The 109,767-nt window shown below is 67.0% G+C and carries 90 protein-coding genes and 1 riboswitch (1 of these 91 cut by a window edge); of the genes, 63 read left to right on the top strand and 27 right to left on the bottom strand.

Features of this window, described 5'->3' with window-relative positions; genetic code table 11:
• Positions 1–1,070, top strand: partial view of an ATP-dependent Clp protease ATP-binding subunit ClpA gene (gene clpA / locus ACFFGH_RS08715; RefSeq protein ID WP_386667060.1) — the 3' portion only. 1,207 nt of this gene lie to the left of the window's left edge; only the last 1,070 of its 2,277 coding nucleotides appear in the window; the start codon falls outside the window, past its left edge; its stop codon occupies positions 1,068–1,070.
• A 116-nt stretch (positions 1,071–1,186) separates the two neighbouring features.
• Here clpA and infA read toward each other — a convergent pair whose 3' ends face one another.
• The 4 genes from infA to trxB form a co-directional block, all read right to left on the bottom strand.
• Entirely contained in the window at positions 1,187–1,405 is a 219-nt protein-coding gene (gene infA / locus ACFFGH_RS08720; RefSeq protein ID WP_031372296.1) for a translation initiation factor IF-1, read from the bottom strand.
• A 107-nt stretch (positions 1,406–1,512) separates the two neighbouring features.
• Entirely contained in the window at positions 1,513–2,298 is a 786-nt protein-coding gene (aat, locus tag ACFFGH_RS08725) for a leucyl/phenylalanyl-tRNA--protein transferase (RefSeq protein ID WP_386667064.1), read from the bottom strand.
• A complete protein-coding gene (locus tag ACFFGH_RS08730; RefSeq protein ID WP_386667067.1) occupies positions 2,225–3,379 on the bottom strand; it encodes a GNAT family N-acetyltransferase in 1,155 nt (384 codons plus the stop codon). Before ACFFGH_RS08730 ends, aat begins: the two co-directional genes overlap by 74 nt.
• A gap of 65 nt (positions 3,380–3,444) precedes the next feature.
• Positions 3,445–4,398: a thioredoxin-disulfide reductase gene (gene trxB, locus ACFFGH_RS08735; protein WP_386667070.1), complete on the bottom strand. Its 954-nt coding sequence runs from the start codon at positions 4,396–4,398 to the stop codon at positions 3,445–3,447.
• Positions 4,399–4,631: 233 nt separating this feature from the next.
• Here trxB and ACFFGH_RS08740 point away from each other — a divergent pair, with 233 nt between their 5' ends.
• The 5 genes from ACFFGH_RS08740 to ACFFGH_RS08760 all read left to right on the top strand — a co-directional run bounded on the left by ACFFGH_RS08740 (position 4,632) and on the right by ACFFGH_RS08760 (position 11,232).
• Positions 4,632–5,699 carry an alanine dehydrogenase gene (locus ACFFGH_RS08740; protein ID WP_386667073.1) on the top strand — a complete coding sequence of 356 codons (1,068 nt, stop codon included), beginning with the start codon at positions 4,632–4,634 and terminating at the stop codon, positions 5,697–5,699.
• A 163-nt stretch (positions 5,700–5,862) separates the two neighbouring features.
• Positions 5,863–8,226 (top strand): DNA translocase FtsK, encoded by a 2,364-nt coding sequence (locus ACFFGH_RS08745; RefSeq protein ID WP_386667459.1) that lies wholly within the window; start codon positions 5,863–5,865, stop codon positions 8,224–8,226.
• 106 nt (positions 8,227–8,332) lie between these two features.
• The gene (gene lolA, locus ACFFGH_RS08750; RefSeq protein ID WP_386667076.1) at positions 8,333–8,950 is read left to right on the top strand and encodes an outer membrane lipoprotein periplasmic chaperone LolA; all 618 of its coding nucleotides are present in this window, start codon (positions 8,333–8,335) and stop codon (positions 8,948–8,950) included.
• Positions 8,951–8,969: 19 nt separating this feature from the next.
• Positions 8,970–9,806 (top strand): hypothetical protein, encoded by an 837-nt coding sequence (locus ACFFGH_RS08755; RefSeq protein ID WP_386667078.1) that lies wholly within the window; start codon positions 8,970–8,972, stop codon positions 9,804–9,806.
• A gap of 148 nt (positions 9,807–9,954) precedes the next feature.
• Positions 9,955–11,232 (top strand): replication-associated recombination protein A, encoded by a 1,278-nt coding sequence (locus tag ACFFGH_RS08760; protein ID WP_386667461.1) that lies wholly within the window; start codon positions 9,955–9,957, stop codon positions 11,230–11,232.
• 164 nt (positions 11,233–11,396) lie between these two features.
• Here ACFFGH_RS08760 and ACFFGH_RS08765 read toward each other — a convergent pair whose 3' ends face one another.
• On the bottom strand, positions 11,397–14,318 hold the full coding sequence (locus tag ACFFGH_RS08765; protein ID WP_386667080.1) for a bifunctional diguanylate cyclase/phosphodiesterase: 2,922 nt from the start codon (positions 14,316–14,318) through the stop codon (positions 11,397–11,399).
• A gap of 372 nt (positions 14,319–14,690) precedes the next feature.
• Between ACFFGH_RS08765 and fabA the strand changes: the two genes are divergently transcribed.
• The 10 genes from fabA (at position 14,691) to ACFFGH_RS08815 (ending at position 25,249) form a co-directional block, all read left to right on the top strand.
• Positions 14,691–15,206, top strand: coding sequence for a 3-hydroxyacyl-[acyl-carrier-protein] dehydratase FabA (fabA, locus tag ACFFGH_RS08770; protein WP_386667083.1), 516 nt, complete (start codon positions 14,691–14,693; stop codon positions 15,204–15,206).
• 1 nt (position 15,207) lies between these two features.
• Positions 15,208–16,422, top strand: a complete 1,215-nt coding sequence (fabB, locus tag ACFFGH_RS08775; protein ID WP_386667085.1) for a beta-ketoacyl-ACP synthase I — start codon at positions 15,208–15,210, stop codon at positions 16,420–16,422.
• A 421-nt stretch (positions 16,423–16,843) separates the two neighbouring features.
• Positions 16,844–17,542 carry a glutathione S-transferase C-terminal domain-containing protein gene (locus tag ACFFGH_RS08780; protein WP_386667088.1) on the top strand — a complete coding sequence of 233 codons (699 nt, stop codon included), beginning with the start codon at positions 16,844–16,846 and terminating at the stop codon, positions 17,540–17,542.
• A 54-nt stretch (positions 17,543–17,596) separates the two neighbouring features.
• A complete protein-coding gene (locus ACFFGH_RS08785; protein WP_386667090.1) occupies positions 17,597–20,482 on the top strand; it encodes a molybdopterin oxidoreductase family protein in 2,886 nt (961 codons plus the stop codon).
• Between the two features lie 248 nt (positions 20,483–20,730).
• Positions 20,731–20,864: riboswitch (molybdenum cofactor riboswitch) on the top strand.
• Positions 20,856–21,839: a GTP 3',8-cyclase MoaA gene (gene moaA / locus ACFFGH_RS08790; RefSeq protein ID WP_386667092.1), complete on the top strand. Its 984-nt coding sequence runs from the start codon at positions 20,856–20,858 to the stop codon at positions 21,837–21,839. Its footprint overlaps the riboswitch before it by 9 nt.
• Positions 21,840–22,853, top strand: a complete 1,014-nt coding sequence (gene moaCB / locus ACFFGH_RS08795; protein WP_386667094.1) for a bifunctional molybdenum cofactor biosynthesis protein MoaC/MoaB — start codon at positions 21,840–21,842, stop codon at positions 22,851–22,853.
• Complete coding sequence (locus ACFFGH_RS08800; RefSeq protein ID WP_386667097.1) at positions 22,850–24,124, top strand: molybdopterin molybdotransferase MoeA; 1,275 nt, start codon at positions 22,850–22,852, stop codon at positions 24,122–24,124. Before moaCB ends, ACFFGH_RS08800 begins: the two co-directional genes overlap by 4 nt.
• On the top strand, positions 24,121–24,381 hold the full coding sequence (locus ACFFGH_RS08805) for a MoaD/ThiS family protein (protein WP_386667099.1): 261 nt from the start codon (positions 24,121–24,123) through the stop codon (positions 24,379–24,381). Before ACFFGH_RS08800 ends, ACFFGH_RS08805 begins: the two co-directional genes overlap by 4 nt.
• Before the next feature lie 2 nt (positions 24,382–24,383).
• Entirely contained in the window at positions 24,384–24,866 is a 483-nt protein-coding gene (locus ACFFGH_RS08810; protein WP_386667102.1) for a molybdenum cofactor biosynthesis protein MoaE, read from the top strand.
• Complete coding sequence (locus ACFFGH_RS08815; protein ID WP_386667105.1) at positions 24,863–25,249, top strand: hypothetical protein; 387 nt, start codon at positions 24,863–24,865, stop codon at positions 25,247–25,249. Before ACFFGH_RS08810 ends, ACFFGH_RS08815 begins: the two co-directional genes overlap by 4 nt.
• 59 nt (positions 25,250–25,308) lie before the next feature.
• Here the strand turns inward: ACFFGH_RS08815 and ACFFGH_RS08820 are convergent, their stop codons facing one another.
• The gene (locus tag ACFFGH_RS08820; RefSeq protein WP_386667108.1) at positions 25,309–25,950 is read right to left on the bottom strand and encodes an ATPase; all 642 of its coding nucleotides are present in this window, start codon (positions 25,948–25,950) and stop codon (positions 25,309–25,311) included.
• On the bottom strand, positions 25,950–26,318 hold the full coding sequence (locus tag ACFFGH_RS08825) for a type II toxin-antitoxin system prevent-host-death family antitoxin (protein WP_386667110.1): 369 nt from the start codon (positions 26,316–26,318) through the stop codon (positions 25,950–25,952). Before ACFFGH_RS08825 ends, ACFFGH_RS08820 begins: the two co-directional genes overlap by 1 nt.
• Positions 26,319–26,653: 335 nt before the next feature.
• On the opposite strand from ACFFGH_RS08825, the gene ACFFGH_RS08830 reads away from it, so the two are divergent.
• On the top strand, positions 26,654–28,006 hold the full coding sequence (locus ACFFGH_RS08830) for a phosphohexomutase domain-containing protein (RefSeq protein ID WP_386667113.1): 1,353 nt from the start codon (positions 26,654–26,656) through the stop codon (positions 28,004–28,006).
• 114 nt (positions 28,007–28,120) lie between these two features.
• Here ACFFGH_RS08830 and ACFFGH_RS08835 read toward each other — a convergent pair whose 3' ends face one another.
• Complete coding sequence (locus ACFFGH_RS08835) at positions 28,121–30,292, bottom strand: Ig-like domain-containing protein (protein WP_386667115.1); 2,172 nt, start codon at positions 30,290–30,292, stop codon at positions 28,121–28,123.
• 395 nt (positions 30,293–30,687) lie between these two features.
• Here ACFFGH_RS08835 and ACFFGH_RS08840 point away from each other — a divergent pair, with 395 nt between their 5' ends.
• Entirely contained in the window at positions 30,688–31,584 is an 897-nt protein-coding gene (locus tag ACFFGH_RS08840; protein ID WP_386667118.1) for a hypothetical protein, read from the top strand.
• A gap of 271 nt (positions 31,585–31,855) precedes the next feature.
• Here the strand turns inward: ACFFGH_RS08840 and ACFFGH_RS08845 are convergent, their stop codons facing one another.
• Entirely contained in the window at positions 31,856–32,095 is a 240-nt protein-coding gene (locus ACFFGH_RS08845; protein WP_386667121.1) for a hypothetical protein, read from the bottom strand.
• Between the two features lie 586 nt (positions 32,096–32,681).
• On the opposite strand from ACFFGH_RS08845, the gene ACFFGH_RS08850 reads away from it, so the two are divergent.
• Positions 32,682–32,924: a hypothetical protein gene (locus ACFFGH_RS08850; RefSeq protein WP_386667124.1), complete on the top strand. Its 243-nt coding sequence runs from the start codon at positions 32,682–32,684 to the stop codon at positions 32,922–32,924.
• Positions 32,925–32,966: 42 nt separating this feature from the next.
• On the opposite strand, the gene ACFFGH_RS08855 is transcribed toward ACFFGH_RS08850, so the two are convergent.
• The 11 genes from ACFFGH_RS08855 to ACFFGH_RS08905 all read right to left on the bottom strand — a co-directional run bounded on the left by ACFFGH_RS08855 (position 32,967) and on the right by ACFFGH_RS08905 (position 54,757).
• Positions 32,967–33,854, bottom strand: coding sequence for an NAD-dependent protein deacetylase (locus ACFFGH_RS08855; RefSeq protein WP_386667127.1), 888 nt, complete (start codon positions 33,852–33,854; stop codon positions 32,967–32,969).
• An 82-nt stretch (positions 33,855–33,936) separates the two neighbouring features.
• The gene (locus ACFFGH_RS08860; RefSeq protein ID WP_386667129.1) at positions 33,937–38,019 is read right to left on the bottom strand and encodes a hypothetical protein; all 4,083 of its coding nucleotides are present in this window, start codon (positions 38,017–38,019) and stop codon (positions 33,937–33,939) included.
• Positions 38,016–42,485, bottom strand: coding sequence for a hypothetical protein (locus ACFFGH_RS08865; protein ID WP_386667131.1), 4,470 nt, complete (start codon positions 42,483–42,485; stop codon positions 38,016–38,018). The genes ACFFGH_RS08860 and ACFFGH_RS08865 overlap by 4 nt, the downstream gene beginning before the upstream one ends.
• Positions 42,476–43,309 carry a hypothetical protein gene (locus tag ACFFGH_RS08870; RefSeq protein ID WP_386667133.1) on the bottom strand — a complete coding sequence of 278 codons (834 nt, stop codon included), beginning with the start codon at positions 43,307–43,309 and terminating at the stop codon, positions 42,476–42,478. Before ACFFGH_RS08870 ends, ACFFGH_RS08865 begins: the two co-directional genes overlap by 10 nt.
• A gap of 1 nt (position 43,310) precedes the next feature.
• A complete protein-coding gene (locus ACFFGH_RS08875; RefSeq protein ID WP_386667135.1) occupies positions 43,311–44,924 on the bottom strand; it encodes a hypothetical protein in 1,614 nt (537 codons plus the stop codon).
• Positions 44,921–48,046: a poly-gamma-glutamate biosynthesis protein PgsC/CapC gene (locus ACFFGH_RS08880; protein ID WP_386667137.1), complete on the bottom strand. Its 3,126-nt coding sequence runs from the start codon at positions 48,044–48,046 to the stop codon at positions 44,921–44,923. The genes ACFFGH_RS08875 and ACFFGH_RS08880 overlap by 4 nt, the downstream gene beginning before the upstream one ends.
• Positions 48,047–48,050: 4 nt before the next feature.
• Positions 48,051–50,591 carry a PAS domain-containing protein gene (locus ACFFGH_RS08885; RefSeq protein ID WP_386667138.1) on the bottom strand — a complete coding sequence of 847 codons (2,541 nt, stop codon included), beginning with the start codon at positions 50,589–50,591 and terminating at the stop codon, positions 48,051–48,053.
• Positions 50,592–51,029: 438 nt separating this feature from the next.
• On the bottom strand, positions 51,030–51,290 hold the full coding sequence (locus ACFFGH_RS08890) for a hypothetical protein (protein WP_386667140.1): 261 nt from the start codon (positions 51,288–51,290) through the stop codon (positions 51,030–51,032).
• A gap of 446 nt (positions 51,291–51,736) precedes the next feature.
• Positions 51,737–52,885 carry an SDR family oxidoreductase gene (locus ACFFGH_RS08895; RefSeq protein ID WP_386667142.1) on the bottom strand — a complete coding sequence of 383 codons (1,149 nt, stop codon included), beginning with the start codon at positions 52,883–52,885 and terminating at the stop codon, positions 51,737–51,739.
• A 147-nt stretch (positions 52,886–53,032) separates the two neighbouring features.
• A complete protein-coding gene (locus ACFFGH_RS08900; RefSeq protein ID WP_386667144.1) occupies positions 53,033–53,599 on the bottom strand; it encodes a vitamin K epoxide reductase family protein in 567 nt (188 codons plus the stop codon).
• A 297-nt stretch (positions 53,600–53,896) separates the two neighbouring features.
• On the bottom strand, positions 53,897–54,757 hold the full coding sequence (locus ACFFGH_RS08905) for a halocarboxylic acid dehydrogenase DehI family protein (RefSeq protein ID WP_386667146.1): 861 nt from the start codon (positions 54,755–54,757) through the stop codon (positions 53,897–53,899).
• 523 nt (positions 54,758–55,280) lie between these two features.
• Here ACFFGH_RS08905 and ACFFGH_RS08910 point away from each other — a divergent pair.
• A complete protein-coding gene (locus ACFFGH_RS08910; RefSeq protein WP_386667148.1) occupies positions 55,281–55,688 on the top strand; it encodes an HU family DNA-binding protein in 408 nt (135 codons plus the stop codon).
• A 527-nt stretch (positions 55,689–56,215) separates the two neighbouring features.
• Entirely contained in the window at positions 56,216–56,539 is a 324-nt protein-coding gene (locus ACFFGH_RS08915; protein WP_386667463.1) for a YnfA family protein, read from the top strand.
• A 213-nt stretch (positions 56,540–56,752) separates the two neighbouring features.
• Here the strand turns inward: ACFFGH_RS08915 and ACFFGH_RS08920 are convergent, their stop codons facing one another.
• The 3 genes from ACFFGH_RS08920 to ACFFGH_RS08930 all read right to left on the bottom strand — a co-directional run bounded on the left by ACFFGH_RS08920 (position 56,753) and on the right by ACFFGH_RS08930 (position 59,685).
• Positions 56,753–58,486 (bottom strand): glycoside hydrolase family 15 protein, encoded by a 1,734-nt coding sequence (locus ACFFGH_RS08920; RefSeq protein ID WP_386667150.1) that lies wholly within the window; start codon positions 58,484–58,486, stop codon positions 56,753–56,755.
• A 104-nt stretch (positions 58,487–58,590) separates the two neighbouring features.
• Positions 58,591–59,373 (bottom strand): glucose 1-dehydrogenase, encoded by a 783-nt coding sequence (locus ACFFGH_RS08925; RefSeq protein ID WP_386667152.1) that lies wholly within the window; start codon positions 59,371–59,373, stop codon positions 58,591–58,593.
• Between the two features lie 33 nt (positions 59,374–59,406).
• Positions 59,407–59,685 carry a DUF427 domain-containing protein gene (locus tag ACFFGH_RS08930; RefSeq protein ID WP_386667154.1) on the bottom strand — a complete coding sequence of 93 codons (279 nt, stop codon included), beginning with the start codon at positions 59,683–59,685 and terminating at the stop codon, positions 59,407–59,409.
• A 407-nt stretch (positions 59,686–60,092) separates the two neighbouring features.
• Here ACFFGH_RS08930 and ACFFGH_RS08935 point away from each other — a divergent pair, with 407 nt between their 5' ends.
• From ACFFGH_RS08935 to ACFFGH_RS08955, 5 genes are all read left to right on the top strand, one after another.
• A complete protein-coding gene (locus tag ACFFGH_RS08935) occupies positions 60,093–60,665 on the top strand; it encodes a tetratricopeptide repeat protein (RefSeq protein WP_386667156.1) in 573 nt (190 codons plus the stop codon).
• Positions 60,666–60,687: 22 nt separating this feature from the next.
• Entirely contained in the window at positions 60,688–61,023 is a 336-nt protein-coding gene (locus ACFFGH_RS08940; protein ID WP_386667158.1) for a hypothetical protein, read from the top strand.
• A 147-nt stretch (positions 61,024–61,170) separates the two neighbouring features.
• A complete protein-coding gene (locus ACFFGH_RS08945) occupies positions 61,171–76,572 on the top strand; it encodes a putative Ig domain-containing protein (RefSeq protein WP_386667160.1) in 15,402 nt (5,133 codons plus the stop codon).
• 14 nt (positions 76,573–76,586) lie between these two features.
• On the top strand, positions 76,587–77,084 hold the full coding sequence (locus tag ACFFGH_RS08950) for an SMI1/KNR4 family protein (protein ID WP_386667162.1): 498 nt from the start codon (positions 76,587–76,589) through the stop codon (positions 77,082–77,084).
• A gap of 478 nt (positions 77,085–77,562) precedes the next feature.
• Positions 77,563–78,201 (top strand): GAD-like domain-containing protein, encoded by a 639-nt coding sequence (locus tag ACFFGH_RS08955; protein WP_386667164.1) that lies wholly within the window; start codon positions 77,563–77,565, stop codon positions 78,199–78,201.
• A 136-nt stretch (positions 78,202–78,337) separates the two neighbouring features.
• Here ACFFGH_RS08955 and ACFFGH_RS08960 read toward each other — a convergent pair whose 3' ends face one another.
• Positions 78,338–79,075 (bottom strand): transposase, encoded by a 738-nt coding sequence (locus ACFFGH_RS08960; protein ID WP_386667166.1) that lies wholly within the window; start codon positions 79,073–79,075, stop codon positions 78,338–78,340.
• 500 nt (positions 79,076–79,575) lie between these two features.
• Between ACFFGH_RS08960 and ACFFGH_RS08965 the strand changes: the two genes are divergently transcribed.
• The 26 genes from ACFFGH_RS08965 (at position 79,576) to ACFFGH_RS09090 (ending at position 99,167) form a co-directional block, all read left to right on the top strand.
• Positions 79,576–80,718 carry a tetratricopeptide repeat protein gene (locus ACFFGH_RS08965; RefSeq protein WP_386667168.1) on the top strand — a complete coding sequence of 381 codons (1,143 nt, stop codon included), beginning with the start codon at positions 79,576–79,578 and terminating at the stop codon, positions 80,716–80,718.
• 8 nt (positions 80,719–80,726) lie between these two features.
• Entirely contained in the window at positions 80,727–80,990 is a 264-nt protein-coding gene (locus ACFFGH_RS08970) for a flagellar biosynthetic protein FliQ (protein WP_386667170.1), read from the top strand.
• Between the two features lie 2 nt (positions 80,991–80,992).
• Positions 80,993–81,760, top strand: a complete 768-nt coding sequence (locus tag ACFFGH_RS08975) for a flagellar biosynthetic protein FliR (RefSeq protein ID WP_386667171.1) — start codon at positions 80,993–80,995, stop codon at positions 81,758–81,760.
• Between the two features lie 2 nt (positions 81,761–81,762).
• Positions 81,763–82,830 (top strand): EscU/YscU/HrcU family type III secretion system export apparatus switch protein, encoded by a 1,068-nt coding sequence (locus ACFFGH_RS08980; RefSeq protein ID WP_386667173.1) that lies wholly within the window; start codon positions 81,763–81,765, stop codon positions 82,828–82,830.
• The gene (locus tag ACFFGH_RS08985) at positions 82,827–84,881 is read left to right on the top strand and encodes a flagellar biosynthesis protein FlhA (protein ID WP_386667175.1); all 2,055 of its coding nucleotides are present in this window, start codon (positions 82,827–82,829) and stop codon (positions 84,879–84,881) included. The genes ACFFGH_RS08980 and ACFFGH_RS08985 overlap by 4 nt, the downstream gene beginning before the upstream one ends.
• Position 84,882: 1 nt before the next feature.
• Positions 84,883–85,554: a flagellar hook-basal body protein gene (locus tag ACFFGH_RS08990; protein WP_386667177.1), complete on the top strand. Its 672-nt coding sequence runs from the start codon at positions 84,883–84,885 to the stop codon at positions 85,552–85,554.
• A gap of 14 nt (positions 85,555–85,568) precedes the next feature.
• The gene (locus ACFFGH_RS08995; RefSeq protein WP_386667179.1) at positions 85,569–86,315 is read left to right on the top strand and encodes a flagellar hook-basal body protein; all 747 of its coding nucleotides are present in this window, start codon (positions 85,569–85,571) and stop codon (positions 86,313–86,315) included.
• A gap of 28 nt (positions 86,316–86,343) precedes the next feature.
• Positions 86,344–86,994 carry a flagellar basal body P-ring formation chaperone FlgA gene (gene flgA / locus ACFFGH_RS09000; RefSeq protein ID WP_386667181.1) on the top strand — a complete coding sequence of 217 codons (651 nt, stop codon included), beginning with the start codon at positions 86,344–86,346 and terminating at the stop codon, positions 86,992–86,994.
• On the top strand, positions 86,987–87,571 hold the full coding sequence (locus ACFFGH_RS09005) for a flagellar basal body L-ring protein FlgH (protein WP_386667183.1): 585 nt from the start codon (positions 86,987–86,989) through the stop codon (positions 87,569–87,571). The genes flgA and ACFFGH_RS09005 overlap by 8 nt, the downstream gene beginning before the upstream one ends.
• Before the next feature lie 11 nt (positions 87,572–87,582).
• Positions 87,583–88,686 carry a flagellar basal body P-ring protein FlgI gene (locus ACFFGH_RS09010; protein ID WP_386667465.1) on the top strand — a complete coding sequence of 368 codons (1,104 nt, stop codon included), beginning with the start codon at positions 87,583–87,585 and terminating at the stop codon, positions 88,684–88,686.
• Between the two features lie 9 nt (positions 88,687–88,695).
• Entirely contained in the window at positions 88,696–89,058 is a 363-nt protein-coding gene (locus ACFFGH_RS09015; RefSeq protein WP_386667184.1) for a hypothetical protein, read from the top strand.
• 2 nt (positions 89,059–89,060) lie between these two features.
• Positions 89,061–89,441: a flagellar basal body rod protein FlgC gene (locus tag ACFFGH_RS09020; RefSeq protein ID WP_386667186.1), complete on the top strand. Its 381-nt coding sequence runs from the start codon at positions 89,061–89,063 to the stop codon at positions 89,439–89,441.
• Positions 89,441–89,734, top strand: coding sequence for a flagellar hook-basal body complex protein FliE (gene fliE, locus ACFFGH_RS09025; RefSeq protein ID WP_386667188.1), 294 nt, complete (start codon positions 89,441–89,443; stop codon positions 89,732–89,734). The genes ACFFGH_RS09020 and fliE overlap by 1 nt, the downstream gene beginning before the upstream one ends.
• 9 nt (positions 89,735–89,743) lie before the next feature.
• On the top strand, positions 89,744–91,093 hold the full coding sequence (gene fliF, locus ACFFGH_RS09030) for a flagellar basal-body MS-ring/collar protein FliF (protein WP_386667190.1): 1,350 nt from the start codon (positions 89,744–89,746) through the stop codon (positions 91,091–91,093).
• Positions 91,090–91,542: a hypothetical protein gene (locus tag ACFFGH_RS09035; RefSeq protein WP_386667192.1), complete on the top strand. Its 453-nt coding sequence runs from the start codon at positions 91,090–91,092 to the stop codon at positions 91,540–91,542. Before fliF ends, ACFFGH_RS09035 begins: the two co-directional genes overlap by 4 nt.
• The gene (locus tag ACFFGH_RS09040; protein ID WP_386667194.1) at positions 91,539–92,210 is read left to right on the top strand and encodes a FliH/SctL family protein; all 672 of its coding nucleotides are present in this window, start codon (positions 91,539–91,541) and stop codon (positions 92,208–92,210) included. The genes ACFFGH_RS09035 and ACFFGH_RS09040 overlap by 4 nt, the downstream gene beginning before the upstream one ends.
• A complete protein-coding gene (locus ACFFGH_RS09045) occupies positions 92,207–93,523 on the top strand; it encodes a FliI/YscN family ATPase (RefSeq protein ID WP_386667196.1) in 1,317 nt (438 codons plus the stop codon). Before ACFFGH_RS09040 ends, ACFFGH_RS09045 begins: the two co-directional genes overlap by 4 nt.
• Positions 93,520–93,960, top strand: coding sequence for a hypothetical protein (locus ACFFGH_RS09050; protein ID WP_386667198.1), 441 nt, complete (start codon positions 93,520–93,522; stop codon positions 93,958–93,960). Before ACFFGH_RS09045 ends, ACFFGH_RS09050 begins: the two co-directional genes overlap by 4 nt.
• The gene (locus tag ACFFGH_RS09055; protein WP_386667200.1) at positions 93,960–94,772 is read left to right on the top strand and encodes a hypothetical protein; all 813 of its coding nucleotides are present in this window, start codon (positions 93,960–93,962) and stop codon (positions 94,770–94,772) included. Before ACFFGH_RS09050 ends, ACFFGH_RS09055 begins: the two co-directional genes overlap by 1 nt.
• Positions 94,762–95,181, top strand: coding sequence for a flagellar hook assembly protein FlgD (locus ACFFGH_RS09060; RefSeq protein WP_386667202.1), 420 nt, complete (start codon positions 94,762–94,764; stop codon positions 95,179–95,181). Before ACFFGH_RS09055 ends, ACFFGH_RS09060 begins: the two co-directional genes overlap by 11 nt.
• Positions 95,182–95,191: 10 nt before the next feature.
• Positions 95,192–96,349: a flagellar basal-body rod protein FlgF gene (gene flgF, locus ACFFGH_RS09065; protein ID WP_386667204.1), complete on the top strand. Its 1,158-nt coding sequence runs from the start codon at positions 95,192–95,194 to the stop codon at positions 96,347–96,349.
• Entirely contained in the window at positions 96,349–97,077 is a 729-nt protein-coding gene (locus ACFFGH_RS09070; protein WP_386667206.1) for a hypothetical protein, read from the top strand. The genes flgF and ACFFGH_RS09070 overlap by 1 nt, the downstream gene beginning before the upstream one ends.
• Positions 97,078–97,096: 19 nt before the next feature.
• Positions 97,097–97,396: a FliM/FliN family flagellar motor switch protein gene (locus tag ACFFGH_RS09075; protein ID WP_386667208.1), complete on the top strand. Its 300-nt coding sequence runs from the start codon at positions 97,097–97,099 to the stop codon at positions 97,394–97,396.
• Positions 97,393–97,728 carry a hypothetical protein gene (locus tag ACFFGH_RS09080; protein WP_386667210.1) on the top strand — a complete coding sequence of 112 codons (336 nt, stop codon included), beginning with the start codon at positions 97,393–97,395 and terminating at the stop codon, positions 97,726–97,728. The genes ACFFGH_RS09075 and ACFFGH_RS09080 overlap by 4 nt, the downstream gene beginning before the upstream one ends.
• Positions 97,729–97,818: 90 nt before the next feature.
• Entirely contained in the window at positions 97,819–98,490 is a 672-nt protein-coding gene (gene fliP, locus ACFFGH_RS09085) for a flagellar type III secretion system pore protein FliP (protein ID WP_386667212.1), read from the top strand.
• Between the two features lie 2 nt (positions 98,491–98,492).
• A complete protein-coding gene (locus ACFFGH_RS09090; RefSeq protein ID WP_386667214.1) occupies positions 98,493–99,167 on the top strand; it encodes a sigma-70 family RNA polymerase sigma factor in 675 nt (224 codons plus the stop codon).
• Positions 99,168–99,262: 95 nt separating this feature from the next.
• On the opposite strand, the gene ACFFGH_RS09095 is transcribed toward ACFFGH_RS09090, so the two are convergent.
• Positions 99,263–99,769 carry a hypothetical protein gene (locus ACFFGH_RS09095; RefSeq protein WP_386667216.1) on the bottom strand — a complete coding sequence of 169 codons (507 nt, stop codon included), beginning with the start codon at positions 99,767–99,769 and terminating at the stop codon, positions 99,263–99,265.
• 286 nt (positions 99,770–100,055) lie between these two features.
• Complete coding sequence (locus ACFFGH_RS09100) at positions 100,056–100,304, bottom strand: hypothetical protein (protein WP_386667218.1); 249 nt, start codon at positions 100,302–100,304, stop codon at positions 100,056–100,058.
• A gap of 258 nt (positions 100,305–100,562) precedes the next feature.
• On the opposite strand from ACFFGH_RS09100, the gene ACFFGH_RS09105 reads away from it, so the two are divergent.
• From ACFFGH_RS09105 to ACFFGH_RS09140, 8 genes are all read left to right on the top strand, one after another.
• Positions 100,563–101,699, top strand: a complete 1,137-nt coding sequence (locus tag ACFFGH_RS09105) for a sterol desaturase family protein (RefSeq protein ID WP_386667220.1) — start codon at positions 100,563–100,565, stop codon at positions 101,697–101,699.
• A gap of 116 nt (positions 101,700–101,815) precedes the next feature.
• Positions 101,816–102,268: a hypothetical protein gene (locus ACFFGH_RS09110; protein WP_386667222.1), complete on the top strand. Its 453-nt coding sequence runs from the start codon at positions 101,816–101,818 to the stop codon at positions 102,266–102,268.
• A gap of 160 nt (positions 102,269–102,428) precedes the next feature.
• A complete protein-coding gene (locus tag ACFFGH_RS09115; RefSeq protein ID WP_386667224.1) occupies positions 102,429–103,220 on the top strand; it encodes a restriction endonuclease in 792 nt (263 codons plus the stop codon).
• Positions 103,221–103,390: 170 nt separating this feature from the next.
• Positions 103,391–103,705 carry a hypothetical protein gene (locus ACFFGH_RS09120; protein WP_386667226.1) on the top strand — a complete coding sequence of 105 codons (315 nt, stop codon included), beginning with the start codon at positions 103,391–103,393 and terminating at the stop codon, positions 103,703–103,705.
• An 82-nt stretch (positions 103,706–103,787) separates the two neighbouring features.
• Positions 103,788–104,171 (top strand): zf-TFIIB domain-containing protein, encoded by a 384-nt coding sequence (locus tag ACFFGH_RS09125; protein WP_386667228.1) that lies wholly within the window; start codon positions 103,788–103,790, stop codon positions 104,169–104,171.
• Positions 104,172–104,266: 95 nt separating this feature from the next.
• Complete coding sequence (locus ACFFGH_RS09130) at positions 104,267–105,148, top strand: alpha/beta hydrolase (RefSeq protein ID WP_386667230.1); 882 nt, start codon at positions 104,267–104,269, stop codon at positions 105,146–105,148.
• 103 nt (positions 105,149–105,251) lie between these two features.
• Positions 105,252–105,674, top strand: coding sequence for a VOC family protein (locus ACFFGH_RS09135; RefSeq protein ID WP_386667232.1), 423 nt, complete (start codon positions 105,252–105,254; stop codon positions 105,672–105,674).
• Positions 105,675–105,921: 247 nt separating this feature from the next.
• A complete protein-coding gene (locus tag ACFFGH_RS09140) occupies positions 105,922–106,155 on the top strand; it encodes an MAPEG family protein (RefSeq protein WP_386667234.1) in 234 nt (77 codons plus the stop codon).
• 824 nt (positions 106,156–106,979) lie between these two features.
• Here ACFFGH_RS09140 and ACFFGH_RS09145 read toward each other — a convergent pair.
• The gene (locus ACFFGH_RS09145) at positions 106,980–107,987 is read right to left on the bottom strand and encodes an OmpA family protein (RefSeq protein ID WP_386667236.1); all 1,008 of its coding nucleotides are present in this window, start codon (positions 107,985–107,987) and stop codon (positions 106,980–106,982) included.
• A gap of 286 nt (positions 107,988–108,273) precedes the next feature.
• Here ACFFGH_RS09145 and ACFFGH_RS09150 point away from each other — a divergent pair, with 286 nt between their 5' ends.
• From ACFFGH_RS09150 to ACFFGH_RS09160, 3 genes are all read left to right on the top strand, one after another.
• A complete protein-coding gene (locus ACFFGH_RS09150; protein ID WP_386667238.1) occupies positions 108,274–108,864 on the top strand; it encodes a hypothetical protein in 591 nt (196 codons plus the stop codon).
• A 298-nt stretch (positions 108,865–109,162) separates the two neighbouring features.
• A complete protein-coding gene (locus tag ACFFGH_RS09155; RefSeq protein WP_386667240.1) occupies positions 109,163–109,414 on the top strand; it encodes a type II toxin-antitoxin system Phd/YefM family antitoxin in 252 nt (83 codons plus the stop codon).
• Entirely contained in the window at positions 109,411–109,665 is a 255-nt protein-coding gene (locus ACFFGH_RS09160) for a Txe/YoeB family addiction module toxin (protein WP_386667242.1), read from the top strand. The genes ACFFGH_RS09155 and ACFFGH_RS09160 overlap by 4 nt, the downstream gene beginning before the upstream one ends.
• Positions 109,666–109,767: the final 102 nt, after the last annotated feature.

A 109,767-nucleotide genomic window follows, 5' to 3' on the forward strand; every position in this document is an offset into this window, starting at 1 on the left:
TCATCGACGAAGCGGGTGCCCGCCAGCGCCTGCTGCCGATGGAGGAGCGCAAGTCGACGATCGACATCGAGGAGATCGAAACGATCGTCGCGAAGATGGCGCGTATCCCGGCCAAGCAGGTCTCGGCTACCGACAAGGACGTGCTCCGCAACCTCGAGCGCAACCTGAAGATGGTGATCTTCGGCCAGGACCCTGCGATTGACTCGCTGACCTCGGCCATCAAGCTCGCCCGCTCCGGGCTCGGCAATGCCGACAAGCCGATCGGCAACTTCCTGTTCGCCGGCCCGACCGGCGTCGGCAAGACCGAAGTGACCAAGCAGCTCGCGCTGCAGTTGGGCATCGAGTTGGTGCGCTTCGATATGTCGGAGTACATGGAGCCGCACTCGGTGAGCCGCCTGATCGGCGCCCCTCCGGGCTATGTCGGCTTCGACCAGGGTGGTCTGCTGACCGAGAAGATCGTCAAGACGCCGCACTGCGTGCTGCTGCTCGATGAGGTGGAGAAGGCGCATCCGGACATCTTCAACATCCTGCTCCAGGTCATGGACCGCGGCATGCTGACCGACACGAACGGTCGCGAGGCGAACTTCCGCAACGTGATCCTGGTGATGACCACGAACGCCGGTGCCGCCCAGGCCTCGCGTCGTTCGATCGGCTTCACCAAGCAGGATCATGCGTCCGATGCGATGGAGGTGATCCGGAAGAGCTTCACGCCGGAGTTCCGCAACCGTCTGGACGCGGTCGTGCAGTTCCAGCCGCTGGGCTTCGACCACATCCTCCGCGTGGTGGACAAGTTCATGATCGAACTCGAAAGCCAGCTGCACGAGAAGAACGTGACGCTGTCGGCGACCCCGACCGCACGCGATTGGCTCGCACAGCACGGCTTCGATCCGCTCATGGGTGCGCGCCCGATGGCGCGCGTGATCCAGGAGAAGATCAAGCGTCCGCTGGCCGACGAGCTGCTGTTCGGCAAGCTGGTCAACGGTGGTCGGGTGATGGTCGACGTGAAGGACAACGAGCTTGCGATCGAAGTCTTCCCGGAGCCCGAGAAGCTGCTTCCCGCCACGGTGTAACCGGCGCGATCGCCACTGAAGCACGCCTCCGGCTTTCCGGCGTGTTTCAGCCGAACCGAAGGAAATCGGACAACAAAAAGGCGGCCTCAGGGCCGCCTTCTTTGTATAACCGCAGGCTACTTCATGCGGTAGGTGATACGACCCTTCGTCAGGTCGTAAGGGGTCATTTCGACCTTCACCTTGTCGCCGGTCAGGATGCGGATGTAGTTCTTGCGCATGCGACCGGAGATGTGGGCGATGATCTCGTGGCCGTTCTCGAGGCGCACTCGGAACATGGTGTTCGGAAGGGTTTCCGCCACCGTGCCCTCGAATTCGATCACGTCGTCTTTTGCCATGTGTTTCCTAAGTCGCGTAAAAACGGGCGCCCCGCGCCCGATAAGCCGCGTATTCTGCCACGGCGGCGTCATGCACGCAAAAACGGGGTTCTGACGCGTTTACGTGATCACGTGCCGGGACCGGCCAGATCCGCGGGCTCGACCACGCCGAATGCGCTGGTCCAGGAGCCTGGAAGGCCTGCGTCAGCAGTGAGCGTTGCGACCTTAGTGAGGAAGTCGGACCGGGGCAACCGCTGCGCGCCCAGGCTCATCAGGTGCCGGTTCTCCACCTGGGCGTCGATCAGCGGCCATCCCCATTGCCGAAGACGCGCGGCGAGGCCGCCGAGTGCCACCTTCGATCCACCGGATTGCGCACTGAACATGCTTTCACCGAAGAACATCCGGCCCACGGCAACGCCGTAGAGGCCGCCGACCAGCCGCGTGCCCGACCACACCTCGATCGAATGGGCGTGGCCGAGGTCGTGCAGGGCGCAGTACGCATCGCGCATGTCGTCGACGATCCAGGTTCCGTCCTGTCCCGCCCTCGGAACGCTCGCGCATGCGTCGATGACTTGGCAAAAGGCCGTGTCGGCACGGACCACCCAGTCCGACTTGCGAAGCGTGCGCAGCAGGCGCGAGGGCAGGCGGAAACGATCCGTGTGGAACACGACGCGCGGGTCGGGCGACCACCACAGGATGGGCTGGCCCTCGCCATACCACGGGAAAATGCCGCCGCGGTACGCGGCAAGCAGCCGGGTGGGGGAAAGGTCGCCGCCGATCGCCAACAGGCCGTCCGGCTCGCGCAGCGCACAGCCGGCGGGCGGAAAAGGCGCCGAAGGATCAGCCTGCAGCAGGACCGGGCGCAGGTACATCGGTCTGCCTGAAGGGCAAATGGCTGGCCAGCGACGCGGCATAGCGGCGCACCGCGCCTGCCTCCTGGCCGCACCAGTCGCGCAGCGCCTCGCGGAACTGCGGATGAGCGATCCAGTGACTGCTGTGCACGAACCGCGGCAGGAAGCCGCGCGCAAGCTTGTGTTCGCCCTGGGCGCCGGGCTCGAAGCGGGTCAGTCCACTGCGAAGGCAGTATTCGATGCCCTGGTAATAGCAGGTCTCGAAATGCAGCCCGGGGACGCGCTCGCTGGCGCCCCAGTACCGACCATAGAGCGTGTCGCCGCCGCGAAGGCACAGCGCGCCGGCGACAGGCGACCGGTTGCGCTCGGCAATGATGAGCAGCAGCGAGTCGGGCATCGAGGACGCGAGGTGTTGCAGAAAGCCGAGCGTCAGCGCCGGGTGGTTGCCGTACTCTTCGAACGTACAGACGTAGAACGCGTGCATCGCTGCGAGATCGGCCTCGCTCGCGTCGCGCCCTGACACGATGCGGAACTCGACACCTTCGCGCTGCACCCGGTTGCGCTCCTGCCGGATGTTCTTGCGGTGCTTGTGGTCGAACGCGTCCAGGAAGTCCTTGAAGTCCCGCCAGCCCGGGTCGTTCGACCAGTGGTATTGCACGTCGAGTCGGGCCATCCACTCGGGGCCGAACGCCGCGGCGTCGTGGTCGTCGTGGAAGTTGACGTGGACCGACGAATTCCCACTTTCGACGGCGCTCCCGACCATAGCCTGCAGCAGCGGGCCACGCAGCGCAGGGTCCGAAGTCAACAGGCGTGGGCCGGTCACCGGCGAGTACGGCACCGCCGCCAGTAATTTGGGGAAGTAGTCCAGGCCCTGCCGGGCGTAGGCGTGGGCCCAGGCATGGTCGAACACGAACTCGCCGTGCGAGTTGCGCTTGACGTATGCGGGGGCGGCAGCGACCAGCCGTTCGCCCTCCCAGAGCGTGCAGTGCCGGGGCTGCCAGCCCCAGCCTTCACGGATGCAGTCGTGCTGCTCCAGCCCGTGCAGAAACGCGTGGCGGACGAACGGGTTGCGACCGTCGTGCAGCGCATCCCACTGTGCTTCGGGGATGTCGCCGAGTGATTCGAACGCGCGCGCGCGGATCACGTGGTCACTCCGGCCGGTCGCCGGTGCCGCACGCGGCGCTCGTGCGGGCAAGCGACACGTTGCGCTCAGCCGTCCTTGTCGAGGAATTTCTCGGCATCGAGCGCCGCCATGCAGCCGAAGCCCGCCGATGTGATCGCCTGACGATAGACCTGGTCGGCCACGTCGCCGGCCGCAAAGACGCCCGGGATCGAGGTCTGCGTCGCGTTGCCCGTCAGGCCCGTCTGGATCGTGATGTAGCCGTTGCGCATCTCGAGCTGACCCTCGAACAGCGTCGTGTTCGGCGTGTGGCCGATCGCAACGAACAGGCCGTGGATCGGGATCTCGCGCGCCGCGTCGTCCTGCACCGAGCGCAGGCGCATGCCGGTGACGCCAGCGTCGTTGCCGAGCACCTCTTCGACCACGTGGTGCCAGACCGGTTCGATCTTGCCGGCCTGGATCTTCGCCTGCAGCTTGTCCTGCATGATCTTTTCGGCGCGCAGCGTGTCGCGGCGATGCACCAGGTAGACCTTGCGCGCGATGTTCGACAGGTACAGCGCTTCTTCGACGGCCGTGTTGCCGCCGCCGATCACGGCCACGTCCTGGTCCTTGTAGAAAAAGCCGTCGCAGGTGGCGCAGGCGGATACGCCGCGGCCCTTGAACAGCTCTTCCGACGGCAGCCCCAGATACTTCGCCGTCGCGCCGGTGGCGATGATCAGCGCGTCGCAGGTGTATTCGCCGCTGTCGCCGATCAGGCGGAACGGGCGGCGCGACAGGTCGACAGTGTGGATGTGGTCGAAAACGACCTCGGTATCGAAACGCTCGGCATGCGCCTGCATGCGCGCCATGAGGTCCGGCCCCATCAGGCCATGCGGGTCGCCCGGCCAGTTGTCCACCTCGGTGGTGGTCATCAGCTGGCCTCCCATCTGAAGTCCCGTGATCACGACCGGCTTGAGGTTGGCGCGGGCCGCGTACACCGCCGCCGTCCAGCCGGCGGGGCCGGAGCCGAGGATGACGAGACGGGAATGCTTCGATGGGGTCATGGATATAATCGGACGTTATGGAATGCGCCACAAAACGGCGCGGACGGGGCACGCGGGAGCAGGCATCATTGCCGCCCGCCGACCTCCGGAGAGCGTCATAGAGTGGCGGCGGCATTCCGGCAACACAAGGCACATGGCAGGGCGACAGCGTTCCACCCTGCGATCCATCTCGCACAAACTGGCCGGCGCGCCGCGACTGCGGCGTTTTTTCTGGCCGGAAAACGGAGAAAGCAATGCGTATCGGTGTACCCAAGGAAACCAAGACCCTTGAAGGGCGCGTCGCGCTCGTACCGGAAGCCGCCGGCGACCTGGTCAATCGCGGCCACGAGGTCTGGCTCGAGAAGGATGCCGGCATCAAGAGCGGCTTCAAGGACGAGCAGTACACCCGGCTCGGCGTGAAGATCGCCCCTGACGCGGCTGCGCTCTACGAGAAGGGCGAGCTGATCGTGAAGGTCAAGGAGCCGATCGAAGGCGACCTGACGCACCTGCGCAAGGACCACCTGCTGTTCTGCTACCTGCATCTGGCTGCCGAGCCGGTGCTGACCCGCCGGCTGCTCGACATCGGCCTGACCGGCGTCGCGTTCGAGACCGTCGAGCTGCCCAACGGTGACCTGCCGCTGCTCGCGCCGATGTCGGTCATCGCCGGCAAGATCGCGGTCCAGGTCGGCACGACGCTTCTGCATATGCCGCAGGGCGGCAAGGGCAAGCTGCTCGGCGGGCTGCCGTCGACCCAGCGCGGCAAGGTGGTGGTGTTCGGCGCGGGCAAGGCCGGCGGCGCCTCGGCAGCGCTCGCCGCAGCCGGTGGCGCGAACGTCACCGTGTTCGAAATGCGCCAGGACCGCATGGACGAGATGATGCAGCTGGGCCCGAACGTCACGACGCTGTACCCGTACCACGACGTCGTCGCCCGCGAAGTGGCGTCGGCCGACCTCGTGATCGGTGCGGTGCTGGTGACCGGCGCGAAGGCGCCGCACGTGCTGACGCGCGAAATGCTGCAGGGAATGGAGGACGGCAGCGTGGTCGTCGACATCTCGATCGACCAGGGCGGCTGCTTCGAGACCTCGCGTCCGACGACCTGGAAGGAGCCGACGTACGTCGAGGAGGGCGTGACCCATTTCTGCGTGACGAACATGCCCGGCTCGGTGCCGCAGACCAGCTCGCAGGCAATCTGTGCCGCGATCCTGCCGTGGGTCAACAAACTGGCCTCGGGCGAATGGCGTGACAACCAGCCGCTGGTGCGCGGCATCAATGTCGAGGGAGGCCGGATCGTCCATCCGGCGTTGCAGGGCATGAAGCTTTAATACGCACTGCCGATAACGGGTGCAGGCAAGCGTCGGTCCGACGGACCGGCGCTTGTTTCGTTTTCGCTGGGCGCTATTGTGTCCGCGGCGGCGCTGCTCGAGCCGGAATTGTTTTCGAGTATATTCAACGACTAACGGCATCCATCTCAGGCAGCACATCACGGTGGCGCAGGCGTCCACAGCAACCCGCAAGAAATCCCCGGCCGCTCCGGCACGCTCGGCTTCGCCCAAGCGGCAGCGGCTGGTGCGCGACCTTGCGCTGATCGCGATCGCGCCGCTGCTGCTGTACCTGATGGCGAGCCTGTTCACGTATTCGACGACGGATCCGGGCTGGTCGCATTCGGGCAGCATCACCGCGCCGTTGAACAACGTCGGCGGGGAAGTGGGTGCGTGGCTGGCCGACGTGCTGCTCTACCTGTGCGGCTATGTCGCGTTCCTGCTGCCTCTGATGCTCGGCGCGATCGCGTGGATCGCCCTGTTCGGGATGGAAGGCGAGGATGGCCCCGGCGGCGAGGCTGATTTCGGGCCCGCGCTTCGGCTGGTGGGTATCGTCGGCTTCCTCGTCTCGGCGACCGGCCTGCTGGAGCTGCGCCTCGGCGTGGCGGAAAACTTCTCGGCCGGCAGCGGAGGCATCCTTGGGCGGCTCGTGGGCCAATCGCTCTACAGCGGCTTCGGTCCGGTGGGCGGCAATCTGTTTCTGCTCGCGTTGCTGCTTGCGTCGGTAACGCTCGCAACCGGGCTGTCCTGGTTTGCGGTCATGGACAAGCTCGGGCACTGGACGCTCTCCCTCGGGCCGCGCCTGACCGGCATGTTCCAGCGCAGCAGCCGCCAGGCCAGCGACTGGCAGCGTGTGCGCGCCCTCCGCGAGGAACGCGAGGAAGTTCGCAAGGTCGAGACCGAGGCCCGCGCCAAGCGGGCGCCGGTGAAGATCGAGCCGCCGCCGGCGCCGGTCGTCGAAAAGAGCGAGCGAGCGAAGCGTGAGCAGCAGATCCCGCTGTTCCACGTCGGTGACGGCAGCGGCATTCCGCCTCTGGCGCTGCTCGACGACCCGAAGCCGCAGGCGAAGGGCTACAGCGAGGAGACGCTCGAGACGCTGTCGCGCCAGATCGAATTCAAGCTCAAGGACTTCCGCATCGACGCCCAGGTCGTCGGCGCGTATCCGGGCCCGGTCATCACACGCTTCGAGATCGAGCCCGCGCCGGGCGTGAAGGTCAGTCAGATTTCCAGTCTCGACAAGGACATCGCGCGCGGACTTTCGGTGAAGTCTGTGCGCGTTGTGGACGTGATCCCGGGCAAGTCGGTTATCGGCCTCGAGATCCCGAACGTGTCGCGCGAGATGATCTTCCTCTCGGAGCTGCTGCGCTCGAAGGAATACGACCGCTCGGCCAGCCACCTCACGCTCGCGCTCGGCAAGGACATCGCCGGCCGCCCGACGGTGGCCGACCTTGCCCGCATGCCGCACCTGCTCGTCGCCGGCACCACGGGGTCGGGCAAGTCCGTCGCCGTCAATGCGATGGTGCTGTCGCTGCTCTACAAGGCCTCGGCCAAAGACCTGCGGATGCTGATGATCGACCCGAAGATGCTCGAGTTGAGCGTCTATCAGGGCATCCCGCACCTGCTCGCGCCGGTTGTCACCGACATGAAGGAGGCCGCGAACGGCCTGCGCTGGTGCGTTGCGGAGATGGAGCGCCGCTACAAGCTCATGAGCGCGGTCGGCGTGCGCAACCTGGCCGGCTTCAACAAAAAGGTGAAGGACGCGCAGGACGCCGGGCAGCCGCTGATGGACCCGCTTTTCAAGCCGAACGCCGAAGCGGGCGAGGTGCCGCGTCCACTCGAGACGCTGCCGTTCATCGTCATCTTCATCGACGAATTCGCCGACATGATGATGATCGTCGGCAAGAAGGTCGAAGAACTCATTGCCCGGCTTGCACAGAAGGCGCGCGCCGCAGGTATCCACCTGATCCTCGCGACCCAGCGCCCGTCGGTGGACGTGATCACCGGCCTGATCAAGGCGAACATACCTACGCGCATCGCGTTCCAGGTGTCGAGCAAGATCGACTCGCGCACCATCCTCGACCAGTCGGGCGCCGAGACGCTACTCGGCCATGGCGACATGCTGTACCTGCCTCCCGGCACGGCGATGCCGGAGCGCGTGCACGGTGCATTCGTGTCCGACGAGGAAGTGCACCGCGTCGTCGAGCACCTCAAGCAGATCGGTGGCGGGCCGGACTACATCGAAGGTGTGCTCGACGAGGTGCAGACGCTTGGCGACGGCACGGTCGTCGGCGCAACCGGCCTGCCCGAGTCGGGCGGCGGCGGTGGAGACGAATCCGACCCCCTGTACGACGAAGCGGTTCGTATCGTTACGGAGACGCGGCGGGCGTCGATTTCCGGGGTGCAGCGCCGGCTCAAGATCGGCTACAACCGCGCCGCCCGATTGATCGAGGCGATGGAAGCGGCCGGCATCGTAACGCCGCCCGAGCACAACGGCGACCGCAGCGTGCTGGCGCCGCCGCCGCCGAAGTAGGGCACGGCTGAACGCAGCCCGCGGTCGGTCGGGCCTGCCCGTCCGTGTCGACCGCCTATTCAGCTAACCGGCCGCAGACTCGCCCCATCCATACGGGAGATGCTCCATGCGTGTGATCCGACTCCTCGGCCTGAGCGCTGCACTGTTTACGACGACGGCGTTCGCCGGCGCGCGCGACGACCTCGACACCTTCACCAAAGGGCTGAAGGGGCTGGACGGTCAATTCACCCAGCAGGTGTTCGACCCGAAGGGCAAGCTGAAGGAAAACGCGAGCGGCACGGTTGCCTTATCCGCGCCCCGGCTGTTCCGGTGGAGCTATGCGAAGCCGTATCCGCAGCTGATCGTGGCGGACGGCAAGCACGTCTGGGTCTACGAACCCGACCTGAAGCAGGCGACCAAGCGTCCCCAGGGCGCCGAAGAACAGAACAGCCCGCTGGCAGCGCTGATCGATCCGACGCGCCTGGACGCGCAGTTCACCGTCAAGGAAGCGGGTACGTCGGCAGGGCTGGACTGGTTGAGCCTGACGCCCAAGCGTGGCGAAGAGGCGGGCTTCCGCTCGGCGCGTCTGGGCTTCAACCATGCAGGGCTGGCGCGTATGGAAGTGATCGACGCGCTGGGACAGCGGACCGAGATCAAGTTCGACGGCTGGCGGCGCAACCCCTCGTTCAAGCCGGGGACCTTCACTTTCCGTCCCGCGAAGGGCGTGGACGTGATCGGCGGCTGACCTCGCAGGCCATTCGAAGGTGTCGAAGAGCGGCGGAGAAATCCGCCGTTTTTCTTTTTCCCAACAGGATAATCACAAGTTATCCACATGGCTCGGTCGAGAGTGGTGCCACAGCCCGGAAAGGCCGGGCATCCGAGACCCCGCCATGCGCCGCTCAGTGCTCACCGCCGCCCTTGTCTCCCTCTGCGGACTGGCTGTCGCGTCCGTAGTGACGCAGGGCACGCCGGTGCCGGCCTCGCTGATCAGTGCCACGGCGGAGCAGACGCCGCAGTCGCGCGCCGAGGGCGATCAGGCGATGGACGACGCGATCGCGACGGCGGTCATCGCTGCGGTCGGACGCCAGTTCGGCGAAGGCGACGTCGAGGTGAAGCTCGACAGTGTGTCGGTGCAGCCGGAAAGCATTCGGGATCGCACCGTCGGTGGCCACGGTCGCCTGCAGCTGGGGAAGGATGCGTCCTGGATCCCGTTCCGCTTCGAAGCGCTCTACGACACCGAATCGACCGCGGTCAGCGCCCCACGCCTGGTGCTGGGTGAAGCGCAGCGCGGGAATGAAGTGGCGTCGGACTCGGATATTGCTCGTGCGCTCGCTAGCCGCGTCGACACGGAGCTTTCGGCAGAGTTCGCGCAGCAGCCGTTCAACCTGGTGATCGATCGCGTCGCGACCCAGCCCGCGGGCCAGCGTCTTGTACAGGTGCGTGGCAGCGGCACGGTCGATTTTGGGTCTGACGGCTCAACCGCGGCTCAGATCGACGCGCTTTACGATCCGGTCGACGCCCGCTGGCTGAGGGTGAGCTACGAGCTCGGCCCGACCGCGGACTGGGACGCTGCGCAGCGTCCGGCGCTCGCAAGCTTCTAACGCGGAGACGGTGCCGTTGGCGCCTGTTACCGTGCGGCCCCGTCCGAGATTCCGTTGACCGGTGGCCAAGCACGAATTCGACCTGATCACGCCCGGCCCTGAACCGGCTGCCGACGCTGCCGCTACCTTGCGACCGCTGGCCGAGCGGATGCGTCCACGCACGCTCGACGAGATGGTCGGACAACACAGGCTGCTGGACCCCGGCTCGGCCCTGCGCCGCGCGGTCGAATCCGGCCGCATCCATTCGATGGTGCTGTGGGGGCCTCCGGGCTGCGGCAAAACCACGCTCGCGCTAATGCTCGCACGGTATGCGGATGCCGAATTCCGATCCGTGTCCGCCGTGCTGTCCGGGCTGCCTGACGTCCGGCGGGAGCTTGCCGACGCGGCCGAGCGTTTCTCGGCAGGGCGGCGCACCGTGCTTTTCGTGGACGAAGTACACCGGTTCAACAAGGCCCAGCAGGATGCGTTCCTGCCGCACATCGAACGCGGGACGATCGTGTTCGTCGGCGCGACGACTGAGAACCCGTCGTTCGAGCTGAACTCCGCACTGCTGTCGCGCTGCCGCGTGCACGTGCTCGATGCCGTCTCGGCCGATGAGATCGCGGTGGCGCTGCGCGCGGCGCTGACCGACAGCGAGCGCGGCCTGGGCGCACCCGGCGTGCAGGTGTCCGACGAGGCATTGATGGAGATCTCGGGCGCGGCGGACGGCGACGTGCGCCGGGGGCTGACGCTTCTCGAGATCGCGGCCGAGCTCGCGCAGGACGAAGGCGGCGTGGTGACGCCCGCAACGCTCGCGCAGGTGCTCGCGGACCGCAGCCGGCGATTCGATAAAGGCGGCGAGCAGTTCTACGACCAGATCTCGGCGCTGCACAAGTCCGTGCGCAGCTCCAACCCCGACGCGGCCCTGTACTGGCTGGCCCGGATGCTGGACGGGGGCTGCGACCGTGCCTATCTGGCACGCCGCATGACGCGGATGGCCGTTGAGGACATCGGCTTGGCCGACCCGCGAGCGCTACCGATGGCGCTCGATGCCTGGGATACGTTCGAACGGCTGGGGAGTCCCGAGGGCGAACTCGCTCTCGCGCAGCTCGTGCTGTACCTGGCCAGCACCGCGAAGTCGAACGCCGCGTACGTCGCGTACGGCCGCGCCAAGGCCGATGTGCGCGAACACGGCACGCAGGAAGTGCCGCTCCATCTGCGCAACGCACCGACGAAGCTGATGAAGCAGCTCGGCTACGCACGCGGCTACCGGTACGACCACGACATGGAAGACGGCATCGCCGTCGAGCAGACGGGCTTCCCTGACGCGATGGGCGAGCGCGTGTATTACGAACCGGTGGCGCGCGGCATGGAGATCAAGCTGCGGGACAAACTGGACGCGTTGCGCGCGGCGCGGGCTTCGGCGGCTGCACAAAAACCGAAGTAGAGGCGGAACGCCCGGGTGCCCGCGGCGGCAGCTTCGCCCGAGCGGTGGCGGCTGTTGATCTGGCTCAAGCGCGCGGATGCCAGCTGCGGACGACCCTCGCTCGACCGGCCCGACCGTCTACCGGCCAATTGCAGGCCTCGGCTCCCGACGGGTAAGCGCGCGCCTCAGCCCTCGGCCGGTGCCTCCACCCAGTGCTCGGCCGGCTTCGGCCTGCCGAAGAGATAGCCCTGGCCGAACATGCAGCCCATAGCGACCAGTGCCTGCCGTTGCAGCTCGGTCTCGATGCCTTCCGCCACGACTTCGACGCCCAGCGAATGCGCCAGCGCGAGGATTGCGCCCACCACCGCGGAGCTGCGCTGCGAGCGGTCGCTGCCGAGCGAATCGATGAAGGAGCGATCGATCTTGATCATCTTCAGCGGGAAGCGGTGCACGTAGCCCAGCGACGAATAGCCGGTGCCGAAGTCGTCCAGCGCCGCCTCGACGCAGGCCACTCGCAGGCGGTCCAGGATCTTTGCGACGGCGTCCGGGTCGCCGAGCAGCGTGCCCTCGGTGACCTCGATCCGCAGCTTGGACGGGTCGAATCCGGTCTCGGCCGTCAGCCTGAGCAGGCGCTCGTCGAAGTCATCGTTCTGGAAGTGCCGGGGTGAAATGTTGAGCGTAATGAAGCCGCCCGACTTGACCAGCGGCGCCGCCGCAGCGCAGGCGAGGCGATACATCTGCCAGTCGATCGCTTCGAGAAGGCCGCTTTCTTCCGCGACGGGCAGGAACTTGTCCGGCGTAAGGATGCCGCGGGTGGGATGGCGCCAGCGGATCAGCGCCTCGTAGCCGATTGCGTGGCTGTCGCCGAGCCGGACCAGTGGCTGGAAGTAGGGCTCGAACTCGCCGGCCGCGATCGCGGCGCGCAGTTCGTGCTCCAGTCCGAGCACGTCCATCGCCTGCCGCTGCAGCGAATCGTCGAACAGCACGAACCGGGCGCGCCCTGCGGCCTTCGCGCGGTACAGCGCGGTGTCGGCGTCGTGCAGGATCGCATCGGTGCTCTGATAGCGGCTGTCGCCGATCGCGATACCGATGCTCGAGGAAGTCTGAAGATCGCGGCCGGCGATCGACATCGGCCGCTGCATCGCATCCTGCACACGCTGGGCGACGCCGCACGCGTCGTGCGGCGTGTTGATGTCCACCAGCAGGATCGCGAACTCGTCGCCCGACAGCCGCGCGACGACGTCCGGCTCGCGCACGCAGTCGCTGAGCCGACGCGAAACTTCCTTGAGCACGTCGTCGCCAGCCAGGTGTCCGAGGCTGTCGTTGAACAGCTTGAAGCGATCGACATCGAGGTAGAGCAGGGCAAAACGGCGGTCGGGGCGGCGCCGGAGCATCGCGATCTCGCGTTCCAGGCGGTCCTGCAGGTACAGGCGGTTCGGCAGCCCCGTCAGCGCGTCATGCATCACCTGGTGTTTGAGCTGCGCCTCCATGCGTTCGCGCACGGCGATCTGTTCGCGCAGCTGTTGCGTCCGGTCGTAGACGCGTTGCTCGAGTTCGGCATTCAGCAGGCGCAGCGCCTCGGCGCTGTTGCGACGCTGCAGGCTATTGGCGATCTGGTGCGACACGAAGGTCAGCAGTTCGGCGTCGGCCTCGTCGTAGTAGAGGTCGCTGCGGTAGCTCTGCACCGCAATCGCGCCCATCACGCCATGCTGGCCGAGCAGGGGCACGCCGAGCCAGGACACGGCGGGCGCGCCGGAGGTCGTGCTCCAGGCGATCTCGCCGCGCTCTTCCATGCGCAGCGCTTCGGGCTCGTCCAGCAGCAGCGGCTGCCCGGTGCGGATCACGTACTCGGTCAGGCCCTTGCCGAGCGGGCGGCGCGGTTTCGCGGTGTCGGCGGTGTCGACGAAATACGGGAACTCGAGGTGTCCGCCGTCGTCGGTGATCAACGCGATATAGAAGTTCTCGGCGTTGAGCAGCTCGGCGACGACCTCGTGGATCTGCGCGTAGAAGCGGTCGATGCTTTCGTCGACGTTCGCGAGCGCGGCGATGCGGTACAGCGCGGCCTGCAGATGCTCGGCGCGCAGGCGTTCGGCGATCTGCTTCTGCAGGTCGGTGTTCGCCTCGGCCAGCTGCCGGGTGCGCTCGGCAACGCGGTACTCGAGCTGCTCCTGCGACCGCTTGCGCTCCACGGCCGTGAGGATGTGGTCGGCGACGAAGCCGAGCAGGGCGCGCTCGCGTTCGCCAAAGCGTCCGGGCTCGTCGTAGCTCTGCACGACGACGCCGCCGAGCACCTCTCCGTTGCGGAGCATCGGCACGCCCAGCCAGTCCAGGCAGTCGGCGCCGTGCAGGTGCAGCGGGCCGGACGTCTGCCCGGCCAGATCGGTGAGGCTGCCCATCATGGGGCGCCCGTCGGTGACGAGATACCAGGTCAGGCCACGCTCGATCGCCGACATGGGGATTTCGCTGCCGGGCTGCGGCCCTTCGAAATCCACGGTGTCGATGAAGTAGAGAAACTGCAGCGCCGCGCGCTCGCGGTCGTACATGACGATGTAGAAGTTCTCGGCATACATCAGCCCGCCGACGATGCCGTGCAGGCCGCGCAGCATCGTCGTCATGTCCAGGTCCGAGCCGGCCATGTCGGCGATCGCGAACAGCGCGTGCTGCAGCTGTTCGGCCTGCGAGAAGTGCGAGATCGAGTGATCGAGCCGCTGCGAGGTCAATAGCTCGCGCAACCGCTGGCCCGCCGCGCGCAGCTCCGCGGCGTGCGCGGCGGCCTCGGCGGGTGGATGCATGAGCAGGGCGACGACGCCCTGTTCGTCGTCCGACAGCAGCACCGCTTCGGCGCTGGTTTCGCCATTGCGCAACGACAGCAGCCGCGAGTCGACGGCGAGGATGTCGAGGTCCGCTTCGCAGTGCTCGGGCCAGCAGTGCACTTCCTGCGGCCAGGCGTACGAATAAACGACGTACGACTTGTCGGCGGCGGGGCCCAGTGCCTCCAACAGGGCCGACGCCACCCGGCCCGGCGCGTCCGCCGACAGAATCGAAACCACCCGGTGCAGGTCGGCTTCGCCAGTGCGGAGCAGCTCTTGGGGGTGCTCGAATGTCATTAGCTCTGCCTTGTCGCTGGGTGCGGGGTCCGGTCACTCGGTGCTACCGGCGCCGGGCGCGAGACGTTGCAGCAACGCTCGCACGACGACAGGCTACTTCGCGGCTCCGGCGTACGGGTTAACGGCTCGCACAGCGGGATCTGTAGCCGCGGCCGGTACCGACGGGCCGCCGAAGCGCCGGCAGCTAAAGACCGCTTTCACGTGCCTCGTGCTACGTAGTTTCGCGCTGCATTGCGCCGCATTGGCGGCGCGTCGGCGTAATGCCAAGGTATGCAAAAACAGACGCTTGCGTACGGCCGGACTGGCTCGAACACGAGACAAACCGCAGCCGGCGATGCAAGCTACGCCCCCCTCGCCACGTCCTGATACCCGATGACGCGACCCCAATCGTTCGATTACGAACAGCTGCTGGCCTGTGGGCGCGGCGAGATGTTCGGCCCGGGCAATGCCCGACTGCCACTGCCGCCGATGCTCATGTTCGACCGCATCACCCACATCTCAGACGAGGGCGGGAAGTACGGAAAAGGCGAGATCCATGCCGAACTCGACGTCCGGCCGGACCTGTGGTTCTTCCAGTGCCACTTCCAGAGCGATCCGGTCATGCCGGGCTGCCTGGGCGTTGATGCGATGTGGCAGCTTGGCGGCTTCTACCTGCCGTGGCTCGGCGAGCCGGGCCGCGGCCGCGCGCTTGGCGTGGGGCAGGTGAAGTTCACCGGGCAGGTGCTCCCGGACGCAAAGCTGGTGCGTTACGAGCTCGACATCCGTCGCGTCATGCGCGGCAAGCTCGCCCTGGTGATCGCCGACGGGCGCACGCTGGTCGACGGCCGCGAAATCTACACGGCCAGCGACCTGCGCATCGGCCTGTTCACCTCCACCGAGGGCTTCTGACATGCGTCGCGTCGTCATCACCGGTCTCGGCATCACTTCCTGCCTGGGCAACGACGCCGAAAGCGTCACCACGTCTCTGCGGGACCTCAAGCCGGGCATCCGCTTCGTACCGGAATACGCCGAGCTCGGTCTGCGCAGCCATGTCGCCGGCGCGCCGGACCTCGACCTCGAGGCTCAGATCGACCGCAAGCTCAAACGCTTCATGGGCGACGCGGCCGCTTACAGCTACCTCGCGATGCGCGATTCGATCGCGCACGCCGGGCTCAGCGACGAGCAGGTGCGCAGCGAGCGCACAGGCTGCATCGCCGGCTCGGGCGGCGGTTCGCCGCAGTGGCAGATCGAAACCGGCACGCTGCTCAAGGAAAAGGGCGTGCGCCGGATCGGGCCGTACATGGTGCCGCGCACGATGTGCTCGACCGTGTCGGCGGCGCTCGCGACCTCGTTCGGCATCCGCGGCCTGAGCTATTCGATCGGCGCAGCCTGCGCGACGAGTGCGCACTGCATCGGCGCGGCCGCCGACCTGATCCGCCATGGCGCGCAGGACGTGGTGTTCGCCGGCGGCGGCGAGGAACTGCACTGGGGCATGACCTCGCAGTTCGATGCGATGGGCGCGCTGTCGACCAAGTACAACGACACGCCGGAAAAGGCCTCCCGTCCGTACGACGCGGACCGCGATGGTTTCGTCATCGCATCCGGCGGCGGCATGATCGTGCTCGAAGCACTCGAGCATGCGCAGGCGCGCGGCGCGAACATCCTGGCCGAGCTGATCGGCTACGGCGTGACCTCCGACGGCGCCGACATGGTCGCTCCGTCGGGCGAGGGCGCGGTGCGATGCATGAAGATGGCGCTCGACCGCGTAGACCGGCCGATCGACTACATCAACACGCACGGCACGTCGACGCCGCTCGGCGACATCGTCGAACTGAAGGCGCTGCGCGAAGTGTTCGGCGAGAACGTGCCGCAGTTGTCGTCGACGAAGGCGCTGTCCGGCCATTCGCTCGGCGCGGCCAGCGTGCATGAGGCGATCTACTGCCTGTTGATGCTGCAGGGTGGCTTCCTGTCGGGCTCGGCGAACATCGACACCGTCGATCCACGCGCCGAAGGCTTCCCCATCCTTCGCGAAACCCGCGAGGTGCAGGTCGACACGATCCTGTCGAACAGTTTCGGCTTCGGCGGCACGAACGCGAGCCTCGTGCTGGCGCGCTTCAACGGCTGATATCGCCCCGCCCAGGCGCCGAGGCGTCCTGTGCGGTGGATTGCAGCGCGCTGCGCAAGGCAGCGCGTCTGGTGAGGTCGTAATCCGGCGCGGCGGTCAGCCCGCCGGCCTCGGCGTTTGACGTACCCGTCAACAGAGCGCCGCTGCGCCGGTTCTCCGCAGTGTCGTCCTCGCAGATTGCCCGTTTAGGCGCCGGACTGGACCCCGGCTGCCCGGACCGCGGCTCGTCGACAGCGCCGCTTGGAACGGCGGGTCGATCGCCGCGCCTCTCGTGATCGCGCTCCATGGTCGACCCAGGCTTCACCGGATTCGCATCCGTCCGTGGTTATCACTGCATCGGTCCATGCCGGCGCTGCGGCGCCGACGGTCCAGCGCTCGCGCCGGGCCTGCGAAATGGCCACCCCGACTGCCTGGGTACCCGATGATCGACCTCTACTACTGGACCACGCCGAACGGCCACAAGATCACGATGTTCCTGGAGGAGGCCGGACTGCCGTATCGCATCGTGCCGGTGCACATCGGCCGCGGTGAGCAGTTCGAGCCCGAGTTCCTCAGGATCGCGCCGAACAACCGCATTCCCGCGATCGTTGACCGCGCGCCCGCCGACGGTGGTGAGCCAGTGCCGGTGTTCGAGTCCGGAGCGATCCTGCTCTACCTCGCGGAGAAAACTGGACGCTTCCTCCCGCAGGACCTGCGCGGCCGCAACCTCGCGCTGCAGTGGCTGTTCTGGCAGATGGGTGGCCTCGGGCCGATGGCGGGGCAGAACCACCACTTCACCCAGTACGCGCCCGAAAAGATCCCGTACGCGATCGAGCGCTACGTCAAGGAAACCTCGCGCCTGTATGGCGTACTCGACCGGCAGCTGGCAGACGGGCGCGACTTCATCGCCGGCGAGTACTCGATCGCGGACATGGCCTGCTATCCGTGGATCGTGCCGTACGAGTTCCAGCACCAGCGGCTCGAGGAGTTTCCCCACCTGATGCGCTGGTTCGAGCGCATCCGCGAGCGCCCCGCAACGAAGCGGGCGTACGAACGGGCGGGGGAGGTGAACTCCGCACCCGTCATCGACGAGCAGTCGCGCAAGGTGCTGTTCGGGCAGGACGCGTCGAGTACGCGCTGAGCCTGCTGGTGCGCCGCCGGGCGCCTGTCCTCTTGCCCTACCACGGAAGCGACGATGGCCATTTCCCGAGACAGCGTGTCCGACATCTGGGGCGAGCGCACCCCGTACCACGGCGACGGCCAGTGGCCGGTCCGGGTGGACGAGCGCGTCCTCGAGGAGCCCGAGCGCTGGGTGCAGTCGGCGTGCGTGCTGTGCTCGAACGGCTGCGCCTGCGATATCGCGGTGCGTAACGGCCGCATCGTCGGCGTCCGCGGACGTGCAGAGGACGTGGTCAACCGCGGGCGCCTGGGCCCCAAAGGTCTGCACGGCTGGGAAGCGAACAACAATCCGGACCGGCTGACGACCCCGCTGATCAAACGGAACGGGACGTTCGAGCCGGCGAACTGGGATGAAGCCATGCAGCTCATCGTCGAGCGGGCGCAGCAGCTGGAGAAGCAATACACCGCGAGCTCGATCGGGTTTTACACCAGCGGCCAGCTGTTCCTCGAGGAGTACTACACGCTCGCGGTCATCGGCAAAGCAGGCCTCGGCACGCCGCACATGGACGGCAACACGCGCCTGTGCACCGCGACGGCGGCCGCCGCGCTGAAGGCGACGTTCGGTTCGGACGGACAGCCCGGCAGCTACTTCGATCTCGACGTGACCGACTGCATCCTGATGGTCGGCCACAACATGTCGGCCACCGATACGGTGCTGTGGATGCGCGTGCTCGACCGGCGGCGGGGCCCGAAGCCGCCCCGGCTGATCGTGATCGATCCGCGCGCCACCGTTACCGCGCGCGAGGCCGACATTCACTTGGCGCCGAGGCTCGGCACGAACGTCGCCGTGCTCAACGGGCTGCTGCACCTGCTGATCGAAGGCGGGTATGTGGACGAGGGCTTCGTCCAGCAGCACACGATCGGTTTCGAAAAGCTCAGGGAGACGGTCCGGGCCTACACCCCCGAACGCGTCGAGTCGATTTCGCAGGTGCCTGCCGCGAAGCTCCGGGCTGCCGCGGAGGCGATCGCGACTTCCAGGCAATTGGTGTCCACATGCCTGCAGGGCGTCTACCAGTCGAACCAGGTGACTGCGGCCGCGGTGCAAATCAACAACCTCAACCTGATCCTGGGACGCATCGGCCGCCCCGGCTGCGGGATCCTGCAGATGAATGGCCAGCCGACCGCGCAGAACACGCGCGAAACCGGCGCGGATGGCGATCTGCCGGGTTTCCGCAACTGGAACAACTTCGAGCACGTCAAGGAACTCGGTCGCCTGTGGAACGTCGACCCGGCGAAGATCCCGCACTGGGCGCCGCCGACGCATGCGATGCAGATCTTCCGCTACTGCGAGACCGGCTCGATCCGCATGCTGTGGATCCATGCGACCAATCCGGCGATCTCGCTGCCCAACCTGGACCGCATCCGGAGCATCCTGGGCCAGCAGCGGCTGTTCGTCGTGGTCCAGGACGCCTTCATGACCGAGACCGCGCAACTCGCTGACGTCGTGCTGCCAGCGGCGATCTGGGGCGAGAAGACCGGCACGTTCACCAACGTCGACCGCACGGTGCACATCAGCCACAAGGCAATCGAGCCGCCGGGCGAGGCACGGTCCGATTTCGACATCTTCATCGACTTCGCGCAGCGGATGGGCCTGAAGGACAAGGATGGTGCGCCGCTGATCAGGTGGCGCACGCCCGAGGAAGCCTTCGAGGCCTGGAAGGAGTGCTCACGTGGGCGCCCCTGCGACTACACCGGCCTCAGCTACGACAAGCTCACTGGCGGCTCCGGCATTCCCTGGCCGTGCAACGAGCAGCACCCTGACGGCTCGCCGCGGATCTACCTCGACCTGAAGTTCCCAACCGACCCCGATTACTGCGAAAGCTACGGCCACGATCTTGTGACCGGAGGCCTGATGACCGCCACCGAGTACAAGGCGATGCGCCCGGCGGGCCGTGCAATCCTGCGCGGCGCCGAGTACGTGCCGCCGGCCGAGGAGCCCGACGACGAGTACCCGTTCTACCTGTCCACCGGCCGCCTGGTGTACCACTTCCACACCCGCGCCAAGACGGGCCGGTCGCAGCCGCTCGTCGACGCGGCGCCTGACGACGTCCTGCAGATTTCCGAAGCCGATGCGGATGCGCTGGGCGTTGCCGATGGTGACTGGCTGAAGGTGACGTCGCGGCGGGGTGCGATCAAGGCGAGGGCGAAGGTGGGCGGCATCGATGCCGGGCAGGTCTTCGTGAGCTTCCATTACGGGTATTGGGACGACCCGGGCCGCGCCCGCGCCGCGAACGAGCTGACCATGCTCGGCTGGGACCCGGTCAGCAAGCAGCCGCACTACAAGTACGCCGCGGTGAAGCTGGAGCGCGTTGACTCGCCCGGCACCCGTCAGCCGGAACAGGTGGTCCTGCACCCGGAGGACGAGGACGGCTCGCTGAGCGAGGCGGTGAAAGAGACCGCGAAAGGGCTGGTGGATGCAGCGAAGTCGCTCAAGCCCGAGCGCGAACACACGGCTGACTACATCGGCCTGCTCCGGATGAGCGAGCAGCAGTTGGTCAAGGCATTCGCGCATGTCCGCAAGACGCACGCCAAGGAGCCGGACATCGCCGTCATCTGCAAGCTGTTCGAGTCATGGTCGCAGGAGGCCGTCGACATGCTGCAGCCGTTCGCGGACAAATATGGCGAGCACCGCCACGGCGAGCCCGATCGGCTGGAGGACGCGTTGCTCAGGCAGCGGGTTCCGAATGCGTTCGCGCTGCTGCGCGACCTGCACGACCTGTGGCTGCTGGTCAACGAGAGCGTGATTTCGGTCGACACCCTCGAGCAGGCCGCGCGCGCCAAGCGCGACAAGGCGTTCGAGGATGCGATCAAGCAGATACGCAAGCGCAACAAGCGCCAGCGCCGATGGCTCCGCACCCGCATCCGGCAGGCGGCGCCGCAGACGCTGACGGTGCCGTCGTGAAGCGAGCCCTGCGCCGCGCAACGAAACAGCGTGTCGCCACCGCGCTTCGCGATTACCCCGGTACGGGTGGCTGCCGGGAGCGCAATGAAGAGGCCGCCGCTGCCGAGCCCCGGCTCCGCCCGAGTGCCCCGGTCAGCTGAACCGCCGCAGCCCCCGCGTATGGCATAGCGCCGGCACGGCCGCCCGGTTGCAGTGTGATCACCGGCGGCCGACCTATACTTGCCGGGCCTCCGGCGCAGCAACACGTGCCGGGGCAACCGCTCCGAAGTCGATGCGCCTGCGCCCTCGGGTATGGCGTCCGACCGTGGCCCTCGTGGTCACCCGGCGCCGGTGGAAACGCCGGCGTCTCCCGTGCTTGGAAAGGAGTACCACCATGAGCCTGCTCGCCGACCGGCACGGTCGGACGTTCCCGTATTTGCGCCTGTCGGTGATCGAGGCCTGCAACTTCAGTTGCAGCTACTGCCTGCCCGACGGTTACCGCGCGATGTCGGGGCGGCCGAAGAACCTCGAACTCGACGAGATCGCGCGCCTGCTGCGCGCGTTCGCCGCGGCCGGCATGCGCAAGGTCCGCATCACCGGCGGCGAGCCTTCGCTGCGGCGTGACCTGACCGCGATCATCGATGTGGCCGCATCGACGCCCGGCGTCGAAAAGGTCGCGTTGACCACGAACGGCACGGTGCTCCACAAGCGCGTCCGCGAGTGGGCCGCAGCCGGCCTGACCGCGCTCAACGTCAGCGTCGACACGCTCGACAGGCTTACGTTCGAGCGCATCACCGGCCAGGACCGGCTCGACGACATTCTTTCGGGGATCGAAATCGCGCTCGACTGCGGCCTGCAGGCGGTCAAGCTCAACGCGGTGCTGCTGCGCGGGCTCAACGATGATCAGCTGCCGGCGTGGCTGGACTATCTGCGGGATCGCCCGGTGAGCGTGCGCTTCATCGAACTGATGCAGACCGGCGATAACCGCGAGTATTTCCGTCAGCACCACCTGCGCGCCGAAGCGCTGGAAACGCAGCTGATCGAAGGCGGCTGGCAGCTGCGTCCGCGTGCGGCCGACGCCGGCCCGGCGCGCGAGTACGCGCATCCCGACCATGCCGGAACGATCGGCGTGATCGCGCCGTACTCGCGGGACTTCTGCGCCGCGTGCAACCGCCTGCGCGTGACGTCGACCGGCGATCTGCGGCTGTGCCTGTTCGGGGAGTTTGGTGTGCCGCTGCGGCCGCTGCTCCAGCGCGACGACCAGTCCACCGAACTGCAGCACGTACTGGCAACCCAGCTGGGGCTCAAGAAGGCCACGCACGCGCTGCACGCCGGGCAGACCGGCCTGACGCCGCACCTGGCTTCAATCGGAGGTTGAATGCACGAAGCATCCACGACGTCGTCGCCCGCCGGCGGTTTCCACATGGCCGACGTACGCCGCAAGCGCCCCACCGCGCGCCGGGCGGTCGCGATCGGTGAGCTGTATGCCGGGGCCGATGCGTTTGCCGCGATCGTCGAGCGGCGCCTGCCGAAAGGCGATGCACTGTCGATGGCGGAGATCGCAGGCCTGCAGGGAGCCAAGCAGGCCTCCAGTCTGATGCCGCTCTGCCACCCGCTGCCGCTGGAGTTCGTCGAGCTGCGCTGCGTGCCGGTGCCCGAGCGGCATGCCATCCGCGTCTACTGCGAAGTCGCCACCGAGGCGCGGACGGGCGTGGAGATGGAAGCGCTCGCCGGTGCGAATGCTGCGCTGCTGACGATCTACGACCTCACCAAGCCCGTCGACCCCGCGCTCTCGATTGGCGGCATCCGTCTGCTGTTCAAGGAAGGTGGCAAGAAAGGGCTCTGGCTGCACCCGGACGGCATAACCGACGAGGAGCGCGCCCGTTACCGCCCGCGTGCGATCGCGCGGCTCGACGACTGGCACGTGGCCGTGGTCGTGCTGAGCGACCGCGCGAGCGCCGGTAGCTACGAAGATCGATCCGGTCCGGTAATCACCGACGCCCTGCGCGGGCTCGGCGCGCGTGTCGGCGAGCCCACTGTGCTGGCCGATGACGTCGATGCGCTTGCGGCACACCTGCACGCGCTCGCGTCCCAAGGCACCGGTCTTGTGATCACGTGTGGCGGCACCGGCCTGGGTCCGCGCGATACGACGCCGGAGGCGATCGCTCAGGTCGCAACCCGCCGCGTGCCCGGGCTTGCCGAAATGCTGCGTAGCGAAAGCCGGCATCACACCGCAATGGCCTGGCTGAGCCGCGCCGACGCAGTGCTCGTGGATCGGACGCTGGTCATCGCATTGCCGGGCAGCCCTAAAGCGGCAGCGCAAAGCATGGCGATCCTGGCCCCGCTGCTCGCGCATGCGCGTGCGATGGTTGAAGGCGGGTCGCACCCGTGATCGCGTTCGAAGACGCAGTCGACTGCGTCCTGCAGGCCTGCGGACGTCTTCCCGCCGAGCGCGTCGCACTTACTGAAGCGCTCGGGCGGGTCACTGCCGGCGAAATCCGCAGTCCGGTCGACCTGCCGTCGTTCGACAACTCGGCGATGGACGGCTTCGCCCTGTGTACCGATGGGCACGGCATTCCGGCCGGCCGCGAGTTCGCAGTCGGCGGCGAGCAGGTCGCGGGCGACGGTGTACGCCATGCCGATCGCGGGCGGGCGTGCTCGATCATGACCGGTGCCCGGCTGCCCGATGGGCTCGATGCGATCGTGCCCGTCGAACAGGTCGACGTGTTTGAACGTAACGCCGATGCACGACCGACGCGCATCCGCCTCGCCGCCGCGGTCGCTCCCGGCCAGCACCTCCGCCGTGCCGGCGAGGACATTGCCGCAGGCGCACTCGCGCTGCCTGCGGGCCATTGGATTGGCGCGAACGAGCTCATGCTTCTTGCGGGGCTCGGGCTTGCGCAGGTCGACGCGGTGCGCCGCCCGCGCGTGGCTCTGCTTTCCACCGGGCGCGAACTCGTCGATGACCCGGCGCGACCGCTGCAGCCCGGCCAGATCCGCAACTCCAGCGCGCCGTTTCTGGCTGCGCGTGTGCCGGCCGCGGGTGGCGAGGTGGTGCTGCGGGCGACCGTGCCCGACGAGCCCGCGCGGTTCGCGGCTGCGCTCGAACAAGCGGCCGGCGGTGGCGCGCAACTCGTGCTCAGCACCGGCGCGGTATCCATGGGTCGTTTCGATTTCATCCCGGAGGTGCTGCGCTCGCTCGGCGCGGAGATCCTGTTCCACAAGGTCGCAATGCGGCCCGGCAAGCCGCTGCTGTTCGCGCGCCTACCGGGCGGCGCATTGTTTTTCGGGCTGCCCGGCAACCCGGTGTCGAGCGTGGTCGGGCTGCGGTTTTTCGTCGAACCGGCAATGCGGGCGATGCTGGGGCTGCCACGCGAGCGTGGCTGGCGGCTGCCGTTGATGCATGATGCGAGCAAAAAGCCCGGTTTCAGGCTGCACCAGAAGGCGCGACTGCAGCTGGGCGCCACCGGCCGTCTCGGCGTGGAACTGCTGCCGGGCCAGGAGTCGTTTCGCACGCGGCCGTTGATCGACTCGACGGTGTGGGCAGCACTGCCGGCGGACCGAGAAGCCTTGGCGGCAGGCGACATCGTTGACGTGTTCCCGCTCGCGCACGAAGCGGGCGTCGCACTCGGGCCCCAAGCGACAGGAGCGGCATCGCCATGAACGTCCACCTGAGCCTGTACGGCGCGTTCCGCCAGTACGAGCCCGCCGGCGCGATCGAGCTTCAGCTGCCCGACGGCGCGGACATCGCGCAGCTGCGTGATGCGCTTTCGCGGTACGCAAGCGAACACTGGCCGGACTTCCGCTCCGGTCTGCTCACCAGCTCCGCGTTCGCGAGCGAGGCCAGCATCCTGCGCGACCGTGAAGCCGTACCGCCCGACGGGCGGGTCGCGGTCCTCCCGCCCGTCAGTGGAGGCTGAGCATGGAGCAGGGCATGCAGGTGCACTGTGCGGTCGTCGACGCGAGCGAGGGGAAACTGGACCCGGCCGCGGCGCTGGAGTTCGTCTCCGACCCGGGGTTCGGTGGCACCACGCTGTTCGTCGGGCGCATCCGCGATCTCAATCATGGCCGGGCGGTCACCGGCATCACCTACGACATGTTCGACGCGCTGGCGGTGAACATATTCCGCCAGGCCGCCGAGGAAGCCGCAGCCGATGTCGGTCCGCGACTCAGGGTGTACGTTGCCCACGCGAAAGGGCGGCTGGGCGTGGGCGATCTTGCGGTGGTGGTGGCGGCCGGCACGCCGCACCGCGACGAGGCGTTTCGTGCGTGCCGTTCGGTGATCGAAGCGGTCAAGCATCGCGCCCCGATCTGGAAGCAGGAGCACTACCTCGACGGCGACAGCGTCTGGAGTGAGGGCTGCTCGCTGTGCGGTCACGACGCGGATCCGGCCGGGGCTGCATGAAGGTGCAGCTGCAGCCCGGCACGATGCGCCTGCGTGTCGATGAGGCCGAATTGGCGACGCTGCTTGACGACGGCGCGCTGTCGCTGGTGCTGGACAACGCGGACGCGGTGCTCTGGTCGTGCGAGGTGAGTCTGGACGCTGCGATTGGCGAGGTTGCGCTCGAAACCCGACCCCCGTCGCGATGGCGAGTCAGGCTGCCTGCTCAGGCGGTGATTGGATACGCGGCGACGCTGCCGCGACGCGACGCACTCGAATTCGTGTCAGCCAACACGGGCAGTAGCGCGCATGCGTTGCGGTGCATCGCGTTCGAAGTGGACGTGCGCGACAGCATGCGCGTCCGGGGCGCCGCGCGTCGCTCCGAGCGCCAGGCTGCCTCGGGTTAGGTCGCCGCAGGCTGCGCCCGCTGCAGCTGCGCGCTGGGGGCAAGTGCCGCGATGGCCGGTCAAGCTTCCGCGAGTTCGAGCGCCGCCTCGACGATCGGCATCGCCCATTCCGGCGTGCCGGCCAGCTGTCCTGCCGTTTCTGGAAATCGCAACCGCCCCTCCTCGACGTGCAGCACCAGCAACGGGTCGGGGATGCAGCCGTCGGTCGCATCGGCGCTGTTGTCGTAGACCTTCAGCTCGGAAAGCTCCGGCATCAGCGCGATCAGGTTTCTCACCGCACTGTCATAGCGCGCCCGGATCTTCGATTCCGGAATGTCGTGGCCGCCTCGTGCCACGCGTTCGCGCACGCGGCGCAGGTGCCGCTCGGGCGAGTCGAGCCCGCAGAACCACATGCGTACCGCGTGGGTCGCGCATGCCGTGCGGATCAGTGCCGGAATCGTGTTGCCACCGAGCGTGGTTTCGAACGCATGGGAGCGGCGCTCGGCGATTGCCGTTTCGAGCAGGGCCTTGCCGAGCTGCCAGGCTTCGATGCTGGCCTGATCGGCTGGCAAGCCGCCCCGGATCAGCTCACGCGCAACACTATCCGGGTTGAACCACTCATCAGCCGCAATGCCGTTGCGTTCGAGGTGGAAGCCGCCTACGGAACTCTTGCCCGCGCCATTGACCCCGGCCAGCACGATGAGGCGCGGCTTTGCCGCCATCAGAAGCGGTCACGGACCTTGAGCTGGCCGTCGAGGCGGTGTGGCGCGGAAAACGCGGCGTCGAGGCGGTCCCCGTATTCGGCCGCGTCGCGCGACCGCAACCGCGCCATGAAACGCTCTCGCAGGGCCTGGACCGGGTCGACTTCGGCATTGCCAGACTTGAGCGCCGCGAGTTCGCGTTCGGCCTGTTCGAGCCGCTCGAATTCCTCGCGCGAAACCAGCACGGCCTCGGTGTCGGCATGATGCGTGACCGCGACGCGGCCGTGCTTCTGCACCAGTTTCAGCACGCCCTTCCATGAGCGCTGCACCTGGGACGACGAGGCCTTGATCAGCGGGATGTCAGTGGCTTCGGCGGGAAGGGCAGCCATGGCTCGCTCCAGCGGGGGGGGGGGGGGTATACGGAAATTACACCTTTTGCGTATGTATAGCCTGAACGCGGGTCCGCGGGCGTTGAGTGCTGGGCGCCAATCGTCCATGCCGGGTTCGAGGTAAGTATGCCGAGCGAAAAAAGCTCTCATGCCTGTTGGCACCGGGCCGACACGTTTCACTTCTGACACGTCACGAGCGGACCTTCTTGCGCGAACGGTCGCGGTTGTCGCGCACGTGCACCGCCCGATAGTCGCTGCGGCTAATCTCTGCACCCCCTTCGCACAGCCCCCGGTAGCGTTCGCGCCTGGCTGCGTGCCTCAACCAAGGAGACCCCATGTCCCGCAATGCCTTCAAGGCCTACGACATCCGTGGCCGCGTCCCGGATGAACTCGACGAAACGCTCGCCCGCCGCATTGCCGCGGCGATGAGCGACCTGCTGCAGCCCGGCCCGGTGGTGCTCGGGCGCGACGTCCGGCTCAGCAGCCCGGCACTGCAGGCGGCGCTGTCAGAGGGCTTTCGGGGTGCGGGGCGCGACGTGATCGACATCGGGCTGTGCGGCACCGAGGAGGTCTACTTCCAGACCGACCATCTCGGCGCGGCGGGCGGGGTGATGGTGACCGCCAGCCACAACCCGATGGACTACAACGGCATGAAGCCGGTGCGCGAAGGCGCCAAGCCGATCAGTGGCGACACGGGCCTGCTGACGATCCGCGACCGCGCGACGTCGGACGAGGCGCTGGCGTCGGGCGGACAGGGCAGCGAGCGCGAGCAGCACGACAAGAGTGCGTACTTCCAGCGCCTGCTCGGTTATGTCGAAGGTCGCGACCTCAAGCCGCTGAAAATCGTCACCAATGCCGGCAACGGTGGCGCAGGCCTGGTCATCGACGGACTCGCGCCGCACCTACCGTTCGAGTTCATCAGTCTGCAGCACGAGCCCGACGGCCGGTTCCCGAACGGCATTCCGAACCCGATTCTTCCTGAGAACCGCGCCGCTACCGCAGACGCGGTGCGTGCGAACGGCGCGGACATGGGCATCGCCTGGGACGGTGACTTCGACCGCTGCTTCTTCTTCGACGCCGATGGCCGTTTCATCGAGGGCTACTACCTTGTTGGCCTACTGGCGAAGGCGCTGCTGGCGCGCAACCCGGGCGGCAAGATCATCCACGACCCGCGTCTGGTCTGGAACACGATCGAGATGGTGCGCGACGCAGGCGGCACGCCGATCCAGAGCAAGACGGGTCACGCGTTCATCAAGGAACGCATGCGCGCCGAGAACGCGATCTACGGCGGCGAGATGAGCGCGCACCACTACTTCCGTGACTTCGCGTTCTGCGACACCGGCATGGTGCCCTGGCTGCTGATCGCGGCGCTGGTGAGCGAGAGCGGGCAATCGCTCGCCGAGCTGGTCGAGGACCGCATGTCGCGCTTCCCGTGCAGCGGCGAAATCAACTTCAAGGTGGCCGATGCGAAGGCCGCTATCGAAGCGGTGACGGCGAAGTACGCGCCGTTGAATCCGGAGACCGACCGCACCGATGGTTTGTCCGCCGACTTCGGCGAGTGGCGCCTCAACCTGCGCAGCTCGAACACGGAGCCGCTGGTGCGCCTGAACATCGAATCGCGCGGCAACGCGGCGCTTGTCGATGAGAAGGTGGCCGAGATCCGTGAGGTGATGATGCAGGCGGGCTGAGCCGGCGGGCTGCGCAACGGTCGAGTCTGGAGAAACGGCTGGCCCGCACAGCAGGACCAAAAAAAGAAGGGGCCCGGTCGGGCCCCTTTTTCGTGCGTGCCTGCCCGGACAGGATCAGCGCGTTACGTCTGCATCGTAGAAGTTGCCGCGAAGGCTACGGAAGGTGGTGGCGCCGGAGCGGTCGTGCAGCTGAAGCGTTTCCGCAACGTAGTAACGATCTCCGTCCCGAGCGTAGATGTTGAACAGGCGGCTGCGCGTCAGGAAGCACTCGTTGTTCCCGACGACGCAGTAGCTCGCCGGGCCTGTGTTGCTGAAGTAGCTATAGAACGACGCGGTGACCGGTTGGCCCCGCTCGGACGCCCGCTGCGCCCAGGACCACGTGAACGGATTGCGGCTCGCGTGTTGCTCGACTCCGTTCGCGTCGTACCAGACGGTCTCGTAGTCGCCAACGCCCCGTGCGCCGTATGCGTCGCGGTATTGCTCGGTGGATGGTCGGACGAAGAAGCCGAAATCGTCCTGCTTGGTCGGCTGGAACTGGCTGACGTCGAACCCGGACCTCAGGCGCGCCGGGGGATAGAGATCCGCCGGAGCCGGATTCTGGAGATCGATGTTGCGGGCGACTGACAGGTCGAATTTCACCGCGCGACGCCCGTCCGCGCCGGCCGCTACGACCAGCACGCCGTGGCCGATCCGGCCGTCGGTCTGGTAGCGGCGCACCTCGTAGTCGTAACGCTCCTGTGGGCCGGCCTCTTCGGAGTAGTAGAGGCGCCCGTTTGCGAGCGAGGGGGAGGGGCGCGAAGGGTAGGGCGCCCATCCCAGCGACCCGTCTATCGTTGCGCCCCGGTGCATGTAGTAAACGATGCGGTCGGCCGAGGCTTCGGCTGCGGTGTACGGCACTTCGCCCGTGCCGCTTTCATACCCCAGCATCTGTGCAGTCGAGCTGTAGGTACGCGTTTCCGACGTGGCGCAGCCATCGTTGGGGTTGGTGTCGACTACCGTGTCGGTCCGGTGCGACGTCTGTTCCAGATAATCCACGCCGTCGCCATCTGTCACGCGCACGAGTTCGATCGCGGTCGTCACGGACGTCTCGTCGTCCAGCCAGCCGCACGGATTCATCCGGAAGCCGACGACGGTTTCCGGCTCCGCGAGCGTGACGACCAGCCGGTTGCCGGAAAGCGTCCATTGGACCGACTGGTCCGCACGCAATCGTTCGCCCAGGAACGAACCGGTGCCTGAGGTCGCTCCGGCGGAAGCGCCGTCGAGCTGGAGTAATGCGTGGCCCAGAAGACCGACGCGGACCGTCCCCGGCGCGCTCGGGAAAAGAAGTGCGTATTCCGAGGGAATACGGCCGGGTGCGAAGCCGACCGCTGCAGCCGTCGTGCTGGCGACCGCCGCAGTGGCTGCTTCAAGGCGCCCGTCCTCCAGGCTTGCTGCAAAGGCCTCCATGGCCGACTCGGACGCGGCCAGCTCGAGAACGCTGGTGACGCCTGCAGGTAAGGGCGCCCCTTCATCGACAACCAGCTTGATGGCCGCTGCGCGACGCGACATTTCTTCCAGCTGGACGTTGCCGCTCAGGCGATGGAGTTCCTCCTGGCTTTCGATCGGCTGGCCGGCGTTGGCCTGCTCCATGAGGACGAACTGGGCCGACGTCACGTGCGTGATCGAGGTCTGCGGGTTCTCGGTCGTTGCCAGGATGCGGTCGCCGCCGGCCTGCTGCACCAGCCGGCCCGTCGTGCCGGCTATCGAGGCGAACTCCACGGGCACACCAATCGTCGAGGTGCCATCCGCGCGCAGCGTGACCATCCGGTCGGGGTCGTTCGCGGGGAGCGTCAGCCGGTAGTAGCCATTGCCATCGGCGTTCGCGACGTAGGTCGAGTTGCCGAATGAGGCCGATACCGCCGCATTCGGGATTGGCGAGTCGATGACCTGGCCGGCGAGGGTCAGGCTGTTCGCTTCATCGGTTACCTGGACCGTCACGACGCCCATCCGTGGCGGTGCGGAGTCGCTTCGCACGAGGTAGCGGAACGTGTCGGTCCCGGAGAAGCCGGGCTTCGGCCGGTAGCGAACCAGTCCGCCGTCGACGGTCGCCGTACCGGAGCGTGCGCGCGTGAGTTTGTGGATACGGGGGTTGGTGCCTCCCACGGTGTCATTGGCCAGCACGTCGATCAACACGGATTGGCCCTGGGCTACGGCCGCCTGATCGTCAGCTGCGCTCTGCGCATGTGCCGTCGCGGACAGTGCCGTTAGAACGCATGTGGCCAAGATCGAATATTTGGTCTGCCTCATTTCCCCTTCCCCAAGAAACGCCCGGCGCGGGCGAGCCGCCTGATCGTTGCCAAACGTGATCCTGATCACAATGGGGGAATGTCTTGCCATCGCCGATGCGTGCCGGATTCTGGACCGGTCGGTGGGTCGCGATGACTGGCCTCGTCCCGGGTGCGGTTGAAACTGCAGGCCTGGCGATCGTGCCAATGGATGACCCCGGTGCGAGCCGGAGCGCTCGCGCCTCAAAACGTGTCGCAAATGCAGCGGCTGTGCGGCACCGCGGCGGGAGGATAGTGGGCGCTGCATCCACGCGTCCCAATGGGCTCGAAGCGCTCTGCGCACGAGGTGTGGATGCAGGCCGACGCGGGCGCCATTGTCCGCGCTGTGGCCCCACGTCCGCCGTGAGGAGAACTTGCATGAATCCAGCCACCTGTCGCTCCGTCGCACTTGCGTCGGCGCTTGTCATCGCGTTTTTCGCGCCCGCTGCGCTCGCCGAGGAAATCGAGCGACTTTCCTTCGTGTCCGAACCCGGTGACCCGGTCGGACTGGGCCAGCAAATGACCCTGTCGCCGCTGTACGAATCGGGCGGCGAGTCGTCGATCTGGGTCAGCGGGCGCGGCGCCGATGGCGGCTATTCGCTCTACATCCAGACGCCCGGTGACGGGCCGCTGCGCCCCGGCGTGTACGAGAACGCCCACGGCGGCGAGGTCGAGTACGACCCGGCGCGGCCGCTGCTTTTCTTCCAGCACGAGTCCGGGCGCTGCAGCGTGGTGAGCGGCCGTTTCGAAATCAGCGACGTCAAGATTGAACGGTCCGGTTACGTCGAGCGCTTCCGTGCAACGTTCGAGCAGCGGTGCGCAGGTTCCACCGCGACGCTCTGGGGTCAGGTGGACATCGTCAAACCCGCGCTCGATCCGGTCACCACGTTCGACATCAAGATCCAGCCGGTCGTCGAACTCGTGCGGAGCCCGTGGCATCCCGGCTACGAGGATGTATTCGGCCGTTTTGTCGCCACGTGCAACAACTCGACCGGGGGAACGTTCGAGGCGACGCTGGTGCAACGCGGCCCTGGCGGAACTGTCGTCCGCGCGACCGTGAGCGACCGGATGGGCTGTAGCCCGGAAGGCAGCCGGGAAAGCGCCGTGTTTCCAACCGGAGTGTTTCGCCCGGGCCGGGCCACGCTGACGGTCGATGCGTTTGTCGTCGATCCGGTCCAAGGCGAGGAGGGGGCTTACATCTCCGCGCGGCAGACCCGTGAGGTGATGCTACGGCCGACGCGGCCGGACCGGCGCACGCGACCATCGAAGCGCTAAGGATCGGTATTGGGCCGCGGCGCATACGCTGCGGCCCGGCGCTCAGGTGGCTTGACGTCGGGTTCGACTGCCGACGAGTCGGTGGACCCTGACGCGGCAGCCTCCCGGGGCGGAGTCGGCGAGGAACAAGCGACGTTGCCCGCGGCGACTCACGGGCCGCTGCAACTGTGGCGCAGCCTCCAGCGCCGGGACAGAACGCTACGGGTTGGCTTCGCCCGGCAGCCTGCCGCGAGTGCGGCAGGCGCGGGCGCAGCAACGTCGCCGTGTCAGATCAATGCTCGCCGGGGCGTGTTACGCGACCGGGTGGCAGGCGCTCGCTCGCAAGCGCGCCGGGAAGCTGTGCGGAAGCTTCCAGGCGGGCCTGCGGATCGGATTCGATCGCCTCATGGGGACCGGCGACGGACAGAAAGGGTGGCAGGTCGGCGAATCCGGGCTCAACCGGACCCGGCGCGCCCGGCGGCAGCGACTGGGGGCGTGGCATGGCTTTCTCGTACAGGTCGGGCTGGAGCATTGAATCTGCGGCGGACGCTGTACAAAAAATGTAAGCGCTGCGTTGCGCGCGCGTAATCCGGCGAGATTCGTACCGACCGCCGCGGTTGTGCCGCGGCGGGCTCTGTTGCGCGCCCGCTACCACAGCGCCCCTGATCTGCTGCGGCATTTGTTCAGCGCCACCGAATCACCTAGCGCAGGCCCTCGCTTGCCGGGAAGCGGCCTACGTCAGCCCCGACCGCTGAACCCGCTTCATCCCACATCGTTCCGTGCCGGTCGCGCGCTGTGTTCCACCCCTCGGGATGGGGGCCTTCGATCGATGAAATTTCAGGCGCGGCGGTGTCCGGTAGGCTTCAAGGCCGCGTCTGCCTGCAGACGCCTGCAGAGGGTCGAGTGACCCTTGTGCACGAGAAGCCGACCTACACCGCTGAGCTACTCGTCGGCCTGCCCGATGCGCGGTAGCCCGCCCGCAACCAGGATTGCGAAACGTTACAAAAATGACGCAGCCGTCCGCTCGAAAAACGGCAGAACGGTGATGGAAACGTGAAAGCGACCGGGGTAGCTTGGGCGCACAGGGAACGGTGCGCTTACTCGACCGGAGAACGCATATGTGGCTCAACGTCTACACGCGCACGGATGGCGCACTTGTGGTGGTTCCGGCTCTGTTCCAGGTGCCGGTTGCGCTGGAGCGCGCGGGACCTCTGAGGCGGGTGGGAGCGGCCGACCTCGACCTCGCCCAGCTGTCGGACGCGTTCGTCAACGCGATGGGCGTTGCCGGCTTTGCGATCGCATCGGGCGAACAGGAAGCGTTGCTGCGGAGGCTGCTGGGGCAGCCGGCCGTCGAGGCGTAACACGGTGCACTTGAGGCGCCTCGACCGGGGCTGCGTGCGCGGTCACGCCAACGAGGTTGCGGCGCCCGGATCGGCTGCGCGGTGCCCCCCTGCGCGCGCGCCGAGCACGGCTGGAACCAGAGCGGTGCAGTCCGCATGGCACTTCAGGCTTGCGAGGTCGTCCGCGCGGGTGGCCCCGCGCGTTGCGATAGCGATCTCGATTCCAGCCGCATTGGCCATGCGGGCGAAGCGGTAGCCCGAATACACCATCAGCGACGAGCCCACGACGAGCATGCCGTCGCTGCGCTCAAGCGCACGCTGTGCGGCCTGCACCCTCGGCAGCGGAACGTTTTCGCCGAAGAACACCACGTCGGGTTTCAGCAGGCCGCCGCAGACGGGACAGTCCGGGATCCGGAACGACGCGATGTCGGCGTGTTCGAGGTCCGCATCGCCGTCCGGCGCGGCCATCGCGACGTGGGTGGTCCAGCCGGGGTTCGCGGCGGCCATCGTCGCCTGTACCGAAGCGCGCGCTTCGCGGTAGTCACACTGCAGGCAGCGGACTTCGTCGAGACGGCCGTGCAGGTCGATCACGTCGATGCTGCCCGCCTTCTGGTGCAGACCGTCGACGTTCTGGGTCAACAGCATCGAAACGCCACCGGCCCGCTGCCAGCCGGCGAGCGCGTGGTGGGCGGCGTTCGGGCGCGCCTCAGAGAACATCGGCCAGCCCACGAACGAGCGCGCCCAGTAACGTTGGCGCGTCGCCGCCTCGCCAATGAAGGCCTGGTACGTGACCGGCGGTTTGCGCTTCCACGAGCCGTCGAGATCGCGGTAGTCCGGGATACCGGAGCTCGTGCTGCAGCCTGCTCCGGTCAGCACGAACACGCGCGCGCGGCCCTCCAGCCACTGCGAAAGCGCCTCAACGTCTTCGGTGAACTCGGGTGTGGCATTCATGGTTCACCTGAAGCGGGAGCGGGCCGGCAACACGGGTTCGGGAGTGGCGAACGCCTTGGCGGATAGCGGCACTGCGTGCGCCTCAGCCCGCCAGCCATCCGCCTTTCTGCCGCTGATTGAGCTGCTTGAGTTCGTACGCCGCGCGCGTTGATGCGATGCGGCCTGCCACTAGGTCACGGTAGATCTGGTTCGCGGTGCGCCGCCGCCGCACCGCATCACCGGCATCGAGGAACCGTTCGACGGCCTGCAGCACGACGCGCCTGAGCTCGCTGCCACGCGCGCTCTCCTGCGGGGCCGCGTTGCTGTATGCATCGATCTCGTGCAGGCGCGCTTCGAGGTTGCGCTCGATGCGGCCCAGCAGGCTCTGCAGGATGTCGGTCTGGCCGAGGCCGCCGCTGCGGATGTGCGCCATCGCATCGCGCAGGGCTTCCGCTTCGAGCACGCCGAGTTCGGTGGAGCTGGCGAGTGCCTGCGCGGCCGCGATCGCCGTTTCGGTATCTCCGCCCAGCAGCGCGCGGCAATGCGCCGCATGCAGGTCCCACGCCTGCCAGCGGTAGACGAAATCCAGCCCGGTGCCCTTGATGTTCTGGATGCCCATCGCGCGGATCAGCAGCCCCGGCGGCGCGGATCGCAGGATCTGCTGCACCAGCACGTTGCCCGGCGTGTAGTAATCGGCAACCGGCACGATGCGCGCGGAGAACGCATCCCACAGATGCGTGCGGACCGCATCCGCCGTTCGTGCGTCGGGCCGCTCGATGAGCGTATGCAGCTCGGCGACGCGGCCGGCATCAGCGCGGTCCTGCTCCCACCGCGCCTGCAGCGCAGCGCGGTGAGCGGGTGCCTCGGCTGCGACGAGGTCGAGCGCTGCTTCAGCCGTGGAGCCATCCTGCAACGTAACGCCCAAGGCCACACACGCGGCACGCAGGCGCGCATCGGCCTCGTCGTCGTTCAGTGGTACGCGCCACCGTCGCAGCACGCCGTCGAGCATCGCGCGTTGCGCGTCGATACCGATCTCGGTGTCGTGCCAGTCGAACGAGGCAACGAACTCGTCGAAGGATTCGCGGATGAAGCGCTGCAATCCGTCCAGGTTGCCGCCAATCAGGAAGTGGCGGTCCGCCCCGATGTCGTTAACGAGGATCGCCGCGAACACCTGCGAACGCGCGACGCGGTCGGCGCGGTTGTTGACCACGGTCGTGGTCCAGATGTGCGGGTCGGTGTCGAGCCGGTGGCGGCCCATGCCGGTGCGTTCCCAGTTGCTGAGGCAACCGTGGCGTTCGTTCGCCGACATGCCGTTGATGAACTCGATGCGCCGGCCTTCGTAGGCCGCCTGCGGGTAGATCTTCAGCACGCCGAGGTCGGGCACCACGCGGTCGGCCATCTCGCGAAGCGCGAAGTCGCGGCGTAATCCCATGCCTTCGAACATGCGCGCGACGAGCGCGATGTTCGCGGGATGCTCCTGGTACGGAAAGCGCGCGAGGATGTCGGGCGTAAGAAGCCCCACGTCGAGCCAGTCGACACTGACGCACGGGGTGTCGACCGCCCGAGCGTGCTCCTCGAGGAACGGCAGCATGTTCTCTTCGCTGGTGTAGAGCTGGCCACCGCCCGGGATGAACTGACGGATCACCAGCGGCAGGTCGACGCCGGCCGGGCCCTGGATGTCCTCGTGGTCGGGGAAGCAGTTGGTGATCGTGGAGACGTCGTCGCGCATCCAGTCGTGCTGCAACACGCGCACGTAGCCGGGGTTGAGCCCCATGCACTCCCACAGCATGACGTCGGTGTCGAGCTCGGCGGCCATGCGCGTGAGCCGCGCCTGCTCCCAGATCGTCGCCTTGTCGTAAGGACGGAACAGGAACATCTCGCTCAGTACGCGGTTCGGATTGCCGAACAGGAACATCGCCTCGCAGCCGGTGGTCTTGCTGAGCACGCGCAGGCCCAGCGCGCTCATCACCGCCGCTTTCAATCGTTCGGTGCCGGATTTCCCGCGCGTGCCCCAGCCACCCATGACCAGCGGCAGCTTTGCTCGTGCGGAGCGGAAGCGGCGGTTGAGCCAGATGTGCTGACCGAAGAACCATGCGCTGATGCCGCCGACGAACAGCAGCAGGTGCACGAGGCTGTTCTGGTAGATCGAATAGAAGTACTCGCGCACGTCCTGCAGCGGCGCGGCGACCCAACCGAGACCGGCGGCGAAGAACCGCCTGATGCGCGGGTCGACCGGATACCGGCTGCCGCGCCCGTCGGTGTGCGGTTCGAAGTCGCACCGCACACCGCATTCGCGCAGCGCATCGACGAATGCGTGCGGGGTAAACGCGCTGTCCGGAGTCCAGTTGCGCAGCGCGGCGATGTCGCCGAAGCGCCGGCTGATGCGCAACTTCGCGCGCAGCCGGTCGACAAGCGAATCCGGAACTCGCACTTCGGTGACGCCTTCGGTGGAGACGATGCGCAGCGGCCGCGTGGGCCAGTCCTGATCGAGCGCCGACAGCACCTGGTCGAGCAGCGGCAGCCACGGGCGCCAGCCGTCTTCCTCGGCGATATGCAGCGGCTCACCCGGCACCTTGGTGGGCGAGACCTCGGCGACGCAGGTCGACGGCACATGCACCAGCCCGGGGTACACGCGGCCGCGCATATGCGGGTAGTTCTGTCGCTTGTCGGTGGCCGGGCGCTTGAATTCATGGAGGAACCGCCACAGGCGCGGCCGCCACACCCAGTCGCGCACGACCGACCAGCCCTTCCGCGTGGAGTCGAGGTTGAAGCCGAAACTGCGCTGGGCCAGTGGCAGCAGCGCGCGCGCGGCCTCGATCGGGTCGTCGGGTAGCTGCGAGGCCTGACCGCGGGCGTGCAGCGGCAGGCGTTCGAGCGCGCCGGGCGGATCGGTGTCGCGCAGCAGCTCGCGTGCGGTTGCGGCCCTTCGGCGCATCGCCGTGCGTGCGTGGCCCGTGTGTATCGCCGTGAGCCGCGCTTCGAGCGCGTCGTGGAACTCGCCAGCGCGCTCCGGAAATTCGGTCCGTACGCGGGCGAGAACGCCCGGCGCAAGGCGGATCGCCACGCGCAGCGGGAACTCCGCGGTGTCCACGTCGATCGCTTGCAGGAAGCGCGAGGTCACCGGTTCGATCAGCTGCGTGTCGAGCACGAGTGCGACCGACTGCACCAGCGCCTGTCCGGCCACGGCCGGCACCTCGTCGGCAACGAGGCGCAGCCAGAACTCGAGCGCGAGCGTTGCCGGCAGGCGGGCGAGCGATTCGGCCACGGCCTTGCGCACGAACGGTGCCGGGTCCCCGCACAGCGTGCGCAGCGGTTCGGCGTAATGGGGCTGGTCGGGCAGGGCGGCGACGAGCGCTTCGACGAGGCGCCGCCTGAAGAACATCGAGTCGCCCGCCTCGACATCCTTCAGGCGCTGCTCGGCGATCGTCTGCAGCTCCTGCGGCGCGAACCGGGCCAGCGCTTCTAGCGCTTCGCACTGCAGCCAGAGCGACTGCCGGTGATCGAGCACGGCGCGGTAGATGTACTGCACCGTCGAACGCGACAGCTGCGTGCGCGCCTGATCGCCGAGGCCGGCCAACGCCGTGCGCACGCAGGTCAGCGCGGCTTCGCGGATGCGCGGATCACCCGGGAATCCGAGCAAGGCGCGCAGGCTGGCCTCGAGGTCGAGCACCGACCACGTCGAGGCGCCGGCGACGGTGGGCTGGACGCTGCACAGGTGCTGCGCGAGCGGGCCCAGCCGTTCCAGGCAAAAGCGGATTCGCCGCTCGATCCGCGCGCGTTCGCGGTCGTAGCGCTCGGCCACGGCGTCCACGTCGAGCCAGCGCCGGAACGCCTGGCGGTCGCCCCGCAGCTGACGCGGGCCAGCGCCGAGGCTGGCGAAGAATTCGAGGATCAGGGCCTCGCGGACGGGCTGCGTCTCGGCGAGGTCGAGCCGTTCCTGGAACACCCGGAAACGATGGGTGAGCTCGCCGTGGAGCGTCGCCAGCGTCTGCAGCTGTTCGCGCAGGAAGCGGGCGAGCTCGAGTTGTTCCCACAGCGCCGGGTCGTCCTCGCGGGCCGCCAGGCGCGCGCCGGTCCATTCGACGAAGTCGCGTGCCACCGCATCACGTTCGCGCACGTCGAGCTTGCGCCACATCGCGGGGATGGTGCGGTCGAGCAGGGCAGTGGCGCGGTCGTAGCGGCTCAAGGCGTTTCGTCTGGGGGCAACAGGCGACCGTACAGGTCGTTTTCGGTGACACCGCGCAGGAACAGCTCCGACGGCGCGAAGTCGTTCAGGCCCCGGCCGTCATGGTCGAACCACTCGACTGACAGCCCGCCAAACGATTGGCGGGTTCCGAATTCGTAGCCCGCGCTCGCGCGGATGCGCCAGCCGTGGCCGTAGCCGAGGTATAGCCGCCCGACGTCCAGCTCAAGGCGTTCGCGCTGGAAGCTGCGCGCGCGGTTGGCATCCGGCAGGAATCGGCGCACGTCCAGCCCGGCCGAAGTCGTCCAGCCGTGGCGCGCCCAGCGCCAGGCCGCATCGATGCCGACCTGGTCGATGCCGAAGTCATCGACCGGATTGCTGATCAACTGAGCGGCCAGCACGGCCTCGCTGTCGTAGCGCGCCCGCCAGCGCAGGGTGTAGCCGAGGTCGATCTGGTGGCCGTGCGCGTCGCGGTATTGGCTGTAGACGTCGTTGTCGAGCCGGGCGCGCAGCGAGCGCGGCACCGCCCGCAGCGAGAGGTCCCGCCAGCGCACACCGAGCTGCCACTCGTCGCGCCAGCGCTCGTCACGCCGCTGCTCCCATTCGACTGCGAGCCGTGCCTCGACCGCATGCGCGGACGAGCCCAGCGAAGCAGGGGTGCGTTGGCGCCAGGCGGCGACATCGAACGATGCGCCCCAGGGGCCGAACGCGGGGCGCCATTGCAGCGAGTGACGCAATCCCGCAGTGCCGAACCCTTCATCGTGGCGTCGGCCGACGGCGTCGAGGCGGCCCCAGAGCCGCCAGTCGTCCAGGCGATAGCGATAGCGCCAGGTCAGTTCGGTAAAGCGCTCGCGGTCGCTGTCCGGGTCGTCCGCGTCGAGCCGCTCGCGGACGCTGGCGACCAGGCCCCACGTCCCGTCCTCGCCGCCGGAGCCCGGCCAGCGCTGCGGCCAGGTCCAGGCCTGCGCGAGCGGTGGTGCGTGGGGGGCTACGACAGGCGCGGGTGGCGGCTGGATTGCAGCGGTGACAGCGCTCGGGTCAGCCACGGGCGCGGCGGGCTCGGTGCGTGGCTCCGCAGCGGCGGCGGGCGGTGCGAGTTCCATCTGGCTGACGCGCAAGGCCGCGTTGGGCAGCAGTTGCGGTCGCAGCGTGACGGTGCCCGCCTGCGGCACCCATTCGGTGCGGATGGCGCTGGTCTGGCCGTTCCACTCGACGATGCGCAGGTAACGCGGGCCGTCCAGGCGCAACTGCAGGGGCGGCCGGTGGTAGAGCAGCTCGCGTCTCGGGTCGAGCGGTTCGCCAGCGGCGGTGGCCACGACCATGGTCACGAATGCGCCCGGAAGGGCGTCACCCACCCGCAGGTGCAGTTCGCCTTCGGCGTCGGCGACGTCGGTCACCGTGCGGCGTTCGCCGACGTCGAGCGTGTAGCGCTGGCCGTTCGTCAGCCCCAAGTCCACGCGTCCGGCTGCGAGCGCGCTGCGGTGCTCCAGTGACAGCTGCACCCGCTGGCCCGGTTGCAGTCCTTCGAGCACCCAGCCCTGGCCCGGCCTGAGCACGAATCGGTCTTCGGCCGTCGCTGCGGCGAGCACCTGCCGACGGGCGACGACGGGATTCGTCGAATGACCGTCGGCGATCTCGCGCCTTGTCTTGCCGGCGCTGGATTCCGGTTCGACACGGCGCCAGGTGAGACGGTCTTCGAGCATGGCCATCGCCGCTGAAGCCTGCGACGAGGTGGCTCGGTCGCGCAGATGCATCGCGCGTGAGGCGGCAGCCAGTCCGGCTTCCGGCTCTCCATGCTCGATCAGCCACAGTGCCTGCAGCGCGGCGCGGGTGGCGTCGTCGGTCTCGGGCGTTGCGGCCGCCCCGGGCGAAGCGATCACGGGCGCGGTCTCGGCCGGCATGATCGACGCCGTGCCCCGAGTGACCGGTGCGGGCGGTGCCGGAATCAGGATCTGAAGCGGGCGCTGCACTGTCTCGAGGCGGCACTCGGCGGCAACTGCGACCTCGACAGGCTGCACGCGCGAGCTGCCCTGCGCGGCTGGCGCAGTACCGATGCGGCCCGCTGCATCAACGCGCGCAAGCATGGCGCCGGCCTCGGCAGCGATCTCCAGCACGGAACCCGGCGCTGGCGCCTGGAACCGGATGCGCACCGCCGACCCCGCGCTTGCGCCGGTCGCGATGTCGCGCAGCGAGCCGGCATCGTCGCGTGCAGGGCGCAGCGCCGTTCGCCAGGTCAGGCCGCCGCTTCGCAGGGTGACCCACTGCGGGCCCGTCCCGGGGGTGAAGCTGCGCAGTTCCAGCGTGTATTCGCCGGCCTGTGGGAACACCCAGTCCGCCGCGCGCTGGTCAGCGAGGGCGTAGACCAGCTCGGTCTCGCGTTCGGTGCGCAGGCGCACCGCACCTGCCGACTGCGATGGGAGCACCTGCTCGCTGGCTGCACTTTCCGGGGGCATCGGCGCCGGGGCGTGGGCGGTGCCGGCGGCATTCCGCACGAGCGCTGCCGCTTCGGCGTCGCCCTCCGTCAACAGTGCCTCTTCGAGCCGCTGCCACAGTGTTGCGTCCGAGCGGCGGCCGGGGTCCCGTAGCGCCCATGCAAGGAAGCCCGTGCGCAGGTCCGCACGCTCGTTGGCGGTGGCCCATCGGTCCAGCGCGGCCCAGGCGCCTTCGTGCGCCGGGTCCGCGGCGACGGCCTGCAGCACGGCGCAGCGCTGCAGCACCGGGTCGGATGCGGACTCGGCAGCAACCAGCACCGCCCGGTCGGCGGCACCGGCGGCGGGGGAAGCAGCGGCCGCGACGCAGGCATCGGATGCGAATGCGCGCGCCCGCGCCTGCAGCAGGGCACGCGCCTGCTCGATCGCGCGGGTGGCCGCGACGTTGTCCGCCGCGGAGACGCTCTCCGCACTCGCAGGCGCGTCGTCCAGTAGCGCATTGCGCAGGACGGCGGCCGGCAGCAGGGATGCCTGCAGTGAGGCTTCGGCGAGTCGGCGTAGTGCCGGCACGCGCTGCTCGACTGCGACCCATGCGCCGGTCGCGCCCGTGTTCTCAAGCGCGACCGGGACCCTCAGGTCGGCAACCGGCAGCACGGCCTGCGACGCATCAATGATCGGCAGCCCGTCCGGATCGACCGCCAGCAGTGCGTCGGCGCTCGAGGACGCGCCGCGCAACGCGTCGACGGCGAGCGGCTCCAGCCTCAGCAGCTGAGTGGGAGAGCCCGGCTGAGAGGCCCGAAGGCGGACCGGTTGCTGGTCGGCCGCGGCGTTGGCGACGCTGATGCGCAGCAGGCCGAGCCGTGCCTCCCGCGGTAGGTCCAGCTGCCAGCGCCCGCCGGGTTCCAGCCAGTGGAAGGTGGTCGCGCCGACAGTGTTTGCTGAAGGGTCGGGCGCGTTTGTCGCGAGGTCGCCGCGGCGTTCGCGGTCGGGATAGCGGACGCGCCAGGCGCGCGATTGCAGCGTGCGGCCTTCCGCAGGCAGCACGGCTGCGTCTCGGTAGTAGGAGTACCGACCCAGGAAGGCCGTGGCGGCTGGGTCGGGATACTTCAAAACCGCGCGGTTGAATGCGGACCGCACCGGCTCGCCGGGGCCCGGTTCTGTACCGCCGTGCGTCGGGCTGCCGCCCGCTGGCGCGAGCAGGCGGGCCGGCGTGCCGGGCAGTGGGCCGAGCAGTTTCAGCCACGTGCCCGGCTCGCCATGGACCCGCAGCTCGCGCGTACCGGCGGGAACGCCCAACTCGACACGTGCTGCGAGGTCCAGCACCTGTGCGCATCCGGAGGTGACGTACGGGCGCTCGCGCAGAGTTGGGGTCGGCAGGCGGCCGTCGAAGATCACGCGTCCGTCGGCCTCGACGCGAAGCCAGGTGGCATCCGGCGGCAACAGGCGCGGCACCTGCGGGCGCCATACCTCGGCGCGGACCGCCTTCTGCCCGTCAACCACGAATCGCAGCGGCTGGCCGGGGCGAACCGCGAGGACCTCGTCGCGCATGGCGGGGCGCGAACGTTCGGCGCCACTGCTCTCGGCGCGCAGCGGCACCTGCCAGGAGTCCTCCGCGCCGCGGCCGCCGTCGTCCCGCACGTGGACGATCGCGCTGTTCGGCTCGGCAGCTCCTTCGAGCAGCAGCCAGCGGGCGCCGACCGCGGCACTGTCGTACAGCCAGTGCTGCTCGCCGAGACGCAGCGGCGGACGTGCGGCGAACAGCGCGGTGCCGTCGCTGGACCAGACCGTGGGCAGCGCGCCGTCGCGCGCCTGCAGGTCGATCAATCGCCCGCCCTCGTCGATAGGTGCAAGCACCAAGCCGCCTGCCGGCACCTCGATCGCGTGGCGGTCAAGGCCGAACAGTCGGCGAACCTCGCCGCCGCGTGCCTTCTCGAGGTTGTTCCGGTGCGGCAGTTGCTGGGCTTGCGCCGAAGCGCTGCAGATCGCGGCGATCGCGACGGCGAGCCGGCACAGCCGGCCTACGGGGGGCCTTAGAGACATGCCGCGAACGCCTCTACCCGCTCAGGCCGCGTCAGCAATTCCTGACGCAGGTCGGCTCCCATTTCGAAATGCATGAACCTCGCAGCAGGGACTTCGCGCACCGCCTGGCCAACGGCGTTGCGTGTGCCGCCGGGGTAGGGGGCTTCTTCAGGAAACAGGCGCGCGTCGAACCCGGCCTCGCGCAGGCACGCCGCGACTTCGCGAAGCGCGGCGTCCGGCACGCGGGTTCCGTTGCTCGCCACCAGCGTCGATGCGGAAAGGCCGTAGCGCGCTGCAGTGTCCGCACCGAAGCCGTGCACCTGCAGGACGACGGAGTCGGCCCGCTCACGCAGCGCTTCCCGCGTGAGCACCGTAAACGGACCATCCGCGCTCGCCTGGTCGGCCTGCGGCAGCGAGCGGTGCGCCGAATTGACGGCCAGCGCGCGCGCGCGGGTTTCGCGATACAGCGCGTAGGCGATCTCGCCGCTGTGGCGGTCGCTCTCCGAATGGGGCGCCTGCACCAGCAGCGGCCGAGCCTCGGCGGTCCGGAACGCGTAAGCCCCCCATCCCCGGTGCGCGGGATCGGTCTCACGCACTGCGACGTGGCCGCCTGCGGTCGTGGATTCGTAGGCAAGCGCGTGCCACCCGGAAGCCGGCCGGCCGGCAAGCGAGCCCGCGAATGCGCCGGATAGCGCCTCGCGATCGGCCGCGTCGGGCACGCGATAGGTCGCGCTGCGTCGCTCGAGCATCCAGCGGTCGAGCGACGCGGCGGGGTCGTGCTGGCAACCGGACATGGCCGCCATTACAACCGAGACGAGAACAAGGGCACGCAAAAGCCGCTTCATGCTAGTCCTCCGTATCCGCGCCGGCCCGCTCCGGGCGCAGGCGCAGCCGCGGGCGAGGCGGCTCGGCGGGACGCGCCTCTGCGGCCCGGCGCCGCGGCGGGTCGACTGCGCCCGGTGTGGACTGCCGTGATTCGGCGCGTACGCCGGCGCGCGGCTGTTCGACCACAACCACCCCCTGTGAGCGTGGATCGCGCGCGTCGATGTGCGGCAGGAACGAAAACCACCGCCGTCCCGCATCCGGGTTGCGGAAGCTCTCGGGCAGGGCCGTCGATGCGGCAACCAGCACCGGGCCCTCCGCTTCCACTTCCACGCGCGATGCCTGCGGCGGGGGGCTCAGCTCCACCTGCCGGGCGTCCGAGGCTGCGCGATCGAGGGCGTCGCCACGCCGATCATAAAGGGATGGCTGCCAAGGGACGTCGATCGCGTGGGATTCGATCAGGCGTCCGGTGCGGTCGAAGAACCGCAACTGTGCGCTGCGGGGCGCCGCATCGGCCGGCCGCAGCGAAAACCGCACTGGGGGAACGCTGCCGTCGACGGCAAACAAGGGATAGGTCAGCGCGCGATTCGTGTCCGCCAGGTGCGTTCGGCGGCGCACGCCGCCGGGTACAAGCGGGTCGCCCGAGACCGCGTCCCGCACATCGATATCGCCCGCTTGCGCGCTGCGGAACTCGAACCGTCCAGGCGGCAATGTCGTGTTCAGGCGGCCACCAGGCACATCCAGCGCCAGCACCGGTGAGGCGCCGTCGGTCCGCCAGAGCGAGAACGGCATCGGGCCACCGCCCGCGGCGCGGGTGTCGATGCGCACCGCCTGCGGGGCCTCGGTCGTCAGGCTGACCCGGAGCTCGGGCGACAGTGCGATCGCGTGGTAGCGCGGGCGGTAGGTGCGGTGGACCGAGCCGGCCGGTTGCCTCAGCACGCGACGCAGGTTGAAGTCGACCTGCGGCTGGCCCATCGGCGCGATGCGCTCCTGGCGGTGCCGAACGAGCTCACGCTTGAGGTCAGGGTGGATCAGGCTGGGCGGCGTAATCCAGTTGTCGGTCAGCGACTCGCGGCCGGCGCGACCGAGCCGGCGGTACCGCAGGCGGGTTTCGGCCTCGCTGAGGCGAAGGTCGATGATGCCCCGCCACAGCGTCGCGTCGATCTGCGGCGCGGCTTCGAGCACACGGACGCCGATCGCGGTCACCTGCGGTTGGTCGGTGAGGTCGACCCATTGCGCGGGCAGGATCCACACCGGCGTCGGGGTCCCGCCGGGCAGCCAGCCGTACGGGCGAGCGCGGGAAATCGGCTGCAGGGCCAGGTGCCGGGGCTCGCGCCGCACCACGCGTCCGTCATCGTCGAGCAGCGTGATTTCCAGCGTGAGCGGAAGCGTGCTGCGCCGTGCTTCGTTTGGAGCGACCACGAAACCCTGCAGGGCGGCCCAACCGTGGTGCGTGGCCGCGTTGAAGCGAAGGGCCTGGCCTTCGGGCGCCTCGAACAGCACGCGCTCGTCGAGGCTGCCGTTCGACGCGTTTCCCGTGCCGCGCCACTGCTGCCAGGCCGCCCATGCGCGCACGCCGGCAAACACCAGCAGCGATGCGAACGCGAGCAGCAGCAGGCCATAGCCCAGGCGCCTCATCCGCGGCGCCCCACCAGCCAGGCGGCGCCCTCGGCAAGGTAGGCCTCGCGCGATGCGCCGTCGCCCGCGGTGCGGCTGGTGCCGGCCGGAGCGGACTGCTCCAGACTCCGCACGGCGATCAGTGCACCGTCCGACGAGCGCAACTCGAGGTAATCACGGCCGGAGTCGAGATCGACCAGTCGACGCAGATCCACCCCGCGCGAGGCGACCGATGCGAGCGCGACGACGTTCCGCGTGCGCACGTACGCGTCGACCGCTGACCGCACGTCGGCGGTGGGCGGCGCGCCGAAGCGCGCCTGGGCCAGACGGGTGGACAGGTCTACGGCCTCGGTCGGTATTCCCAGCGCCGCGAAACGCGTCCGCTCGCCGTCGTCCTGAAGCGCATCGCGATAGCCGCGCCGTGCCTGCGCCGAGACCCACAGCGTCATGAAGCGTGGACCGGGCAGTTCGCGTACGAAGTCCGACTGCGCGTCGGCCGACGCATCGCGTGCGCGCGCATTCGGGCCGGTGGCTGCGAGCGCAACGGTGTCGGCGTCGCCGCCGAGCGCCTCGAGCACGCCTTCCAGGCGCTCGCGGTTTGCCGCACCGGCCGGCCGTCCGACGAAGTCGGCGATGACATCGGGAGCAGGGCCGATGGTGCGGTCACGCCGCCCCCGAACCTGCAGCACCCAGGCGTCTTCACCCAGCGCCGTGACGAGCACCTGGTGGGCGAGGTTGAAGACCGTGCGCGGATTGGTGCGTTCGAGCACGTCGCCGCGGCCGTCCTCACGCACGGCCGGGTGGGCGCCCGAGATCAGAAGAGCGCGGGCGTCCATGCGAGCGAACAGGCGCGTGCCGTACTCGAACGTCTGGCGCTCGGCGAGCGGACGCGGAATCTCGATCAGATAGGGCGATGCCGGTCCCATGCGCATCACGTACGTGCCCCAGTGGCGGTCGCTGTCGGGCGACTCGAGCAGGATCGCGTGCTCGACGCCGGTCTGGACGTGGCGGTGCAGCACCAATCGGTAGCCCAGCGTCGACGCGGCGGCGTCGATCGCGCGCAGCGCGTCCTCGTTTCGGGTGACATGCCAGTTGGCAGCCACCTGGAACAGCGGCTCGAGCACCTCCGCCTGGAAATACAGTAGATCGCCCAGCCGCGGCGGCACGAAGCGTTCGCTGCCCGCACTGGAGATCGCATCGCGACGCTCGATCAGTGACGCGTAGAGATACCCGTCCACACGCTGCTGCGCCTCGATGTTCAGCGCCCGCGCCGGCGTGAGCGTTCGCGCGATCAGCCTCAGTCGAGCGGGTCGGCTGAGCAGCAGTTCGGCGAACGGCGCCGTGGTGATGTCGCGCAGCCGGTTCGGTGCCGGACGCCGGCCGAAATGCGTTTCCACCGGGCCGACCCGCGCGGCCAACGCATCCAGCCCCAGGCCCGGCGGCAGCTGGCGCTGGATCCACAGTTCGGCGGGTGCGTCCGACAGCGGCCCGCTCTGCAGGCCGCGGACCTGCAGCACGCCGCCGTCGCTCGTCAGCGCGTTGAACAGCGAGAACGGCAGGGCGGCGTTACGCAGCACGTTGCTGCGCGACCCCTGCAGCCGCTCGCGACGCGTGCCCGCGCTCGCGAACGCGGCGTGGCCATCGGCCTGCGCGAGCAACGCTGCGGCTTCGAACACGCCGGGCTCGTCCAGCGGCGCCGGCACCTGGACCGTCAGTGGCGTGCGCGGCCGCGAGTTGATCGCGAACAGGCCCGAGCCGCGCGACGGCGCTCGGTCCTGCACCAGCCACCATCCCTGCACGTTCTCGAGCACGAATCCGCCGCGCGCGAGCGCCGCGCGGGCGTTCTCGAGCGCGCCGGGGCGTCCCGAGTCGCGGTAGCGGAGCAGGGCGGCGATACCTTCGGAAAAGCCCTGCAGTTCCGAGGTGGAGTACATGAGCGCCGATCGGTCGCCCTCGGACTCGTAGAACGCGCGCTTGCGCGCGACGAGGGCCTCGGTGAGGGAATCCGTGTCGAGTGCCGCCCCGGATGACCTGGTCCCCGCCGCGGGCGCAGTTGCCGCGGACCCGGCCGGCAGTGCGACAACCAGCAGGTAGCCGATCGCGCTCGCCGCGGCGAGGCCCATCAACGAGGTCTGCAGCGTGGTGCGCGAGATCTGCCAGGTCAGCTGCTTCTGGTGCATCTTGACCGCGAGCAGGGTCGAGAGCAGGTAGCCGAACGCGAAATAGTCCGATGCCTTCACGTCGGGCGCAGCGTGCATCAACACGAAGCCGAGCGCGATCTTGTAGACATAGCCGACCGTGAAGAACAGCAGCAGCAGCCGCGACCCCTCCATGTTCATGCGACGGAACATGGGCAGCCGCAACGCAAGCCGCCCCAGCCCGAAGATCAGCGCCGCCTCGAACAGCGAGATCAGCAGCTTCGTCGGCTGGAACCACTGCAACGCCAGCAGTGCCGGCACGAGGATGCCGCTGAACTCCCAGCCGTAATGCAGGTTCATCCGAGACGCGATGAACGCGGTCGCGAGCAGGATCAAATAGGCCTTCGGGCTGGCGAGGATGTCCGTCGCGATGCCTTCGTACAGAAACCCCAGCCCCGCGATGTCGAAGTTCGTGTACGGGATCAGCAGCCCGCGGACGATCGCGTAGGTCAGCGCGACATAGAGCACGAACACGCCCATGCCCCGCGCCAGGCCGCTGTTCCACATCTGGTTCGCGGTGAGCGCGATGATGACCAGGCCGAAGCTGTAGAGGTTGTTGTGGTAGTCGAACGCGTGGCCCTGTTCGGCCAGCCATCTACCGAGGCCCGGCAGCAGCCAGCCGTCGCTGACGGTTCTGACGAACACACTGACCAGCAGCAGCGCGAAGAAGCGGTCGCGCCCGAACATCGTGCAACTGCCGGTCCACCGCATCATCCGGTCGGCGATCAGCCGTGCGAGCAGATACGTGACGATCGCCTCGCCCCAGATCACGAACGCGCTCGCCGGCTTCACGAGCAGCAGCGGGACCAGGTAGCCCGGCACCACCAGCCCCGCGAGCGTGGTGCCGAACCGAAGGTTGAGGAACGTGATGACGGCCAGGCCGACCCACACGGTCGTGATGACCGAGCTGTCCAGCGCCTGTGCCGGGAAGATGGGCAGGACCATCGGCTCAGGTCGCCGCGTGCGGGCCGACCGGCACGGTCAACCGCACGGAGTAGCCGCGGCCCAGCTCCGACTGCACGTCCAGCACGACCGCCGCATCGAGGAACTGCGCGCTGTGCGCCAGCCGCTCCAGTGGCGAAGCGGCGACGTGCCCGGCAGCGACGTTCGCGCTGGTGCGCATCGCCTCGTTGACGTGCCACTGCGGCAGGCCAAAGCCCTCGTTCGTCAGCAGGATCACGGCCGACCTGCCGTCCTTGCTCGCTGCCACCCCGACGTCGATCGCGGAGTCCGGTGCGGCGTCGTCCAGCAGCAGGTCGAGCGCGTCCGCCAGCACGGCGCGCAGCTCGTCCGGCCGGCCGTACACGGTGCGCGGCCCGGCCTCGCCGACGCGGATCTCGACCTTCTTCTCGGCGGCGTGGTGCATCAGCCCGTGGCGCACGCGCTGCAGCAGCTGCGGCAGGTCGATCTGGACGTCGTGGTCGCCACCCGCGGTCGCGGCATCCAGCGCGCGCAGCATCTGCCTGGAGTCGTCGAGACCGCGCACGATGTGATCGATCATCACGTCGCGCTCGGCCGCGGCCGCGGGCAGCCGTTCCATGCCGCGCAGCAGGTGATCGAGCAGCGACCACGTGCGGCGCGTGTACTGGCTGGCGGCCTGGCCCACCCGCGCGCCGCCGTTCGCGTCGAGTGCGTTCGGCGAGATCTCAACGATCAGGCCCAGCAGTTCGAACGGCGAGCCCTGCAGCGCGCCGGCGCCCCGGGTCTGGCGGCGGATCGGATGCAGATACAAGGCGTAGTCGACCGAGGTCTCGAGGCTGCGGACCGGTAACCCGGCCTCGTCGAGTTCGCCGCGCAGCATCACGCGCCGCAGCGTGTCTTTCGCGGCGGTCGGCGAAAGCCCGCACAACTGCTCGAGCATGTTGTGCACCGACATCGCCAGCAGCGGCTGCGACACGGTAGCGGCAAGCTGCTCGAACGCCGGGTTTGCCAGCTGGATGCGCCCAAGCAGGTCGGTCACCGCGATCGGATGGCCGACCGCGGCAAAGACGTCGCGGTACGCGGCGATCTGTTCGCGCGCGCGCATTGCGCCGTCCAGCAGGCGCGAGCGCATCTGCGCCAGCGATGGCGAGCGCTGGCTCACCTCGCCGTCGGTCGGCTCGATGCTGTTGCTTCGAAGCACGACCTTGGCCAGCTCTTCGGCGTAGCGCGCGGCTTCAGGAACCAGCGTTTCGATCTCCGCATCCGAACGCGGGCGCACGCTGAAGGCCCAGAACCCGACCAGCTGGTCGGCAGCCACCAGCGGCGCGACGAAATCGAACAGCCCCTCGACCGGCTGCAGGAACGGGCGCTCCGGCGGTGTCGGTTTCTCGCGGGCGAGGGCTGTGGAAAACGGCGCACGGCGGTAGTCGCGCCGCAGCTCCACGATGTCCTCGACCGAGCAGCCGATCGCGGACACCGGCCTGAGGTGCACCAGGCCGGCAGGCAGCTGCAGCATCAGGCTGCGCTGCAGCTCGAAGAACTGGCTGACGAAATGGTTGACGTGTTCCCAGGTGAGCTCGGCGGGCTGGTCGAACGTGCGGCGCAGCGGCTGCTGGACCAGACCGGTGAGGCGGTGGTCCAGCTCGACCAGCGTTTCGGACAGCGCGCGGTTGCGCCTGACCAGGGTGTGCAGTGCGAAGTAGGCCAGTGCGATCAGTCCCGCGGTCGGCGCCAGATAGAGGCCCGCCCAGCGCAGCAGCACGAAGCTCAGGAGCAGGAGCGGTACGGTCGCAGCCAGCGAGGCCCAAAGCAGCGTGCGGAAGCGCGCCTGGCGCAGACCGAACCGAAGCGTGAGCAGGACCAACAGCGCCAGGGCGACGTCGGCACCCCGCGGCGCCCACCGGATTGCGTCGCCCTTGATCAGCGCATCGAGCGTCAGCGCGTGCAGCGTCGAGGGTTCCAGCAGACCGTCCGCGTCGTACAGGGGCGTCAGGTAGACCGGAAGCGCCGGCTCGGGAAACACGAGCGCCACGCGCCGGCCGGCCGCCTGCTGCAGTAGTGCCGGACTCGGCCAGGGATGGGCGTCGACGCGCGGTACCGCAGTCGCGGTGCGAACCGTGAAATCCGGTGAGACCGTCCGCGCTGCGGGCGGCTCGACACCCAGGCGGCGTGCAAGCGTCCCGATCAGGCACGGGCCGCCACCGGCGCGCTCGAACGGCAGCGCCCGTATCACGCCCTGCGCTGCGGGCGGGCGGCACACGTCGCCCGCGTCGAGCGTCAGTGCGCCCCTGGCCGGCGCGCTCCCCGCCGGCCGGATGACCAGAACCTCCGCCGCCCCCGCATTCTCGAGTTGGTCGACCAGCGCGGTCAGCGCAGCGGGCCGACCCGTCGCCCAGTCGCCGGGGTAACGCACCAGCGCCACGCCCGCTGCGGGGTCTTTCAGCGGCCCGACGCGCACCAGCAGGTCGAACAGCCATCCATCGAGTGGGGCGAGCAGCCCGGCGACCGAGGCCGCAAGCAGCACTAGCCAGGCCAGCACGCTGCGTGCCCCGGGAACCAGCGCGGACAAGGAAACGCGGGGTAGGTCAGGACGCCAGGCTGCGAATCTGGTGAGAAAACCGTTCTGTCCGATCACGCAGCGCTTCCAGCCAAGGGCGACCGGCACCGGTTCTCCGCGTTTTGATCGGCCGCACCTTGAATCACATCGACTTACCAGAATGTCCGGAACGGGCGACCGGGGCGCGTGAATGGTCGCGCGGGGGACGGTCGCTTATACGGCGGCGATGCTAACCCGGATGCATCTACTGGCGGCTCCACGCGGTGTGCACCATGTGCCGATCATTGAGCGAATCCATGTTTTTGCCGCTGCGAGCCGCACTGCCGGGGTGTGGCGGCGCGATCGCGACCGTGGCCCTCCAGCGCCCATGTGTTCGGATCGATGCGCCTCGTACCGGCGCTGTGGTCCTCCGTCGCGAAGTCCTGGTGGCCGCGGTGACGCCGGCTGATATCAGTCGACGTGTGCGGGGTGAACCGAATCGCGCGCCCGTGACGGATGCACCGCGCCGCGCACCGCGCCGAACATCACGTTCGAAGCGATCGGCACGCAATTGCGTGCCTTGGCGATCCACGAAAACACGGCCGTCATGTCGTCGAAGTTCACGAAGCAGGTGACGAGCCCGAAGATCACTCCGATCAGAATCCCGGCGCCCGTGTCGCGCCCGTTCGCCAGCAGCGCGAGCACGATGCACAGCATGAGGTGGATCGTCATCGCGACCATCATCACCGTCAGGTCGAACGACTGGTGGCGGCAGAACGTCGTGGCTCAGCATCACTGCGGCAATCATTCGCTGCGACGCCAAGGCTCTGCTTGCAGAAAATAGCGCCGCCGGCATCATGCGGACGGCGCCCACGATGCCCCCCTCGGTCACTGCGGCTCTGGCGTCGATACTTGCCCAGTGGTCGAGAGCTGTTTCCATCGCACGTTGCTCCGTATGCGGCGGTCTCGGCTGCAGCCTCGGGCTGCTTCTGCACAGCGCCATAGGCGCGACAAGCTGGCACGCCGACGCGCCTGCGCAGCCACGCGTCAGGCGTCGCGGCTGCAAAGCCCGTGTCACAAACCATCGATATCCCACTCCGGCGTAGACGGCTGACTGCGACGGTACGCGCGTCCCCTCCCGACGCGCGTATGGGCAGCCGCCTGGGCCGGGCCCGCGCTCAGGTCCGGGTCGACGAGGCCCCGACCGATGCACCTGCGCTGACAGCGGGCAGGGGTGCCAGCATGGGCTCGACTTCTACGCCCGATGCGTCCTGCCCGCCGTATTGCGCCAGAGCCTCCTGCCGCCGCGGCTCGCTTGAGGCATGCCGCCTGTTGGACCTTGCCCATGCGATCCCCGCAGCCGCACCGACTGCCAGCAGCCCGGCCGCCAGCAGTCCTGGATGCCGGGAAATCTGCTGCTGCAGGCTGTGCGTCAACGCCTGGTCATCGAAACGCCCGTGCGCGCCTTCATCCCAGTCCACCGTGGTGAAGAGGTTGTCCGGCCGGTCGTCGGCGTCCGGCTCCTCCGTGTGCTGGTGGTAGGCTTTGCGCGCCACCATGCGGTCCGCCAGGCCGGGGGCAAAGCGCTGCGCCAGGATGGTCTGCACCGCAGGCCCGCCTACCCAGAGTTCCCGCGGCGCTTCGGCGGCGGCGCGCAGCACGGCCTGCGCCGCGATTTCGGGCTGAAACATCTTCCCGACCGGCTTTGGACGCTTGTCCATATGACTACGCGCCCAGTTGAACTGGGGCGTGTTGAAACCGGCCAGTTGCACCATCGTGAGCCGGATGTCGGACTGGTCATGGATCAGCTCGGCGCGCAGCGAGTCGGTGAACCCGCGGATCGCGGCCTTCGCCGCGCAATACGCGGACTGGATCGGGATCGACCGGTAGGCAAGCGCCGAGCCGATCTGCACGATGGTGCCGCGCCCGCGCTGCTGCATGCGCTTGAGTGCGGCCCGCGTGCCATGCACCGTGCCCAGGTAGGTCACCTCCGTGACACGCTGGTATTCCTCTGGCGTCGTTTCATCGACGCGTCCGAACACGGTGACCATGGCGTTGTTGACCCACACGTCGATGGGCCCGAGCACACGTTCCACCTCATCCGCTGCCCGTTCGACTGCTGCAGCGTCGGCGACGTCGACCACGATCGGATGTGCAGTGCGTCCGGTGGCCCTGATCTCTTCGCTGAGCGTCTGCAGGCGCTTTTCGCCACGCGCGAGGACGGCAACGTGCGCGCCCTGCGCACCGAATGCCGATGCGATCGCACGGCCGATACCGGCAGAAGCACCGGTCACTACAACGACTTTTCCCGAAAATTGTTCTTGCATTTAAAAGCTCCTGTGGCACTTGGACGCGGGTCACCAGCGTCCGGCGTTGCGGGCCGGTGACACGGCGTCACCGTCGCGTTGGTCGCCGTAGCCCCTCCCTGCGGTTGCTCGCGCGGGCAGGGCGGCAGCGTTGTCCCGGGTAGCAGCTCAATGCCGGGTCTGCGACGTCCCGGTCAGATGGCGCGCAGCCTCGACGGCTTCCGGCGCCACCAGCGCGAACGTTGCGAAATGTGTCAGCGCATCCACGACGCAGTAGGGGCACCAGGCCTTGTCGACCTTCGGCATCTGGTGAAACAGGTATTTCGCGGCGATTGCGGCCTGCGGCGCCGAAACGGCGGCGGCCAGCAGCGGCAACCAGGGGCGGGTGCGCGCGCGGTCCGGGGGGCCCGCAGCGGCGAGCGCGACGTTCATTGCGTGCGCCAACAGAGTCAGCGGGCCGTCCGGCATGCCGTAGCCGAATGCTTCCTCGGTCGCGTTGACTTTGTCGGAGTCGAAGTGCGGCTTCGATACGGGCGGGTCGGGCAGGTGGCGCACCTTGCCCATCTGGTACAGCGATACGATCGCCATGCTCGCGATGCCGACGAGCGACACAGTTAGCACGTCGCGGCGATGCCGCATTTCGCTTCCCTGGTCGTTGCGGATCTGCTGCCTGAGTTCGGCCGGCGGAACGTCGCCGCTGAGGGCGGTACGCAGCGCGCTCTGTGCTGAAGTCATGCTGGTCTCCTGTTGCCTGGCCCGACTCGCACTGATGCTTCGCGAAGGCGCCGCGCCGCGGTCGGACATGCGCGGCGAACTGCAACGAAAAACCTCCCACAGACGCGGTTACCGCACGGTGAGCCCTCAGGCGTGGATGCGGCACAACGCGCTGGTTTCTGCCGGACGCGCTTGCGGAAAGTCCGCGTACGTTGCCGCACCAGACCTCGGTCCCTGCTGGTGCGGCCATCGCCACTCAGTAGGTTCGAAGAGGGGCTCGGACAGGCGCGATAGTTCTTTTTTGAACGCCAGGAGCTGCTACAGCGCCGGGCTGAAGGGCGACGATCGGGCAGCGTCTTTTCCGTCCAGCATCGCTTTGATGAGCCCGACGTCGAGCATCATCGACGGAATGAATTCGCGCCGGAATGCGGCGAGAAGATGCGAAATCTCCTCGGTGCGGGCCTGGTCCGGAATCGACGCGGGCAGTGGAAGCTCCGCGACCGCCGCCGTTGCCAGCGTCACGAGCCGACCCATGCGCTCGCGGTACGGCTCGGATCCCACCAGCGGCTCGACGCGCGTCCACGCGGGCTCGAGGAAGTCCGGCCAATTGGCAAGGACGCGGTAGTACGAAGACACCAGAGGGTGGCCGTGAGCGCGTTTCTCGCGCTCGAACAGTTGCCGGACCCGGTCGGAGGCGTCCTCCATCTTCACCATCGGTGCCTTGCCGGTGCCGTCGGCAATGCCCGACGGGATCGGGCGCTCGTCTCCGGACTGCCCGTTCCACCCGCCCTCATCCCATGCGGTCACGATCAGCAGCAGCTTGGGCAGCACGTAATGGATCGTGTCGTTGAACGCGCGGATCGTCGCCAGAGGGCCGATGTCGTCCCGGTCGAGCTCGGGATGGTCCGGAGCAGCGTCGAGCACTGCAGCGGCGCGCAGCCCGTCGGCGGCCGCTTCGAACGCGCGCGTGCGCGCGACCGGGGCCGTCCGCTCCCACGCCGGGACGAAGTACTCGGGGTCGTTCGCCAGAGTGCGGAAAATCAGGTTGATGATCGGGACGCGTAGCGTGCGCTGGATGTCTTCGTAGACGCTCCGGATGCGCTCGCTGGCCTCGTCCATCATGACTTCAGGACGCTCGGCAGCCAGTCGCACGCCTCGCGTAATCGATTCGTCGCTCATGGCTCCTCCTGGGCGGTGCGCTGGCCACGTGGCTCGTGCCAGGCGTCTGTAGTTCGCGACGAGGATGGGCGTCCGGTCGTAGCTATCGTGAAAAGGCGGGTGCAGCACGACCGCGAAGATCGCCGGGAAAGGCGTCGGAAACGGTTTGAAGGCCGCCAGGGCAAGCGTCCGTAGCGGGCCGGAAACCGGCCCGGATCCGCGAACCCCGGGGAGAGGCAGCTGGCGGCGAGCCCTGCCGGCCCACGCCAACGGCAAAGGACGTACGCCCGGTGACTCGCTTCCGTGGCAGGTGGGCTCGCCTTGGTCAGCAGCCGCCATCAGGCCGATAGGACGGCTCATGGTCGTCTATTCCGTCGCAAGGACGGCTCTGGGGGCCGCCTTATGCCCCTTTTTCGGGCCGGTTTCAGGCCGCAGTTGTCATCCGAAGCCGATTTCGCGCTGAATCAGCACTATTTCCCGTTATAAATGGCGGGAGTTCCCGTTATAAATAGCGGGTTGTTCCCTCATCCAGCAAGGAAGTCGAATGGCTACGAAGAAAGCTGCTGCAACCAAGAAGACCGCTGCGAAGAAGGCTGCGCCGGCCAAGAAGGCCGCTGCGAAGAAGACGACGACGCAGAAGCCGATCACCGAGACGATGGGCAAGACCCAGCTGATCAACCACCTCGCCGAGCGCACCGAGCTGGCCCCGCGCGAAGTGAAGTCGGTCCTGACCGCACTCGAGGAAGCCGCCCAGGCATCGCTGCACAAGAAGGGCGCAGGCACCTTCCAGATCCCGGGCCTGGTCAAGATCACGAAGGTCGATGTGCCGGCAAAGCCCAAGCGCAAGGGCATCAACCCGTTCACGAAGGAAGAGCAGGTCTTCGCCGCCAAGCCGGCCTCGACCAAGCTCAAAGTGCGTGCGATGAAGCGCCTCAAGGACGCTGCCATCTGAACCACGTGCCCGCCGGCCTGGTACCGGGCCGGCGGGTATCGAAGATTTGCCCGTGGCGTTGCCGAGCGGAGGGCAAAGACCCGATTCGCGCGACGTTGTCGGCCTGCGACCGGCAGTATTGCGAGGCTGGTGGTGGCGATCCGACCAACCGGAGACCACGCGCGGCGACTGCTCCCCGAAGACGTTCCCGTAGCCAGCAACGAGACCCAGCCCGCTGCGCGACGCGCGAACTGCACAACGATCGGTAGCGTCGGCGGACGCCGAAAGCGTATTCCAGAAGCTGGCTGATACCGCCCAGAACTGGCGTGTGCGTTCGGGCTCGACGCTAACAGCGATCGGTGACGTGAGTCGGCGCTTCATGTTGACCGTGCATCCGCGGGCTCGGCCGGCCGACGTACTTCGCCGGTCAAACCCCGCGCGGCGCGGTGCGGTCTGCCCTTCCTCCACCAGTCGCACGCAGGGAGCAGCCGCTGGCATCGGCCGCCCATCCACTGCCGGACAAGACGAGAGCTCGGGGCGTGATCTGGTTGAAGACGGCAAGCCTGTTTGTTGCTACAGCCCTGGCCGAAATCGTCGGCTGTTGGCTCGTGCTCGTGTGGCGCAAACAGGCGGGATCGTCATGGCTGCTTATCCCGGCGGCTGCCGCGTTGGGTATGTTCGCCTGGCTGCTGACCCTGCACCCGGTTGCCTCTGGCCGCGTGTACGCGGCGTATGGCGGCGTGTACGTCACGACGGCGCTAGCGTGGCTGATGTGGGTCGACGGCGTAGCACTGGACCGGTACGACGCGCTCGGGGGCCTGCTGATTCTTGCGGGCGCAGCCGTGATTATCGTGACGCATTGGAACGCTTAGGGCCGACGAACGACAGCAGCCGCTGTTTTACGACTTGGTCGATCTTCCGATCCGCACACGGCGTACTGTTTCCCCCAGACTTCATATCCCGCTCCGCGCGACGCGGCGCGGCCGTCTGGGTCGATGTGCCGGTCGCCAGCTCCGCATACCCCGAGTTGAACGTTTTCGACACCGGGCGTCGAGCAGGGCCGTGCAATCTCGTTGATGAGGCGGTCAACCGGCAGTGCCGCTGCCTGACTGTTTCAACGCGTCGCGGTAGTCGATGACGGCGCCGATGAAAGAGGCGTGGACGAAGGCTTGCGGAAAATTCCCGAGCATGGCCCCGGTCTCCGGATCCGCCTCCTCGGCGAAATAGCCCAGGTCGTTGGCGTAGCCGAGGATCTCCTCGAGTATGTCTCGAGCCCGCTCCAGGTCGCCCCGCAGCACCCAATACTGCGCAACCCAGATGGAGCCGGCGAGAAACGCGCCTTCGCGAAAGCGCGGCAGCTCTTCAAGGTGCCGCCAGTACAAGTGCCCGCGGCGGTAACGCGATTCCAGCAGCCGGATGGTCTCGAGCATCGCCTCACTGTCCGGCTCGCAAAAACCCCATGTCGGGAACAGTGCAGCGGACACGTCGACGGCGTCCGAGCCGGCATAGACAGCATAGGCGCCGTCGCGGGTCAGGCAGTGCGAGTGAACGTAGCGCTCGATCTCCTTCGATACCTGCCGCCATCGGTCGGCCATCGACTCGTCCTCGGCAAAGTCGGCGATGTACCGTAAGCCGCACGACGCGACGACCTTCGCGGTCGTGTACTGGCGTGGCTCGTGCTCTTCCCAGACTCCATAGTCGGGGCGGTGCCAGTTATCGACCAAAAAATCCGCTACACGTCTGGACGTTTCCCAGTGCTCCCGTGTGCCGTGACGGCCATAGATAAGCTTCGCGGCCAACAGGACGTTGGCGAATCCGTCGAGTTGCAGTTGATCGTTCGCGTCGTTGCCTATGCGAACCGGCCGGCTGTCCTGGTAGCCCGCCAGGTCCAGGCACGACACACCCTGGGCTGGTCCGGAATCCAGCGACAGGAACGGGGGCAGTAGCGGCTTGTCCTCGTTTTCGTGCAGAGCACTGCAGATGAAGTCGAGAAAACGCTGCTCGTCCGGGCCGTTGCTGCCTGCGCGAACCAGTGCGCTGACGATCATGCTGGCGTCGCGCATCCAGACGTAGCGGTAGTCGTAGTTCCGGTCGCCACCGGCCACCTCAGGTAACGACGTCGTCGCAGCGGCGATGACGCCACCCAATTCGCGATGCGTCAGCAGCCTGAGCGCACGCAGCGACTGGGCGACCTGTGGCTCGAACGGGCCGCGATAGGTGATCCGCGAGCTGATATCGCGCCAGGAGGCAACGGTGCACCCGTGCCAGTGGTCGAGGTCCGACCCGCTAACGGAGTCCAGCGGTGAATCGACCAGGACCATCCACGACGGCTGTCCCGGCGGAACTTCCAGAAGCACTGACTGCCCGTCGATCGCTAATGTGCCCGACGCATAGAGCCATTGGCACCCGTTGATGCACACGCCGTTCGCCGTCCGCGCCAGACGCACGGATTCGCGCGCGTAGTCCGGGGCAGGGGCAAGCCGCACCGTCAGAGGGAAGGGCGACTCCGTGAAGCGGCGGCAGATGCCGGCGGGGAGGTCTTCACCCAGCGGCATCCAGTCCGTCACCGTCAGGGCTCCGGCAGGAGCCACCAGGGTGGTCCGGAGGATCGCGCTGTCACCGGAGTAGCAACGGCTTTGGGGCTGGAGGTCGGCGGCCTCGATGCTCCAGGAACCGCCGGCTGCCTCATCGAGCAACGACGCCAGCAGCGACGGCTGATCGAAACGCCGCGGGCAGTACCAGACAACCGAACCGCGACGATCCACGATCGCTGCGGTCCGCCGGTCGCCGATCAGGGCCAGATCGCGGATCTCGGTCATTAGCAGACCCGCCTACGCGAGAGACCGAGGCCAATCACGGTGCGCACAGGCCCCAGGACAGGGCGGGGCGCGCGTCGCAAGGCGCTGCGGTAGCGCCTCGGTAGTCACGCCCCTTGTCCCTGGAACAGCATCAGCGCGCCGTCAACGACCAAGGTGGTGCCGTGGATGTAACGAGCCTTTTCGGAGGCCAGGAACACGGCGGCGTAAGCGATTTCCTCGGGTTGCGCGGCACGCTTCATCGGGATCGATTGCACCTGCTTCCTGCGCACCTCGGGGTCGTCCTTTGCTTCCTGATTCATCGGCGTCAACACCATGCCCGGCGCAATGTTGTTGACGTTGATGTTCTTCTCCGCCAACTCCAGCGCGAGCGTCGTCGTCAGATTGCGCAGCCCGCCCTTCGAGACGTCATACCCGGCAGCCCCGGCACGCGGGATTTCCTGGTGCACGCTGGTGATATTGATGATCGTGCCGTGCTTGTCGGTACCGTCGAGCCTGCGAATGAACTGCTGGCAGCAGAAGAACGGGCCGTAGAGATTCGTGCGGATGATGTTGTCCCAGTGCTCGAAGGACATGTCCTTGACGTTGTCGCCACCCACGTCGATGCCGGCGTTGTTGACGAGGATGGTGGGGGTGCCGAGCGTGCTCGAGACTTCATCGAAGAAACGCGCGATCGCTTCCTGGTCGCGCACATCGAGCCGGGTAACGAAGCCCTTTGTGCCGGCCGCCTCAACCTCGCGCAGCGTGCATTCGGCACCTTCGCGGTCGTGGAAGTAGGTGATGGCGACATCTGCGCCTTCGCGGGCGAACTCGATGGCGGTTGCCTGACCGATGCCGGAGTCCGCCCCCGTCACGATGGCGATTTCGCCGTTGAGAGCGTTTGCGGTCATGCCCGACTCCTTTTGGCGCTGCGCGCAGCAGCTTTAGTGAACCTCGACGCCTTTCCAGAACGCCACGTGGTCGCGAATCTCTTCGGCCGCCTGGCTGGGCTCGGGGTAAAACCAGGCCGCGTCGCGGTTGGTGTCACCGTCGACAGCCACGTGGAAGTAGCTCGCCTTACCCTTCCAGAAGCAATGGCTGGTGTGCTGCGAAGGCTGGAAATAGCGCATCTCCAGCGACTCACGCGGGAAATAGTGGTTGCCTTCGACCACCTTCGTGTCGTTACTTTCGGCAAGAACCGCACCGTTCCAGACTGCGCGCATGGCGATCTCCGGTCATGACGGGGTTGCGTAGGGGCGGCGTGCAGATACTGCGAGCATCGCCGAGCCGCAGTGCGCCCTGCCGAGGATGGTGGAGGCGGGGCGTTGATCGTCGGGTGAAACGGCGATGGCCTTGGCCGTGAGGCCCGCTTGGCTCTGCCGCGAGCGGCGGGCTCGCGCTCGCGCTTGTGTGCTGCCGAGCGCCGTTCGACGGACCGGTGATAAGGGGGCGTCGGGCCGTACGGGCGTGGCTCTAGCCATCATCGCGGGCCAGGCCGCCGGCCCCGGGGCTAAACTTCTGTGCTGCTGTTGGGATTATCCCGTTAATGGCCCGGGACACGCTGCATCCCCGATCCATCGCGGCGCCCTGTCCCTGGGAGTCCCGGGCCATTCTTAAAGGTGAAAGATCCATGGGTTACGAGAAGCTGGACACTGACGAGTTGCTCCGCTTGTCGCTGAACGCGATGAACAACGGACAGGACGGCGACGCGCTGGTTCTGCTGAAGACGCTCGTCGAGCGCGAGCCGAGCCATCCGATGGGGCGCTACCTCTTGGCCGCCCAGCATGCGCAGCTGGGTCTGATGGACAAGGCGGAAGAGGGCTTTCGGCTGGTCGTCGCCGTGGCGCCCGACTTCTTCATGGCGCGCTTCCAGCTCGGTCAGCTGCTCCTGGTCCAGGGCAATGCCACCGAATCGCGTGGTCTGCTGGAGCCTATGACTTCACGGCCCGATGCATTGGGGCGCTATGCGGCGGCGCTGGTTGCGGCCGGTCAGGATGACGCAGGCGGGGCGGTTGCGGAACTGCGTGCCGGTTTGGCGCTGCCCCAGGAACTGCCTGCGCTGGCATCCGATATGCAGCGGCTGCTCGCGACCCTCGAGGGGCTGGGCGGGCAGGCGCAGACGGCAGAGGCGGTCGCGCACGTCGCGCCGCCAGCCCCGATCTTCCTGACCGGATACGGCCAAGTCTCTACCCATGACGATTGACGCGGCAGGGGCTGCCGGGCGGATGATCGCGGCGCTGCAGCTTCAGAGTGTTACGCCGGGCGCGCGTCCGGCGCGGAGTGGCGGCCCTGTACGTGCACGCGCCGCTACGCCGCAGGCCCGCCGCGCGCGCCTCCAACACGATCTGAAGCGGCTGGCCGAAATGGCGGTGGCGGACTCGCCGCCCGGCACGGACGCTGTTCGTGTGCAGCTGGTCCGGGTGATGCTCCAGCACGAACTCGGCGAGCAGATCCGCGAGCATCCCGAATTCGGCGATATCGCCGACCGTGTCGCGGCCGCACTGGCCGCGGAGCCTGCGCTCGACGCCCGTTTCCTCGCCCTGGTGCGCCAGCCCAGGTGAGCTCTGCGCCCGTCGGGTGCGCCTTGCCGGACATGGTGTGACGTCGCAGTGAAAAAAGGTCGCCGTCACCCCTAAACCGCGACCGGGTTCGCGGGATTACCTGATATCAGCCGAAGAACCGGCAATGGATATCAGGGGACGCAAGACATGACGGCGATCATCTCGGGCAACGGACTGGGCCTGTTCAACTCCTCGTTGAACCAGTTGGGCGGCACCTTGGGCAGCCACCCGGGTCTCGGGCAGGGTACGACCAGCCAGTACGTCAACATCGCGACCGGCAACGTCATCATGCAGGGGCAGGACGAACGCCTTCTGTCTCGCGGACTCCTGTTCGAGCACACCCGCACCTACAACAGCCAGGGCGTGCTGACTAGCACGAACGAAGCCGGCAAGGACCTGTGGACGTTCGAGTTCGAGACGGTCATCCGGCACCTGTCGGGAACGATCAATACGGCCGGCAGCACGGTCGAACGCATCCTTGGCGACGGCACCCGCGTGCGGTTCGCGTATGACGCGCAGGCCGGGCTGTACCGCAGCACCGCTGGCGACGGCGCGCACGACACGATCAGCTACTCGACCTCCAGCGCGCAGTGGACCTGGATGGAGGGCTCGAGCCTCCGTCAGGAGATCCACAACTCGTCCAAGGGCCAGATTGTCCTCGTGCGCGACCCCAAGACAGGCGCCGAGAATCGGTTCGAGCGCAATACGTCGGGGCGCCTGGAGCGAATCGTCACCCAGGGCGGCGACGCCGTGCTGTTCCACTACGACGGCAGCACCGAGGTCCTGCTCGGCGTTTCGACGCTGGAAAGCGGCGAGATCAAGTCGCAGGTGCGCTATGGGTACGACAGTGCCGGCCGCCTCGCGCGTATCGAGCTCGACCTGACGCCCGGCACCTGGGATGACAACAACGCCGACGCCACGCGGTCGTTCGTTACCGAGTACGAGTACAGCGACGACGGCAAGATCAAGCGTGCCAGCCGAGGCATGTCGCAAAGCGACGGTCTCGAGGTCAGCTACGACTACTTCATCGACACCGGACGGGTTCGCGCGATCACCGTGGGCAGCGTCGAAGACGGTTCGGCGCAGACGCTGATCTTTGCGTACGACACGGCGAACCGCCGGACCGACGTGACCGATGCCGCCGGACGTACCTGGTCGTACTTCTACGACAGCCTCGGGCAGCTGACCGAAGTCCATAGTCCAGCCGAGAACGGTCAGCGCCAAGTCACCAAGATCGCGTACAACGCGGCTGGCGACGTTACTCGCGTGGAGGACGCCGAGCAGCGCGTCACCGCTTACGAGTACGACAGCCGCGGCAATCTGCTGCTGCAGCGCGACGCCTCCGGCAACACGGTCCGTCGCGCGTACGACAGCCGCAACCAGCTGCTGACGCAGGCGTCCTACACCGTTGCGGACCCTGACGGCGCGGGGCCCCAGCAGGCCACCGGGGCACTCGTAACGCGAAATGTCTATGACGCCACCGGCCGGGTCGCGTACACAGTGGGCGCCGAGGGTGAGGTGACCCAGCACACCTACGACGCATTGACGGGGCTCGTTGGCTCGACGCTGACCTTCCACTCGCATCGCTACGCCGTGTCGGGGCTGGCCGACGACCAGGCGCCGAGCCTGGCGCAGATGAATGCATGGGCCGCCCAGCAGCTAGCCACTAGCGTGGATGGAGCCGCACCAATCACGCGTGTCGATTACCGCTACGACGGTCGCGGCCTGCTCGCGCGCACGTTCCAGTACGGTCGCGTCGACGCGCAGGGCCAAGGCGTGCGCGACGCCGAAATGGCGGAAGTGGTCCATATCTACGACGCACAAGGTCTGTTGCGCGAACAGGTCGCGTACCGCGGCGCGGACCGTACGACTCAGGAGCGCGTCAGCTACTTCTACGACGGCCTGGGCCGTCTGATCGGCACTCGCGACGCGGAAAACAACATCACGACACACGTCCAGGATGACCGCGGCCAGCGGCTGGTGGTCACCCAGGCGGACGGGCTCATCCAGACCGAGCTGCGCGACAAGGGTGGCCGGACTACGGCGATCACGCAGTCGGTGGCGGGCGAGGCCGGTTCGCGGACCGAGCACCGCTTCCATGACGAGACCGGTCGCCTACGCGCGACCCAGGACGCCGGCGGCGCCCGCACGTACTACTTCTATGACGCTGTCGGGCGGGTGACGGGCGAGGTCGACGTAACGGGACTGGTCACCGAATACCAGCGCGACCGCACCGGCCTGCTGTTGGAAACGCGCACCTACGCCACGCGGGTAGACACCCGTACCTGGTTCGTCGACGGCCGGGTCACTCCCAGCCGGATCAGTGACGTGCGCCCGGCGGCGGACGCCGCGAATGACCGCCTGCTTACCAACCGGTACGACGGATCGGGCCGGCTGATCAGCCAGGTCGACGCGGAAGGCTTGGTCACCGCTTACACGTATGACGGCGCGTCCCGCCTGATCCGGACCACCGTCGGCAAGCCGCAGGATGCCACGGTCGAGGCGCGCGCGACGCGTTTCTTCTATGACCGCAGCGGGCGGCAGACCGCGGTGCTCGATGCCGAGGGCTACCTGACGGAGCGGCGCTTTGACGCGGCCGGTCGCGAGACGGCACTGGTGCGCTACGCGCAGCGTACGTCCGCCGCCGCCCGGGCGACCGGTTCGCTTGACGAATTGCGCCCAGGCACCAGCGACAGCGATCAGATCACCCGTTCGTTTTACAACGCTCGCGGGCTGAAGGTCGCCGAACTTAACGCCGAAGGCTATCTGACGGAATTCGTCTACGACGAGGAACGCAACCAGCGCGGCGTGCGCGTCCACAATCGACGGTTGGACGGCCTGAGCGGCAGCGAGTCGCTATCGACGCTGCGCGCGCAGGCCCAGAGCGAAGGCGCCCGCGAGACGCGTCGTGTCTTCAACGCGCGCGGGCTGGTCGCAACCGAGATCAATGCCGAAGGCACGGTCACCCACTACCGCTATGACGCGGCAGGCCGGCTGGTCCGTACTGAGGCGGCGGCAGGCACGCACGAGTCGCGCCATGGCGGGCTGCGCTTCAACGCATTCGGCGAGTTGATCGGAGAACTGAGCGGTGCCGGCGCCGCCGAGTTGAGCGCACGGGAGAAGGCCGCACCGGGCGGTCGACTGACCGCCGCGGAAATGGACGCACTGTTCGGACAGTACGGAATCCGCCATGCATATGACGCGCTGGGTCGTCGCACCGAAAGCGTCGATGCCGAAGGCAACAAGACTTGGTACTTCTACGACGGCGGCTCGCGCCTGACCCACACGGTGCGGGGCATGGCCGACGCACTCGGCGTGCGCAACGCGCTCGGAGAGGTGGTCGAAACACGCTACGACTCGTTCGGCCAGGTCATCGACACCACTGCTTACACGGGTCGAATCGGAATTGCCGGCCCGTTTGGCCGAGAGCAGGCGGCACAGGCCATCACGACACTGCGCTACGTGCAGGGCCACGACAGCCGCCTGTCGTTCTCGTACGACCGCCGTGGCGCCGTGCTCACCGCCACGGACGCCAATGGCTTCCGGTCCATCAACACGTACTCCGCGTTTGGCGAACTCACGCGCAGCGCAAGCGAAGTCGAAGCGGGCCGCTGGATTGCGACCGAGTTCGACTACAACCTGCGCGGCGAGCGCCTGGCGCAGGTCGACGACGCGGACGGCGTGCGGCGCACGCTGAGCCAGGAGGTGGACGCGTTCGGCCGCGTGGTGCAGAGCCATGACGGCCGCGGACATGTGGTCACCCGAGGGTATGACCGGCTGGGCCGTCAGGTCACGCAGTCACAGCGCATTGGCGGTCGGAACGAGGTCTGGTCCACGGCCTACGACGCGCACGGCCGCGTGCTCACGCAGACCGACCCGCTGCAGCGTGCAACGACCTACCACTACGACGACGCCGCACGCAGCGTCGTCGTGACCACTCCGGAAGGTGTGTCGCTTCGCACCGAGCGCACCCGCCACGGCGAAGTGCGCCACGTCACCGACGGCGCCGGCGTGCGAACGAGCTATGCCTACGACCTCGACGGTCGTCTGCTGGAAACAATCGACGCGAACGGGAAGGGCACGGTGCAGCTTCGCGACGTGCGCGGGCTGGTGCAGTCAACGCGCGATGCCACCGGTCGCACGGTCGACTATCGCTACGATGCGGCCGGTCGCGTGCTCGAGCGGGTCGAGGACCCGCGCGGTCTGGCACTGACGACTCGCTACGAATATGACGCGCAGGGCCGACAGGTCCGCGTGGTCGACCCCGAGGGCGTCGTCACGCGGCAGGGCTACGACGCTGCCGGACAGCTGGTCGAAGTCGAGCGTGACGTGGCAGGTCTGCGCGACCGCACGCTGTACACCTGGGACGGCATGGGTCGTCAGCTTTCGGTGACCGAGGCCGCCGGCACCAGTGCCGCCCGAACCGTGCACTACCAGTACGACGACCTCGGCCGCCGCACAAGCGAGACGCTCGTGGCCGGCACGGTGCGTGAAACCACGCAGTACCGCTACGACGCGAATGACAACCTTGTGGCGCGCATCGACGCCGAACAGCGCGTCAGCCGCTTCGCGTACGACGAAGCCAACCGTGGCGTGTTCGAGGTCGATCCGGCTGGCGGAGTCACCCAGCGCTGGCACGACGGCGCTGGCCGCCTGGTCGCGACGCGTGCCTATGCCCAGCCCGCCGCGATCGGCGGCGCGCCGCTGGAGCTGAGCGCCGACCAGATTGCCGCAGCGGTCACGGCCGACGACGCGCGCGACGTGCAGATGTTCCTGGTACTGGATGGGGACGGCCGCGCGGCCTTTGCCGTCGACGGCGAAGGCGGGGTCACCCGCACGCAGTACGACGCGGCCGGGCGGGTCGTCCAGACGCGCCGCTTCGCGACCGCTACCCCGATGGACCCCGGCCAGGCCGAGGCACTGCGTACGGGGGCGATTGCGGCTGATGCGTTCGTGCTGCCGGCGCCGAGCACGCAGGACCGGGTCGAGCACCGCGTTTACGACGCCGTGGGGCGGCTGCGCTATACGGTCGATGCGGACGGCAGCGTGCAGCGGCTGGATTACGACGCGGCTGGCCGGGCAACCGGCTCCCACCGCTATGTGCAGCGCATCGGCATGGACGCCGGGCTCGCTGTCGCGCTGGAGGCGGGTTCCGCGACCGAGGCCGACTTGACCGCCCGAGTGACGGGCCGTCCGGACGACCTTCGTCTGCACAGCGTGCTCGACAGCGCCGGCCGCGTGCGGTTTACGGTAGATGCGGCCGGCAATGTGGAGGAATTCTTCTTCGACGATGCGGGTCGGGCCATCGGCTCGCGCCGCTATGTCTCCCCGATCGGCGTCGATGCTCCGCTCGCCGAGCGCCTCGCCTCCGGCACCGCCGGCCTGCAGGATATCCAGGGCCGTCTAAGCCCGGCCGCGGAGCGCGACCTTCGCTCGTTCCAGGTGCTCGACGCGCTTGGACGCACGCGTTTTTCGATCGACGCGACCGGCGCGGTGCGCGAGTGGGTGCTGGACGCCGCCGGCCGGGTCGTCGCGGCGCGCCAGCTGGCAACGCCGGTCGCAGTCGACGGCACGTTGTCGGCCGCGCTCGCTGATGGCACGGCAAGTCCGGAGCAGATCGAACGACTGATCACCCGCAACGACGCGATCGACGTTCGCGAGCAATACGTGCTCGACGGCGCTGGTCGCGTCCGGTTTGCAATCGCGGCGAACGGGGCCGTGCTCGAGACGCAGTACGACGCCACAGGACTGGTGCGTGCGGAGCTGGCACACGCTACGCCTCTGGCTGCCGATCGGGTGGCCGCTGCCCAGGCGGGCCAGCTCACCGCGGCCGCCCTCGAAGCCGAACTTGCAAACAGCGCTGCGGGCGCGCGTGCATCGAGCTACGTTCGTGATGCGTCGGGGCGCGTGCGCTTCACTCTCGTGCGCGAGGACGCCAATCGCGTGCAGGTGCGCGAGCAGCGCTATGACGCCCTCGGCCAAGTGACGGCAGAAGTCGCCTACGGCGTGCGCATCGCCGCAGGCACCCCAGCCACCGTTGCCGCGGTGAGCGAAGCGCTCGCCGCGGCTGGTGGAGCGGACGCATCCGCGCAGCGCATCACCCGGCGTGTGCACGACGCCGCCGGCCGCACCGTCTACCAGATCGACAGCGCCGGTGCAGTCACGGAGATGAGTTACGACGGACTGGGCCGCGTACAGCAACAGCGGTCCTATGACCGGCCGGCCTCAACAAACTCTGCGACAGAGTCCGAGGTCGCCGCGCAGCTGGTCGGCGCCCAGACTCGCGTGACCGAGACGCACTACGACACCGCCGGCCGCGTGGTCGCGGTAATCGACGCGTTGGGCAATGCCGAGCGCTTCGAGTACGACGGAGCGGGGCAGAAGACCGCCTACACCAATCGCGACGAGCACCGCTGGACGTACGTCTACGACGCCGCCGGCCGGTTGGCTCGCGAGATCAGCCCGCAGGTGGCCGTATCGGAGGTCGGGCCCCACGGTAGCGTCGGCACGGCTCACCGGTCGATCGTCACGATGTTCGAGTACGACGCAGCGGGCAACGTGCTCGCTCGCATCGAGGACGCAAACGGAAGCGCGCGCAGGACCGACTACGCCTACGACAACCGCGGCCGTCAGATCACGACCATTTTCCCGGATGCGGGCGTATGGAGCCCGGCAACCGGCGCGTTCAGTGACAGCGGTCGCCCGACCACTCGCGTCTTCTATGACACGCTTGACCGCGCCGTCATGCAGCAGGACGTGCGGGGCAATTACAGCCACCGCGTGTACGACAACGCAGGCCAACTGCGCTACGAAGTCGACCAGGAAGGTTTCGTCACCGGTTACACCTGCAACGGGTTCGGTGAGCGAGAAGTTCTGACGCGCTTTGCGCAGAAGGTGGCGTTGGCTGACGGTCAGCCGCTGACGCTCGGGCAGATCGAAGGCCTGCGGCAGATCACCCATGGTGAGGATCGCACGCTCACGACCCGCTACTCGCAGCTGGGCCAGAAGGTGGAAGTCCAGCAGGACGGTGTGACGTGGCATGACGCCGCGGGCACCGCGCACGCGGGCCGTCCGACGACCCGTTTCGAATACGACGCGTACGGCCAGCTCACACGCGAATCCGTGCTGCTCGAGGGCGGCGCGGACGAACCGGGCGCGAAATGGGCGCACACCCACCGTTACTATGACGCGGCGGGCCGCCAGGCGGCGGTGATCGATGCCGAAGGCTATCTCACGGCGCTGACGTACAGCGCGCAGGGTGAGGTGTTGAGCCAGACCGAGTACGCACGGGCCGTGTCATCGATTCCCACGGCGGGCACGATGCCGATCCCGCCCGCGGCGGGCGACGCGGACACCGGCTACGACCGCACAACGAGCTACGGCTACGACGGACTGGGCCGCAAAACGAGCGAGTCCGTCACGCGCCATGCGCATGACCACGACGGCGTGGTCGGCGTGAGCACCGTTGTAACGACGCTGCGCTACGACGGCGAAGGTCATGCCATCGAGGTGGAGACCAATGGTGCGGTGACGCGTACGTCCTACGACGCGCTGGGCCGCGCGGCGGCCGTGCTGGAGCCGGAGCGTGCGGCGCTGCGCGAAGGCGGCGAGGCCGAGTTGGCGGGCATCGGCGTGCACATCGACGACGCGGCGTTGCTCGTGTCGGTGTCGCCGTACAGCACCATGCAGTACGACGCCTTCGGCAATGTTGTCGAGGTCCGGCGCTACGCGAACGGCTGGAAAACCGGAGCCGCCGCCGCCGAGGTTTCGAGCGCTGACCAGGTGCACGTCACCCGCTACGACCGCCAGGGGCGTGCCGTGTGGGAACGCGATGCGGCTGGCACCGAATACGCGCGCACCTTTGACGCGGCGGACAACGTCCTCAGCACGCAGATGCGGCTCGACGGTACTGCCGGGCGCTGGGCCCGGATCACGACGCTAGCCAAGTACGATCAGCTTGGCCGGCAGACCGAGTCCAAGGTCGTGCGCGATCGCTTCCGCGGGGACGCGGCGGTTGCGCCGGATCCAGCCACACGCGAAGACAACATCGATACCGCGTCGTACGTCCGCTACAACGCCTTCGGCGAGATCGTCGCAAAGGCGGATTACTCGGAGCGTCTGGACGATGCGGCGCAGTCGGCCCGCTTCGAGTACGACCGCGCCGGACGCCTGGTTCGCACGAATGCCGAGGGCGGCGTGTTCCGCTCCTATGGATACAACCTGGCAGGTCAGCAGACGCTCGAATCGCACGACGTGCTGCTCGAGTCGGCGCCTGGCGAGACACGCTACGAAGCGGCGATCACACTGAACCGTCTCGACCGGCTCGGCCGGGTGGTTGAGCAGAGCCTGCCGGCGGCGAACGACTCGGCCGCAGAGCGGGTGAGCGTGCAGCGTCGCTACGACCGATGGGGTAACACGGTAGCCGTGCGCGATCCGCGCGGGGCCGAGACCTTCTATCAGTACAACGAGCTCAACCAGGCCATCCTGGAAACGCGTCCCGGCGTGAAGGTGGTCCACGCGGACGGAACCCACGCGACGGAACGCCCGACCACTGCATGGTTCTACGATGCGCTCGGCCGGCAGATCGGCTCGCGCGATGCCAACAACAACGTGCGGCGGGCCTACTACAACGACGCCGGCCAGCTCGTCGAAAGCCGCAATGCTTATAACCACAGCACGCGCCAGGCCTATGACGCACTCGGCCAGCATCGGCTGAGCGAGGATGCACTCGGATACGTGACCTACCGCGGGTACGACACGGCGGGCCGGGTCGTCGAGCATGGCGATTACCTGGCCCAGATAGACGGGATGGGCCGCGGCCGTACGCGTCGCGAATCCTATGTGCTGGACCAGAACGGCAACCGCACGCAGGTCATCGACGCGCTGGGCAACAAGGTCCAGTACGACTACGACAGCCGGGGACTGGTGGTGCGCAGCCGCACCGCTGCCGGCGTCGTACTTGAGTTCGCATACGACCGCCAGGGCCGCAAGGTCCGCGAGACCAACGCACTGTCGGATGCGCGGCTCCTGCTCGATCCGACGCCGGTCTATCGCGGCGGCCTCGCGTCCTTCCGTGTCGTGCCGCAGGGCGCCGGAACGCGTTTTGCAATCCCGGCCGGGATGTTCGCGATCAACACCGGCGACGCGATGGCGATCAGCGAACGCGTGACGGTGGAGCGCTGGAACGGGCAGACCTCGCAGTACGAGGCCGTCCCAGGCTGGTCGTATGACGTCGCGTCACGAACGCTCGACGGGCAGGCGTTGCCGCCCGGCAATTACCGCCTTTCCGTAGTGGCGAGCACTGCGATGGAGACCTCGGCCGTCGCGTCGATGGGCTTCATCGTGCTGGACAGTGGGCAGTGGGCCGCAAGCCATTGGGCCAGCTCCCCGCAGGCCGCCTTGGGCCTGCCCGATCGCGCCGTCGCGACCGGAGAAGCGTTCGTCTACACGTTACCGGCCGGCGCGTTCACCCATCCGCAGGGGCAATCCCTGACTTATAGCCTGCGGGTGTATGAGGCGCGCCAGGTCTGGGTACAGACTTACGAAGGCAACGTCCAGATCCAGTCGGCCGAGTCGGACGGCACGGCCTCGGCCTACCTGTCGGGCCAGAGCGGCGGCTATTGGGAATGGGTCTGGGACTACCACGACCTGGACGTGAGCGAGCTGGCGGGTCATCTCGCGATCAACGCTGTAACCGGTGAGATCACCGGGGCGCTGCCCGCCGGCACGTACAGCCTGCAGGTTGTTGCCCACGCCGGGGCCCGGGAGGCCACCTCGGAGTTCTCGATCGGGCCAGCCGCAACGGCGACCGGCCAGGCGCCTAGCCGCCGCGCCGCGCCGCGCGACGACCAGGAGGGCCGCGCGATCTGGCTGGACGAGCAGACCTGGCAGTACGACATGTTCGGCCGCCTGACCGACCACAACGATCTGAGCGGTTTCGACTACGACTACGAGTACGACAGTCGCACCGGCCAGCAGGTTACGCAGAGCAGCGACTGGACCGTCGCAGGCCGGGTCTACTCGGCGCCGACAAACGACTACCTGGACGATCTGCACGACGCGCCGTGGCACAGCGAAATCTACGACTGGGTGCAGCGTGCGCGCGAAGCCCTGCAGACGCCAGAGCTGCTCAGCGACCCGGCCCGCACCGTCGCGTACTACGCGAACGGCCAGATCAAGGAGATCCGCGAAGGCTCCAACTGGACCCGCTACACCTACGACGCCGCCGGCAACCGCACCAGCGAGGAATCGCTGACGTACGGCCAGGGCAACCAGACGGTGCACCAGCGCACCGAGGTGACGTACGACAGTCACAACCGCATCATCAAGGTCGTCCATGACGATCTGGGTGCCAGCGTGGAGCGCGGCGCTCCGCCAGTCCGGCGCCTGCTCGATCTGCGCTACGACTACGACGCCGTCGGCAATCGCCGGCGCGTGCTCGCCCGCAGTGCGTACGGCGACAACCAGGCCGCGATCCCGATGACGGATCTTGGCCCTCAAGTGGTCAATGCGATCGCGTCGCAGAGCGCGCTCGTCGGCGAAAAGTGGGCGTTCACCGTCCCGTCGAATACCTTCAGCGATCCGGAGGGCGGCCCGCTGACGTACACGGCGACGATGGCCGACGGCTCGGCGTGGCCGGCGTGGCTGACGTTCAACCCGACTAAGCGCAGCTTCTCCGGCGCGCCGCCGCAGGCAGGCGCATACACCGTGCGCGTAACCGTCGAGGACTCGGATGGCCACCTGGTCAGCGCCGACTTCGTACTGACCGCGGCGGACAACCGGGCGCCCGAAGCGGTCGGCACCATCGCGCCCCAGACCGGATACACCGGTGTGCCCTGGAGCTTCCGCGTGCCGGCCGGGACGTTCGCCGATCCGGACGGCCGAGCGTTGACCTACAGCGCCACCATGGCCGACGGTTCGCCACTGCCCGATTGGCTCACGCTGACGGCGGACGGTCGCTTCACCGGTACGCCGCCATCGGCGGAGTCGCTGCAGATCCGCGTCGCCGCATCCGATGGCGCGCTGAGCAGTTCACCGGTCGAGTTCACGCTCGAGGTCCAGCAGCTCACGCTGCCGTTCAACATGGACTTCGAACAGGGCAACGTCGGCTGGGATCTCAACGGGATCCAGATCGTGCAGGAGGCCGGGTCATTCGACGGCGGCTGGCATGCCAAGCGCGTCTACACCGGCCACATCGGTGCAGGCATGCATGCCGTGGGCCGTGTGCCGGTGCAGGTGGGCCAGGTGCTGACGGTGAGCGCGATGATGCGCGCGTACGGTGCTGAAGACGAGGTGGGCGGTGCCGTGCGCATCGGCTGGCTCGACGCAAACGGCGCACAGATCGGCTACTCGCAGGGCAACGAGGTCAACGTCGTCAACGGCGGATACTGGCGAGCTTCCACCATCACCGCTGCGGCGCCCGAAGGCGCGGTTTTCGCAATGCTGCAGGGCGGTTCGTTCTGCCTGCGTCCGGGCGGCGTGGTGTTGTTCGACCGCTTCAGCTGGCAATACGGTTCGCCCGGAGACGGCGGTGGCGGTGGCGGCGGTGGCGGCACGATCGGCGATGGCGACGGGCCCATTCGGGCGTTCCTGATCGAAGAGCGCCCGCCCCACTACGCGCCTGAAGACCCGGACGGCGGCGGTTGGAACGGCGGCTACCCCGGCGACGGCGATGGCGACGGAAGCGGCTGGAACCCCGACGGCTCCTACACCGCGCCGTCGCCCTACAAGTCCTACTGGTACAGCTACGACGCCGAAAACCGCGTTGACGTGGTGCACGGCGACCTGACCGACGGCCAGATCCGCGTCAGCCACAACGGCATCAGCCATTCGCTGAGTTATGACGAAGCCGGCCGCGCAACGAACCGCTGGTTCTACCAGGGCGGCGCGTTCGCGCACGAGCAGACCCAGTACACCCAGCGCGGCCAGCGCAACAACGTGTTCGTCAACGGCGTGCGTACCGAAAGCTCCGAGTACGACGGTGTCGGCCGCACCACGCAGCGTCGTGAGTACTTCGGTGCTGGCACGGTCCGGAACGGCGTCGACATCTCCGGCTGGATCAAGCATGCGGAGGTCTATCAGCTCGACGCCGACGGTCGCATGCTGCGGCAGGACATCCACGGTCGTGCGCTCGGCTGGACGGCGTACGCTCCCCCAGCCCCGCCGCCGCCTCCGCCGCCGCCGGTAACGCGCACCAGCGGCGCAGGGGCACCAACGCTGCAGATCGCGCCGGCCGGCTACGGGTTCTCGTCCGGTCTGGCCGATTACTTCGAACTGCCCGCCGGTACGTTTGTTGACGCGGAAGGCGGCGAGATCCGCTACGAGATCATGTCGGGGCCGACCTGGCTCGAGTACCAGCGGGGGGCGGAAGGACAGCACGGCTTCTACGGCACTCCGCCAGCGGACATCCAGTTCGCCGAGCGTGAAGTGGTGTTCCGCGCAACCGATGCGCAAGGCAACTGGACCGAGGTGGTGTTCCAGGTGACCGTCTTCAACGACGGCGACGACTACCCTGACGACGGCTTCAACCCCGAGTTCCCGCAGTTGCCGAGGATGGTCGCCGCCTCCATGTCGACCACCAGCGCCACGTATGAACTTGGCGAGCTGCGGGTAATCGGCACGGTGAACTACGGCGAGCACGCCTACGACAAGGCCGGCCGCCTGATCGCCTACCAGTACTCGGCGCTCGCGCACGAGGACGGCACCGGCGCGACCGCTTCGGACCCGATCAACTTCACCCACACCTACGTCTACCAGTACGAGGGCCGCGACAGCTATCTCGAGAAGCAGGTCTACGGCAACAGCCGCTCGCTCAACGGCTCGACCAACTACTTCCGCGCCAGCCATACCGTCAGCGAGTACGACGCCTGGGGCCGCCGCGTGTCGGTGAGTGAGAAGACGCCCAAGTTCGACAAGCGCGATGCAATTCCCGACCGGGTCCGGACATTCGCCTACGACCGCGAAGGCAACATCCTGCTGCGCAAGGAAGGCACGCTCGAAAACGGCCTGTTCACCCAGACGACCGAGCAGAAGCTCAAAGACGATCGCTTCGCGTTCGTCAGCGGTCAGCAGGTCGCACGTGGCTCGCGCAGCGGCGAGCTGGATGTGGTCGGCCGCCTGACCGCCTACAACAGCAGCGAAGCCGGCGCGATTACGATCACCGTGCAGGCCGGCGACACGCTGCGCGGGATTGCGCAGCGCATCTACGGCAACAGCAACCTGTGGTACGTGATTGCTGAGGCGAATGCGGTTACGGATGCGGAGCTGCGCGCGGGTACTTCGCTGAAGGTGCCGGATGTGAAGGTGTCGGCGAATGATGCCGAGACGTTCAAGCCGTATAACCCGGCAGAGACGGTTGGGAATACCAGCCCCAGCCTGCCGTATATCACGCCGCCGCCTAAGCGGCAGTGCAGCGGAATAGCGGCCGTCCTCGCGATTGTCGTGATCGTCGTTGCCGCAATTTTCATGCCCTACGTTCTGCCAGTTGTTGAGGGCATTGTGGGAGCGGGGGCACTGGCGACCGGTATAGCGACAGGCGTATCTGTCGCGGCGGGCAGCGCCGTCACTCAAGGCGTCGGTAGCGCATTGGGCGTTACAAGCTTCAGCTGGCGGCAGGTGGCCGTTGACGGCATTACAGCCGGCATTACTGCAGGAATGGGGCAGTATCTCGCAGGGACAGCGACCTTCGGAAAGCTGGCTGCTGACGGTACCCGCGTGCTCAAAACGGCCGGCAAGGTTGCGCAAGCCGTCTCAACTTACGGCGGCTCGGTAGTGGCCAATGCGACGGTTGGGCGCGACACGAACTTCAGCTGGAAAGCGGTCGCGGCAACCGCTGCCAGCGCGTACATAGGGGCAGCAGCAGGGCTCGACAAAGGCTTGGCCATTACCAAGGGCACCACAGAGCTCGGCCGCCTCGTTAATGAATACGCTGGCGCCTACGCAGGAAGCGCACTTAACGCTACCTCGCGTCGCTTGATGGGTCTCGGCAAGCAAGACTGGCGCCAGATCGCGATTGATGCGTTCGGAAACACGATAGCTAACGCTGCTGTCCGAGGCGTCCGGAGTTGGCAAGCAGATCGCATCGCTCGTGCGCAGATGGCCGACCAGATGCACGACGCTGCATGGGCCGATGGAAACCCGTTCAACGACGTGAGCGGCTCGTCTGCCGCGCGGGGCGCGGCTCTACGCGATCTGTCGACAGAAGTAGGGTTGCGCTCCGCGATCCAGTCGATCGTGGATGCTAATGCGGGTCAACCGCTATTTGCTTCGGGTTACGGTGACGAAGCGAGCAAGCTCGGCGCACCGGCAATCATGTCCACGGATGGTAGCGGTACGCACGGCAACTTCACTCGGGGAGAGTCCGACCAGAGTGTCCGGGAGATGGAGGCTGAACTTGATCGCTTGACCGCTCAAGGTCGCGACATGTCGAACTCACGGGCGCTTCTGCACGAATACAAGCAGCGGGCGTTCGTCGGCGACGCTGGCTTGGAAATCGATATTATCGGCGGGAGTCGAGAGTCTGATTTTTTTGGTGCGGAGCATGCTAGCTTCTTCTACGCTTCGACATCTCAACCCTTTGCGTCACTCGGGCCTCGCTCCGACGCAGTCAATTGGAGTTTCCGCTCCCACGGAGCTTCGGCGGGCGCCTTCCCTCAGTCGAGAGAAACACCGCCCACGCTCGATATGAACTGGAACTGGAACTGGATCGGCGGGGCGGGTCTTGGCATTGGATTGCCAAACTTTCATCAGGCGACGCCTATCCCCGCCAATCCCGTATTACCAACTAATGGTGGTCGGTGGACGGGAGTGCCTGGGAACTCCGGCTGGGTGTCTACGAATCCAAAAGTAACCGCGATTACAGGCGGCCGGCCGGTTCAGTTCAGAAATGGCATGGTGAATTTCGACCCCTGGTCACAGGGGCGACTCAATGTGCCAGGCATGACAGGGTCGGACTCCGATCTACGACTCGGCCGTGATGCTCTAAGGAAGAAGTACGGGCTCCCGACGGATGCAGCCGCGAAGCGATGGTTACGTGACCGCGGGCTGACCTTGCATCACAATGCCAACGGCCTTTCATTGGATCTGATTCCGTCAGATCTGCATAACACTAGAAATGGTGGGATACCGCATTCTGGTGGAGCCTCTATCTTGCGGAATTGGAATGCGTCGGGCACGCCACAGCAGTTCTATAGGGCAAACCAGATAGCCAGGGGGGCGCGCTACCTCGGTGGTGCTGGCGCGGTATATGGCGCATACACAGATGGCGCCAGTCTCTATAGCCAATACAAGATCAGCCGCCAAACAGGTAGCTACGTCAACACGTCTGCCGAAGCGACCCGCATCGCCGGAGGTTGGGCCGGTGCATGGGCCGTTGGCACTGCAGGGGCTAAGTTCGGTGCCGGCTTCGGCGCTGTTTTTGGCCCGGTCGGTCTTGCTGCGGGCGGGGTCATTGGTGGCGCTGTGGGAGGGGCCCTTGGCTATGCAGCGGGGAGCTATGCTCTACCTCGCGTGGTTGACGACATGAGCTTTCTGAACAAGCCGGCGCAATGAACGGAGTGCAGTCAATGATGACGCTGTCTCAAAAACTTGCAGCACTGATGTATCGGCCCTATATCGACACCGATCGACATGACCCCGCGGTGTTTGCCAACCTTCCACAGATCGTTGGCTATCCAATTCCCGAGGAGTACATGGATTTCTTGCGTGACTTTCCTAGTACGGGGATGTTTGACGTGGAGGGCGACGTGATTGTGAAAGGTGTTGAGCAACTCCCGGGCAATCACGACGGTCGATATGCTGTTTCGATGCTGTTTGCGGCCTGCTCGGACGAGCGATATGACCTGATGGAGATCGCACGACGTCCCCTGTATGGCGGCGACACGCCGCGTTATGTCCTTCAGATTGGGGACAATGAGTTCGGGAACGCCTTTTGCCTAGACTTACGTCGGGAAAGCTTCGGCAAGGTGTATTACTGGGACCATGAGAGCGGCGCGGACGAGACAGGCCTGTACCTCGTGGCGGATGACTTTACGTCGTTCGTAAGGGGCTTGGATTCAAAGTAGGGGCTCGCACAAAACGCAGAAGCAGGGGGGGGGGCGGGCGCACTTCGTAAAGTGCGCTCTAAAACAGGGGGGCAGAGTGGACTTTACGGAGTGCGCTCAGCCCATGTATCACCGGTCGCGGCGTGTCGAAAAATATGACTCCGGTCGTCGCGAGAGCAGAAGGCCCCGCAGTGCGGGGCCTTTTTCCGTCAGTTGCGCGGGTAGGACAGGGACTGGATTGCCAAAAACACGGGTCAGAGTGAACTTTGCGAAGTGCGCTCGGATCATGTATCGGTTGTCGCAACCTGTTGAAAAATCCGACTCCGATCGTCGGGAAAACAAGAGGCCCCGCAGTGCGGGGCCTCTTGCTGTCAGCTGCATGGGGGGGGTAGGGGTTAGATTGGAAAACAGGAGTCAGAGTGCACTTTCTTGCAATTGAATCGGGCCAAGGAGCAAGTCTGATGAATGTTCGTCGTCAGTTACACAGAGGCGTTGGCAAATGACTGCAGCCGAGGAATACATTGACTTCATTTCCGAGATCGGACCCGGCGAGCGGTACCGAGAGTGTAGTGCGGAGGTGATACAGCGAAATTCGTCGAGGCTACCGGCACCGCTGATGGCGATATGGAAAAGCAGCGGCCTGTGCGTCCATGGAGGGGGGCTTTTCTGGTTTGTAGATCCGGATGAGTATGCGGGCCTGAAGGATTTCTGGCTGGTGGGCTCAAGCCTCGGGAATCCGAGTCAGATCAACGTTTTTGGCCGAACGGCTTTTGGCGACCTTTATCTCTGGGATGAGTCAAACGGGAGAGTCTTAAAGATTTTCTGCAGCTCTAACCGGATGATGACTTCAGAGTCCAGGGCGGGCGCCGCGCAGCATCTCAACTTAGCGATTGAGAGTTTTCTTGCGATGGCGGAGAAGGCGGCTTTCGACCAAGAGGACGAGGAAGGTGAGTTTTTGTTTGACAGGGCGGTGGCGGCGCTCGGGCCTCTTGCCGAGCAAGAAATGTATGCGTATCAGCCGGCCTTAGTTTTGGGCGGAGCTAGGCACTTGGCCAGCCTCGTGAAGCTGGATCTGAAGGTGCACCTTACGTTGTTACGGCAGTTTGCCGCGCCGGTGCTTCGTACGGTGACGGTATAAACGTCGAGGTGACGGCCGTCCAAAACGGGGGGCAGAGTGCACCTTGCGAAGTGCGCTCGGCCCCTGTATCGCCTGTCGCAGCGTGTTGGAAGATTCAAAAACGGAAAAAACACGGGTCAGAGGGAAAAGACACGGGTCAGAGTGCGCTTCCTCGAGTGTGCTCGCCCTGCGGACCGGCGGTCGTGGCGTTGTGTTTCCTCGGGCGACCGATCTTCGCCGGTCCTGCGCGCCTGGACAGCTGGGCTTCGATTGCGGCTCTGAAGCGATCCGAGCCCAGTGCGTGCTGACGTTGAAGTCGCAGTCGGATGAGTTCGAGCTCGTCCGGCGCTAGGGCCTGCGCCACCAAGGCCCGATAGGCATGTTGTCGAGCGGCGGGGTTGTCGCCGAGCGCGAGATACGCGGCGTGAGGCTGCAACAACCGGTTGTCGGCACCCAGCGCATTGGCTGCATAACTCGACCATGGGCAGTCCTCGGGCCCGCGTGTCATCGCGACACGCACCGGGTTGAGCTCGATGTAGCGGTAGCAGCGCAGCAGGTAGGTCTCGGTGTCAACCAGGCAGGCCTTGTACCGGCCTTCCCACAGCGTGCCTGTGCGGTGGTAGCGGTCGTTGACGTAGCGGACGTATCGGCGCCCAAGTGCCTGCATGACCGCACCGACTTGGCCGCTCTCGAACGGCGTCAGCAGCAGGTGCACGTGGTTGGTCATCAGCACGTATGCATGCACGCTGCAGCCGACGCGGCGGGTGATATCCCGAAGCTCCTCCAGATAGCGCCGCTGGTCGGTGGGCTGAAAGAAGCAGGGGCGGCGGTCGTTCCCGCGCTGCACGACGTGCTGCGCGACGGCCGGCAGATCAATCCGGGGCTGGCGGGGCATGGGCGTCGCTCCGGGAATGGCTCCAGAGTGTTGCCGCCTGTCCTGTCGATTTGCTTCAGCGTTCCGGACGCGCTCGGCTAGGAAAAGTCCGCACGGGCGCAGGTTGGCGTTCGACGCTGACGGCGGTTCGCGCAGCCCAGTGCGAGCTGCGCATCGAAGGCGAGACCCGCGCCTCCACCCGCTGGGCCCCGGCGTCTGGCGCCACCTCGCAGGCCGGCCGCAGCCGTGCATCGGCCTCAGTCGGGACGTCGGAAGCAGCGGATTGCGATGCACGCCGCGGAACGCGCCAAGACTGAACAGGGAGGCCGGTGTTACCGCAGCGCCGGTTCAAATTCATGACGCAAATTTTCTTTGACTTTCACACAACCCTCACGATAGCGTTCCTCTCGCGGTGAGCAACGGATCACATCTGGTGTGTGCTGCAGGGGGCGGTCGCGGATGCCATGGGGATGGCTAAACGACCGGGCATAAGCGTAGTAGGGACGACGCGGGTGGTGTTCGTGAGCAGTGCAAGGATTCTGCGTCTGCGCGGTTTCATCGCGCAGGACGCCGGCAACGCCGATCTGGCGTGCGAGTTGGTGGATGCGCTGATGGAGGAGGGGGACCTCGGCGCAGCAGGTGACGTACTGTCGTCCCTGCCCGATGCCAGCCGGGCTGTGCCCGGCGTGGTATTCCGCCGCGCCCGTCTCGGGCTTGCGCAGGGCCGCTATGGCGATGCCGCGAACGACTGCCAGCAGCTGATCGATGCGGGTATCGATAGCGTGGCCGTGCGCCACGACCTGGCTTTCAGCCGGCTCTGCGAGCGGCAGGGCCAGAGCGCATACGACATTGCGCAGTCAGCCGCGGCGACCTTCGGCGATACCGTCGAACTCGCAATGCTGCGCGCCCGTGCGGCGCTGATGCTCGAGTCGTACGAGCTTGCCCAGTCGGATATCGAGGCAGCTTTGACCTTGGACGCGAGCCGTGCCGATGCATGGGGCGTCGCGGCGCTGGTGTACCTGGACACTGGCGATCTGCCGCAGGCGAAGCATGCCGCGACACAGGCATTGGCACGCAACGACCACCAGCACGAGGCGCTGATGGTGGCCGGCACGCTGGCCCTGTGGGAACAGCGGCTGGACGAGGCGCAGCTGATGTTCGAACGCGCGCTTGAGCGCCATCCGAACTCGGGCCGAGTGCTGTCGGGCCTGGGCCAGGTGCTGATGCTGCACAACGACCTGCCGGCCGCGGTCGAAGTGCTGCAGCGTGCCGTCGCTGCGATGCCGGACCACATCGGTACGTGGCATGCCCTCGCTTGGGCACTGCTGCTGCAGGGCCGCACCGATGACGCAGAGTCCGCGTACCACAGCGCATACGCCCTGGACCGCAACTTCGGCGACACGCACGGTGGCCTGGCATTGATCGCAGCGCTGCGTGGCGACCATACCGAAGCCGAGCAGTCCGCAAAGCGGGCGCTGCGCCTTGATCCCAATGCGCTCACTGCGCGCTACGCGCAGTCGCTGGTGCTGGAAGCGCAGGGCGACCGCAGCGGCGCTGATGCCGTGATCGAGGAATTGCTGAGCACGGGGCCACGCGTAACCGACGTGCCCGCCCACGAGTTTGCGACCCGACTGCGCGCAAAGCTGCAGCCAAGCACCCGATAAGGCCCATCATGGAAGCCGATTTCGCGCTCCGTCTCATGACGGAAACGCTGCTTGCTGCCGTGAAAATGTCAGCACCCATCCTCCTGGCGACGCTGGTGGTGGGGTTGCTGGTCTCGGTGGTGCAGGTGGTGACCCAGATCCAGGAGATGACGCTGACCTTCGTACCGAAGGTGGCGGTCGTTGTCATTGCGTGCATCACGCTCGGCGGTTGGATGCTCTCGGTCGCCGTCGAGCTGGCCAAGCGCATGTTCGAAGCCGCGGCTGCGATGTAGTCATGGGCGCCATCGAATCCCTTGCCGCCGTGTTCGGCCTCGCGTTTCTGCGCTACCTGCCGCCGATCGCGCTGCCGGCGTTCACCCCGCTGCGCTGGGCGCCGCCGCTGGTGCGCATCGTTCTGGCGCTGGGCCTGGCGTGGCTGACAGTGCTGGCGCTGCCGGCCTCGTCGATGAGCGCGGTGCAGCAGCCGCAGTTCAACTGGGTTGCCGCAGCCATCGGCGAGCTGTCGGTAGGGCTGGTGTTCGGCCTGGTATTGATGCTGCCGCAGGCGGCACTGCACGTCGCCGGCTGGCTGGTCGATGTGCAGGCCGGCCTCAGCGCGGCCACGCTGTTCAATCCCGGCGCGCAGGGCGAGGCGCAGTCGATGATCGGCGCGGCGCTGGGCCTGCTGGGCACGGTGCTGTTCTTCGTGCTGGACCTGCATCTGGAGCTGTACCAGGCGCTGGTCGCAAGCAGCATGGTGCTGCCGCTGGGGCAGGGCGGGGTGCGCCTGGACGCGTCGGCATTCTTCAGTCTGCTGGGCAGCAGCTTCCTGCTGGGCCTCGCGGTGGTCATGCCGGTCGTGGTGGCGCTGTTCGCGGTGGATGTCGGCGTCGCCTACGCCACGCGCGCCATGCCGCAGGCGAATGTCTATTTCCTCGTGCTGCCGCTCAAGATCATCGTCGCGCTGTTGCTGATGGTCGTGGTGCTGCCGTTCGTGCCCGCGCTGCTGCAGCGCCTGTACCAGGATGCGTTCGCGCGCGTCCCGACGCTGCTGGGGGCCTGACCGTGTCACAGGGCGACCAGGACAAGAGCGAGAAGCCGACCCCGTATCGCCTCGAGGAGGCGCGTAAGAAGGGCGAGGTGGCCAAGAGCCAGGAGGTCACTGGCGTGATCGTCATGGTGGCGTTCGCTGCGCTGATCGCACTGGGTGCAGCCGATGCGGCGCGCGCGTTCGCAGGCGCGACGCGCGGGATGATCGGCCTGGCCGGAAGCGGCCCCGCACTCAACGGCGGATTCGTATCGCTTGCCGGCGCCCTGTATGCGCCGGTGGGGCAGGCGCTGCTGCCGTTGGTCCTCGGCCTGATCATCGCGGCGGTGCTCGGCAACGTGCTGCAGACGGGCCCGATGATCACCACGCACCCGCTCAAGCCCGACTTCAAGCGCCTGAACCCGATGCAGGTTGTGCGCCGCATCTTCTCGATGCGCACGGTGTGGGAGCTGGGCAAGATGCTGGTCAAGCTCGGCGCGCTGGCCGGGCTGTGCGCGATGTTCGTGTGGAAGGCGCGCGGCCTGGCCGAGGCCGCAGTGCAGACGCTGCCACAACGCATGGGCGGGCTGATGCTAAGCGCTTTCATCAAGGCGAGCATCTATGTGCTGATGGTGCTGGCTCTTGCGGCCTTGGTGGACCTGCTGTTCACCCGCCGCGAGTTCATGAAGAAGATGCGCATGAGCCGGCGCGAACTGAAGGACGAGGTCAAGCGCCGCGACGGCGACCCGCAGGTCAAATCCAAGCAGAAGCAGGCGATCCACGACCTGCTGAAGAAGACCCGCGCCGTAGGGCAGGTCAAAGACGCCGACGTGGTGCTGACCAACCCCACACACGTTGCAGTCGCCCTGCGTTACCGCCCTGGCAAGACGATGGCGCCGGTGGTGCTGGCCAAAGGCGCGGGCTTTCTGTGCACCCACATCAAGCGCGAGGCCGCGCGCCATGGCGTGCCGATCATGCGCGTTCCGCCGCTGGCCCGTGCGCTGTATCGCGAGTGCGAGATCGATGGGCTGGTCCCCGAGGCGCAGTACGCCGAACTCGGGCCGATCTACCGTGAACTATGGGCGCGCAACGGGGTGCCGGCATGAAGGCGTTCTGGTCAATGATGTGGCAGAGCAAGCGCGACCTCGCGCTGGTCGCGCTGGTGCTCGGTGTGCTTGCAGTGCTGTTCGTGCCCGTGCCGGCGCCGCTGCTGGACTTTCTGCTGGTCATCAACATCAGCCTGGCGCTGCTGATTCTGCTGGTGACGTTCCTTACCGACTCGCCGCTTAAGTTTTCGACGTTCCCGACCATCCTGCTGCTGGCCACGCTGTTGCGGCTGGCGCTGAACGTGTCGGCCACCCGCTTGATTCTTGCGGGCGGTGACGCCGGTCGCGTGATCAACGCGATCGGTGAGTTCGTGGTGGGGGGCAACTACGTTGTCGGCATCGTGGTGTTCCTGATCCTGGTGGTCGTGCAGTACGTGGTTGTGACCAACGGCGCGCAGCGCGTGGCCGAGGTGGCAGCACGCTTCACGCTCGACAGCATGCCCGGCAAGCAGATGAGCATCGACGCCGACATGAACATGGGGCTGATCGATGAGCGCGAAGCGCGCGAGCGGCGCGCCCAGGTCGAGAAGGAAGCCAGCTTCTATGGCTCGATGGACGGCGCGACCAAGTTCGTCAAGGGCGATGCGATCGCCGGCATCGTCATCATCCTCACCAACATTGTCGGCGGCCTGATCATCGGTATCGCCCAGCTTGGCCTGCCGTGGGGCGAGGCGGTTCAGCACTACACCTTGCTGACGATCGGCGATGGCATCGTTACGCAGATCCCGTCGCTGATCATCGCGGTGGCAACCGGCATCATCATCACGCGCGCGGCGGCCGACGCGCAGCTGGGCTCGGAGATCCCGCGCCAGATCCTGTCCAACCCGCGTGCACTCGCGATCGTCGCGCTGCCGCTGATGATCATGCTGCTGCTGCCGGGCTTTCCGGCGCTGCCGGTGCTGGCAGTGCTCGCGCTGCTCGGCGGCCTGATCTATTTCAGCGTCCGCGCCGGTACACGCGAGGCAGAGGTGGCCATCGAGGAGGCCGCGCAGAACATCACACCGACGGCCGGCGACGACGTGCAGCAGCTGATGCGCGTGGAGCCCGTCGAAGTGCGCTTGGGGGCGGATGTTGCTGCCGCATTCACCGGCCCGGGCGTGGAGCTTGCCGACCGCATCAACAACCTGCGCAAGCAGTTGGCCTCGGAGCTGGGCTTCGTGCTGCCGAAGGTGCAGACCAGCCTGCGCGCCGAGCTGCCGGCGTCGGCATACGAGATCCATTTCCATGGCTGCCGCATGGGGCAGGGCGAGCTGATGCTCGACCGCGTGCTGGCGATCAACCCCGGCGGCACGCGCGCGCAGCTTGAGGGCCCGGAGACCCACGACCCCGCGTACGGCCTGCCGGCGCGCTGGATCGCGCGTGAGTCACGTGCGATGGCGCGCAACGCCGGGTTCACGTTGGTTGATCCCGACACCGTGCTGATGACGCATCTGAGCGAGCTGGTCAAGCGCAACGCCGCCGAGCTGCTTACGCGGGCCGATACCGAACGCCTCGTACAGCGGTTACGCGAACAGCATGCCTCGCTGATCGAGGAGCTGGTGCCGACCGTGCTCAGCTACACCGACATCCAGAAGGTGTTGCAGCTGCTGCTGCGCGAGCAGGTGTCGGTCCGGCATCTGGAAGCCGTGCTCGAGGTGCTGATCGATGCGGGCAAGACCACCAAGAACCCCGAGGAGCTGGCCGAACGCGTGCGCGAGCGTCTGGGCGGATTGATCTGCCAGGGTCTACGGGATGCGAAGGGCGACCTGCACGTACTGACGCTGGCGCCGGAGCTTGAGCGCACGCTGATGGCGAACGTCCGCCCGGGCGAGACGCGCGGCACGCTCTTCAATGAGATGGCGCAGCTCGACGGGTTCATGAAGAGCCTGGCGCGACAGACCGAGGCCATGATGGGCCGCAGTCTGGTGCCCGTGCTGCTGTGCCCGTCTCCGCTTCGCCGCTCGATGCGCGGAATGCTGCACCGCTCCATGCCGTACGTGGCCGTCATCGGCCTCAACGAAGTGCCACCGACGCTGCCGGTGCGCTCCTTTGCCGCGATCCAGGTGGCCTGACATGACCGACACACTCCAGGCCATCGGCCAGGCGCTCAGCAACGACGTGCGCACGCTGACGACGATCAGCCACAACGTCGCCAACATCAGCACGCCGGGCTACCGCGGCGTGCGCACGGTGCCGCAGTTCGATGCGGCAGCTGGCCTCAGCGAAGTCACCGTCCTGCGCGACGGCGGCCTGGCGCAGACCGCGCGGCCGATGGACCTCGCGCTTCAGGGCAGCGGCTTTTTCACCGTCGAGCGTGACGGACAGGTGCTGCTGGTCCGCGCCGGCGCGTTCCGCGTCGACCGCGACGGCTGGCTGGTCACGGCGGCCGGAGACCGCGTGCTGGGTACTTCCGGGCCGATCGCGATGCCGGCCGGCGACGTCCGCGTCGACGCTGACGGCGCGCTTCGGCAAGGCACGCAGGCATTGGGTCAGCTGCAGCTGGTGACGGTCGCCGACGCCGCTCAGCTGCGCCCGGCCGGCGCGGGTGCCTTCGCATTCGACGGCGCGCTGGTGCCGGCTCAGGCCCAGGTCGTCCAGGGCGCACTCGAGCGATCAAACGTTGAACCGGCCGACGAAATGCTCCGGCTGATGGAAACCACGCGACACGCCGAATCCGTGCAACGCGCCATGTCGATGTACGACAAGGCAATGGATGTCGGCATCAACAAGCTCGGCGAAAACTGACAGGACCCACCACCATGATTGATGCCTTGCATATCGCGTCCAGCGGCCTGCGCAGCGAGCAGAAGCTGATCGACGTGATCTCCCACAACGTCGCGAACCTCCAGACCCCGGGATTCAAACGCACGCGTGTGAATTTTCTCGAGCTGGCGGCACCATCCGTTGCAGGCACCGCTCAGACGGGGCAGGGCACGCGCGCCGAAACCTCGACCATCTTCAGCATGGGCGAGTTGCGCGGCACCCAGAACCCGCTCGACGTGGCGATCGACGGCGCCGGCTTCTTCGAGCTCGAGGCCGCCGACGGCAGCGCGGTGTACAGCCGCGACGGTCAGTTCCGCCTGGACAGCGAGGGCCACCTCGTTTCCACCAATGGCCTGCGCCTGATGCGTGGCTTCGCGGTGCCACAGGACGCAACCGACCTGCGGATCGCAGCGAACGGCGAAGTCACCGCGCGACTGGGCAGTGACACCGAACGTACCGTGATCGGGACGCTTGAACTGGCGAGCTTCACGGCTGCCGACGCGCTGGAATCGATCGGCCATAACCAGTACCGCGCAACCGATGCGGCCGGCGTGGCTAGCTACGGCCTGCCGGGGGAAGCCGGTCTGGGCGCATTGCAGCAGGGGCACGTCGAGATGGCGAACGTCGAGATGGTGGACGAGATGACGACGCTCGTGCTCGCGCAGCGCGCGTACCAGCTCAACGCACGCGTGCTGCAGGCGTCCGACCAGATCCTCGAAACGATCAACAACCTGCGCCGCTGACGTGCTTCCGGTTGCGGCCCCTGCTGACTTGCCTCTGGCCACTTCCGACGCGTTCGAGCAGCGTGTCGAAGCGGCGGTGCGCGCGTCCGTCCAGGCCATGCTTGGTCCGGAGGGGCGTCAGGTGCGGGTCCGTCTCGCGCGCCGTGTCGTGCTCGACGGCGTCGACGCGAATGCGACGCTCGCGGTCGCACCGCTCGCCGGGCGACTGCCGCGCCCGCAGCTGCCGGTGACCGTGCGGGTGCAGTCGCGCGGGCAGCCTGAGCGTCTGGTCACCGCATGGGTCGAGCTGACCGAGCGGCGGGTGGCGCCGGTGTACGCGCAGGCGCAGGTGGCCGGTACGCCGGTCGGGCCGGCCGGACTCGAGCTGCGCGACGTTGACCTTGCGTGTTGTGCTGGCCTGCCGCTCGCCACGGCGCAGCCACCGCAGGGCGCGGTGCTAGCGCGCGCCGTGCGCGCCGGCGAGCCGGCGATGGCAGGCGACTTCAGGCCGGCGCCCGCCGTGGCCCGCGGCGATGCGGTCACGGTCGACGCTGGCCACGGCGTGGTCCGTCTGTCGATCGATGGTCAGGCTCTCGAAGCCGGCAACCCGGGCGACCGAATCTCCGTGCGCACGACTGTGTCGGCGCACCCCCTTCAAGCCCGCGTGATCGCACGCGGCAAGGTGACTCTCGATGACTAAGTCCGCCGCCTGGACGGCGCTGCTCGCGGTCGCGCTGGCAGCGCCCGCTGCCGCGCAGTACCGCGAATCGCTGATTGACGCCGACCGCTATCGCGGTCTGGCCGCCGATCACCGCGCCTATCGTGTCGGCGACGTGATCACCGTGTTCGTGCTGGAAGTCAGCCGAGCGCGTTCTCAGGCCGGCGTCGACGCAACCAGCGAGCTTGGCCTGGACGCAAACCTGCGTTCTCCAACGACGCGGTACGACGCGACGCTTGGCGTTGGCGGCGGCCACAGCGGAGGCGCGCAGACGGTGCGAGCCGGCGAAGTGCGTGCCCAGATCTCGGCCCAGGTGGTCGCGGTCGACCGAGACGGACGGATGCTCATCGAAGGCCTGCAGACCCTGCTCATCAACGGTGAGCGGCAGCAGATCCGCTTGCGAGGGCTGGTCCGCCCCGAAGACATCGCGGCCGACAACTCCGTGCTGTCCCAACGGGTGGCGAATGCGGACATCGAACTGGTCGGCGTCGGCGTGGTGAGCGAGTCGGCTCGCCAGAGCCTCGTCTATCGCGCGCTCAAATGGCTGAGGCTTCTGTGATGCGTCGTTATATGTGGGTCGCGGCCCTGCTGGTCGCGGCGACGGCGCCGGTATCGGCTGCCGAGGTACGGGTCAAAGAGATCGCGCGCGTTGCAGGTGTTCGCGAGAACGCTCTGACGGGATACGGGCTGGTGTTCGGTCTTGCCGGGTCCGGCGACACCCTCCGCCATCGCGCGACCTTGCAGTCGGTCGCTAACACGCTGCGCCACTTCGGCGTGAACCTCGCCGAGGTCGACCTCGCCAGCCGCAACGTTGCAGCTGTGCTGGTCACCGCGAAGCTGCCGGCGTTCGCCGAGCCGGGCGGGTTGCTCGACGTGCAGGTCGCATCGTCGGGCGACGCTCGCAGTCTCAATGGCGGCACCTTGATGCTCACGCCGCTGTACGGCGCCGACGGCCGGCTCTATGCGATGGCGCAAGGTGCGATCGCGGTAGGGGGCTACCAGTTCGAAGGCCCGACCGCACTGGTGCAGAAGAACCACCCGACGGTGGGCTGGGTGCCGTCCGGCGCCACGGTGGAACAGGCCTCACCGCTGCGCGTTGCCGGTGATGGCCGCAGCCTCAGCCTGCTGCTTAACGACCCGGACTTCACCAACGCGCAACGCGTGGCTGATGCCGTGCGCGCTGTTGCCCCGGGCGCATATGTCCAGCCCGAACACGCCGGCAAGGTAACCGTGCGCTACGACCAGGCACCGGCGAACCTGGTGACCGAGATCGCGCGCCTCGAGAACGCCACGGTGCAACTGCAGCGCAAGCCGCGCGTAGTGGTCAACGAGCGCACCGGCACGGTCGTCGCGGGCGCGGATGTGCGTGTCGGCGCGGTGTCTATCACGCACGGCAACCTTCGCGTCGAAATCGACACACGCCTGGCCGTGTCGCAGCCGGCGCCCGGAATCTATGCGGGTACCGGGCCGTCGATCGGCACGGTGGTCGTGCCGCAGACCGATATCACGGCTACCGAAACGCTGGCGTCCCTCGTGCGGATCCGCGAGGGCGCGACGGTCGCCGAGCTGGTGACGTCGCTGCGCGGCATCCGTCTGTCCACCCGCGACGTCATCGCGGTCCTGCAATCGATCAAGGCCGCGGGCGCGCTCGACGGCGAGCTCGTCATTCAATAGGGGAAACCGATGTCACAGGGGATCACGGTCGAGGCGGTCCGCCTCGCACTGGGAATGCATGAGCTGCAGGCCAAGGTGGCCAGCCGCAACATTGCGGGCGCGTCCTTGCCTGGGGCGCGCGCGCTGCAGCTGGACCTGGGAGGCCTCCAGGCACCGCTGGACGCGGCTGCGGCGGGGGTGGGCGACCTCGACCGTCTGCAGGCGGCGCGGGCCTCGCTCGCTCATATGGGGCCGGGCACGACTGACACGCCGGTGCAGCTCGATGTCGAGGTGGCGAACATGGTCGCCTCGACGATGCAGTACCAGGCGCTGGCCGAGGCCCTCGGCCGCCATTTCAGCCTGATGCGCCTGTCGATCAGCGGGAGGGTGTAAGCATGTCCGTCGAAGCCCTCCTGGACGCGACGCGCGCCGGTCTGGCGTACGAGCGCCTGCGCATGGATGCCGCCAGCCGCAACATCGCGAGTTCCAACGTGCCGTTGCGCACCGGCGACGCTGCCCGTGTGTGGCAAGCGCCGGCCGCATTCGATCCGCAACTGGGCGCCGCGCTCGAGACCGCACCGGCGTCGACGCGCGCGGTGCACGACCCGAACCATCCGCTCGCCGACGCCAAGGGGATGGTGACGTACCCGGCAGTCGACATGGTCCACGAGATGACCAACCTGATGACCGCAACGCGCAGCTACGAAGCCAACGTGCGGTCATTCAACCTGCTGCGCAGCATGATGCTGCGCGCGCTTGAGATTGGAGCGAAGTGATGAGCATCCAGGCCATTGCCCCGGTGGGCGCGGATATTGCCCCGTCCACGGCGATCTCGATCCCGGCGCCAGCATCCAACTTCCTTGATGCAGTGTCGACGCAACTGCAGTCGGTCGATGCGGGGCTTCGCGCGGCGGAGACGCAACTGGCCTCGCTCGCGGCCGGACAGGACGTCTCCGTGCACGACGTGATGATCGTGATGGAAGAGGCGCGCACAAACATGATGCTCCTGGTGGAGGTCCGCAACCGCGTGGTTGAGGCCTACCAGGAGCTGACCCGCATGCAGCTCTAAGGCGCCACAATGAGCATGAAATCGTTTATCGCCTCCCTCAGCCCGCCGGCACGGATGGCGCTGTGGGCTGGCCTCGGGCTGATCGTCCTGCTGACGGCCGTCGCGCTGTGGATGCTGTTCGGCACGCGCCAGCAACTGCTGTTCGGCAATCTGCGCGAAGCCGAGGCGGCCGAGATTGTGCAGGCGCTCGAAGAGTGGAAGGTGCCGCACGAGATCACCGACAACGGCAGCGCGATCACTGTGGCGGCCGACGAGGTCTACAACGTGCGCATGCGGCTGGTGTCCGCCGGGGTGCCGAAGGGCGGCCACGTCGGGTTCGAACTGTTCAACGACGCCGATTTCGGCGTGACCGAATTCGCACAGCGGGTCAACTACCAGCGCGCCGTCCAGGGCGAGCTGGAGCGCACGATCTCGTCGCTGCCCGGCGTCGAGCGGGCCCGGGTTCACATGACGATCCGCCGACCGGGCTTGTTCGTCGGCGAAACCGAAAGCTCCAAGGCCTCGGTGGCGCTGACCCTCGAACCCGGTCAGGCGCTCGATCGACACCAGGTCAACGGCGTGCGCAGCCTGGTCGCGGCCGCGGTCGAGGGCTTGTCGGTCGAGCAGGTCTCTGTGCTCGACTCCAGCGGCGCGCTGCTGGCCGGCATGAGTGGAGCGCTCGCACAGATCGATGGGCGCGGCGATGAGGAGGCACGGCTGGAAGCGCGGCTGCAGCAGCGCGTTACCGACCTGCTCGGCAGCGCGCTCGGCGACGAGGTGTTCCATGTCGCGGTGGACGTACGCCTGAACTACGACGCGGTGCGCCAGGTCAGCGAGCGTCCGTTGGCGCAGGGGTTGGGCGACGAGGCTGTGCTCGTGCGCAAGCGCGTCAATTCCGTGGACGCGGCTGGCGGTACCGGCCGCAGCCAGAACCAGGAAGAGGCCGAGTACGCCCATGGCACCGCTCGCGAGGAAATCTCGCGTGCGCCGGGCCGGATCGAGCGGATTTCGGTAGCAGTCATGTTGCCGACGTCACTGGACGAGTCCGAAGCCGAGCGCCTGCGTTCGCTGGTGGCTGCATCGGCCGGTTTGCGTGAGGAACGCGGCGATCTGCTCGAGGTTTCGCGGATCGCCTCGGCGTCGGCGCCCGAGCCGCCGCCCAGCGTCCGCGAGCCGGCCGCTACGACCGTGCATCTCGCCGGTCCGCCTCCGTCTGGCTTGGCGTGGAAACTCGGCATCGTGGCGATGCTCGGCTTGCTACTCGGCGCCATCCTGGTCGCCGCGACATCGCGTCGTCCGCGCCGGCTGTCGGCGACTGAGCGCGATGCAGCGGTCATGCAGCTGCGCGGCTGGCTGGTGGATGGAACGCGTCCGTCATGAGCGCTATGGCCGAACGTCGCTGCGCACTGCTGTTGACGACCCTGCATCGGCGGGATCGGCGCCGTGTTTTGGCGGAACTGCCGCGACCCGCAGCTGCGCGCATCCGCGTGCTGGTGCGCGAACTGGAGTCGCTGCCGTTCGACGTCGCCGATCTGGCAGGCGAAGTGCTGGCTGCCGTGCCGGCTTCTACGGCGGTTTCTGCCCCCGTGCTCACGCCCGATCTGGATGCACTGCTTCGCGCTTCACAGCAGCTAGCGCCGGTATGGTTCGCCCGGGTACTGGGCAGCACGAAATCGGTCGACCCCAGGTTTGTCGTGGCGGCTCTTGACCCGGCCATTGCTTCGACGGTCGAGCGGGAACTCGCGCGTATGCCGGCACTTCCGCCTGCGCTCGCCGATGCCGTTCAGGCTGAAGCGCGCGTACTGATCGGCCAGGAGGGCGCGGCATGAGCAATGCATCGCGCGTGCTGGGGCTTCGCGAATGGCTGGAAATGCAGACGGTGGCCGACGGAAGCGACCTGCCGGGCCCTGTGGCCGCCGCTATCCCGGACCCTGCGGCCGAGCTCGAGTCGCGGCGGCAGCAGGTGTTTGCCGCGGCGGAGCAGGCTGGCTACGAAGCTGGCCAGGCCCGTGCCCAAGCGGCGATCGAAGCCGCCTGCGCCGATGCCGCGCGCGAGGTCGCCGCACAGAACGCGACCTTGCAGGCCGAGCTTCAACGCGCGATCGCGCGCCTTGATGTCGTCCGCGGCAGCGTGGCTGACGCGATCGCCGAACACGAGCGTGCGCTGGAGCCGGCGGCGGTGTCACTGGCGATGGCCGTGGTGGCCCGGATGCTCGGCCGCCAGCAGGCGGACGGGCAACTGGTCGCCAGTCTCTGCAGCCAGGCGCTCGACGAATTCCGTCAGCGCCCGGTGGTGGTACGGGTGCCGGCGCAGGACGCATCAGCACTTGCGGCGCACCTTGGGCCGCACGACGACGTGCGCGTGGAGGCGGATGCTTTCCTGCGCCCCGGCGAGTGCCGCCTTGAAACGCACAAGGGTTTGTACGACACCGGTGTGGCCACGCGCCTTCAGGCGATCGTGGACGCGTTGATCGCCGAACTCGGGGCCGCGTCGTGAGCACGCTCGACACGCGGTTGATCCGGGCGGTCGACTCGGCCCCAATGGGCCGGCGCCTCGGCCGCATCCAGGCGTTCAACGGACTCGTCATCGAGTCGCAAGGCCCAGATGCCCGCCTCGGTGAACTGTGCGAGATCGAGGCTGACGGCGGCCCAGTGCCTGCCGAAGTCATCGGTTTCCGCGCTGACCGCGTGTTGCTGATGCCTTACGGTCACGTCGGCGGCATCGCCTGCGACAGCCTCATTCGCGCGACGGGGCGGCCATTGACGATCCCAGTGGGCGACGCGCTGCTGGGCCGGGTCGTGGACGCTTTCGGCGCGCCGCTTGACCGCGCCGGCCCGCTACCGCTGACCGCCTCGTATCCGCTCTATCGCGAGCCGATCAATCCGTTCGATCGCGCGCCGATCGATACCCCGCTGGAAACCGGAGTGCGCGCGATTGACACGCTGCTGACGCTCGGCGTCGGCCAGCGCGTGGGCATTTTCGCAGGAAGTGGCGTGGGCAAGAGCACACTGCTGGGCATGCTCGCTCGGCAGGTGCGCGCGGACGTAACCGTCCTCGCACTCGTCGGCGAGCGCGGCCGCGAGGTCGGCGACTTCCTGCGGGATTCGCTGGGCCCTGACGGGCTGCGCCGCGCTGTTGTGGTGGTCGCGACGTCGGACGCGCCGGCGCTGGTCCGGACGCACGCAGCCCATGCGGCGCACGCGATCGCCGAGTACTTCCGCGACCAGGGCAAATCCGTGCTGCTCGTCATCGACTCGATGACGCGTTTCGCGATGGCGCAACGTGAGATCGGCCTGGCCGCAGGTGAACCGCCGACATTCCGTGGCTATACCCCGTCCGTCTTCAGCCAACTGCCGAAGCTGCTCGAGCGGTGCGGACGACTCGAGCGTGGCGGCGCGATTACCGGGATCTACAGCGTGCTAGTCGAGGGCGATGACATGAATGAACCGATTACGGACCACATGCGCGCGATTCTGGACGGTCACATCGTCCTGACCCGTGACCTCGCGGCGCGCGGCCACCACCCAGCCGTCGACGTTCTGCACAGCGCCAGCCGTCTCATGAGTCATGTCGCCGATGAGCACGCGCTGCATGTCGCGCGCGACGCGCGACGGCTGTTGGCAACCTACGCGGCATCCCGAGATCTGGTTGAGCTCGGCGCGCACCAGCCCGGCGTAAACGCCGAACTGGATCGGGCCGTAGCGCTCAAACCGGCACTGGATATGCATCTTCAGCAGCGCCCCGGCGAACACGTTACACGCGCAGATGCGCTGGCGCGTCTCGCCGCGCTTGTCGAGGAGGCAGCGTGAGCGCCGAGTCCGCCCGCCGCCTCGGCACACTTGCGCGCTGGCGCACGTTCCAGGAAGCACAGGCCCAGCTTGCCCACCAGCAAGCAGCGGCAAGCGACCGCCTGTGCGCACAGGCGCACCACGAGGCCGAGGCGCAAGCGCGCGCAGTGCAGTCGGCGCGAGCTGCACTTCTCGACGAACTCGCGCTGGACTTGGCGCGCGTCGAGTGGGCGGCGGCGATCGAGTCGGCGGCTTGGCAGCGCGAGGCCACTGCGGCCGCTCGCCGCGACGACGCATCTGCAGCGCGGGATCGGGCTTGCGCGTTGCACGTCTCGGCGCGTACGCGGCTCCAGGTAGCTGAGAGTGCCCAGCATCGCGCCGAGGAGCAGGCGCGTCGCGCGCAGGAAATGCGCGAGTTCGATCAGCTCGGCGATCTCCTGGCCGGAGGAGCCCGCTAGTGGAACTGCCAAAAGTTGCTGGCCCGGGCGTCACCGCGCCGCCGTCCCGCGCGCGCGAAGCCGACAGCGGGAAACCGTTTGATCCTCATTGCCAGGAGCAGCACGGTACTCCCGACGCAGGCGGAGGCGTGCCGCAAATCGCGTCGGAAGAGAGCGCCCCAGGTGCTCCGGCGACAACGCACGAGCTCGTGGCCCGCTTAAGCAGCGCCGAGCGGGCAGGAGCGGCGTTGCTGGACGATGCGGGCACCGACACGTCCGTGCAGCTGGTACTGCAAGTTGGTGGGCGGGAGTTGGATGTCATCGACATGCCGTGGCGACTGTGTGCCAGCGGCCGCTTCCTAACCGCACGCGCCGACGCAGTCCCCGCTCTGCCTACGGACGGCGGCTCCCTCACGGGGGGCGGCAACATCAGTAAGTTCGCTACCGGTTACGCGCACTTCTCGGCTACTGCCTACGCCGCCAGCGCGCCTGCTGCATCCGGCGACGTGCAAGCACCCGCTGCAGTGGCCGTGCCAACGTCGCCGATTTCGACTGGACAAGGCAAGAAGTACGCGGGGCAGGTAACCGTTGAAACGGCTGCGGCAGTTGCAGCAGCGCCTGATCAATGGCGCGAGCGTCTATGGCGATGCATCGAGCTCCACGGCGAGGCGACCCTGTACGTGCGGGACTACCGTTTGGACGCCGAGGCGCGCTCGGAGCTTGCGCGACGTTTGGCCGACACGGCGCGCGAAGGCGGGCTGACGCTTAGCCGCGTCGTCATCAATGGCCACGTCATGGCCCCGGCGTCATCGGGAGACTCCCATGCCAGTTGAGTCGATCGGCTCCACCACCGGCGCGCCCACGGCAGCCGGATCCACCGGCAACAAGACGATCGACCAGGATGCATTCATCAAGCTGTTCCTGACGCAGCTGCAGTTCCAGGACCCGCTCGAACCCGTCGACAACCGCGAATTCCTTGCGCAGATGGCCCAGTTCTCGGCCCTCGAGCAGGCGAGGCAGACGAGCCAGAACACCAACGACCTCCTGTCGATGAACGCGACCACGCAGGCACTCGGCCTGCTCAATCGGCAGGTCGACGTCGCTGGTCTCGGGGCACCGTTCTCCGGCACGGTCATCGCCGTGCAGTTCACCACGAACGGCGCACAGCTGAGCGTGCGCGACACCGCCGGGCAGATCACCACCGGCGTACGGCTGTCCCAGATCACCCTCGTAAAACTCTAATAGGCCCACCATGTTCCAAGCGCTTTTCAACAGCTTGTCGGGACTCTTCAGCTTCTCCAAGAGCCTCAACACGGTAAGCAACAACGTGTCGAACATGAACACGCCGGGCTTCCGCGGCACCGACACGTTCTTCTCCAACATCAACGACGGGCGCGGCACGCGCATTGGTGGCGAAGGGCTGCGCACGGCGGCGGGCGACACGCGGCAGACCGGAAACGCAACCGATCTTGCGGTCGATGGCAGCGGGTACTTCGTACTGCGGGACGCCGAGGGCGGCCTGCATTACTCAAGAGCAGGCCAGTTCCGGTTCAATGACGACGGCTTGCTGGTCGACACTGTCACCGGCTACCAGGTGCTTGCGTTCAATGCGAGCGGCACGCTGGACAACATCAACTTGAACGAGCATCGCACCATTCCGGCGCAGCAGACGAGCTCTGTGCGATTCAGCGGCAACGTGGTGCCGGGAGCTGCGACAACGACCGTCAATTCGGTGACCGTGTACGACGCAGCAGGCGTTGCGCACACGTGGGCGGTGACCTTTACCAACAACTCGAGCACTACCCCGGGTAGCTTCAAGGTATCGGTGAAAGATGAGTCCGGCACGGTGGTCGGTACTGGCGAAGTACGGTTCCGGACTGACGGCTCGCCACTGGCAGGCTACAACACGCTGACCATATCGCCGACGTACAACGGCGCCGTACAGCCCGTCACGCTGAACTTCGGCAGCCCGGGCACGTTTACTGGTCTGACGTCCCTGGCGGGCATGGCGAGCAGCGCGAACGCCAAGGCGGTGGACGGTCACGGCGTGCTGAGCGTGACCGACCTGCGGTTTGATGAGAAAGGTGTGCTGCAGTTGAGCTACTCGCAGTCCGAGAAGCGGCAGGGGCCGCAGATCGCATTGGCGAAGTTCGCAAACGAGTCGGCGTTGAAGATGACCGGCGGGCGCTTCGTTACTGGCACGACTGCCACCGGCACCGATATCGGGCGGGCCGGCGAAGGGGCGTTCGGGCGCATCGCCGGGGGCAGCCTGGAAATGTCGAACGTCGACCTGACGCGCGAGTTCGCCGACATGATCATCATCCAGCGCGGATACCAGGCCAGTTCGCGAGTGATGACCGTGAGCAATGAAATGCTCGAGCAGCTCTACAACAGCACGCGAGGCGGCTAATGAACGTTTATCCGCTGCGATGGGTGGGCCGCGCTCGTCGGGCCGAACTCGAGCAAGCGCTGCAGTCGCGGCTGGCGCCATGGGCCACCCAATGGCTCCGGGCAGACCTGGAAAGCGTGTTGGCATCGGCCGAAACCGGTGAACCCGACCCCGGCGAGCTCGGCTGGCTGGACGCCGTCACGTCCGGCGGCACGTTGCTGATCGGTTGCACGTCGAACGTCGAGTCACGATTAGGCGCCCGCCTGGTCGGGCTGGCAGGCGAGGGCGGCTCGGCACTTGCCCCGCGGATCGGTCGCCGCGCGCTTGAAGCGCTCGCGCAGTGCCTCACGGGTGCTATTGGAGCTACTTTGTCCACGTGCGATGCGCCTGGACCCAAGCTGCTCGCACCGCGCGCCGGTGCGTTGCTTCTGCAGCTGACCATAGGCGACGTGCGGCTGTATTTGCTTGTCGACACCGTCTTGTGTGAAACCGTCGCCCCGGTCCTGCGCCGCGCATCCTCGCTGGTGCCACGCGAGGACGCGCTGGGCGCGTGCACCGCATCGCTCGAACTGCGCCTTGAGCTGGGTCACGCCGACCTGCTCGACGTCTCGACGCTGCGTCCAGGCGAAGTGCTGAAAACGACCATTCCCGTGGGGTCGCTGCTGAGCCTGGTCAACCCAGACGGCTCGGTGGTACGTACGGGGCATCTCGTGGCGCGCCAGGGGCGGCGCGCTATCCGAATCCAGTAATCAGAAAAGGGGCAGGGCAATGAAGGGGAATCTGGCAATGGACATGGTGGCAGACGGCCTGGCGGCAGTGACCGCGCCGATGGCGCGAGGCGGCGATCTCAATCTGGTCGGGCACGTGGAAGTGCAACTGTCGGCTCAGGTCGGAACGCTCACCGTTTCGATCGAGCGACTGTTTGGGCTGAAATCCGGCGACGTCGTCGAGATGAACGAACTGCTCGAAGAGCCCGTCACGCTGATGCTCAACGGCCGGCCAGTCGCGAAAGCCGAGCTGGTTGCACTCGATGACCACTTCGGCGTGCGCATTCTCGAAATCGCATGAGCGCCACGGCGACCCCACAAGCGAGCGCAATGCAGGCGTCTGTTGCCCCCATCGGCTTTCGGCCTGAAGGGCCAACCGCGGGCGGCTCGCTTGCGGTTCTGGGCGCCCTGGTCGCAGTACTTGCCCTGGCCGTGGTCGGCTTGTGGCTCGCACAGCGGCGCGGATGGTTGAAGGCATGGACAGCGATCAAGCCTGCGGCCGCCGCGCAACGGCTGGTTGTCGAGGAGCGCGTCCGCCTCAGTCCCAAGACGGTGATCTATCGGGTGCGCGACGCCGAGCACTCATTCCATGTAATTGAATCCACCGCTCACGTCACCGTCCAGCGGCCCTAACCTCGAGCCGTCATGCAGCCTCGCCGTTCTCCTTTGTCCTTTCCCGCGGTCCTGAGCGGCCTTCTGGCTCTCAGCGTGCCAGTAGCCTCGATGGCCGCGCCGGCCGAGGCGGTCGGTGCGGTGCTCAGTGCCGACTACACGCCGGCACTGCGTAATTTTGTCGTCTTGTCCATGCTGTCGCTCATCCCGGTGTTGCTGATCGGCATGACGGCTTTCACGCGCATCATCATCGTGCTTTCGCTGCTTCGGCACGCGCTGGGTTTGCCGCAGACGCCGCCCAACAGCGTGCTGATCACGTTGGCCATCGGCCTTACATACTTCGCAATGGCGCCGGTCGCGAACGTCGTCAACGAGCGTGCGATTTCGCCGTACCTTGCCGAATCAATCTCGGCTCAAGAGGCAATCCAGCGGGGCAGCGAGCCAATCCGACGATTCATGATCTCGCAGACGCGCGAGTCCGATCTGCGGGCGGTGCTGGAGATGTCCCGCACGCCACCGCCGAAGACCGCAAACGACATCCAGTTCAGCCATTTATTGCCGGCCTTTCTGCTGAGCGAACTAAAAACGGCCTTCCAGATCGGCTTCGTCATCTTTCTGCCGTTTCTGTTGATCGATCTAGTCGTCGGTGCTGTCTTGATGGCGCTGGGCATGATCATGGTTCCGCCCGCGACAATCAGCTTGCCTTTGAAGCTGCTGTTATTCGTCTTGATCGACGGTTGGGTACTCGTCTCGAAAGCGCTGCTGTCGAGCTATTGGAATTAGCTGTGGGACTGACAGAGACGACCGAGACCGAACTCTGGTCATGCTACAGACGCTCTCGCGACGTTCGGGCGCGCGAAACGCTCTTCGCACACCACGCACCCTGGGCGCGGACCATTGCGCTGAGCGTACATCGGCGGGTCTGGTCCCTGCGCATCGAACGCAGCGATTGCATCCAGAACGCGACGGTGGGCCTGCTCGAGGCAATGGACCGCTATGACCCCGGCCGCGGCATCGCATTCCGCGCGTATGCGACGCAGCGGGTGCGCGGGGCCGTGTTCAACGGCCTTCGCACGCTCACGGATGAGGTGCGATTGGCCGCGCCCGGGCGTGTGCAGGACCGGCTGGCCGACTTGGTCGACCGCGAGTCAAACGATGAGCTCGAATATTTCTCCGACCTGGTGGGCGGTTTGGGCTTGGGCTTGCTTCTTGAACACGCCCATGAATCGCTCGTCGACGAACGCGACGCGGCCGCCTATACCGAGAGCTCGCTGGTGCGGGCGCGGCTGCTGGCGGCGATGCAGGATCTGCCCGAGCGGCTGCGCACGCTACTGGAGTCGCACTATTTCCATCATCTGCCCATGTGCGAGCTTGCAGCGCGCTGGGGCGTAACTAAGGGCAGGGTGTCGCAACTGCACCGAGATGCCCTTGGCCGGTTGCGGTGCGCGCTTCACGATTAGCAGCCGCGAGAGGCAGCGAGCCGCCTCGATGGACACGCTTAGCAGGCGCATAAGCCGCGGGTGAAGCGGCGTCGGCTTGGGCGAGTAGCTCGGACTCAATGTGCGGCGGGCTGGGCCGGTGGTGCCACGGCCGACCGCCAGCTGAACTGCTCGAAGACGTTCGAGGACGACTCCATAAGACGGCCGTATGGCTTAGCGGCTGCTCCCTTCAGAAGCACGACGATCCGGTAGCGGTTGTTGGAGACCGCGTAGCTTTGTGCTACGAGACCGCTAGGCAGCGTACCGGTGTTGGCCGCGTCGGAAACTTCGCCGATGGATGCGGCTTTTGCGTCAGTTGCCTTCAGGGACGGGCTGAAGGGGGTGCGGATTCTGACTGCCGCGTTCCTAGGGTCAGAAGGGGCCGCGGCGCGATCTTTACCGAGGTAGGCGACGATGAACGTCGCGCGAGGTGCATCGCGCTTTCGGCCAAGCACAATCATTTCCTCAGGTTCGCCAGTCCTGGCGTTGAGTTCTTCGGTCCGGTCCAGAATCCGAAGATCGCTCGGAGCTTTGAACGAGCCCGGCCGGCTGGCGACTGGCTCAGCGAATGAGGCGACCAGCAAAGTTACAGCGCAAAGCGCAAAGCGCAAAGCGCAAAGGCGGGCGAGGGCGTTCTTCCAAGTGGCTAACACCTTGGGGAGGGCACCGAATTACACCGGCGTGGAAAAAGGCGTCAGGTTCTGTCCTTCGGAACCATTCCGGAGCGGGCTTTTGCTGATCGGGCCACATGGACAAACTCAGCGCGCTCCCGCGGCACGCACTGGTCGGAAGGAGTTGAGAAATCCCCCGGGTCCCGCCGGCGGCCAACTGCCATCAGGACTTCCTTCCCCCGGACGAACAGCATCAGCGTCACCCGTCGCTCTGCCAGACGGCGGAGTGATCTTGCAGGTCCCACGGCCGGCCCAGCAGGTGAGTCGCATCCTCGGCGATGGGGTAGGGGCCGAGGAAACAGACGCGATTCCAGTCGCCGGGCACGGCTGCTCTCAGATCGACGGCCCACTGCCGCTCGTACTGACGCCCGATCTCCGCAGACGCGCGTTCGGCGGCGCATCCCGACACCAGGGCCACAGGGGCGACAAACAGCGCGAGACGGTTCATCGGACGCATAACACCTGAGCTGAGCCGAGGCCCGGGCTCTCATACCTGGGGAGAATCACCATCGGCCGTGGTGCAGCCGCATGAGCACGAACTCCAACCGGACGTGCAGTCGGCTGGAGCAGTGCCGAGCCGAGTCGCCGAACCAACGCGACGAGACCGTCCGTCAGGAGAGGGTGGAAAGTATCCGGTGGCGTGCCCGCTGCCGGGCCGCCATCCTATGCACCGCCAGTGGCTCACCCTCGCTAACTCAGACCAGTTATGACCCATACCCGCTCATGGACGGCATCGATTTCCGCGGCACTCGGCCTGTGCGCGCTGATGGGGGTGCTGTGCTTCCACTTCCCCGACCAGTTGACCAGCCGGGACTTCAGGGCCACCTATACGGAGGCGTTCGCCCGGAACCTGCTGCTCGCCGGGTTGGTCGCTTCATTCCTGCTCGGCACGCTCGCCATCGTGCGCGGCCGAAACAGGCGCTTGGCAGCACTCGGGGTGGGATCGGCGGCGGTGGCCGTGATGCTCGGCGGTGCGACCGTGGATTTCGACCGCATCGAGCCCACGCCGTACTCGCTAGGCCTGGACTGGTTCGTGATCTCGCTGTTCTTCTCGGCCCTCGTGTTCATTCCGATCGAGCGCATGAAGGCGGTTCGCCCCATGTCGCCCTTGCGGCCCGAGTGGCGCACTGACCTGGCCTACTTCTTCATGAGCCACGTGCTCGTCCAGTTCCTGCTGATCGCGGTCACCGCCTCGACGACCGCCATCGACGCGTTGGCGCCTACCGACCGCCTCAAACCCCTGGTGCACTCCCTGCCGCTGTGGGCGCAGTTCCTCCTCGCGGTGCTCTGCGCCGACCTCGCGCAGGCGCTGCTGCACCGGGCGTACCACAACGTCCCGTTCCTCTGGCGCTTCCATGCCGTGCACCATTCGAGCCGGCACATGGACTGGCTGGCAGGCTCACGGATCCACATCGGCGAGATCCTGATGACCCGCACGGTCGTCCTGCTGCCACTGGTCCTGCTGGGCTTCTCGGCCGAGGCATTGAATGCTTACGTGATCATGGTCGGCCTGCAGGCGGTGCTCGCGCATGCGAACCTGAAGCTGGAGTTCGGCTGGCTCGAGTACGTGCTGGTCACGCCCCGTTACCACCACTGGCACCACGCACGCGACATGGACTACGTCGACGCGAATTACGCCATCCACGTGCCGCTGGTCGACATGCTCATGGGCACGTTCAAGCGCCCGCCCAGGGGCACATGGCCGGAGGAGTACGGGGTCATCAAGCTCGAGACCGTGCCGCGCGGCCTGCTCAGGCAGGCGCTGCTGCCGTTGCGGCCCATGCAGTATCACGATGACTATGTGGGCGCGGAACCGGCTCGGCGGTCGTCAGCTGAGCGGTGATGGTCCAGCGCGACGCGTATGCGCCGTTCGGATTGGACTGAAAAGCCTATCGCCTTTGAACAACGCGTAGCGATCCATGGCAGCCCATGAGGCAGGACTCAGCGGGGCAGGGTGAAATGCTCGACTGGGCGGCCAACCAGTGGAACCAGATCAGCACCGACGCACTCTGGGCGATTGCCTCCATGGCCGTTGTGCAGCGCGCTTCGCAGCGATTCGGAATGTGGGCATACGCCATCGTGGCGCTCCCGGGCACCTTCGCCCATGAGCTTGCCCACTTTGTCGCGGCGTTGCTGCTTCATGCCAACGCCGGGTTCCCGAGCCTGTGGCCCGAAAAGGTCGGACACAGCTGGCGCCTGGGCTCCGTGCAGTTCCGGGCCCCGTGGTGGCGCGCGATGCCGATTGCCCTCGCGCCGGTCGCGCTGCTGCCGCTGAGCCTGTGGTGGGCCGGCAAGCTGGTGTCTGACGCCAGCGGCGGCTGGTTCTGGCTGCATGGATCGCCGCGAGCCTGCTCAGTGCCAGTCTGCCCTCCCGGACGGACCTTCGCCTCGCGCTGCCGGCGCTCGTCGTGATCGCAGTGGCCTCACTGGCGTGGCTCTGGCTCCGGTCGGCCCAAACCTGACCGCTTCGCGCCTAACGAACCGGGCATAATGTGGCCGGCCGTCGCGTGACGTTTTTATCCAAGCCCCATTTCGCGTCCGAGCGCCCTCGCGACGACTATCCTCGTGGTCCATGGGCGCTCCCGCTGACATGGACACGCGCAATCTGGAGCCGGCGACGGTCGATGATCTCGTCCAGGCGGTCGCACGGTTCTATTCCCAGATGGGCTGCGAGGTCCAGCTCAATGCGTCGCTGCGCTCGTCCTCCGGCGTGGCGGAGGTGGACGTCCTGGTGTTCATCGGCGCGGACGAGTGGGCGCAGACCATCATGGTCGACTGCCGGCACTGGGACAGCCGCGTCGACAGCGACATGACGCACCGCTATCGGGACCTGCTGGCCGAGAATGGCGCACATGAGGCGCTGATCTTTTCCCGGTACAGCTTCCACTCGGGTGCTCTGGGCGCCCTCGGGCGCTCGAACGTGCGGGTGTGCACCTGGGCGGACTTCGTGCGCCGGAACTACGAGTCCTGGTTCCGGGCCCAGAGTACGGACCTCAAGGCGTACTCCGACGTGCTGGTCGACTTCCGCAAATGGCCGACGGGAGAGCGTACGTCGTCGATGGCGATGACCGATCAGGACTGGACGGGCGCACGGTCCGTGCTGGACACGTTCGAACAGGCGTTGCTGATCCTGGCCAGCGGCGCGCAGCAAACGCTCCTCCACCGCCCCTGCATCGTCGACCTGCCTTGTGACGGATCCGGAGACACGCAGCCGTTCGTGTTTCACGACATGGCCGAATGGCATGCGTACTGGAAGCCGCGACTGGTGGACTGGGTCGACGATGTGGGCCGCTGGCGAGAAGAGCTGATGGAGCAGGGCGGCGACTGGGTCGATGACAGCTGGGGAGCTCACGACTGGGCGTAGGGAACGGGAGGACCGCCCCGCGAGCACGTTTGCGCCGGAGAATGCGATGCCGCAGCGTCAGATCGTCCTGTTGACCACCGCTGGCCCGAGCATCAGCATGGCCGCCGCTGCCCTCCGGATCTTCACTCCCGGCCAGGCGGCATCCCCTAATCAAGGAAGGACTTCACTTCATGAAGAAGCACGTACTCGCATGCATCGCCGCCCTCCTGGTGGCCTGCACAGCCACGCCGCCGGGCAAACATTTCATCGGCACCTGGGAGCCGGTAAAGGGCGGCAAAGACACCATCACCGTGGAACAGCAAGGCGAGGGCCTGGTGCTGGTGCGCCCTTTATTCAGCATTGACGGGAGCCAAATGAGTGAATCCCGCATTCCCGCGAAGGTCGAAGAAGGAGTCCTTGTTACGACGCAGCTAGTCGGAATTATTTACAACGAAAAGTCCGACACCATCACGCTCGGCGCTACGGAGCTGCGCAGGAAAAAGTAGGCTCGGCCTACCGGATACTTCGAGCCGAGCCCGCTCTGCGGGCCGGCTTTACTCAGGCGTGCGACCTAGTGGAGAGATCTGAATGAAGTGCCCCAAGTGCGACTCGCAGATGAAGTCGCTTGTACATCAGGGAGTAGAGGTTGATCGGTGCTCGGGATGCGCCGGCCTGTGGTTCGACACATTCGAGCACGAAGAGCTGAGGGAGCTCAGCGGGTCGGAGAAGATTGACTCTCCTGCCAAGCGGAAGTCCGCCAATCAATTGGGCCCAGGCGTTTGCCCCAAAGACCAGCAACCGTTGTTTCGCATGCTCGTAGCCGGGCAGCCCCATATCGCGATCGAATCCTGCGGCTTATGTCACGGTGTCTTCTTTGACGCTGGCGAGTTCAGCGACTTCAAGGAGGAGACCTTCGGCGAAAGGCTGCGCGCCGTGTTCGGCCGAGCTCGCGCTGCAGCTGCCGAAGGCTGAAAGGCCGAGGGCAGCCGACGCCCGCTTCGCTGTGGGAATTGACTCACGTATTGGGATCTGCGAGGCGCTTCGCGGCGCAACCATCGAGGATGCACATGACGTTGTTTGGCAAGACCATAGCGCTCGTCCTCATCGGCATCTCGATGACCGCGTGCACTTACCGGGTGCACGAGTCCAACGTGGTAATCCCGCGCGCAGCGCCTCCGGCTGACATTGATGCGCTCCGCGCCGCGTTTCCAGAGCACCAGGTTGACGTGCTGAAGATTCCGTCTTCGGAATCCGCGGAACTCTACTCGCTGCGTTTCAGGCGCCCCGATGCCGTAGCAACGGTCGTGTACTTCGGCGGGAACGGCTATACGGCGGCAAAATTCGCCGAGCGCACAATGCAGGTCTACCGCGAGGCACCTGTCAACGTCGTTGTGACCGATCACCGTGGCTACGGTGCAAGCACCGGAACCCCGACGATCGACAGCCTCATGGGTGATGCCCTGCGGGTCTACGACCACACGCTTGCTGATCCTGGCCTTGGGAACGTGCCCGTGATCCTTCACGGGCATTCACTGGGCAGCTTTATGGCGGGGCACGTGGCCTCGGAGCGAAAGCTGGCTGGTCTGGTGCTTGAGAGCTCCGTGACCTCCACTGAAGACTGGACGGGGCATCTGAGGTCCCGGCAAAGCCCGTGGATCCGCCTCCTCGTTCGGCGTGTGGTTCCAGCGGGAACTCTGGCCGGAAAAGGCAACCAGGGCGTGGCTGCCGGAATCGACGAGCCGGTGCTGTTCTTGGTCGGTGCTGACGATGACGTGACTCCTCCTCGTTTCAGCCAGACACTTTTCGAGGCCGCGCCTGTCGCCCCTGAAGATAAGCATCTCGTTGTTGTTCCTGGCAAAAACCACATGAACGCGGCGGACTCACCCGAATACAAGCACGCGTTCTCGGCCTTTACCGCACGCATCACGGATAAGTGGCACTGCTGCTGAAATCCCGATCCTTGGCTGAAAGGAAGCGACTGTCAGCGCCTTCGTCCCGGCGCCGATTCGCGGCTCAACCCAAGCGCCGGGCGACCACGGAGCAACTTCGATCGTGCAACAGGCAATCGCCCATGTTTCGCTCCTCGTCCGCGAATACGACGAGGCTATCGGCTTCTATGTAGGGACGCTGGGCTTTCGCCTGCTGGAAGATTCGCCTCGTCCCGAGCAGAACAGGCGGTGGGTCGTCGTTGCACCGACCGGCAGCGCCGGCGCCTCGCTGCTTCTGGCTCGCGCGTCTTCGTCAGAGCAGCTTGCTCTGGTGGGAAACCAGACCGGGGGCCGTGTGTTCCTGTTCCTGCAAACCGACGATTTCTGGCGCGACTACAATCGCTACGTCGCGGCCGGGGTCAGGTTTGTCCGGGAGCCATCCGAGCAGCCGTACGGCACCGTGGCGGTGTTCGAAGACCTGTATGGCAACCTCTGGGACCTGCTGCAGTACAACGGGTCCGTTCCGTACGGATTCGGCGCCGCCTGACACTCGGCCGGAGTCAAATCCGCTTCGCTGCGCGGCTTGAATCAGGCGTTAGATCATTGGAAACAAGCATGTCGCAGGCGCTGATTCTCCCTATGGCAGCGCACGTTGCACTCGCGGCTTGCCTCTACGTTCTGCTCACGGTTGCTCGCGCTCCCGCCGTGTGGGGCACCGGCCGCGGGCGCGACGGCGCCAACCCTTGGGCCGCGGTCGAGCCCCGTATCAGCGCGAACCTCTCCAACCGGTTCGAGTGGCCGCTGTTTTCCACCTCGCTTGCCTCATCCTGCTGCATCTCGGTCATAACCCGGTGGCGGTGGGGCTGGCGTGGCTCTTCGTGGTGGGCCGGATTCTTCACAGCACCGTCCAGATCCTCACCGGAAATGTTCGGCTCAGGGGAGCGGTCTTCACTGTCAACTTCCTTGCCGTCATCGGCCTGTGGCTCTTGGTTGTGCTGGCCGCACGATTCTCGGCAGCGAGCTCGTAAATCGTCCAGGGCGACGCTGCATCGCGGCGCGGCTTAACTCAGGTGCGTAGCGCGATAGAAATCATTTGGGCTTGTTAGAAAGTTCGAGCCGGTCCGCGAAGCGGGCTCGGCTTGAACGAATAGTTAGGCTGCAGCACACCGGCCGGAGCTGGAGAAGAGACAACGGCCGAGACCAGAGCCGCGGGCCGGGCAGGGCGGCACAGCAACGGGCAGAGCCGTCAGCCGGCAGCGGACGAAGGCACGCAGCCTGGCGGCGACTGCTGAAAAAGCGACCGCCGAGAACCGCCGCAGCGTGACGAAGTTATGCCCGACGGCCCGGCCGGGCGAGAGCCGGAAGAGCGTGAGGTCTGATGCCTCCGAAAGCAGCCAACGGTCCCGAGCGAACTTGCGAGCGCTGCGACGGAAGCCACAGCGCCATTGCCTGAGTGCGGTTGTAGCGCGAGGCCGAGCAGAGCTGCACCGGCCAAGACAGCGACTGCTGCCCGCCTAACACCTGAGTTAAGCCGTGCCGCGAAGCGGCATCGGCTTGGACGAATTGTTAGGCCTTATGACGCGGAAGCCCCCGCCGCTCACGGTGGCATCGATCCAAGGCAGCTAGCGCGACACTCGGACTCGGTGGCTCTCCTGACCATAGAACCCCGGCTGTGACGTGCTGAGCCGGCAGCGTGCCAAGCTCAGCAACTTCCAGCGGCCATCGCGTTGCCACAGCACTGGTCCGACGCTGTCTCCATTGCCGAGCATTCCCTCGAGCGGCAGGGCGGCGGCACCAGAGTCGAAGATGTAGACGAGGTCTCGCTTCTCTACAGCAGTAAGGTGCCCACGGCTCATTGCTTGACCAGTTCCACGCGCCGGTTTCGTGCCTTGCCCTCGCTGGTGCTGTTGTCGGCCACTGGCTGCGTGTCGCCAAAGCCCTTAGCATTTAGTCGTGCGCCGTCCACGCCCTGGGCGGTGACTGCATCAACCACGGCCTTGGCCCGAGCTTCGGAAAGTTCCAGGTTGTGGGCCGGGTCGCCGCTGCCGTCGGTGTGGCCGTTGACTGCAAGGCTGAGTTTTGGATCGTCCTTGAGCAGTTGCGCCACCTGCGCAACCTGCGGCTGCGAGTCAGGCAGGATCTGCGCGCTGTCGGTCGCGAAGTTGACCTGCAGCGCCACCTTGCCTGTCGCGTCGATCTCCTGTTTGAGTTCGGCGGCCGGCAGGAGTTTCGCAGTGGCGACGAACGGCTTCGTCTCAGCGATGGTAAGGCTTCCGCCGGCGCTGTAGGTATTGAGGTAAACCCAGATGGTGCGGTCGGGGCGGCGCACGACGTGGACGATGCTGGGCTCGCTGGCAATGCCGCCGATGCCGGTGTTCTGGCTGACCATGATGTCATCGCCCAGCGTATCGACCGCTTCCTTCGGCACCCGGCCTTCGAAGACTTTCACGCCGCCCGCTTCACGCACCACCTGTTCGATGTTGCGGGCGACCTCCAATTGCGACATTGACTTCCCGGGCTCGCGGCCAATGAACGTCGACCAGATGCGGCCCTCGACCCATTCGAAGCGGTCGCCGGTCCAGAACGGAAAGCGGTCGAAGTCGCGTTGCTCGGGCTGGCCCATGGGCTTGTAGCCCTCCGGCAGACCGAAATACGGGAACTCGCCCAACAGGGCGGTCGAGACCGGCACGCGGGCAAGGTCGAAGGCCGCGGCAGCGGCGGGTTCAGGCGGGTTCGTGGGGGCAGCGACGGGCGTGGGAGCCTCTGTCGCAGCCGGGCTGACAGGTTCGTCGTGCTTCTTGCACCCGGGCATGACGCCGGCGGCGAGGGCAAGAGCGAGCAGGGCGGGGATTGTCTTCACGGCAAGTCCTGGACAAGAGACATTGGATGGCTGATAGGCGAGTAAGGTCTAACACCTGAGTTAAGCCGCGCCGCGAAGCGGCGTCGGCTTGGACGAATTGTTAGAGGGCGCCCTAGACGAGCTCATGGGTCACGCTCAAACAGTACACGGGCTGAGCCATTGCCACCTTGAACTGCGGCATGGCCTCAACCGCTTGGAAGAACTCCTCGACCGACGGGAACCCGAAGGACCAAAGGCTTACCTCGAGACCCTCTAGCTCGGCCCCAGGCGCGCAGGAGAGCTCGCAGTGGATTTGCTCAAACCCATCGTGCTCTCCCTCAGCATCCAGCCGCTCAAGCTGGCACACAGGGTCGAAGTAGAACTGCGGTTCGCCGCTGAAGTTGAACGTGCCGAGCTGGAAGAGCAGACCAACTCCCTCCTGATCGGCGAGTTGCCGACCGAATACCTTGAATGCTTGCCACGCTTTGGTTGGCGCAACCTGAGGCCCCGCCGCTCCATGCTGGTGCAGAAGCGCCGCCAGTTGCTCACTCTCACGCGACTGCATTGCGGCCATAGCCCTCTAGCACCTGAGTTAAGCCGAACCGCGAAGCGGTTTCGGCTTGGACGAATTGTTAGGTGCGCCGCCCGGACCGAGCCAATCGCCAATCGCGACGTCCACCTGCGCGAGAAGGTCGGCTCCTGCGACGGCGACACCGTCTTTCTCAAGCCGGCGCACGCAGGCCTCAAGAGCTGCCCGTACTTGAGCCGCAAGATAAAGCTTGAGGTCTGCAGTTGCTACTCGCCAAGCAGTCTCCGGAACCTGTATGTCTGCAGAGATATGTCGCCGAGCCTTTGCAAAGCGAATGCGGTGGATGCCCTCAGGTCCGTACTGCGCTAACGATCCGTCGACCCTCAGGACGAGCGCGTACTCATCGACCGCTTCGCAGTGTGAGGAGGTGACATGCCGCGCCAACGTCTGGTAGAGCCCGACCTTCAGCTCGCACGGAAGCCGGGCCTCGGGCCCGCCCGCTTCGCAGCCTATCGAGATGCTGGACTGACGAGGAGGTTGCACGGCGCACCTAACACCTGAGTTAAGCCGAACCGCGAAGCGGTTTCGGCTTGGACGAATTGTTAGGCGCCGCTCGACAGACACCGGCCGGTATTGTACAATAAGCCGTACAACAATGGAGGCTGTCGTGGACGCCATTACCTACTCTGCTGCCCGCGCCAACCTGGCCGACACCATGGACCGGGTCTGCGAGGACCATGAGCCAATCATCATCACCCGCAACGGACAGCAGGCCGTGGTGATGCTCTCGTTGGAAGACTACAACGCCATGGAAGAGACGGCCTACCTGTTGCGCAGCCCGAAGAACGCAAAGCGGCTGATGGACTCGATTGCCGAGCTCGAAGCGGGCAAGGGACGCGAGCGGAAGCTGGCTGAATGAGGCTGGTCTTCTCCGAGCAGGCGTGGGAGGACTACCTGTACTGGCAGAAGACCGACAAGAAGCTGGTGCAGAGGATCAACGGGCTAATCAAGGAGATCAGCCGGACGCCTCACGAGGGCACCGGCAAGCCTGAGCCGCTTAAGCATGCGCTTTCAGGTTACTGGTCCCGGCGAATTACCGACGAGCATCGGATCGTCTACAAAGTCGCGGATGGTGAATTGCTGATCGCCCAGCTGCGATATCACTACTAGCGACGCCTAACACCTGAGTTAAGCCGCGCCGCGAAGCGGCGTCGGCTTGGACGAATTGTTAGGCGTCATCGAGCCTGTTTAGCACACGGTGAAGCACAGAGA

Source organism: Lysobacter korlensis (genome assembly GCF_042434515.1).

Bases quoted from the DNA above. Each gene is read 5' to 3' on its own strand.
- ACFFGH_RS09115 (WP_386667224.1), top strand. From the start codon at position 102,429: ATGGGCGCTCCCGCTGACATGGACACGCGCAATCTGGAGCCGGCGACG.
- ACFFGH_RS08950 (WP_386667162.1), top strand. From the start codon at position 76,587: ATGATGACGCTGTCTCAAAAACTTGCAGCACTGATGTATCGGCCCTAT.
- ACFFGH_RS08880 (WP_386667137.1), bottom strand. From the start codon at position 48,046: ATGGTCCTGCCCATCTTCCCGGCACAGGCGCTGGACAGCTCGGTCATC.
- moaCB (WP_386667094.1), top strand. From the start codon at position 21,840: ATGCACGAAGCATCCACGACGTCGTCGCCCGCCGGCGGTTTCCACATG.
- ACFFGH_RS08785 (WP_386667090.1), top strand. From the start codon at position 17,597: ATGGCCATTTCCCGAGACAGCGTGTCCGACATCTGGGGCGAGCGCACC.
- ACFFGH_RS08960 (WP_386667166.1), bottom strand. From the start codon at position 79,075: ATGCCCCGCCAGCCCCGGATTGATCTGCCGGCCGTCGCGCAGCACGTC.
- fabA (WP_386667083.1), top strand. From the start codon at position 14,691: ATGACGCGACCCCAATCGTTCGATTACGAACAGCTGCTGGCCTGTGGG.
- moaA (WP_386667092.1), top strand. From the start codon at position 20,856: ATGAGCCTGCTCGCCGACCGGCACGGTCGGACGTTCCCGTATTTGCGC.
- ACFFGH_RS08975 (WP_386667171.1), top strand. From the start codon at position 80,993: ATGGGCGCCATCGAATCCCTTGCCGCCGTGTTCGGCCTCGCGTTTCTG.
- ACFFGH_RS08940 (WP_386667158.1), top strand. From the start codon at position 60,688: ATGATCGCGGCGCTGCAGCTTCAGAGTGTTACGCCGGGCGCGCGTCCG.
- trxB (WP_386667070.1), bottom strand. From the start codon at position 4,398: ATGACCCCATCGAAGCATTCCCGTCTCGTCATCCTCGGCTCCGGCCCC.
- ACFFGH_RS08820 (WP_386667108.1), bottom strand. From the start codon at position 25,950: ATGGCGGCAAAGCCGCGCCTCATCGTGCTGGCCGGGGTCAATGGCGCG.
- ACFFGH_RS09060 (WP_386667202.1), top strand. From the start codon at position 94,762: ATGCCAGTTGAGTCGATCGGCTCCACCACCGGCGCGCCCACGGCAGCC.
- ACFFGH_RS08930 (WP_386667154.1), bottom strand. From the start codon at position 59,685: ATGCGCGCAGTCTGGAACGGTGCGGTTCTTGCCGAAAGTAACGACACG.
- ACFFGH_RS09130 (WP_386667230.1), top strand. From the start codon at position 104,267: ATGACGTTGTTTGGCAAGACCATAGCGCTCGTCCTCATCGGCATCTCG.
- ACFFGH_RS08990 (WP_386667177.1), top strand. From the start codon at position 84,883: ATGACCGACACACTCCAGGCCATCGGCCAGGCGCTCAGCAACGACGTG.
- ACFFGH_RS08935 (WP_386667156.1), top strand. From the start codon at position 60,093: ATGGGTTACGAGAAGCTGGACACTGACGAGTTGCTCCGCTTGTCGCTG.
- aat (WP_386667064.1), bottom strand. From the start codon at position 2,298: ATGCCGCGTCGCTGGCCAGCCATTTGCCCTTCAGGCAGACCGATGTAC.
- ACFFGH_RS08810 (WP_386667102.1), top strand. From the start codon at position 24,384: ATGGAGCAGGGCATGCAGGTGCACTGTGCGGTCGTCGACGCGAGCGAG.
- ACFFGH_RS08920 (WP_386667150.1), bottom strand. From the start codon at position 58,486: ATGACCGAGATCCGCGATCTGGCCCTGATCGGCGACCGGCGGACCGCA.
- ACFFGH_RS08835 (WP_386667115.1), bottom strand. From the start codon at position 30,292: ATGAGGCAGACCAAATATTCGATCTTGGCCACATGCGTTCTAACGGCA.
- ACFFGH_RS09125 (WP_386667228.1), top strand. From the start codon at position 103,788: ATGAAGTGCCCCAAGTGCGACTCGCAGATGAAGTCGCTTGTACATCAG.
- lolA (WP_386667076.1), top strand. From the start codon at position 8,333: ATGCGTGTGATCCGACTCCTCGGCCTGAGCGCTGCACTGTTTACGACG.
- ACFFGH_RS09120 (WP_386667226.1), top strand. From the start codon at position 103,391: ATGAAGAAGCACGTACTCGCATGCATCGCCGCCCTCCTGGTGGCCTGC.
- ACFFGH_RS08870 (WP_386667133.1), bottom strand. From the start codon at position 43,309: ATGAAGCGGCTTTTGCGTGCCCTTGTTCTCGTCTCGGTTGTAATGGCG.
- ACFFGH_RS08840 (WP_386667118.1), top strand. From the start codon at position 30,688: ATGAATCCAGCCACCTGTCGCTCCGTCGCACTTGCGTCGGCGCTTGTC.
- flgF (WP_386667204.1), top strand. From the start codon at position 95,192: ATGTTCCAAGCGCTTTTCAACAGCTTGTCGGGACTCTTCAGCTTCTCC.
- ACFFGH_RS09020 (WP_386667186.1), top strand. From the start codon at position 89,061: ATGTCCGTCGAAGCCCTCCTGGACGCGACGCGCGCCGGTCTGGCGTAC.
- ACFFGH_RS09040 (WP_386667194.1), top strand. From the start codon at position 91,539: ATGAGCAATGCATCGCGCGTGCTGGGGCTTCGCGAATGGCTGGAAATG.
- ACFFGH_RS09100 (WP_386667218.1), bottom strand. From the start codon at position 100,304: ATGAACCGTCTCGCGCTGTTTGTCGCCCCTGTGGCCCTGGTGTCGGGA.
- ACFFGH_RS08895 (WP_386667142.1), bottom strand. From the start codon at position 52,885: ATGCAAGAACAATTTTCGGGAAAAGTCGTTGTAGTGACCGGTGCTTCT.
- ACFFGH_RS09015 (WP_386667184.1), top strand. From the start codon at position 88,696: ATGTCACAGGGGATCACGGTCGAGGCGGTCCGCCTCGCACTGGGAATG.
- ACFFGH_RS09005 (WP_386667183.1), top strand. From the start codon at position 86,987: ATGACTAAGTCCGCCGCCTGGACGGCGCTGCTCGCGGTCGCGCTGGCA.
- ACFFGH_RS09080 (WP_386667210.1), top strand. From the start codon at position 97,393: ATGAGCGCCACGGCGACCCCACAAGCGAGCGCAATGCAGGCGTCTGTT.
- ACFFGH_RS08825 (WP_386667110.1), bottom strand. From the start codon at position 26,318: ATGGCTGCCCTTCCCGCCGAAGCCACTGACATCCCGCTGATCAAGGCC.
- ACFFGH_RS09160 (WP_386667242.1), top strand. From the start codon at position 109,411: ATGAGGCTGGTCTTCTCCGAGCAGGCGTGGGAGGACTACCTGTACTGG.
- ACFFGH_RS09035 (WP_386667192.1), top strand. From the start codon at position 91,090: ATGAGCGCTATGGCCGAACGTCGCTGCGCACTGCTGTTGACGACCCTG.
- ACFFGH_RS08890 (WP_386667140.1), bottom strand. From the start codon at position 51,290: ATGACGATCCACCTCATGCTGTGCATCGTGCTCGCGCTGCTGGCGAAC.
- ACFFGH_RS08970 (WP_386667170.1), top strand. From the start codon at position 80,727: ATGGAAGCCGATTTCGCGCTCCGTCTCATGACGGAAACGCTGCTTGCT.
- ACFFGH_RS08905 (WP_386667146.1), bottom strand. From the start codon at position 54,757: ATGAGCGACGAATCGATTACGCGAGGCGTGCGACTGGCTGCCGAGCGT.
- ACFFGH_RS08995 (WP_386667179.1), top strand. From the start codon at position 85,569: ATGATTGATGCCTTGCATATCGCGTCCAGCGGCCTGCGCAGCGAGCAG.
- ACFFGH_RS08850 (WP_386667124.1), top strand. From the start codon at position 32,682: ATGTGGCTCAACGTCTACACGCGCACGGATGGCGCACTTGTGGTGGTT.
- ACFFGH_RS08765 (WP_386667080.1), bottom strand. From the start codon at position 14,318: ATGACATTCGAGCACCCCCAAGAGCTGCTCCGCACTGGCGAAGCCGAC.
- ACFFGH_RS08845 (WP_386667121.1), bottom strand. From the start codon at position 32,095: ATGCTCCAGCCCGACCTGTACGAGAAAGCCATGCCACGCCCCCAGTCG.
- ACFFGH_RS08740 (WP_386667073.1), top strand. From the start codon at position 4,632: ATGCGTATCGGTGTACCCAAGGAAACCAAGACCCTTGAAGGGCGCGTC.
- ACFFGH_RS08855 (WP_386667127.1), bottom strand. From the start codon at position 33,854: ATGAATGCCACACCCGAGTTCACCGAAGACGTTGAGGCGCTTTCGCAG.
- fliP (WP_386667212.1), top strand. From the start codon at position 97,819: ATGGCCGCGCCGGCCGAGGCGGTCGGTGCGGTGCTCAGTGCCGACTAC.
- ACFFGH_RS09075 (WP_386667208.1), top strand. From the start codon at position 97,097: ATGAAGGGGAATCTGGCAATGGACATGGTGGCAGACGGCCTGGCGGCA.
- ACFFGH_RS08875 (WP_386667135.1), bottom strand. From the start codon at position 44,924: ATGAGGCGCCTGGGCTATGGCCTGCTGCTGCTCGCGTTCGCATCGCTG.
- ACFFGH_RS08945 (WP_386667160.1), top strand. From the start codon at position 61,171: ATGACGGCGATCATCTCGGGCAACGGACTGGGCCTGTTCAACTCCTCG.
- ACFFGH_RS08760 (WP_386667461.1), top strand. From the start codon at position 9,955: ATGCGTCCACGCACGCTCGACGAGATGGTCGGACAACACAGGCTGCTG.
- ACFFGH_RS09010 (WP_386667465.1), top strand. From the start codon at position 87,583: ATGTGGGTCGCGGCCCTGCTGGTCGCGGCGACGGCGCCGGTATCGGCT.
- ACFFGH_RS08925 (WP_386667152.1), bottom strand. From the start codon at position 59,373: ATGACCGCAAACGCTCTCAACGGCGAAATCGCCATCGTGACGGGGGCG.
- fliF (WP_386667190.1), top strand. From the start codon at position 89,744: ATGAGCATGAAATCGTTTATCGCCTCCCTCAGCCCGCCGGCACGGATG.
- fliE (WP_386667188.1), top strand. From the start codon at position 89,441: ATGAGCATCCAGGCCATTGCCCCGGTGGGCGCGGATATTGCCCCGTCC.
- ACFFGH_RS08780 (WP_386667088.1), top strand. From the start codon at position 16,844: ATGATCGACCTCTACTACTGGACCACGCCGAACGGCCACAAGATCACG.
- ACFFGH_RS08865 (WP_386667131.1), bottom strand. From the start codon at position 42,485: ATGTCTCTAAGGCCCCCCGTAGGCCGGCTGTGCCGGCTCGCCGTCGCG.
- fabB (WP_386667085.1), top strand. From the start codon at position 15,208: ATGCGTCGCGTCGTCATCACCGGTCTCGGCATCACTTCCTGCCTGGGC.
- ACFFGH_RS09110 (WP_386667222.1), top strand. From the start codon at position 101,816: ATGCTCGACTGGGCGGCCAACCAGTGGAACCAGATCAGCACCGACGCA.
- ACFFGH_RS09105 (WP_386667220.1), top strand. From the start codon at position 100,563: ATGACCCATACCCGCTCATGGACGGCATCGATTTCCGCGGCACTCGGC.
- ACFFGH_RS08910 (WP_386667148.1), top strand. From the start codon at position 55,281: ATGGCTACGAAGAAAGCTGCTGCAACCAAGAAGACCGCTGCGAAGAAG.
- ACFFGH_RS08900 (WP_386667144.1), bottom strand. From the start codon at position 53,599: ATGACTTCAGCACAGAGCGCGCTGCGTACCGCCCTCAGCGGCGACGTT.
- ACFFGH_RS08805 (WP_386667099.1), top strand. From the start codon at position 24,121: ATGAACGTCCACCTGAGCCTGTACGGCGCGTTCCGCCAGTACGAGCCC.
- ACFFGH_RS08830 (WP_386667113.1), top strand. From the start codon at position 26,654: ATGTCCCGCAATGCCTTCAAGGCCTACGACATCCGTGGCCGCGTCCCG.
- ACFFGH_RS09070 (WP_386667206.1), top strand. From the start codon at position 96,349: ATGAACGTTTATCCGCTGCGATGGGTGGGCCGCGCTCGTCGGGCCGAA.
- infA (WP_031372296.1), bottom strand. From the start codon at position 1,405: ATGGCAAAAGACGACGTGATCGAATTCGAGGGCACGGTGGCGGAAACC.
- ACFFGH_RS08985 (WP_386667175.1), top strand. From the start codon at position 82,827: ATGAAGGCGTTCTGGTCAATGATGTGGCAGAGCAAGCGCGACCTCGCG.
- ACFFGH_RS08815 (WP_386667105.1), top strand. From the start codon at position 24,863: ATGAAGGTGCAGCTGCAGCCCGGCACGATGCGCCTGCGTGTCGATGAG.
- ACFFGH_RS08955 (WP_386667164.1), top strand. From the start codon at position 77,563: ATGACTGCAGCCGAGGAATACATTGACTTCATTTCCGAGATCGGACCC.